Below are 113,922 nucleotides of genomic sequence, written 5' to 3' on the forward strand. Positions count from 1 at the left end.
ACGCCAAACAGCGTCTGCCGGTGGAGGTTGTGCAGTTCAACCCGATCGCCATCGTAAAGACGGATAAACCCCACACCCGCCCCTGCCAGTAACGGCAGCAGCGTTGCACTAAGCCCCCCCGCCCCCACCACCAGCACCCTTGCCCTGCTCAGCCGCTGCTGCCCCGCTTCACCAATCTCAGGCAACATCGTCTGTCGCTGATAACGCTCCATCGCTGCTCCTTAACTGAATTGTGCCAGACCAAAAATAGGCGTAGAAGCAGACGCCATGTCGCGCTGCTCCATCAATCCCGCCTGAAACGCCTCGTGTCCGCCGTGGATTGCAGCAGCAAAGGCTCCAGCCATACGCACCGGATCGCGCGCTTTTGCCACCGCCGTGTTGAGCAGCACGCCATCGAAACCCATCTCCATTGCCTGAGCCGCCTGGCCAGGCGCGCCAATGCCCGCATCAATAATCAGCGGCACATCTTTAAACCACGCACGCATAGCGCGCAGTCCCTCGATATTACGCAGTCCCTGGCCGGAGCCGATCGGCGCGCCCCAGGGCATCAGCACTTCACAGCCCGCTTCCAGCAATTTTTCGCCGACAATCAGATCTTCCGTAGTGTAGGGAAACACCTGGAACCCGTCAGCGCAGAGAATCCGCGCGGCTTCAACCAGCGCAAAAGGATCGGGCTGCAGCGTGTCGGCATGGCCAATCACCTCCAGCTTGATCCACGGTGTGTCGAACAGTTCACGCGCCATCTGCGCCGTCGTCACCGCCTCTTTCACCGTGTGGCAGCCTGCCGTATTCGGCAGAATACGTTTGTTGAGCTGTTGCAGCAGCGTGCGGAAAGCGCCGCCTTCACTGCCTTCCCGTCGCAGGCTGACGGTAATAATCTCCGCGCCTGACGCGTTGATCGCCTGATGCAGAATGTCCGGTGACGGATAACCGGCCGTGCCGAGCAGAAATCGGGATTGCGGAGTAAATTGATAGAACATGGTTAACCTCCCTGCATCGGTGACAGGATTTCGAGCTGGTTGCCCGCCTCAAGTTGCTGGCTGGCATAGCGGCTACGCGGTACAAACTCCCCGTTCAGCGCGGTGGCGACGGTCCGCGGATCGATCTCCTGCTCCGCCATAAGCTCCGCCAGCGTCGTTGCGCTGGTTTCAATCGTGCGTCCATTCAGTTCAACGCGCATGAGTCATCTCCTGAGTCAGTTGCAGCATAAGTTTTTCAGCCATGATCGGGGCCAGCAAAAAGCCGTGGCGGTAGAGGCCGTTAAGTGAGAAACGCCCATTTTCGTAGCGGACTTCCGGCAGGTTCTGCCGGTAAGCAGGACGCAGACCGGTGCCGCTCTCCACGATCCGCGCTTCGGCCAGTGCCGGATGCAGGCTGTAAGCGGCGCTGAGCAATTCCATCATCGCCCTGGCGCTGATCGGGCTGCTGTCGTGGCTTTCCACCATGGTGGCACCCAGCATGAAGTGGCCCCCGTCACGCGGCACCAGATAGCAGGGAAAGCGCGGGTGCAGCAGCCGGACAGGACGGGAGAGTTGTACGTCGGATGTGTGCAGGATCACCATTTCGCCCCGCACGGCGCGCAGGGCTGGCTGCCGATCGGTGGCGTGGATGCCACGGCAGTCGATGATTTTGCCGCCGGGTTTACCGCTGTGAAAGGGGACGCCAGCCTGTTGCAGTTTGTCGCGCAGTTGCTGCAAGGCGCGGCGCGGTTCGAGATGCGCCTCTGCGGCGAAAAACAGGCCGCGGGCAAAGCGGTTTTCCAGCGCGGGCTCAATGTCACCGGGAGAGACCCACTGATGCTGCTGCGTCATGCTGGCGAAGCGCGTCAGTTCACGGCTGTCACGCGGCGGAGCTACCACCAGCGTGCCCTGCTGTTCCACGCCATCAACGCGTTTCGCCCACCAGCTGGCCGCGTGCTGGCCCCATTCGATCACCTGTGGTGGTGCGCTTTCTGCTTCACACCAGGGCGCGAGCATGCCGCCCGCCCAGTGCGAGGCTGCACGGCAGTCAGGCTGAGTAATAACTTCGACCGTTTCTCCCCGCTCCAGCAGTAGCGTGGCGACACAAAGCCCGGCAACGCCGCTGCCGAGCACCGACCAGCGGCTCATGGTGTCCACCGGAAAGGAAAAGAAAGATTCAGGATGAGATTTTTCAATTTGGCCTCGTTATCCGTTAACGAAGACCCGTGATACAGAGGGAAAAGGCAGGAACGTTGCGAATGCGCCCCTGCGGCAAGTATCTGATGAGATACCCGTCTTCCTACGCCAGTATCAACTGGGTCAGGTTCTAAGGGTCGCTAAGCCGCGCGGTGCGCTATTAGCCTCTCAGTCTCTCTGGCGAGACTCCCCTGACGGGTTTAGTTGTAAGTTAAGCAGACAGCTTCGTCAAGCAGACTGCATGGAACCGGGTCAGAAAATCGGACTTAACCGGCAGAACCGAAATGCCAGTCAGTTGCGGTTGCCAGCGTCACAAAGGGGCCCGCCAGCGTCTGGTTGTGATGCGCAATAATCTTCTCCGCAGAGAGGTGGGGATTATCGACGGTGGTGTGCGCATCGGAAATCAGTACGACGTTAAAACCCAGCTCCGGGGCTGCCCGACAGGTAGTATCAATACAGAACTCCGTTTTCATCCCCGCAATCACCAGTTGCTTAATGCCCTTTTGCCTCAGCTGAAGCTGCAGGCCAGTATCCCTGAAACAGCTGGGATATCTTTTGGTGAAGACGACATCACTCTGCGGGTTAACCTGCAATTCCGGGATCAGGCGCGTCAGCGGGCTTTGCTCGTTAAAAGGGGAATCATCCGGGCCGATATGGCGTGCGAAAAAGAGGGGGACGGCAGAAGCCCGGGCTTTAGTAATGAGAAGTGAGATGTTCGACAAGATCGAATTTGCGGCGAAGGGAGCCTCCGGACCATTAAAAAGGCCCTGCTGCATGTCGATAATTAAAAGTGCACTTTCAGATGTAACCATGACCTGTCTCCATTCAGTTTTAAGAACGGAGAACAGCTCCCCGTCCGGTTCGGCGGGGAGTGAGAATCAGTTGTGTCAGGTGCCTGTCACAGAGTCGCTCACGCCGCCGCCAGAGGCGGTGGTGGTGACGGTTGTGAAAGACAGAACTGACATAAACATTTTCTGACCCTGAGTTAATGCGTTCGGTGAAGTCACCCTCAGAAGGATGGGGCTGACATCTACATTACCCTGTACGCCGTCGCTTTTAAAGCGCCTGCAGCGATTGGGTTACCGCATCGGTTATTTCACGAATGCGCGGTTCGGCGCGGCGATAGTAAGTCCATTTTCCGACTTTGCTGGCTTCAACCAGCCCCGCATTGTGAAGTGCTTTCAGGCATAACGAGGTGGCGGGCTGTGATAAGCCCGCCTTGTCCTGTATGAGGCTGGCACAGACGCCATACTGATCGAAGGGATAGAGCTGGGTATAGCCCGCAAACGCTTCGTCAGGATTTTTAAGCCACTTCAGCACTGCCACTCTGGTCGGGTTGGACAGTAACTTCAGGGCATTTTCGGGGGACATGCCGCCTCACAGAATATCAGGATGGATAAAATGGATAGTCAGTATAGCCTTTCTCAGTGCCGCCATACAGGGAGGCGTGATCGACCTCATTCAGCGGATATCCTGATTTAATCCGCGCGGGCAGATCGGGATTAGCGATAAATGAGCGGCCAAAACCAAACAGATCGCCCCAGCCTTTTTCCAGCACATGCTGCGCTTTTTCAGCCGTGTAGCGACCCGAATAGATGATCGGAGAGCGGAATGTTTCCCGCACCGCGACACGGAAGCTCTCTGGCATCTCCGGGCTGTTGTCCCAGTCGGCTTCGGCAATGGAGAGATAGCCGACTTCCAGCTCGTTCAGCAGGGCTGCTGCGCGGATGTAGGTCGCATGTGGATCACTTTCAACCAGGCCGAGATAGACGCGCTCTTCGTCGGTACTGGTAAACAGAGGCGCAAATCTGACGCCAACGCGGTGGCTGCCAAATACCGAGCTGACCGCCTCAACGACTTCTCGCAGGAAGCGCAGACGATTCTCAGCAGATCCGCCATATTCATCCGTACGGAAGTTGGTGTGCTCAGAAATAAACTGGTTAATCAGATACCCGTTGGCGGAATGCAGTTCCACACCGTCGAAACCGGCCGCTTTGGCATTCTCCGCCGCGCGTCGGTAAAGCTCTACGATCTCTTTAACTTCCGATGTAGTCAGTGCGCGTGGCTCGCTGGGTGCGGTCAATATGCCGGCGCCGGGTCCGGTTTCAATAAATACCCGAACGTTATCGGCTGCGATGGCTGAAGGGGCAACGGGTGCCTGCTTGCCCGGCTGCAGTTCATTATGCGACACGCGGCCAACATGCCAGAGCTGGCAGAAAATCGTGGCCCCTTGCTGATGTACTGCCTCTGTTACCTTTTTCCAGCCGGCGATCTGCGCTTCGCTGTGGATCCCCGGCGTCCATGCATAGCCCTACCCGCGAGGCTCAATCTGGGTGCCTTCGGTGATCATCAGTCCCGCGCTGGAACGCTGGCGGTAGTACTCCACCATCATCTCGCCGGGAATGTTGCCCGGTTGTTCACTGCGGCAGCGCGTCAGTGGCGGCAGTACAATGCGGTTACGAAGCTGAAGGTCGCCCAGACTCAAGGGGGTAAAAAGTGACGGCATGACAAAAAATCCTCTGATGTGTGAAGAGGCGACATTATATTTACACATTTAAATTTTTAAATGTGTAATCTGTGCTTTTTGTCCAGGGCGGTATCGGTGGTTTCTGGCAGAGGGTCACTATCTGGGTGGAGTGCTGACAGCGCGTGGGGTTAACAATCTCTCAGCGCAGCGCCTGACTGCGTAACGTCAGGAGGTGATCCTGCAGACGCCGCTTTCAGGCAAATTGCTTCGCCGGGACGGAGGTGCTGCCTGCAGGATCATAAGAACATTAAGAAGCGTATTTTTCAGTGAACGCCTGCCACTGCTGACGATAAACCTCCAGTTGACTGAGTGCGCCATCAATGGAGGGCTGTGCTTTGTTGTCAGGATTCGGCGTGGCACGAATCAAATCGGCAAAGGTGCTGAAGACAGAGTCCATATCACGGCCCGACTTCATGGCTTCCATCATCCCGGCCAGCTCCACCTGTGGCCGTGCGGTTGCGCTCTTAACCTGGCTGAGATAGTCACGTGCGCTCTCCTGCATGTCGCGTGTTCCATGACGTATGGCTAACGCCAGCGTATCCTGTGCTCCCAGCAACGTCTGACGTTCACGAATGGCGACTCTGACGCTTATCATCTCATCAGCAATCTCATTCGCCTGCTTCTGGTTATCGCCGGAGACATATTTTTCAATCAGTTTATGGAGCTTAGACTGCGTCAGGGTCAGCGCCATGGCTTCCGAGGTATCCGAATTATCGTACTGATTACGGCCCACCTGGCCTTCAGCCAGCACCTCATGGAGTGCAGCGGCAAACTCATCCATAGCGGTCTGCGTATTAGCAGCTGTCATACTCAGAAGTGGAGTAAAAGTTCTGGCGTCCCAGCTGGTGTAGGGATCGTTGAATAATGCATATCCAAGGTTAACGGACGGTCCCTGACCGGATGACTTTGTCTTTGCCAGTTCCTCTGAATTTTTAGCCTGCTGCTCTGCCGTAATGGGCTCAGCGATAGCCTGCACCAGGCGCGCTCTTGCCTCGGGTGAGATCACCACCACACTGGCAGGTAATTCTTTTCCGGTAATAGTTTCTTTAGTCGTGTTCTCAGATCTGTTTGTTACGGTGAGCGTGGCTAAATATCCTCTTGCCACCTCTGTTGTCACGCCATTGATTAACCCCATAATGCCCTCTACGGTTTGATTGGTTGAACAATTTATCGGCAAAGTGTAACCAATCTTTACCGAAATCTTATTGCTGCCTGGGTTAAGACGGCTCAGGGCAAGTCTGGCTATCATCGCCGCTGCGGCCTGACTTTGATCCAGAAAAGGTTCAGAATCCCCAGGCTGACCAGCCAACGGGTCCCGGCAGCGTTTCAGACTTTACGGAATGCACAGGAAAGTTTCAGAGCAGTACGCATTTATCCATTTCAGACAGGGTTAATTCAGAGGAAACGTTGTGAATAGTGCACTTCCATTAGACGCGCTTGGGCCGCGCATTTGTATTATGGGTCCATCGAACAGCGGAAAATCGACCTTAGCTAAGGCCATTGCTCGCAAAACAGATCTACCCGCGGTTCATCTGGACCAGCTTCACCATATTCCGGACAGCCAATGGATGCCCAGAGCACCGGCAGAATTTCTCCGTTTGCATGCTGAGGCGGTGAGTCAGGAAAGATGGGTGATGGAGGGTAATTACACTAAATGCATTGAAGAACGATTCGCTCGTGCCACAGGCTTAATTCTGCTGGATGTAAAAGTGACAGTGGCACTGCTGCGGTACATTTGCAGATGTTACTCATCCACGCCGCGTATTGGCGGTCTGGGGAGGGGCAGAGAGCAGATGAACCTGGAGATGTTGAAATATATTCTCCGTACTGCCCCGCAGAATCGAAAGCGCCATAAAAAGCTTTACGACCAAGTCAGACTGCCAAAACTTCTGCTTCCTTCTCCCCGCGATGTTAAAGCCTGTTCTGACTACTGGGGATTACAGCTAACGAATAATGATCGATGAATACAGGCTGCCGGAATAACGTCTGTTTTCCGTTAATAGGGTCGCTTTGACTCAGTAACCCTTTTTGAATAACAAAGAAGCACCACTGCCCTCAATCAAAAAGCATTAAGCTTGTCAGAAGAGAGTCCAGCGATTCTACCGGCCCGGCATGATTTGTCTCTGAACGGATTGTGTCCCAGGGCATGGCGTCATCAGTACAATAATCACCAGTGCACTGCATATCGGCAGGCTCATTGAGTAAACCAACCGGAAGCCAGATATAAGGCCTGCCACGCAACCGGTTAGGCACTGTGGAGCCACAGCTGGCGCAAAAATCGTTGCGATAACCGGTGGGTTTGCGCCATGACGCGATCCGGCTCTCACCAGAAACCCAGCTGAAGTCACTCTCTTTTACGATCGTTGCCAGGTTATAGCCGGTTCCGCTCTGTTTTCTGCACAAAGAACAGTGACAACGGTAATAGCGCGTGGGGGTTACTGATATTTCGAAAGCAACGGTTTCACACAGACATGCGCCTTTCATTTCATCATCCTGTTCACTCAGATTCCTGGTTTGTCTGACTACTTGCCTGATCATAGTGGTGTTTAAGTAAGGGGCTGCTGAAGCGCTACCGCAACCCTGTCATTTTAATGCCGCTCCGGCTCATTGCATGATCTTTTGCGGATTTGAGCCAGAAGCGGATAACCCCTCGTACACCTTCATCAGTATTAACTGCGGCTGAATACCAGTTTCAGCCCTGCCAGCGCAAAGCAGCAGGCTAATAGCGCATCGAGTCCGCGACGAATGCGACGGTAGAATGCGCCCATCACGGCGGTTGAGAACAGCAGAGCATAGCCGCCGAACACAACCACGCAAATCACCGCACAGCCACAGATGATTATCGGCAGCGTGGCGGCGACCACATCCGGCTTCAGTGCAAACGACATAATGGCCACCCAGGTAAGAATCGCTTTGGGGTTGCCGATATGCATAAGTATCCCCTGACGGAACAGTCTGCCATACGCGACCCGCTCATCGCTGGCTTTAAAATCGCTGGCCTCAGTGCGGCGTAACGCAGATTTGCCGGCTTTAAACGCCAGCCATAACAGATATAACCCTCCGCCAATTTTTAACACGATCAGCAACTGAGCGAAGGTGGCCAGCACAGTCAGCACACCGCAGGCGGCCAGCAGCGCCCAGAGCATCGAACCACTCACGACACCCGCAGCCAGCGCCAGTGCGGCACCTCTGCCCTTTTTCATTGCCGTTCCCATTATCGCCATATTACTTGGCCCGGGACTGGCTGTAGCGACAAAGTAGGTGGTGAAGATCAGGATTAATTCGTGCGAAAGCGCCATGATGTCCTCTGCGATGGGTTGTTATTTATCTGTTATATCGGCTGACGTGCAAATTTGCTATCTCCTGGTTCGTTGCGGCTTCGTTTCTCGCTTTAAACGATCTGCAGCAATCAAACATTTACCAGACATAGCTTTCTTCTGCGGGGATCGGCATCCTGCCGGAAGTATCATCAAAGGATTCGCTTTAAGGGACAACTCAGGGTCGTTTACGTTCATCCAGACGCAGCTGCAAAAATGTCAAATCCAGCCAGCGTCCAAACTTAGTTCCAACCTCCGTCATTCTGCCAGACTCAATAAATCCCAGTTTTTTATGCAGGGCTATGGATGCTGCATTTTCCGATTCAATCGCCGCCACCATAACGTGCTTCCCGGCTTCGCGAGCAAGCTGGATAAGCCCCTGCATCAGGGCGGCACCCGCGCCTTTACCTCGTACATCTTTATGAACGTAAACCGAATGCTCAACCGTATGACGATATCCGTCCCAGGGACGCCAGTCACCATAAGAGGCATATCCCAGCACGGTATCATCTTTGTCTGTCGCCACAATCACAGGAAAACCGGCCTGCTGGCGGCTGTTTATCCACGCGATGCGGTTAGCCACATCAATACGATTTTCATTCCAGATCGCGGTGGTGTTAAGCACCGCGTCGTTATAAATCTCTGCGATGATTTCAGCATCGCTCTCTACAGCCGCACGGATAATCATGGTGGACACCCCTTTGCTCACTCACTAAAGTAGATGAATTGTTCACTATGATAGTTATCCATTATGTTAGATAAAAAGTCCAGCAAAGAAGACAACCTGAACTTCCGCATCGGTCAGAAGGTAAAAGAGGAAAGGGAAAAACGCGGCTGGTCACTTACCGAGCTGGCTGATAACTCAGGCGTTTCACGGGCGATGATCCATAAGATTGAGCGTGGGGAGAGCAGCCCGACGGCGGTTCTGTTAGCGCGCCTCTCAGGCTCGTTTGATATGACTATCTCACAGCTGCTTGCTCAGACTGAAGTGCAAACCGGGACGCTGGTCAGGCATGAAAATCAGCCGGTGTGGCAGGATCCGGAAACCGGCTATCTGCGTCGCCACGTTTCACCGGGCGAGATGCCGGTCGATCTGGTCAGTGTCGAACTGCCGGCAAATACCGCTGTGCCGATGCCGGCAATCTCCTATGTTTCAAGACGCCAGCTGATATGGGTAATTGAAGGGACACTGACTTTTGAAGCAGGTACCAGCACCTATGAGATGGCTGCTGGCGACTGTCTGGAACTGGGCGATCCGGCTGATTGCGTGTTCAGAAATAAAACGACTCAGGGCTGTCGATATGCCGTTATCGTACTCCGGCCTGCCTGAGCAGGCAGACGGCATAAATCCCTGAGTAAATCGGCCATTAGCAGAGGGATGATTGTTACTCAGTCCGGCTATTGATCGCCTTTCAGGAATCAAATCGTCAGCCGGACTGAACCTGCTCAGGGAAAGATTATTTCCCCAGAATCTCTCTGCGGACAATCTCAGCGCCCGCACTTAACGCATGCAGTTTGCCATTGGCAACCTGACGCGGCAGTGGAATCATGCCGCAGTTGGTTGAAGGATAGAGATTTTCAGCATCCACAAACTGCAGCGCTTTGCGCAGCGTATTCGCCACTTCTTCAGGTGTCTCGATGGTATGGGTTGCCACATCGATGGCACCGACCATCACCTTCTTACCGCGAATCAGCTCGATCAGATCCATCGGAACCCGCGAGTTCTGACACTCCAGTGAGACAATATCGATAGCTGAACGCTGTAATTTAGGGAAGACCTCTTCGTACTGACGCCACTCTGTACCCAGAGTTTTCTTCCAGTCTGTATTCGCTTTAATGCCGTAGCCGTAGCAGATATGAACCGCGGTTTCACACTTCAGACCTTCGATAGCGCGCTCCAACGCGGCGATGCCCCAGTCGTTCACCTCATCGAAAAAGACGTTAAACGCAGGCTCATCAAACTGAATAATATCCACGCCAGCGGCTTCTAATTCTTTGGCTTCCTGATTCAGAATCTTTGCGAATTCCCAGGCCAGTTTTTCGCGGCTTTTATAGTGATTGTCATAAAGGGTATCGATCATCGTCATCGGACCCGGCAACGCCCACTTAATAGGACGATCGGTCAGCTTACGCAGGATTTTCGCATCTTCAACAAACACGGGCTTCTGACGTGAGACTTCACCCACCACGGTCGGGACGCTCGCATCATAGCGATTACGGATTCGAACCACTTCACGCTTTTCAAAATCCACACCGCTGAGGTGTTCAATAAACGTCGTCACGAAGTGCTGACGGGTTTGCTCGCCATCACTGACGATATCAATACCGGCCCGAACCTGATCGTCCAGACACAGACGCAACGCATCTCTTTTGCCGTCGACTAACTCTTCATCCTGCAGTTTCCAGGGTGACCAGAGCACCTCTGGCTGCGCAATCCAGGAGGGTTTAGGCAAGCTGCCAGCAGTGGATGTCGGTAATAAGGTTTTCATAGCAGGTGACCTTCTATATTTAATTAATCAAAGAACGGATTCAGCAGACCATTGCGCGATAATTGTCTGATTCGGCTTAATAAAATGCGTCTCAGTAAACTTACCCTGTTCGACGGCAAGACGGCTGCGTTCTTCGCGATCGTAAACAATCCGGGTTAACGAATAATCCTGATGCTGCAGCGTGGGCTGATAGCACTGTCCCGCTGCAGAATTCGCGTTGTAAATTTCAGGGCGATAGATCTTCTGGAAGGTTTCCATGGTGCTGATGGTGCTGATCAGCTCAAGATTGGTGTAATCGCTGAGCAGGTCACCGTGGAAATAGAAAGCCAGCGGCGCAACACTTCCCTGTGGCATGAAGAAACGCACTTTCAGACCCATTTTTCCGAAATAGAAGTCAGTCAGGGAAGGTTCATCCTGCTGATATTCAATGCCCAATACCGGATGCTGATTACCGGTGCGCACGTAGGTGTTTTTGCTCGATACACTCAGGCAGATAACCGGCGATTTACTGAAGTTCTCTTTATAGACCGCTGAGTTCACGAAACTTTTGAAAATGTTGCCATGCAGCTGACCAAAATCATCCGGCAGGCTGAATTCAGTCTGACCTTTGTTATGTTCTGACAGAACAACGCTAAAATCATAATCACGCACATAGGAAGAGAAGTTATTGCCGACAATCCCCTCGGTACGCTCACCGGTTTTATGATCCACGATATGCGTTTTTAAAATCTCAATCGCCGGGAACGATTCGTCGCTGCTTCCGGGACGAAGATTCAGCTCAGCAGAAATAATCTCAAGTTCAACTGAGTAGCGGTCGCCCTTTGGATTGTCCCAGTGCGCCAGAGAGTTGAAACGATTGTCAATCATCACCAGGGCGTTGTGCAGGTTTTCCTGACGTTTTTCGCCGCGCGCTAAATTAGCGAAGTTAGTCGTCGCCCGCGTATTTTTCGAAGGATTATAGTTTTCGTCGAAACGAATGCGCTTGAGGGTAAAGGCTAAGTTGTTCATCGCTATCGGGTATCCTGGTCGCTGATATGCGTTGTTGCATTTAAGGGTTATCCAGCGTGGCTATCCCTTTACAACTATTCATATGACTCAAAGTTATTAACAATTCTTACTTTATGCCTCAACACCCGGTTGAAAAAAAGTGATTAAATTTCAACGAACATGAAGAAAATTCATGTTGAGGTATTAAAGCGGGGAAATTTTCATGAGGCTGCGAGCCTTTTAACACCTGATGTAAAATCCGGGTGTAAAAAGCCTCGCACAAAGAGGGCTTAACAAGAGATGTCAGAGGTGGCGTGATGTTTCGCCTCAACTTAAGGCGCGGAGGCTTTCATGATCCCATAATCAGGCACGCCAGCATGCTGTAAGTCATTAGCGATACTCCATCGGTTCCCGCCCGCAAACCGTAAAACGCAGCACGGATGCGGCAACTGATACATCCCGGTCATGGCCAGGCAAGACGACTAAATTTTATAAACGTTATCACACATTACTTTATGTGCGCCTGATTTTACCGAAAGCCTGCACGCCGCCTCTTTCATCAGTTTTCCCATCTCACTGTCGCGCATCGACTGCGTCAGGCGTGAAGCCGGACCGGTTAATGCCAGCGCCGCGAGCAGTTTGTTACCTTCACCAAACACCGGTACGGAGAATGCCGCAATATGTGGATCGCGAATACCTGACGTGAACAGCGGGAGTTCAGGCACAGAGTCAAACAGAGGTTCATTCAGCCCCCAGTAACGAAGCACCTGCCCGATGGCCGAATTATCCAGCGGCAGATAAGTGCCGGGCAGACGTGTTTCACGCAGTCCTTCAGAGGGCTCCGCTCTGAAAAGACAGAGTCGTTGACCGTTTTCAATCACATACCATGTGGCGCTTTCGCCTGTCGCAGTCGCCAGTGCATGAAGTTCAGGCTGAACGATACTGGCCAGATGAAAGGATTGTTCATAGAGCTTGCCCAGATAAAGCAGTCTTGGCCCCAGGGTATAAACGCCATTGTCGCGACGAATGACATAGTTCATGCGCTCAAGTGAGTTCATCAGACGGTAAACTGTCGTTTTATGGTACCCAGAAAGCTGCGCCAGCGCGGTCAGCGTCAGTGATTCCTCACCAGGCCTGAAACAATCCAGCAGCGCCAGCGCTTTTTCTACGGCAATTACGCCTTCATTCCCCATCGGTACGTCCTCCTGTTTGCGACGGCAGGCAGTTTACCGCGCAATTTGTGATTCACATCGTATTTACATCACAAATGAATGCTTAACACTGGTGCGAACTCAATTAACATCGATATAGTAGTTTTATATTGTACAACTTAGTTGTGCCTGGTAAAACAAAGAGGATAAATCTATGCCCCATGCAGAGAATACCTTCATCAATCGCGACATTATCCGTATCGCACCAGAGCGCGTAAAACAGGCTGCTCAGTTTCAGGCGGCAATCCTTGCTGATGTTGCCGGACGACGCGGAACACTGCACGGTCGCGTAAAACCTGTGTCCCCCACAATGAAAGTCGCCGGACCGGCTATCACTGTCGAGGTGAGACCGGGCGACAACCTGGCGATCCACGCCGCGCTGGCGATTGCCCAGCCGGGCGATGTCATTGTGGTCGATGGCAAAGGCGATATCAGCTGTGCATTAATCGGTGAGATAATGTCCACCCAGGCAGAAGCCTCCGGCATCGCCGGAATTATTATTGATGGTGCGGTGCGTGACGCCGATGCACTGAGCGCGAACGGCTTTCCGGTTTTCTCTGCGGGCCTGAATCCCTGCGGCCCGACCAAGTCCATTGCGGGACGGGTCAACTACCCTGTTTCTGTGGCGGGCGCAGCCATTCAGCCAGGCGATCTCGTCATCGGGGATATTGATGGCGTGGTGATTCTGCCGCGTGAAGACGTTCCTGCGTTGCTCGAACTGGCCCAGAAAAAACTCGATTTCGAAACCAGCCGTATCGCAGCCATTCGTGATGGCGACCTTCGCGCGCCGTGGTTAGAAAAAGCCCTGCAAACCGCTGGCATGCTGGACGATGGGGAGACGCTCTGATGACAACCTCTTCTCCCGTGATCCTGGTGACGGGTAATGACCTGGCACCGCAGGCAGTAAACCTGCTTAGTGACTTCAGCATTGTTTATGCCGGCAAACAGCCCAGCGAAGATAGCCTGTTCCAGCTCTGCCAGCAGCATAATCCTGTGGCGATTATCGTCCGATACGGAAAAATCAACGCCCGCATTATGGATGCCGCACCTGACCTGCGGGTTATTTCCAAACACGGCAGCGGCATTGACGTTATCGACCAAAAGGCGGCGGCTGAACGTCATATCAGTGTTCAGTCAGCCCCGGGGGCCAACGCAGCGGCCGTGGCCGAGCATACCTGGGCGTTAATTTTAGCCTGTGCAAAATCGGTGATACCGCTTGATCAGCGCATGCGCCAGGGACACTGGGACAAATCGACCCATAAGTCGGTGGAGCTGGAGGGCAGAACGCTGGGTCTGGTAGGGCTTGGTGCCATAGGCGGTCGTGTTGCCCGCATTGGCCGTGCTTTTGGCATGAAGGTGCTCGCTTATGATCCTTTTGCCCGAACCTTTCCCGATGAGTGTGAATCGTCCTCACTTGACGACCTGCTGCAACAGGCAGATGTCATTTCGCTGCACTGCCCGTTAACCGAACAGACGCAACAGATGATTAACGCTGAGAAACTGGCTCTGTTTAAAAAAGGCGCCATCCTGGTGAACACGGCGCGCGGTGGTCTCATTGATGAAGAAGCGCTGTTAGCCGCGCTGGATAAAGGCACTGTCGCCTGGGCCGCACTGGACAGTTTTGCCACTGAACCCCTGACTGCGCCGCATATCTGGCAGAGTGTTGGAAATGTGATTCTGTCGCCACACATCGGCGGCGTCAGCGATAACTCCTACGTGAAGATGGGCACCGTCGCGGCCAGTAACATATTAAACGTACTGGCAGAACCATTGAAAAACGAAAGTCCGGTAGCCTGAACCGCCCTCTCCAGCCGATCAGACAGGTAACAGCGCTTTCTGGTCGGCTGGTTAATAGGTAAATCTGCTGCATTAGAGCGCAATGCTTAGCTGTCAGGGTTTCCGATACGAATCTTATTCTGTTCTATGCCGTCCTGGCTTACTTGCCTTCGCCCACATTAATGGGTTTATTACCCTTCAATCGTTAACGACTCTTCCCGCGTATTGAATGAGGTGGCTGCCTGTAGCGGTTTGTTTGAAGTGTTAATTGAAGGGCATGTGTTATGAATGATATGTCCGCTATGAGCAAGGAGCGGATGACTAGCTTGCAGCAAGACTGGGGCAGGATTTATTGGGGTTATATCCACTGTTTTTTTGGATTATAACGCGATATCCGATGAGTTAAGCAAATGTCCTTCCGTTGATGTTTAAGTATAATGATAATGTTTATCAACAAAAGGATATTGTTATGTATGGGTTTATGATGATTCTGGCTGTTCTTGTACTCAATGCATGTACTACTTATTCACCTGTTAAAGTTGAACAACCAAAGCCCCTTCGACAAGATCGGCCCGTTTACCCATACTATGCGGCTAAGAACCGGATAGAAGGTATGGTTAAGTTTAACTTTGACGTTGATGCAGAAGGCAGGGTAAGTCAGATGAGAATTATCGAGTCTACGCCAGACCACTTGTTCGATGATGCTGTAATAACAGCCGTATCAAAATGGCGTTTCGAAAAGGGCAAACCTGCCAGGAATCTTCCCATGACTGTAAAATTAAAAGTGCAAAAATAGATTTAATTTTAAGGCGGCATAAATGAAAATTAATGACTGTAATTCAGGAGGTTATTATGGCTGAATGTTGTTCTTCTAAATATTAACATAAATTATTATCCGATGTCCGCTTCTGGCACAAAGCAGATATCTGCATCAGATAAAGTCCGATATGTGCGAAAAGCGAAAACACAAGATACGGATTTATCCAGATCAAATCCTGATAGTATCGCGAACCGTATCAAACGTTTTTCCCGGGCAGATGTAGTATTTTCTAATCACGGCTCTGTACTCCTGAGCCGGAATGACGTCGCCAGAGCACTACGGAAATCGCCGTAATGAACAGTGTCAGGAAAGCTGAAATAAGCAGCGTACCGCCTACGCCGTCCCGTTCCAGCAGCATGGCATAAGCAGAAGGGGCAAGTGCCGCGAGAAAAAATCCTGGTGATAACAGTATGCCTGTTTTGCGGGCGTAATGTTGCGGATCAAACAGCACGAGAGGAAGTAAGGCCTTCACGACCGTGCACAGTCCGTTCACGGCTCCATAACCCAGGACGAAGAGGGCTGTAGCCACAGGCGTAACGTACCCCGCAAGGCCGGTCATAAAACAGAGTGGCAGCAGGATACCGGTAATAAGGTTCAGGCGTAGTGCGGAGATTCGTGCGCCGGAGGCCACGTCCAGCAGGCGGGCACTCACCTGTCCCACGCCCCAAAGCATGCCGGCCTGGGCAGGCATGCTATAAGCGGCCAGTATCTGGGGGAAATGCGTAGACACGCCGGTGGAGACAAAGCTGAGCAGCGCTATCAGGGCGGCATACCACAGGCCGCTGATAAATCCTTTTCGTTCCTCTGCGGTCCCTGCCGCCGGAAGCTCAGATCGACCAGCAGCGGGAGGTTTTACCCGACGGCCTGCCGGAACGGCGGTCAGAAAAAGCAGGCCCACCAGACCCGCACACCCGTAAACGAGTAAGGCATGCCGCCAGTCGGTAATGTGCAGCAGGGCCGCGCCAGCAGTCCAGAACACAGCTGACGCGAGGCCGCCCAGCAGTGTAACCAGAGAGACTGCTCTTCGGGCCCCGGCACCTGCGGTTTCCACAAGCAGGGCAAACGCAGCGTCATACAAGGCAAGGCGCATGCCGACACCCGTCAGGACCCAAACCGCAATCCATGCCACCGTGGAATGGGTAATCGCCATCAGAAAACACCCAATGGTTATGGCGAAGGTTCCCGCCATCATCATCATGCGTCCTCCGGTCCGGGCCATGACGGAACCGGTCAGCGGTGAAACCAGCCCCATAACCAGCATGGCAACGGTCAGACCAGAGAATGTCACCACGGGAGACCAGCCCGTCTCCGCCATGATGGCGGCTCCGAAAACGCCCGGCATGTAGAACGTAATACCCCAGTTAATAAGCTGTGTCATACCGATACAGAAAATGCTGCGGCCTGTCAGATGTCCGGCTGTCAAACTATGCTCTCCGCAAGCGTGGAGTCGCCCTGTCCAAGCGTGCGCTGCAGAATGACCGTATCGAGCCAGCGCCCGTGCTTGAATCCTACCGAACTGAGTGTGCCAGTGATGCTGAAGCCTTCGGCGCGGTGCAGGGCAAGTGAGGCAGTATTTTCGCTATTACCTACCACGGCCACGAGCTGGCGAAAGTCACGGGCTTCTGCCCAGGCTATCGCACGGGATAACAGCATTTTGCCGTAGCCCCGCCCCTGACAAGTGGCGTCAATATAGACTGAGTCTTCCAGGGTAAACCGGTAGGCGCGCCGTTCCCTGTAAAATGACAGGTAGCAGTATCCCCGGACTTGCCCATCATCAACCGCCACAAACCAGGGCAGTCCTGCTGAACGCACCTTTTTCAGGCGGGCTGCCATTTCAGGTACATCTGGCGGTTCGGTTTCAAAAGTGGCGGTGCCATGTAATACGTGATAAGCATAAATCTGCTGGATAGCAGTAATATGTCTTTCATCTGCTTCAGTTATTTCCATCGGTATTGCTCTTTATCCGGTCAGAAACAAAGACTAACCCGGGTAAATAATTTCAGACAGGCCGCGGGACTTATCAGCGGTATAAGGAAAACTTTGGCATGGCAAACCTGAACCTTGATCACCTTGCTACTTTCAGGATGGTCATCAGCCGGGGCAGTTTCTCCGGAGCGGCAGAAGCTCTCGGACTATCACAGCCTGCTGTCAGCCTGCAGATAAGACAGCTGGAGCAGGCACTCCATGTCCGGCTTATTGAGAGAACCAGCCGGGGGATAAGGCCCACTCCTGCCGGGCTGACTTTTTCTGAGCACTGTATGAAAATTGATTCAGTGGTAAATACGGCCATTGAATCGGTGTCTCTGCATTCAGACGACATCACCGGCACCGTTACTGTTGGCACTGGTGCAACAGCCTGTATTCATCTTCTGCCTCCCTTACTGCAACAGCTGCGACAGGCACATCCCCTGCTGAAAGTAGACGTACGCACGGGCAATACTTCCGAAATTGTTCGGAGCGTAGGAGAGAATCGTATAGACATTGGACTTGTAACGCTTCCAGTAACCGGCAAATGCCTGAGCGTAAGCCCGCTGGGTACTGATGAGTTTGTTGTTATCATGGAAAAGGATGCATCAGAGCAGAGTGCGAACCCGCTGTCTCCCGACGCCCTTTTGTCACTGCCGCTGATTATCTTTGAACCCGGAAGCGGCACACGCGCCCTAATCGACGAATGGTTCCGGTATGCCGGGCATACTGCCAGCCCTGTGATGGAACTTGGCAGTATTGAAGCAATCAAAAGAATGGTACGTTCCGGTCTGGGCTACAGCATCGTTCCCCTTATGTCCGTTGCTGGTATGGAAGAAAGTCAGGGTCTCAGCCTTTACTCTGTGACGCCCTCGCTTCACCGGACTCTGGGGACAGTAATGCGGGAGGATCGGATTGTCAGCAGGGGCATAAGTGAAGTGCTGAAAAGACTAAACGCCAGTTTTGCAAAAGATGAAAGCAGTTAAATATCACTCAATATATTTATCTGACAGATCCGGTCTCCTCAGCTCCGAAAAATATCCTTGCTGCTTAAGCCTCTGATGTCCGCTTCTGACACAAAGCAGACCATCGTCCAGGCTTATGCCTGCTATGAGCGAAGAGCGATTACTCACAGATCCGAGGCTTGATAATAAAGCACTCTCGATTTTAATAAGATTTTTATTCACCCATCCATAAGCCCTCTCTCGTTACAGGCGTCATATTTGAAGAGTTCCCCCTTCATTTTTCCCTGCCATCGGTTGATAAACTCTACCGTGTCGGTTTTTATAAGATGGGCATTGAGCGCGTCCTGATCCACCCATCGTTCTGATATAAGCAAACTTCCGGTCTGATAGTCCTCCACGGCAGCGTTATATGAAAGGTTTCCATCACGTTGTCGAACGGCATTTGCCAATAAGTTAAGTTCTCCCATAAATTGTTCCAGGACAGAAGGATCAATGTACATATAACCGGAAATGATAAGCATCTTATTTTTCCTTTAACTGACTGCTACTCGCCCTCAGAAAATGGCTGATCAGGTATGGGGTAATCAGAAGTTAGTCAGCACAATTTTGCCCTGGATACTTCCTGACGAAGCGCGCCGATGTGCGGCTGATGCCATGGCTAATGGATAGGTACTGTCAATCACGACGTTGATAATGCCTTTTTCCAGTAAAAGCCCCGCTTCGGATAGCTGCAGACCACTTGAACGCACTTGCGTTGTTGACACAGTAATCCCTTTTTGAGCAGCCTCAGTCTGCCCAGTGAAACTCAAAGGATTCACCAGAAATAGTGCTCCGCCCTGTCTGATGCAGCTTAAAAAGCGCTCTATATGCTTTCCGCCAACAGCATCAATAACCAGATCGACGTTTTTCACTACATTCTCAGCGGCTACTTTGGTGTAGTCGATAAAATCATCTGCGCCCAGTTCGCGCATAAGCACTTCATGACGGGAAGAAGCGACGGCAATGACTCTCGCACCCTTCCACTTCGCGATCTGAACAGCAATGTGCCCTACGCCACCTCCTGCACCGTTAACCATCACTGTCTGGCCTTCAAGCAGAACCGGTTTATGGTTGAAAGATTGAAACGGATTGGGCGCATCATGGCCGACGTCGACAAGAAATTGCCACGCGGTGAGCAGTGACATTGGGGCACCCGCTGCCTGGATATGGTCTATTCCAGGAGGTTTTAACGCCACCTCTGATGCAGGAACGCTTACATAGTCGGCATAAGCTCCACTACCGGCCATTACCCCATCAGGAAAACGCACCATTGAATAGACTTCATCTCCGGTGCTGAATGCGGAAACATTTTCGCCCACGGCTTCGATAACACCTGAAACATCCGTTCCCAGGATTAAGGGAAAGTGGGGTTCGGGCCGCCACTCAGGCGGAAGCGCCCGATAACCATCACGCAGATACAAGTCTGGTGGGTTCAGACTTGCGGCATGCACGCGCACAAGGACTTCGTCAGCCCCGATAGTTGGGCAGGGTGCATCTTCATACCTGAGATTCTCCGGGCCACCAAACGCATGTAGCTGTACTGCTTTCATCATTTCAGTCATGGCAATTTCACTCCAACACAGATTCAGGTGCCAGAATATGACCAATTGTGATGATTGATAATGGGGCTGGATTTCGCTTTAATATTGCCATGAAGGAACAAATAATCTTTGAAAGACTAACAGGTCTGATTGCATTCGCTCGTGCGGGATCGCGCGGCAGCTTTACCGCTGCCGCTCGCTCGCTGGCAGTATCCCCTTCCGCGATAAGTAAAAGTATCCAGAGACTGGAGCAGCGTCTTGGCGTCACATTGTTCACCCGAACCACCCGTTCGCTGGTGCTAACTGCTGAAGGTCGTGAACTGCACGAGCGCACGCTGCAGTTATTACGCGATGCTGAGGAGCTTGAGCAGGTCGCCATGCGATCGCGAGAGGAGCCAGCAGGAACATTACGCATTGCGGCATCGTTTCCGATTGGTGTTCATATGATCGCGCCTCTCCTTCCGCAATTCTGTGCACTTCATCCTAAAGTGACAATCGACTTAAAGCTGAGTGATCGCGTAATTAGCATTGTTGAAGAGAGTATTGATATAGCCATTCGGATCGGCGACCTCGCAGATTCAAATCTTCTGTCGCGTCGTTTGTCGCCCTATCAGATAGGTTGTTATGCTTCGCCAGATTATTTGACCCGATGCCCGGAACCCGAACACCCCAATGATCTTATCGGGCATAAAACGGTTAATTTGCGATATCAAAATACGGGGCAGATTTTTCGCTGGCCGTTCCGGGTTGGCGAGCGGGAGATTGAAATTGTGCCATCATCTGCTGTCATCGTCGATGCAAGCGAAGCCGTTATCGCGGCTGTGGCGGCCGGTGCCGGAATAGGCATGGTGTCGAGTTTTATGGCTGCTTCCTGGGTTAAGCGCGGGGAGTTAGTGCCCCTTCTCACTGATTTTTCAGTAGAGCGGCATAATATTTCTGCGGTATGGCATGCGAGCCGGCGTTCAAATCCTGCTGTACGCGCCTTTATTGATCTCATGCTTAACAGTTCTGAACGCTCTTAAACTGCGTATTGTCAGTAAATCCCCAAAGGTAAGTTCTTTCCGAATCTGACACATAACAGACATCAACAACCAGCAGAATGATTCAGGTAATGACAGGATGTGGAATGTTTATATGGCAGAGATAAAGCCGGAAGAACCCGCCTGCAGAGGCGCTGCTAAGCGTCTGCAGGCTGGATTACTTTATTTACTGACTGACGAAGCGCTATTTTCAACGTCGATGGTTAACACTTTTTTGCGGCCCATGACCAGCACGGCAATGCCCCCGATACCACAGAGGATAGCCAGTGGCACCATAGCCAGCGTATGGCTGCCGGTCGCCTGATTGATAATGCCATAAACGTTGACCATCACCCCACCGCCGATCAGATTCGCCATCGCACCGATAGCCGCCAGACCCGCGGCAGCGGTAGTCGATGACATCCATCCCGATGCCAGCGCCCAGAAAGGTCCTTTCATTGAGTAGGCTCCGATTAATACCAGCGACAGGATCACCACACTGCCGGTCAGACTATTGGTGATAAAGGCTGACAGCAGGCCACCTGCAATTAAGAACAGCGTTAACGCGGTGTGCCAGCGACGCTCGCCGCTGCGGTCAGAACTTCTCCCCCAGATAATCATCAGAATGGAGGCCAGGCCGTAGGGAATCGCATTGACTAAACCGGTGGTGAAGTTATCCAGTCCAAACGATGTAAGCAGTTGCGGAGACCACACGCTCAGCGTTGAGCCCGCCGCAGACGCGCCTGCATAAATCAGCGCCATCACCCAGATATGTTTGTGACGCAGCAACTGCCACAAAGAGATATGACCTATCGCCTTCTTCTTCGCATTTTCGGCTTCGAGAGTGCTGTTCAGCCACGCTTTTTGTTCCTGATTTAACCAGCTGGCATTCGTGGGACGATTGCTCAGTAAAAAGAAGGCTGCAATTCCCAGAATGACCGCCGGAATACCTTCCAGGATAAATAACCAGTGCCAGCCACGCATACCGTACCAGCCATCCAGTGACAAAATCAGACCAGAAATGGGCGATCCAATAAAGTTCGCCGCAGGAATGGCCACCATAAAGGTAGCAATCACGCGTGCACGGTACTTTCCGGGGATCCAGTAAGTCAGATAAAGAATGACGCCAGGGAAAAATCCGGCCTCAGCGGCGCCCAGTAAAAAGCGCAATATATAGAGTGTATTGGCACTTTCAACAAAGGCGGTACAGACAGAGATGATACCCCACGACACCATGATGCGAGAGATCCAAATCTTTGCGCCAATTTTCTGCATGGCCAGATTGCTGGGTACTTCAAACAGGAAGTAACCGACAAAAAACAGACTACTCGCAAAACCAAATACCGCTTTCGACAACCCTAAATCTTCGTTCATCTGTAACGAAGCCATCCCAATGTTGCCGCGATCGATAATGGCAATCAGATAACAAACAATCAGGAAGGGCAAAATGCGCCAGACCACCTTCTTAACGGTCTGCTGCTCAATATCGGCAGAGAAAGTCGTGATGTGCTGTTTTTCAGACATGATGATCCTCACAATTTTGTCATCGCTTTACGTGTATTCCGCAAAGCGCTTTGTTTTACTCTGTAAAACTGTAATGTACTGAGTAAAACCATTATCACGATAAAAATTCTTTCCCGCCGGAAGATGTAATGAGGTTGTGTTATTTGTCACAAAAAAGTATTCATCAACCTTAGTTTATGTGACGAGTATGTCGTTAACGGGTGGAGTTCAGCGATCTTTTTAATGAAGTGACGACAGGAGAACCGGAAGGATTGAGAGGGAACAGAGTATCTTGAGCGCCGCTGTCGGGATGTGAGGCCTTAGCACTTGTGTGAAGATATCAGCCAGCGTCTGAGAAGTTCGCAGCTGATGAAGCACTCGCCTGCCACTGTCGGACGGTCACATCATGAAATTCCCTGACCGATAACGGCGAGTTTCTCCTCACAGTATTCGATAACGTCATTGTTCGCGGTGTTACGGTGAAAAGAGAGGGATGCTATGAAATATAAAATTTCTGGCCTGAACGCCGGGCAATTTGCTCATCTTTTTGGACAGAGCGATGAATATCTGAAAAAACACCATGCAGTACGACAAACGGTAGAGTGCTATCCGGGTTATCCCGACAGAATCTCATTGTGCGATATCCCCGCTGGAGAAAGCGCCCTCCTGATTAATCACATCTATCAGCCTGCCGACACGCCCTATTTTGGTACTCATGCAATCTATATATGGGAGGGATGCACCCGGCAAGGCATTTACATCAATGAATTACCTGAAGTCCTGCTAAGCAGAACGCTGTCATTAAGGGCCTATGACGGAAAGCATTTTTTAAAGAAGCGGATATAGCTGAGGGGAAAGTTGCTGAATATCTCATCGGCCATTTTTTTGCCGACCCGCAGATTAGTTATATCCAGATACATAATGCGAAACGGGGATGCTATTCCTGCTGTGCAGAACGTTTTGAATGACGGTTTGTATTGAGAAGCTGTATCCGCAACAGGAAATTATTCGTCGCCAGGGTGCCTTCGTGTCATGACCCTCTTCTGAAGAGGGTGCTAAGAATTATGTCAGTAATCCTGCCCTATCCAATATGGCAAAAGGAGTGCCTGTTTCTGGAAGGTCAGACGTCATGAAGCGCGATACCCTTTTTTATACTGGCAATAAAATTATCACGGATTATATCCTCGTGGTTCGCGTTCCAGGCAATGCCAACTTTCCAGCTTATTGACTCACCTGTTAACGGAATAATAACCAGCTCCGGCGGTGCAATATGCATAACACTGTATGGCACAAGGGCAACACTCGTGCCCGCGATGACCAGCGCGACAATAGTTTGTATATCATCACTCAATTGAGTGGATGATATGAAAAGCGCGTTGTCATGAAGAAAGCGGTCAATTTGCGCATTTAAACCCCGTCCTCGCTCGGCATGAAGTCGCAACAGAGGGCGTTTCTTCAGCCAGTCATCAGCAGGCAATGACGGTGAACTTGCAGGCGCAATCAAAACCAATCGATCGGTAAACAATGGCAGGTAATCCAGCGCTACGGGAGGCGGAACTCTGACAAAACCGATCTGGAGCTCATCATTTTGCAAAAGTTCGTACTGCTGAAAGGAAGGAAGATCCGTCAATGACATCTCTATCCCCGGACACTCCCGACGAAATTCTGCCATACAGCGTGGTGCAAGATAAAAACTTGAGAGACCGAACCCCACGGCTAAATGCCCTTCAATCCCTTTTGAAACCCGCTCTGCATGATGCATAAATAATCGGGTTTGCCTGACCACTTTTTCAGCCTCTGGCAGCAGACGCCTGCCACCGCCCGTGAGTGTGGCTCCATGTCGCCCCCGCGTAAACAGTGACGTTTCCACCAGGGACTCAAGGAGATTAATCTGCTTGGTCAATGCAGGTTGCGAAATAAACAACGCCCGTGCCGCGTCAGCATAATTTCTTTTTTCAGCCAGCATCAAAAAGGCCTTAAGCAAGCGGATGTTCATTTTTACATTCCAAAAGGTTATCGAAACCGGAAATGTTTTGATTATACAGTTATCAGCAATGGTTATGTAATTCAGTTTCGATTACTACCGGAGAAGTACCATGAGCAACCATACATCCTTAAAAGCTGCCACCGTGCAATTTCAGCATCTGGCAAATAATAAAAATTATAATCTGCTGATAATGGAGAAATTTATTGAACAGGCAGCGATTGAGCAGGTGAAAATCCTCACATTCCCGGAAATGTGTATTACCGGCTACTGGCATGTACCCAAACTCACCTCGGCTGAGGTAACTGCTCTCGCCGAGCCGATCGAGGGGAGCCCTTCCCTTACGTTGATTCGTTCCCTGGCGATGAAACATCAAATGCTGATTGGTGCCGGGCTTATCGAAAGAGCCGATGATGGCCGCCTCTATAATACGTATGTTGCCTGTATGCCGGACGGCTCAATGCACACTCATCGCAAACTCCACGCTTTTGAACATCCGTCAATCAGCAGCGGTGACCGCTTTACCGTTTTTGAAACGCCCTGGGGAGTAAAAGTAGGTATCCTCATTTGCTGGGACAATAATCTGGTAGAAAATGTGCGTGCAACGGCATTGCTGGGTGCAGATATTCTTCTCGCGCCACATCAGACAGGCGGTACCGATTCCCGCAGTCCTTATGCGATGAAACCCATTCCGATGACGCTCTGGGCGGAGCGGGAAACGCGAAGGGAGGAAATTACTTCTGCATTCAAAGGGTCAAATGGTCGGGAATGGCTGATGAGATGGCTGCCCGCTCGTGCGCATGACAACGGTTTATTTATTCTCTTCAGTAACGGCGTAGGTGCAGATGATGATGAGGTGCGCACAGGTAATGCAATGATCCTGGATCCTTATGGAAGAATCATTAATGAAACCTGGGCAGCGGAAGATTTTATGGTGAGCGCTGACCTTGATTTGAGTCTACTTGCAATGAGTACCGGACGTCGCTGGATCCATGGTCGCCGTCCTGATTTATACCATATTCTGACACAACCGCAGGGCTACGAACGTGATGCGATTAGCGCCCGATTTTCTGATGAGACGCCTTAAATAGGCTCGGCGACTGAAATCATCCAGTCGCGAGAAAGATTGTCAGGGCGCGGCATCGTGAAAACCTCGCCCTGACATTAAAGCTTAAACCAGCGCACTATTAATTTTAAAGACGCTGACACTGGCAAGCAACATTTCGGCCTGAGCCTGTAAGGCCTGCGCTGCGGCTGTGGATTGCTGAGAAAGCGCGGCATTTTGCTGAGTGGCCGCGTCCATATGGGTAACCGCCAGATTAACCTGATCGATACCAACACTCTGCTCATTACTGGCCGATGATACGTTTTCAATCAACTCGCTGACCTGATGAATACGTAAAATAATTTCCTCCATCGTTGTCCCTGCGTGTTGAACCAGTTCATTGCCCTGGCCGATTGAACTCACAGAACGTTCGATCAGGATACGCACATCCTTTGCCGCTTTTGCAGAGCGCTGTGCCAGAGCACGTACTTCGGCCGCAACCACCGCAAACCCTCGACCTTCGGTGCCCGCACGCGCCGCTTCGACCGCAGCATTCAGTGCCAGAATATTAGTCTGAAAAGCGATACCGTCAATCACCGTAATGATCTGGTTAATCTCGTTCGAGAACTGCTGGATCTCACTCATGGTGTGTACCACTTTTTCCACCACATTGCCGCCCTGACCCGCAATGGAGCGGGCATCCTGGGCAATATTGCTGGCATGATATGCGTTCTGCGCGTTGTTTTTCACCACTGAAGTGAGTTCCTCCATGGAGGCAGCGGTTTCTTCAAGTGCGCCAGCCTGCGCCTCGTTACGTGAGGAAAGTTCCTGGCTGCCCTGCGCGATTTGAATTGACGCAGAGGCGATGTTTTCCGTACCGGTACGTACACCAGAGACGATTGAAGTCAGGCTGCTATTCATTTCACGCAACGCTGTCATTAACTCTGCGGTTTCGTCACGTCCGTTTGGACGAATTACGGTCTGCAGATCACCTGAAGCCACGGTGCGCGCAATATTGACTGCTTCGCGTAATGGATGGGTAATGCTGCGGATTAACCAGACAGTTATCACTATGCCGGAAAGTAAAATACCGGCCATGGCGATCCATAAGGTCATACGGGTTTCACGGTACTGAGCAAGGTTTTGCGCTGTCAGTTGCTGATTGAGTTTTTGAGCATGTGCCAGCGTATGATGAACGACATCATCAATCATTTTGGTCGGCTCACGATCGATGCCATTGACCTGGCTATCAACCAGCTGGGCGCTGGCGAGGTTACGCGTGTCGTAGTTTTGCAACGCAGCGAGGTATTTTTGTCTGAGCTGGACGTGTAGCTCAATCGTCTGTTTCACCTGCGCCGTATCCATCCCAAGCTCGGGTTGCAGTATCAGCAGTTGATGGAGCAGTGCCTGAGTTTTGTCACTCTGCGTCAGAAAGGCCGTTTTGTATTTGTCAAAAACACTCTGGCCTTGTGTGCCGCGTAAGAGGGCATTTTTCCACTCCTGTACCTGAATTTTAAACTGAACCTGTGCATTACGTGCAGTATCAATGCTCTCTGCGACACGTGTTTCGCTTGCCATGATGTCAATATTTTTTTGCAGAGCCTGAGCATTCAGATTTATGCCCCTCAAACCGACAATCATTGTCGCCAGCAGCAGGATTGCTGCCATCACACTGAGTCTTTGCCCTATCGTAAAATGATTAAGTTTCATATTTTTTCCGTGGTGAAAACAATAATGCACCGGCAAATCCCGGTACAACGGTTATCGTCACGGTAAAGCATGGACTTTATGGCTGGGGGTAGATTGATGGCATAATTTCATGTAAATAAGCGTCTCTTTTTAAGCTGACAGAGGCTGAAGAGAGGCTATGTATTAAAGTTTAAGCCGCTGGCGGCTCCGTTTTGAAAGGCACTGCTGATCGTTATCAACAATCATGTCATAACAAATATTTGTGTTGTTAAAGCAGAGAAAATGTGGGGAGTCAGCAAGCTTGCTAACGCTATGCCGCTATTAACTTGTGTAAGATCATGCCGGATAACAGTTTTGTGCGATCAATAACGCAGGTAGCGTGCCTGATCATTAAATCCGCTCTATGCGGAATTGATAATCAGTCACTGGGCATCCCGGCAGCGATAGACTACTCAGAGATTTTCTTAATAGGATAACTAACGAGTGGTTTGATCTCTTTAAGCACAAACATACTCTGCATTTCTTTAATTCCTGGCAACCTGCGTACCACTGACATTGCAAAATCAGCATAGGAGTCCAGATCTGAAGCCACAACCTGTAGCAGAAAGTCAGCATCCCCACCGATGCTATAACAGGCAACCACATCCTCCAGGGCGGTCACTTCCTCTTCAAACTTTCTGGCCTCCGCTTCGCTATGGCTGTCAATGACGACCCGAATGAAAATCATTACTCCCAGCCCAATTTTCTTGCGGTCAAGAACAGCACGATAGCCCTGAATAACATTATCTTCCTCGAGCTTACGAACTTTGCGCCAGCAGGGAGATGCTGAAATGTTTATCTTCTCCGCCAGCACCTGGTTAGTTACCCGGGCATCGTCCTGTAAAATTTCGAGAATTTTCATATCTGTCGAACTGAGCATCATGAGGGGAAATTCCTTTCTTTATGGAGGCGGTTTAGGGTTACTTTTACCTAAAAACAGGCGTTAAGTAAATAATATAGGTAACAATTTTCCGCTTTCCTGCTGCATAATATCTTTACTTTTCCAGCCTGTTATTACAAACAATATAAGGAAAAACTGAACCCTGATTTAATGCATATGATTCAATTTAATTTAAAAAATGCCGGGAGCCGATCATCTCTTGAAGAGAGGATCGGATAAAGCACTGCGCGCACATGAAAATTAAACTTGTCATCTGTGTAGTTAAATTAATGCAGTAATATCCGCCATGCAATAATTGAACACCCACCTTCAACGTTAAACCAACTGATAAAAAGGATGCATATCTTTAACCCTTAATTAAGATTTTTATATGACAACCATCGTTCAAAACCAGGCATTTTTAAACAACTAACGCTGTTCCCTTTTACCGAAGTGCATTTCAACAGGAATAACTATGTCAGGAACTACTGAAATACTATCTTATATTGCTGCACTCGGTTTAGCTGCTGCAATTCCGGGTCCGGGGATGACTGCATTAGTCGCTCGCAGCGTGAGTGGGGGCGCAATAACAGGCTTTACGATGCTGGCCGGTCTCATTCTCGGAGATTTGATTTATTTATCTGTGGCGGTATTTGGTCTGGCGGTGATCGCTCATACCTATACCTCTCTCTTTACACTGATTAACTGGGCTGCCTCACTCTTTCTATGCCTGCTGGCATGGCAGTTCTGGTGCCACCAGCCTCAGGCAATAAATATCGATCAAAAAGCGACAAAACGAGAACTGGCATCAGCCTGGTTTTCAGGACTGACCATAACGCTGGGAAACCCTAAAACCATCGCTTTCTATCTGGCTATACTGCCTCTGGTTATCTCTCTCGATAATGTATCTTTTCAGATGTGGGGAGGACTGCTTGTTCCGCTTACCGTGTTAGTCCTTTTGAGTGTGGGAGCCGTTTTTATTTTTGCAGCCCTCAGAATACGCCACCTCCTGACCAGCGCTAAAGCGCAACGACTCCTTTTCCGTTCAGCCGGTACCATCATGATGCTGGCCGCGGCTGGAATGGTGGTAAAGACTCTTTAGCGTTCATTACCACCTCCTCTGCCTCAGGAAAATGGGGCCGGTCTCGTGGTCTTGATAGAAAATGATCAAGCTCTGGCCTGGTTATCAGGCAATAAGCAATAAATAGTAAAAGGGATTCCAGCCAGAAAAGCCAGAGCGTCAAAAGCAGCTATCTTCTGATAGCTGCTTTTTTGCCTTTCAGATATCCCATTTTTTACTGCTTATGTTCCTGCTTCAACGTTTCCTGACTATCCACCCAGGGCGCATTAGCGGCTAACCCTGTACTTCACATCTATAATTCAGTGACTCAGGCCCATGCGCCCGATCCGGCTAGCCGATTAATCAGTTTGGGGGTGGCTGGACGTCGTAGTGTCAGCGATACATCGATATTCACTCTCCTGATGATGCCGGCCGGGTTTAAGACGCTCATCATTTACAGAAATAAGGATGCCTCATGATCTTTTCTCTCAAAAATCAGGTTGCGCTGGTTACCGGTGCCAGCTCGGGTCTCGGCTATGCCTGCGCAGAAGCACTCGCTAAAGAAGGGGCCTGTGTAGTGATTAACTACCATAGCCAGGCGGAACCGGCCGAGGAGCTGGCTGAGAAAATCCGCGCCGATGGAGGCCGTGCAATTGCTGTCAAAGGTGACGTGTCGAAAGAGGCGGATGTAGAGAATCTTTTTGACCAGACGATCAGGGAATTTGGCAGGCTGGATATCCTGGTGGCGAACTCAGGACTGCAGAAAGATGCCCCGTCCATTGAGATGACGCTAGAGGACTGGAATACCGTTCTGGACGTGAACCTGACTGGCCAGTTCCTCTGCGCGCGCGCTGCGCTGCGGCAGTTCAAGCGGCAGGAGCATCGCCAGGATATCAGCAAAGCTGTCGGTAAGATTATTCATATGAGTTCGGTTCACCAGCTCATTCCCTGGGCCGGACACGTCAACTATGCCGCATCAAAAGGCGGCGTTGACATGCTGATGAAAAGTCTGGCTCAGGAAGTGGGTGAAGAACGTATTCGTGTCAATGCAGTGGCGCCCGGCGCTATCGCTACCGCCATCAACGAGGAAAGCACCCAGGGTGAAGCGGGCAAAGCGCTGTTAAAGCTCATCCCTTATGGACGTATCGGTGCGGCTGAAGATGTGGCGAATGCCGTCGTCTGGCTTGCCAGTGATCTCTCTGATTACGTTCATGGCACCACGCTTTTTATCGATGGTGGAATGAGCCTTTATCCCGGATTCCGCGACAACGGCTGAGTGATGCGTCACTGTCCCAGGTGGATGGCCGACTGATCGATAGCCCGTTGATGGGAATGGTATCCGGAACGGGAAGTCCGGATTACGCTTTCCCGCCGTTCATAATAAAACGCCAGCGGGCTGGTGCGTTCAGTCCATGCCGCAACGGCTTCAGTAAGGTTGAACGGGAAGAGCATCGATTCAATCTTTACAGGCATCCGGGCTGATCAGACGCGTACGGCAGACCTCCAGAATTTCATCAGCAAGCCCGGAATTATCCGGGCAGGCACGCGAAAGCATCAGGGCACCCACAAGCTGCGCGAGCGTATTGATCAGATCCGCACGCGTGACCTGTTCCGTTTCTAAAACGGCAAGCTGTCGTTCAATTCCGGCCGCAAAGGTCTCGCGGATGGATTCAGACTGGCGCGCTGCATCGGTGCCCAGGGCCGACATGACACACCCCTTTGCCATATCATCGCGATGCTGGCGGGAAAGGTAATATTCAACGAACTTTTCCCGACTCACACCCTGAGTTTTTTCCGCCGATTGCGCGAAGCCGCAGTTCATCGCTTCGGCTAACAAATCGGCTTTCGACCCAAAGTGCTTATAGAACCCGCCATGCGTTAAACCTGCGGCTGACATCAGTTCAGCGACGCCTACCCCATCGTAACCCCGCTCACGAAAAAGTTCTGACGCCGTTTCAACGATTCGGTTCCTGTTTTCGCGAACCTGCTCTTTTGACACTTTCATCTTTTCCTCCTGAAACTGAGCTTAAGTATACATTGATGATGATCATAATCAAACCAGTTGACTTTAATGATTACGATCATCATCATTAAATCAGTTTACTGACCCGCTAATCCGCAAAGGAATAACCATGACGAATCAATCCTTATTTCAGCCCTATGAACTGGGATCTGTCACACTTGCGAATCGCATCGTGATGGCCCCGCTGACGCGTAACCGGGCAGGCGCAGGCCTGGTGCCAGGTGAACTGGCAGCGACTTACTACGCTCAGCGTGCCACAGCAGGGTTACTGATTACCGAAGCTACGCAGATTTCAGCAGAGGCGCAGGGCTATCAGGATACGCCGGGGATCTACACGCAGGCCCAGATTGAGGGCTGGCGTAAAGTCACAGATGCGGTACATGACAAAGGCGGACGGATATTTGTGCAGTTGTGGCACACAGGTCGAATTTCACATGTCGATTTACAGCCAGAAGGAGCCGCACCAGGCGCGCCGTCAGCTATCCGTGCTGAAACCAAAACCTTCGTGAACAACCATTTTGTTGATGTTTCAGAACCCAGAGCGCTTGAGCTGAAGGAAATAAAAGGCATTGTTGCCGATTTCAGAAAGGCATCAGCCAATGCCATTACCGCAGGCTTTGATGGCGTAGAGATACACGGTGCGAATGGCTATCTGCTTGAGCAGTTCCTGAAAGATGGTGCCAATCAGCGCACAGATGAATATGGCGGTTCAGTTGAGAATCGTGCGCGTCTGCTACTAGAGGTCGCGGAGGCCGTGAAAGATGAGATCGGCGCAGCGCGGACGGGCGTTCGCATCTCACCGGTCTCACCTGCTAATGCGATTTCATGCAGCGATCCGCAGCCACAATATGACTACCTGGCAGAGCAACTTGATGCTTCAGGTATCGTTTATCTGCATGTTGTTGAAGGCGCGACGGGAGGTCCCCGTGATGCCTCACCGTTTGATTACGTTTCGCTGCGTCGCCGCTTTAAAAACACCTACATCGGTAACAATGGCTATGACCTGGCGCTGGCGTCTGACCATCTTGCACAGGACAAAGCCGATTTGTTCGCGTTCGGTCGCCCCTTCATTTCTAACCCCGATTTCGTCGAAAGACTTAAGTCGGGAGCACCTCTGGCTCCGCTTAATCCTGAAACACTGTATGGCGGAGGTGCGGAGGGCTACACCGACTATCCATCGCTTAGCGGTAACAGTTAATCACTCTTCAGGTATCACGGTTAACCCTATATCGCTAACGGCGATTTTTATCAAACAAATTAAGAAGATAAAACTATGACTCGTACTTCAGTCCTCATTACAGGCGCATCAACGGGTATTGGTGCTGTTTACGCTGAGCGCTTTGCACGTCGTGGACATGACCTGGTTCTGGTTGCTCGCGACAAATTGAAATTAGAGGCGCTTGCTGAACGGCTGCGACAGGAAAATCATATTTCCGTCGATGTGCTGCCTGCCGACCTCACGCTGGCGAGTGATTTAGCTGCTGTTGAAGCACGCCTCCGGGAAGACACGCGGATAGGCACTCTTATCAATAACGCAGGTATCGCTCAGTCCGGCACGTTTACCGAGCAGACGCCTGATTCCATTGAACGCCTTATCGCGCTTAACGTCACTGCCCTGACGAGACTGGCCACTGTTGCAGCACGCCGGTTCGCAGAAGCCGGAGAAGGTTCGATCGTCAATATCAGTTCCGTAGTCGGACTCGCCCCGGAATTTGCAATGACGGTTTACGGCGCAACAAAAGCCTTTGTTCTTTTCCTCTCTCAGGGAATGAACGTTGAGCTCTCTTCAAAAGGCATTTATATCCAGGCGGTGCTCCCTGCAGGTACGTACACCGAAATCTGGGATCGTGCCGGTATCGACATCAGTAACGCCTCAAAAATGATGGAAGTGGGCGAACTGGTTGACGCCGCTCTGGCGGGTTTTGACCGCCGCGAACACGTGACGATTCCGCCATTACATAAAGCTGATCGCTGGGATGTTCTTGATGCCTCCCGTCAGGGTCTGCTCTCGGACATCCGACAGGAAGAGGCCGCAGAGCGATACAAAACCCTTTAGCTAAGCCCTGCTCAGCAGAACCTTTTACAAGGTTCTGCTGAGCGGTAAATCGACCAAGAATGTCTTAATGGCGGCATGAGCATATTAACCGGCAAAACCTTATTCCATTATTTATTACGTTGCTCCCCGGAGCCGCTTTTTTGCTCAGCAACAGAGGCACCTGAAAGTACGTCAGTGCTAAACATCAGAGGATAAACACCAAATGAAAACCAGGACGATGCGAGCCTTTACGTTTAAACGCTACGGGAAGTCACCTGAGCTGGGATTTGAAAATGTAGATTACCCTTCCCCCGGTGCCGATGAAATCCTGGTAAAAGTCTATGCCGTTGGTCTGAATCCCATTGATAACATTATCCCCGGCGGAATTTTCAAACCGATTCTGCATTTTAAACTTCCGGCGACGCTGGGCAGTGATTTGTCAGGCGTGGTGATTGCAACAGGAAGTCGGGTGACACGTTTCAAGCCGGGCGATGAAGTCTTCGCCTGCATTTTCGACAGGGGAACAGGTTCACTCGCCGATTTTGCATGCGTTCCTGAACGTCTCGCGGCTGTTAAGCCTGAAAATCTGGATTTCATTGAGGCTGCTTCGTTGCCGATGGTTAGCCTCACCGCCTGGCAGGCGTTTACAGAGAGAGCACATCTGCGGGCAGGACAAAAAGTGTTTATTCCGGCAGGTTCGGGAGGAATTGGCACTATTGCGATTCAGCTGGCGAAACATCTTGGCGCCAGGGTAGCGACGACGACCAGTTCAGCCAACGTGGAGTGGGTGAGTCGGCTGGGCGCAGATGAAGTGGTTGACTATAAAAAGCAGGAATTTGAAACCGTGCTGAGCGGCTACGATCTTGTACTCGGCACGCTGCGGGGGGATTCAATTGAAAAATCCATGCAGATTCTTAAACCTGGCGGAAAGATTCTTTCTCTGGTCGGTCCATTAGACGTTAATTTCGCACGAGCCCGGCAGCTGAATATCTTCCTGCGGCTGATTTTTGCCCTGATGAGTCGCAAAATTATGCGCCTTTCAAAAAAGCGCGGTCTGGATTATTCATTTCTCTTTGTTCGTCCTGATGGAGATCAACTCACCCAAATCGGCAAACTTATTGAAGCAGGACATATCAAACCGGTAATCGACAGGGTGTTCCCATTTGCAGAAACTCAGGATGCGCTTGACTGGCTTCAACGCGGACATGCAAAGGGTAAAGTCGTGGTTAAAATTCATCAGGAATAACAACCAAATCTGACGTGGCAAATAGTCATTAACTCAGGTGGTAGCACCTGAAGCCAGGATGCCTGACCTGCTAACTAAGCATCTGCTTCCCAGACCCCGCTGTCGTTATGCACTCTGTGGTAATGTTAACGTCACACGGTTTTTGCTCTGAGGATTGCGACATGTCTCCCTTTTATCAACTCACTGCCACCAGTCTGAATGGCCAGCTTATCCCGATGACCGACTATGCTGACAAGGTGGTTCTGGTGGTTAATACCGCCAGCCATTGTGGATTCACGCCACAATACGCAGGTCTTGAATCGCTCTATAAAAAGTACGCCGCGCAGGGCCTGGTGGTGCTGGGTTTTCCCTGCAACCAGTTCGGAAAGCAGGAACCCGGCGGTGCCGAAGAAATCGCGCAGACATGCCACATCAACTATGGTGTGAGTTTTCCGATGTTCGGGAAAGTTGAGGTCAATGGCACCTCAACGCACCCGATTTTCCGTTACCTGAAAGATGAATTACCCGGCGTGCTGGGTGGTCGTATTAAGTGGAACTTCACTAAGTTCCTGATCGGGCGCGACGGCATACCGATCAAACGCTTTGCCCCGACCACCACCCCGGAGAAAATGGAAGCCGCCATTCTTGCTGCTCTTTAAGTGAGGTGTTTTACCATCTCACTGTCAATGACGGGATTACCAGTAAACTGTTTATTTCCGCTCCATCTGGCAGCGCCTGTAACTCATCGACGTCTGTTCAGGGCCAGAAGCGGACGTTACTCACTGTGAGAAGCTGAACGCATAGCAGCGCTATGCCCGGTTTTGTCAGTCAGTCCGGATATAACTGCCAGAATCAGCGCTATAACCGAGAGTATCGCGCCTGCCCAGTCAGGCGACTGAAGACCAAAGCCGGCCGCTATAACTGCCCCTCCCAGCCATGCACCCAGGGCATTACCGAGATTGAAGAGGCCTATGTTAACGGCTGCAGCCAGCGTCGGAGCCCCTGCCGCCCGCGCTTTGTCCATCACCAGTTTCTGGATGGGGGACACGGTCGCAAACCCAAACGCAGCCATCAGAAAAATACAGACCGCTGACATGACCTGGTTGTGGGCAGTAAAGTTAAATACCAGCAGGACTACGGCCTGAGCGGCCAGGGTGACGTAAAGCATCGGCATCAGCGCGCGATCGGCATATCTGCCGCCCAGCTGATTACCGACAAATAGCCCCAGACCGAACAGCAGCATCAGCCATGCCAGGCTGCTTTCGCTGTATCCGGCCAGCTCGATCATCATGGGTGCGATATAGGTAATGGAGGTAAAAAAAGCACCCGGCCCAAAGACCGTTATGCCCATCGCCAGCAGAACATTGACGTTGCGGAAGGCATTAAACTCGTGTGCGAAATTATGGTTCTCCGCACGGGGCTGATGCGGGATAAGCATACCGATGCTGATAACCGTAACAACTCCAATTGCGGCAATAACCATAAAAGCATCTCGCCAGGAAAGATGCTGCCCGATCCAGGTACCGACGGGAACACCAATAAGATTTGCTACGGTCAGTCCCATGAACATGAATGCAATCGCCCTTACCCGCTTAGACGGCGCAACCATATCGGCAGCAATGATCGAACCAATACCAAAGAAGGCGCCGTGAGTCAGAGACGTGATGATCCTGCCCAGAATGGCAATTCCCAGCGTGGGCGCAAAGGCCGTAACGAGGTTACCCGCCACAAACAGCAGCATCAGGAAAACCAGCATGGCTTTTCGGGGCACTTTTGAGCCCAGAATAATCAGGGCCGGCGCGCCGACAAAAACACCCAGCGCATAAGCCGTTGCCAGATTTCCGGCCACGGGAATAGTAACGTTGAAATCAGCGGCAATAACGGGAAGCAGGCCGGCAATGATGAATTCAGTCGTACCGATACCGAATGCACCAATCGCCAGCGCCCAGAGAGCAAGTGGCATAACAAATATCCTGTCAGTTAACCTATTTTTTTGTCTGAGCTGCGCATAACACGTGCCGGCTTTCGTTTAGAGAACCGGCACATGACACGGTGATGGCAGCAGAACAGACAGGATATAAGCTTGCTTAGAGTTGATAAACAGCCCTGAAATCGCCTGAGTGGTGACAAAAATTCTACTTGAGAGTGCCAAAGTATCCTTTTTCGGCCTTACTTAGCAGTTCATCGACAATAAGCCTGACCTTGGGGATCAGATGCCTTGTCCGGGGCCAGACAACGTTCAGCCCGACGGGTACGGGCATATGATCGGGCATAACAGCAACAAGCCTGCCCTCATCAATATGGCTGTTCACCATCGATTCCGGAAACTGGGCAATACCTGCTCCTGCCAGGCAGGCCTGAAGCATGGCGTCTCCGTCGCTTATCTGGTGTGCCGAGGCCGAGATAAACTTTATTTCCCGCTCCCCGGCTGGCCGCAGCCGCCAGGCAAGCGGTGCCCCCCGTCGGTACCCCATAATGCAGCAGTGTTTTTTTAGCGCATCGACATCAAAGGGCTGACCATGCCGCTCAACATAAGCGGGAGATGCGCAGAGCATGAGGCGCTGCCGGCTCAGACGACGCGCAATCAGCTCATCGGTACTCTGCAGTTCACCCAGGCGCAGTACCAGGTCAACGCCCTCCTCAACCGGATCAATCAGACGATCGTTAAAGGTCAACACCAGACGCAGGGCTGGATAAAGATTCATCACTTCTAGCAGCACCGGCATCATCAGATTGCGTCCGAATGATGCTGGCATGTCTATACGCACCGTTCCGGCAGGATTGTCCTGCCGCCGGCTGAGCGTATTTTCAGCCGAGTCCAGAATTTCCAGCGCAGAGAGGCAACTGGTGAGATAGGCCTCTCCGTCACTGGTCAGGCTTAGCTTACGGGTTGAGCGGTGAAACAGACGCGTTCCCAGCCTCTCCTCAAGCCGCGCCACGCTTTTTCCGACGGCAGATTTTGTAATGCCCAATTGCTCCGCAGCTTTAGTAAAGCTGCTGGACCTGGCCGTTGTGACAAAAGTCGTGATTCCTCGCAAGGATTCGGCTGTAAACCCGGTAGACATAAAGTTGACTCTCTGGCGACTCATAGCGTGTTTATCGATGTGTAATTCTATACCAGGCTTAAGTCAGTTCGAAAACAAAGTGCCGGCACCTGTCGGCGTATCCATATTAAAAACACGGGGAGCAGTCATGTCACAGACAAGACCTTTGAAATTTGTCTCACTGCTGGGCAGTCTTCGCGCGGATTCTTTTAACGCCGTCGTAGCCCGCAATCTTAGCCTGCTGGCGCCGGCAGGCGTGGATGTCAGCGCGCTCAGCTCTGTCGGAGAAATACCGCATTACGACGCTGACCTGCAGGCTCAGGGGTTTCCTGAATCGGTTGTGGAAATGGGACAAGCGATAGCGGCAGCAGACGGCCTGATTATTGTCACACCTGAATATAACTATTCTGTGCCGGGTGCCCTGAAAAATGCGCTGGACTGGCTTTCACGTCTTCCGGATACCCCTGTCGCCGGTAAGCCCGTCGCCATAATCACTGCGTCACCCGGTGCCATAGGTGGTGCAAGGGCGCAGTATCACCTGCGCCAGATTCTGGTCTTTCTTGACGGCAGAGTGCTTAACAAGCCAGAGGTCATGATTGGACAGGCCTCATCCCGGCTTGATCCGAAATCCGGCCGCATAACGGATGCGGACACCCGTGACCATATTTCGGCTCAGCTTAGTGCGCTCGCAACAATGGCGGCCCGCCAGGGCTGATTAATAACATCACTCACATCTGAACAACCACAGGGAGAAAACTATGTCTACCAACGTTATTCGCGGTATGGACCACGTCGGCATTACCGTTTCTGATATTGATGAGGCTACCCGCTTCTTTTCTGATGCCTTTGGTGCAGAAGTTATTTATGACTCCGTCTCGCCTTCAGACGACGACGTAAAAGGCGAAGAAACGGAAAATATTCTGAACCTGTTCCCGGGAACGAAAATTACCACGGTCAGAATGATGAAGCTGAAGCACGGCCCGGGACTGGAACTTTTTGAAATGAAGGGGCCAGAGCAAAGTCAGCCCGTGCGACCCAGCGATTATGGCCTGCAGCATTTTGCTGTTTACGTTGATGACATCAACGAGGCTATCAGCCTGTTCGAGCAGGCTGGTGGGAAAATGTTTACTTCTCCTCAGCCCCTGATGTTTCCAACTGAGGTGGGAGAGAATAACTTTTTCTGCTACGGCCGCACGCCGTGGGGTAGCGTCATTGAACTGATTTCTTTACCTTCAAAGCTGCCGTATGAAGACCATACCTCTCTGCGCCGCTGGAAGCCCTGAGTGTAACCGGGTGCGCCAGCGCAGGCGTACCCGTAAATACTAAACGTCCGCACCTCGCTCATAGCTGACTTGCCCACGAATAATCTCCGACTCATACCCTCGTACAAGACAGTTGCTTGCAGCTGGAGTAGCGGGTTTCCAGGCGGCCCCTATAACGCCGCCCCGGCACGTATCACATACATGTCCGGGAGGGCCCACTTCTGGTTTCACTATGAATGTTGACACCTGCAACATCCGCTCACAAGAGTGTGAAAATCATCCCTGAAACCGATTAAGGTTCACAAGTTGTCGCAGCATCTCGATATGAATCGGTTTATCATTAAGCGCCGGTATGTAAGTAAACGATGTACCACCCGCATGCATAAAAATCTCCCTGTTCTGCTCATCAAGCTCCTCAAGCGTTTCTAAACAGTCTGATGCAAACCCCGGGCTGATTACCTGCAGGCTTTTTATTCCTTCATTCGGTAGATTTTTAATTGTCTCATCAGTAAAAGGCGTTAACCATGGCTCTCTGCCGAATCTTGACTGGAACGTCATCAATATTTTCAGTGACGGCATATTGATTGCTTCAATGAGTAATTTTGTCGTTAACTCACATCTTTCCTGGTATCGGTCCCCCTCTTTGACAAACCTTACCGGTATACCATGATATGAAATTAACAATGCATCTGGAACGCCGTTAGCTTCGAAAGATGCCTGAACGGATGCTCTTAACGCTTCAATGTAGGCAGGGTGATCGGCATAGTCATTGATGAAATTTATGGAGGGTGTATACCGGTTCTTCATTATCTGCAGGTGACGGCTCACGCTATCCCAAACAGAAGAAACGGTCGAAGATGAAAACTGGGGATACAAAGGAATGACGATAATTTTATCGACGCCTTTTTCCAGTAGCCTGTCAATTGCACTACCTATACTGGGCTCGCCATAACTCATCCCCAGCTCGACGGGCATACCTGTCACTTCTTCAAGCGCACGGGCTTGCCTGACGCTGTAAACCATGAGAGGGGAGCCTTCCTCCATCCAAATCGAAGAATATAATTTCGCCACTCGCCTTGCACGTAATGGGATAATCACGCCATGTAGAATGGGGCACCAAATGATTCTTGGTAAGTCGACCACTCTGTAGTCATGCAGAAATTTAGATAAAAATTTCTTTACTGCAACAGGCGTTGGTTCTTTTGGTGTTCCAAGGTTAACAATCAAAACACCCTGTTTATTCGTCATCAGGTGGGATCCTCAAGGCCATTGTCACTAACTCACTCATGCCAGTCACTCCGTAGCAGCTTGTCTTAAAGGCCTCAATTTGACCTCATTTTGTAGAAATAATTGAAATGCAGATTGACTGTTTCACGGCTTATGATGCTATGAGTCTGATTGCAGCCATCGTTTTTACTCAATGATCATGATTTTAGGACAAATCATCAGTGAAAACATTACTTTCTCTATCGTCAGATTTAACCGGTGCGGGGCTACGCGACGTCATTATTGAAGTCGGCGTGTGGAGGAGTTAGCTGGAGGAGGTGCGAAAAACCGCATCTGGATGCCCGCGCAGATGCATGCCTTAGGCTTGATCTTTTTATGCGTATAAGTGATGAAGGCGAATGACCTGCTCCCTGTTAATCCTTACAGACCGCTTTTAGCAATGTCCGTTACTCGCTCAAAGCGGACTGACACGCATCAACAGCTTACCACTGCTTTTACCAGGCTGGACGACGTTGCCTGAACTCGTTTCGGGTAATGTCGTCAGCAGGCGAGCCGCGCAGCGGTGCGAGAGCAGAATTTAATAGTTACAATATACTAATGCGATTTAATAACAGGCGCAGGATTAGGCCGGCGAACCGGCCTGAGGCATTATCAGATGGCGCAATAAACGCGCGCTTCACGTGGCGTGTAGATACCAAACGTCACCACGCTCAGTAAGCCATTAACAAACGTCTGCTGCACTTCAACCCGGTTAACTTTTTCCTGGCCGCCGCACACCTGCGCCGCATCAATGCTCTTACGCTGACCGATACCTGAAACAAAGAACGGCTGGCTGGTGGTTTTCGTCGCCGCACCAACTTGATTCTGTTTCATTACGAAAGTCTGCTGCGCACAGCCGGTTAAACTCAGAGCCAACAACGCCGCAACACAAAGCTTGTTCATAAATATCCTTATCGCCTGAAATGAAAAAAAATGCTGAGTGAAATCATCACTCAGCCAGCAATCAGGTTATCGACAACGAAAGCGGAAACTTGAGAAAGATTTTTAAGTACGCCTAACGGATACGTTTTGCTGAATAGTACAGCAATAAAAAAAGCCCCTGCACAGCAGGAGCTTTTTATGTTTACCGCAGCGTTTCCGCTTAGCGAGTCAAATCGTCGAAGAACTTTTTGACGCCATCGAGAAAGCTTTTGGAATGCGGACTGTTCTTCTCGCCCGCCGCACCACCAAAGCTCAATTCCGGCTCACGCAGCAGCGACTTATGCTTCTCGCTCATAGCGGACCCAGGGCTGCCGTCAGTCCGCTTTGTACCAGAAGCGGATGTTTCACATGCACTCCTATGTAAAATACTGAAGGCCGTCATAGATGGAACATTATGTTAGATTCAGTAGTTAAAACTGAATCCAGGATAGCGAATGTTCAGCATTTCAGAATTAGATAAAAGTGATTCTGACCTACTGTGGCTGGTAAGCGAACTCGATGCCTTTCAGAACGCACTATATCCTGCAGAAAGTAATCACTGCCTGGATCTTTCAACAGTTACTGATGAGCAGCTCCGGTGCATTATCGTACGTGATGAAGGTGGCTTACCTGCAGGTTGTGGTGCTTTGCTATTTCATGAAAATGGCTCAGCTGAGATTAAGCGGGTTTATATTCGACCGGAATATCGGCGTAGGAAGCTCGGAGAACAGATAGTCAGCGCAATCGAGACGATTGCTTCAGAAAAGAATTTGAGCCTATTGCAGCTTGAAACAGGGATTCACCAGCAACCGGCTATAGCACTTTATCGTAGATGCGGTTATGAGATATGCAATTCATTCCCACCTTATGCAACAGATCCGTTGAGTGTTTTTATGTGCAAAAAACTTCCTTAACTTCATGTTTTTATGTTGCTACAGGGTGTAGATGCAAAGTTATAATGTCCGCACCCCCACCTATGAACAGGCTATCTGGTTTTATCGGAGAGGCTTTTTCATTGAAGGAGATGTGTGAGCCACAAAGCCATTCCGTTCATAAAACGGTATCGCCTGCTGTCGGGCATCAAGGAACACGAAGTTCATATCCCTGCTTTCTGATTCAGTGGTGGCAAAATCCAGCAATTTTTTCCCTATCCCTGTGCTTCTTAAAGCCTCATCTACGATCAAATCATCAATATGGAGATGTGATCCTCTGGCCAGAGTATGAACGGGACGGAAACCCATCAAGCCAAGCATTTTTTCATTGCCAAATGCGCCAACAAGTTCATAACCGTTCAACGTCTGAATTCTGACGCTTTCGATAAATTTTTCTTTGGAAATGTTCCGTAGCTGTGAAATCAGACTGTAAGCATGATCCCATTCTAGCGGCAGTAACTTTCTGATTGAAATGTTCATAGTGCCTTCATTTCCATATAGGTTTCTGATTTTATAAGCTTATGAGCAATGATCCGCAACAGTGAAGTTATGTTTAACGTATTAGAACATTCAGTTGCCATAAGTGAAACGTCTGCTCCTCGCTCATAGCGGACCTTCCGGAGCGTAGGTCCGCTTTGTGCCTGAAGCCTGCTCTCTCCGCATCATGATATGTTGATCAATTGCGGCAGTTCACCTGCACCTTTCTGAGTGAACTCCCGCATGTTCATTCCGTTCGTCAGTAATTTTGCAGGCAACTTAGCTATAATTTGTTAAGCGGAAAGAAGATCTTAAAAGGAGGCACTGACAATGACTGTTTCTATAGGTGTGCTTGCAGGAATGGGACCCCGCTCCACAGCCCCCTTCGTTGATATGCTGGTGACAGAGTGTCACATCGGGTACGGAGCGAAATATGATATGGATTTTCCTAAAATGCATATTATCTCGTTGCCGACACCTTTCTGGCCTGGCAAGAAAGTTGATGATAATGCGATGATCGCAACCCTGCAGCAGGGTATTGCCGAACTCGTCAGGGCCAAAGTGAGTCTGATAGCTGTTCCCTGTAATCTTGCGCACTGCTACTTTGCCGAAATGAAGGCGGTGAGCTTCGCTATTCCACTTCTGCATATCGCAGACAGTGCACTTGAGTCACTGCCTGCAGAAGCAACCAGGATTGCTGTACTGGCTACGGAACCTACACTGGAAGCGAGTTTTTATCAGGAGCGGATAGAAGCTTCTGGCAAAGAGATTATTGATTCACCTCTGCTTCGTGAGATGACCACATCGCTAATTGGACGGATTAAAACGAAAGGTTTTCATGACTCCGGTGTACAGGCAGAGTGGATGAATTTAATGTCTGTAGTGGCAAATCTTAATGTGGAGGCTCTTCTTATTGCCTGTACAGATCTTAGTCCCCTGATAACTGAAAACACTTTCAGCTTTGTCATCGTAGATACGGCAGCAAGACTTTCCAGTGCGACCATTAAAAACTACAGACGTATTTCCGGGAAAATTACAGGCGGCACCCATAATACCGGCTAACCTGATGTCCGCTCCTCGCTCATAGCGGCCTCTAGCTCAGTTAGCTTGTCCGCTTCGTGCTAGGAGCGGACATTGATAATATTTCAATGGCATTAAAAATTAGGAAGCAGGACAATCTCTCGGGAGAGGTTGCGTTGGCTTTGATATTTTTAATAGATTCAGAAATATTCCGTTTCGTGATTAGAGATCCATATCAAGATTGAGCTACGATAGTCGTCTTTAGTGGAGGCGATCAGCGAGCATTTATCTGCATTACCATCAGCGGTGTAAGCACAGCTTTGCTTCAGTCGGACAATTAAGTCCCCTGTTTTTGATACGCTCTCTGAGTCAACAAATTGCGCACTTCCGGATGGATAAAAGATACGCGTGTCCTTCCGATCTTTATAGTTTCTTATACGCACAGGAAATTGGCTATTGTGATATTCATATCGCTTTACAACTTCGCCCGTGTCTTTGTCCGCGATTGTTTCAAGCAATCCGCGCACATTATAGCTGAGTACATAATTGCCTTTTTCATTCTCAAGCTCAGTGATTTCGCAGCGTTCATTGATTTTTCCGGTAATACTCTGACCTTTAAAAGAGGTCAGTACACCATCTTTGTTTACCAAATGGAATTCATGGCCATTTGCCTTATCAACCATGTTGATATTAGTAAAGCACCCGTTACGATCGTATCTAACTTCTGTCATCGCCTGAAGTTTACCGTAAATATCTCGGATCCACTGGAGGCTATGTTTTACGTTCCCGGTAGTTGCATCATGCTCGAACAAAAGAGCAGCATTTAAGACTGCTGGTTTGAATTGAGTAAATGCAGCGACATTAAATGACATTGCCAAAAGTAATAGACTTAAAAGCAACCTTGCTTTCATTATTTATTCCTTTATTAGTAGGATCGCACTCTAAGGTGGTGGGGCAACTCAAGTTATCAAATTCTATGCGTAAAGACACGAATAATCGAGATGCTTCCATGTCACAATTTAAGCGACCGCTCCTCGCTCAAAGCAGCCAGTCGATGCGCTAACATCACGTTTTCAATCAGTCACCGTTTACTGCGCTGGCGAACGTGTGCGTAACCCCCGCGATGTCTGTTCCTCTGGGCTTCCTTTCCTCCCATAGACTGCCGATTGGCATGCAGTTCTGTGCAGGATTTAATCAGGAGAATTTATTGCTGGCACTGGCGGGTCAGCCTGAAAGCGCCTATCCGTGGCAGACAAGAAAACCGGAGGTGTGGGCTGGTCGCTAAAGACCCTTTCAGAAGCATCGCCTGATGCTTTTTTCCAGGACGTGTAAGCGACGACCTCCTCTCTGCTATTTTTTGTCTCGAAAATAGTGGGGAGAGGAGACCGGCTCATAAAGTCACCTGGAAAACTTTGGCTCACTGCTCACGGTTGACATGACTCTCCGTAACAGACATACCACTTTGTCAGTTTTGCCTTTAGCGAACAGGTGAACAACCGGGAACTTCCGCTATCGAACGATCTGATATTGTGAGTATTTGCGCTCGTCGTCAGAAGCGGAATAATATCAATATCGGTGGTTTTAATCTGCTGAAGTAACAACTCAGGGCTGAAAGAGCAGGAGATTAATATGCAATCAGTTCACCTCATGGGTGACGGATACGAACCTCATGTGACACAGGAGGAAGGTAAACTGACCTACTCATTGCCTGTCGATTCTGGTTTTATCAGCTATGAATTTGCCTTTGAGATTAGCCGGCACGATCTGGATATTCTGCTTTCCGATGATTACAGACGTGCCGTGCTCGAAATTACTGCGCATACCTTGCTCCAGCGTTCGACGCTAAAAGGGTATGACCGCTTTATCCAGAAAGACTTCGATAAACTGGTCACAAATACCCTTCACTCCACACCCGATTTCCTGCAAACATTCATTTCTCAGATAAGCCATGAACATCACATTGTTATAGAGCATTACGTGAAAGAAATCATGGACCGGCGTTCTGCCTCACAATGAATACAATGAGTACTAAAGAACACATTTAAACTTTATGAAGTGAAAGCGACTGTCCCTTCAGGTGGGATATAAAGTGCAAAACAGTGTCCTGCGATAGCTCTACACCTGAACATTCAGATAAAAGGGAGGTTTTACAAAGTGAGTTGTGAGTTCTGTCAGGATCTATGTGTTAAATACGTTATACGGGAACCTCGTCAGTTGAGCCTGGCAATACGTATTGCACATAACGCAGTTAAAGAAGAGATCATTTCCGAAGTTTCAACCATCAATAACTGGAATCAGTACACCTTTTCTGAATGTGCTGAACAGATGATTTGGGGCGATATCGTTGATTACCATTTTGCATGTAATCATTGCGGAACCTCGTTCGTGCTGGGAGCTGAAACCTATCATGGCAGTGGGGGTTACTGGTCTCCCGAAAGTGAAAAACCAACAGAAATAATAAACTAACGCAATGAATTGCCGTACGCGGAGTTGCGCGAAGTCACTCAGGCCAGTTCATCACAGACGTTTGAGGGAATTCAGTAGCCTGTCTCGCACATAGATGTTGGTCACCAGCCCCAGACTTCGCTGTGCCTGAAACAGAAAATCTTTCTGCCGTGGCACGCGGTTTCAGAATATAAGGCGGGTTAATCAGGCGTTCAGGAAATGTATCCTTGCGGGAACAGGCGGCAAAGCGTTAAACGTAAGATCTATTACCTTCAAATCCGGAAGGTCATACCAGCAATCATATGCATCGACTAAGGCTCTTCTGACTCAAAAAACTGATACGACCCATCACGTCGGGCTTTGGCCTGGTACATCGCTTTATCCGCGTTTTCGAATAATATTTTGGCCGATGCCGTCCCAAAGCGGGCAAGGCTGATACCGATAGCCGCGCCAATGCGCACGTCCATATTATCAATGGCGAATGGCGCGTGCAGGCTTTCAATAATACGCAGGGCAATGGCAGCGGCTGTATCGCGATTTCTGCACTTTGCCGCCACAACAAATTCATCTCCGCCCAGTCGCGCCAGTGAGTCGCCCGGACGCATACAGCGTTGCAGCCGTTCACTGACCTGCTGCAGCAAGGCATCCCCTGTCGCGTGGCCCATCAAATCGTTCACCGCTTTAAAGCCATTCAGATCGATAAACATCACCGTCGTATAGGCCTCATCATCCACCTTCGCCAGCATGCGCCCGACCTGGTCGTTGATCCAGGTACGATTATGCAGCCCGGTCAGCGTATCCAGCGTTGCCAGCTTCTCCAGATTGCGCATCCTCTCTTTGTCTCGCGTAATGTCGCGCGACACCAGAACTGCACCGATATTTTTGCCGGTAGAGGGATTGATGACGCCACAGGCTTTGGTGCCCAGAATGATGTAGTGGCCGTCACGATGCAGCTTGCGCACCTCAACGACGTCCGGCAGTACTCCTCCGTTGAAGATGCAGGCGAGTGCTTCAGAAGCGGGGCCGCGGTCATCGGGATGCAGGAAATCCACCACCAGCTGACCGACAACTTCTTCGGCTGTCCAGCCAATCATTTCGCTATAAGAGGGCGAGATTGAAACGTACCGGCCATCCGCGTCGCAATGGGCAATCAGATCGGTGCTGTTTTCAATTAACAGACGATACTCTGCCGCCGTGCGCAGCGCATCTTCCAGCGCTTTACGCTGTCCGGTCACATCCAGAATGAAGCCGTTATACTGCAGACGGGACGTACCAGGCTGGCGATCCGGCAGGCCAGATACAATAACCCGACGCGTCTTGCCATCCAGACAATGGATCGGCACTTCAATATGAAAAGGCGTCAGGAAATCAAGCGCAGCGGTCAGTTGCAGCGCGATCTTTGCATCGTCGTCGGCCTGTGCCAGTCTCAGCCATGAACTCAGCGTCACACCCTTCAGTTCAGGCATCAGACCAGCAGGGCTTTCCTGACTGGCGACGCAGATACCCTGGGCATCTGTAGACCAGACAGCGGTAAAAGAGGGTTTGATCATTGTGTTCATGGCGGCCGACTCCGACGTAGCTGACGATATTAAACAGGCTCAATACTCGTCGCTACAGGCCTGATTATAACCGTTAATGTCCGCCTGTAGCTGAAGGAGGATCCGGAGACAGGTTCACCATTGCGAGAATACCCGCCATTGACGGCGGCTGACGCTGCGCTTATCCGTCTGCAGCTGCTGAGGTGCCGCCCTGCCCGCACAAAAGTGAGCGAACCCGGGATTCAGTGTCAGAAGTATGAGCCAGTGTTTATCGGCCGATCGGGCCAGAATCTTTAATGATGCCACCTCTGCCAAAAGCGCTGGGGTATGATTATGTTGATTAATAGCAACCGGATAATCAGGCGTAAAAGCACTTTACTGTTTTAGTCGTCTCAATACCTTTTTGCAGCCCGCAGCAAACGCAGGCTGCAATGATCAACTGACCAGACCTGGATCAGTCTGCCGTATGTGTGTGATAGATCTTGCTGACCACGGTCCAGCGATCGTTCACTTTCAGCAGGTTAAAAAAATCAGTGAAACGGAAACCAGAAATGTCGTCAGTGTCGATGCGGGCACTGGCGGCAGTCCCAACAATATCTACGCGCACGATAGCCGCTTTTGCTTCGGGTGAAGGACGGAATGCGGTGTCGATGGTGTCAAACAATCCCTGAATTGGACCGCCGCTGAGGTTGCCGTCACTGTCGAGACCAAAAATGGTCGCCCTGTCGCTGAAAGCGGGCTTCATGAGCTCACTTTTCGCCTGCTTACCTCCTTCGTTATACTGATTCAGCACTGCTACGATGGCGTTATAGTCCTGCACATAGGTCGTGTTGTTCATCTGTTTTCTCTCCGTTCTGATTAATAAGGTATCCCTTCAGACACCCCGCTTTTGGGTAATATTTTCTGACACAGACATGTACCGACTCAGCGCGACAGCAGCCTGCCGGGGAGAGCGCAGGCGGGATAAAAGGCGAGCCACTGTGTCGATTTAATTCTGTAGTGAGCACTACGTAATAGTATTATTGTATAGTGATCACTATGTAATGTGTCAAGAGAATGATTGAGGCCGTCTATGAAAATACCTGACCAGCCTGCTGCCACTGAAAAGCCGAAAGGCCGACCACGAAGCTTTGACCGTGATAAAGCGTTGCTGAAGGCGCTGGATCTGTTCTGGCGCAAAGGTTTTGAGCCAGCATCGGTTGCCGAACTTTGCACCGCCATGGAAATCAACCCACCCAGCCTCTATTCCGCCTTTGGCAACAAAGCAAAACTTTTTCTGGAGGCCGTGAACTACTACGAAACGAAGTACTGGAAAGCCAGCTGGCTGCGGCTTGAGGAGAGGCAGGATATTGGTGAAGCGATTGACGGTTTCTTTAGCGAAGCAGCCGATATTCTGCTCTCCCCTTCAGCGCCCTGCGGCTGCATGGTGGTGCTGGCAGCCATCAATGTTTCAGCAGAATCGACGGATGTTGTCAGGGCGGTTAGCGTTCTCAGACAGGAAGGGAAAGATCTGTTTGAAAAAAGGCTGGTCAGAGCGGTTCAGGAGAAGCAACTGCCCGCAGATACCAACACCGTCGCGCTGGCTACCGTTCTGAATACGCTGCTGGAAGGCATGTCGATAGAGGCGAAAGACGGTGCGACGCTTCAGAGCCTGAAATTGATCGGCCAGCACGCCACCCGACTGCTTCACCCGCTCACAATCAGAAACAGATAGCATGAAACAGGTTAAAAGTTACTAGACGACCGGTCAGTTTTTCACTAGAGTGTGCACATTATGAAAAGAAACGTGACAGATATGCGGCAGCACATCATTGATGTGGCCAGGGCGATCATTACTCATAAGGGCTACAGCGCCGTCGGGATTTCCGAGATTGTAAAAGCGGCGGATATCCCAAAAGGCTCGTTCTATTACTACTTTCCGTCGAAGGAAGCGTTTGCAGAGGCGCTGCTGGAGCACTACTTCAGCCACTATTTGCTGGAAGTTGAGCATCAGCTAGGCGGAACAGGAACGGGGAGAGAGCGACTGCTGCGCTATTTTACCTTCTGGAAAACGACCCAGGGCGCAGACCTGCCTGAAAGTAAATGTCTCGTGGTCAAGCTGGGGGCGGAAGTCTGCGACCAGTACGATAACATGCGGCATGTGCTGGCAACGGGCACCCATGAAATTGTGCTCAAAATTGCTGCCTGCCTCCGACTCGGTCAGGAAGATGGCTCCCTGCCCGCCGTAACGGATGCCACTGAACTGGCAGAAGAACTCTATCAGCTCTGGCTGGGGGCTTCCCTGATGGCGAAAATCCACGATCCTGACAAAGCGTTCAGTCAGGCAATGAACGCAACAACACGGCTACTCGGGTAGCCGGTTTTTTTTATCCAATTACTAGACGACCGGTCAACTATTAAGAGGTTTATATGACTGACAACAGTATCCGTACCGATTTATTTTCACCTGTTTCGATGGGCAGCCTTCAGCTGTCAAACCGCATTGTCATGGCACCGGTCACGCGTAGCCGTTACGGTGAAGAGGGTGTGCCTGATGAACTCCATGCTACCTACTATGCACAGCGTGCCGGGGCTGGCCTGATTATTTCTGAAGCCACCAACATCTCTCCGCAGGGACGCGGCTATGCCGCTACGCCGGGGATATGGAGCGAAGAGCAGGTGGCTGGATGGAAAAAAGTCACTGATGCGGTTCACGCTAAAGGCGGCAAAATCGTCTGCCAGTTATGGCACGTGGGCCGTTTTTCAAGCGTGGAACTGCAGCCTGAGGGCCAGCGTCCGGTTGCACCTTCTGCTATTAAAGCTGATGGACAGACTTACACCGTAAACGGTTTTGTGCCGGTATCGACGCCGCGGGCGCTGGAAACAGAAGAAATCCCCGGCATTATTGAGCAATATAAACGTGCAGCTGAAAATGCCCTGCGTGCCGGTTTTGACGGCGTTGAGGTGCACTCCGCCAACAGTTACCTGCTCGATCAGTTCCTGCGTGATTCCACCAATCACCGTACTGACGCCTACGGTGGCTCTATTGAAAACCGCGCCCGCCTGACGCTGGAAGTGACAGAAGCCATCATCAACATCTGGGGCAATGACAAAGTCGGTATCCGCCTCTCTCCGGTCACGCCTGATGCCGGTAACACCCCGCCAGACAGCAATGTTATGGCGATGTACGGCTACCTCATTCAGCAACTTAACCGGTTCAACCTGGCTTATCTGCACTTCGTTGAAGGCGCGACGGCCACCTCTCGTGATGTGCCTGCCGATGTGGACATGGACGCGCTGAGCGCCCAGTTCAACGGTCCGTTTATTGGCAATAACAACTATGACCTTGAGATGGCCATCAGCCGCCGCAACGCCGGAATTATTGATGCGGTTGCCTTTGGACGCCTGTTCATCTCCAACCCGGATCTGGTTAAGCGTCTGCGTTACGGTGCCGCGCTGACCATCGCGCCGAAAGAAGCCTATTACGGCGGTGGTGCAGAGGGTTATACCGACTGGCCGGAAGCCAGCTGCTGATAACGGTTTATGGCGGGTGACTACCCGCCCCTTTCACCAGAAGGAGATTTAAAAATGAATTACCTGCAACAGAAAACAGCCATTATTACGGGTGCATCCTCCGGGATTGGTGCGGCTACCGCGCGGGAACTTGCGCGTCATGGCGTGAATATTGTGGCGGCAGCACTGGACCAGAACGGCCTTGATACGCTGGTACGCCAGATTGAAGCTGAAGGGGGACGCGCTGTCGGCCTGGTAACCGATGTTACGCGTCTGGAAGAAACCCAGGCGCTGGTGAAGTTCGCCAGTGACACCTTCGGCTCCATAGACATACTGATTAACAATGCGGGCCTGATGCTTTTCTCAAGCTGGAGTGACGTTGCATGGGAAGAGTGGAACAAAATGGTCGACGTCAATATCAAAGGCTATCTGAACGCCATTGCCTCTGTGTTACCCGTTATGCTGAAGAAAAATGAGGGACAGATCCTGAATATGGCATCGGTTGCAGGTCATCAGGTGGATGCGGGTGCAGGGGTTTACAGTGCAACAAAATTCTTCGTCCATGCCATGACAGAATCGATGCGCAAAGACTTAGGAGTTAATAACGGGATACGCGTCAATACCATCAGCCCTGGCGTAATCAATACCGGCTGGGCCGATAAAGTCGGCGATCCTCAGGGCCGTAAAGTGGCTCAGGAACTCAATAAATTAGCCATCAGCCCACAGGATGTGGCTAATGCGGTGGTGTATGCACTTAATCAGCCGCAGAACGTTACCGTCAACGACCTGATCGTTTCTCCCACCAGACAAAACTGGTGATATCCGGATAACAGCGTCGGGGTTGCCACGCCATCCACCCTGCCCCGATGCTGATTATCAGGGCAATACTGCCCCGGCATGGCTCGCACGCCCTGATGCTACTTTTTCTGCAATTTTTACCTGATTAAGCCGCCGGGCTATCACTCGTTGCATCGCCTGAAAATTAAGAAGAAAACAGAGTAACTCAGAATTAATTCTTATAGGTTAACAGGGGAAACAGCCCAAACACTGCACTCCGACAGGGCAAATATTACATTAAATCATAGGGTAAATGCCGGTTTATCGAGTGACAAGCTGTGATCAAAATTCCTGTCATAGTTTTCTTTAGCTTAACCTTTTCTTAAGATTAATCTTATAACATCGTCTCTGTATTAGCCCATATTGGGCTGTTCCGGAGTATCACCCTATGCAAAATAACAACACAGCTTCTCACGCTCTCAGTAAAGTTCCGGCCGTTACCGCGGCTTTCTGGTTAACCAAAATCGCTGCGACTACCCTGGGTGAAACCGGCGGCGATGCGGTGACCATGTCGATGAATCTCGGTTACCTGACCGGGACACTGATTTTCGCCATCATCTTTCTGATCGCGGTGGTGGTGCAGATAAATCGCCACAGTTTCAACAAATGGATTTACTGGTTCACCGTGGTGGCCACAACCACGGTCGGCACGACGATGGCAGATTTTGCCGATCGCTCTCTGGGCATAGGATATTTAGGGGGCACCTTGCTGCTGAGCACCCTGCTTATCCTCTCGCTTTTCCTGTGGAAAATCACCTGCGGTACGGTTGCGGTCAGTTCAGTGAGCAACGGCGTCACAGAGAGTTTTTACTGGGTCACTATTATGTTTTCACAAACCCTGGGCACGGCCTTAGGTGACTGGACGGCAGACACTGAAGGGCTGGGCTACGATGGCGGGATCCTGCTGTTTGTTGGCGCGCTGGCAATCATCTGGGCGGCCAGTCGCTTCACATCACTTTCGCGTACGGGGCTCTTCTGGGCGGCCTTTATCCTGACCCGACCACTGGGTGCCGTGGTCGGCGACTTTCTGGACAAACCCCTTGCCTCAGGCGGACTCGCGCTAAGCCGCTACGGTGCCTCACTGACGCTGGCGCTAATCATCATCGCTCTTCTGGTGATACTGCCCCAGCGCCCGGCAATGAGGACCGCCACGGCGAGTTAAAAACATCACTGGCAGATTTACAGATAACGCATCGACTTAAACGTAATCAGGGCCGCCAGCGATGGCGGCTTTTTTTTATTATCTGATGCGTAACAGGCTACATCAGACAGAGCGCTCAAAGGAGACGATTTGACCATCGGGTGCAGCAGCGAGTACCGGCAGACTCTCTGCAGGCTCCTGCATTTTCACCCGAAACGCCGTGTTGCTGGCATCAAGGAAAACGGTTCTCAGATGACGGTTACAGATGAACCATATTTCATCGCGGTCATTTGAAAGAATGTAGTAAGCATCTGAGGTTTCAGAGGGGTTAAAACAGCCCAGTGCGCGATAAGCCGTCTGCGGGGTAAAACCGCTGGAAAGCGGCAGTGGCCTGGGGCCATGCGCTAACTCTTCAATCCTGAGGTAAAGCCCCTGTTCAAGCCACAACATAATGTCACTCCCTGAGAGTAGAGAAACCGGGCTGAACGTGTCGGCTGCATTACCGCGAAGCAGAATGCCCGTTCACTGACCGATTTAGTGATCGGATAATTTTTCCGACATGCAGAATCGTTATCCTGATCTGAGCATAGCAGCGGCGCGTTCTTATGCTTTTTTTATCTGCTTACGGTGTTCTGCTACTCAAGACGACTGGCGAGCAGCCGCAGCTGCTCAGCAATCTGCTTCAGATCCCGCTGCTGCTGACCGGCGATACCCGTCGAGCTGCGTACCACCAGTTTTGCCGGAAGGATAGAAGAGGAACGCTGCTCATCCTGCTCACTGGCTAACAACAGACGCGCGACCGCCTCTTTGCCCTGTAAATCAAGATCGAGCGACACCGTGGTCAGCGCCGGATGGAAGAAGGCACTTTCATAGGTGTCATCGTAGCCAATCACCGAAATCTGCCCCGGCACCGCTACCCCGCGCTGATGCAGCGCGCTCAGCACACCCAGCGCCATCTGATCATTTCCCACCAGCAGCGCGCTGAACTCCGGCGCTTCACGCAGTAGTTGCAGCACGCCGTTGTAACCACTTTGCGCATCCCAGTTACCGTGGCTGACGCTGACCGGCTTCAGACGATAGCTCTCCAGCGTATCCAGCCAGCTCTTTAACCGCAAATTGGCAGAAACGGACTGCTCTGGCCCGGCCAGCAGAGCAAATTCCCGATGCCCCTGCTCGTAGAGATATTTGACACTGGCACGGGTACCGTCAGCCGGGTTAAACGAAACGTTAAACACCGCGCTGTACGGATCAACATCAAGAAACAGGCACAGGATATCGTCGTTCTCCTGCACGATCTGCTCCGCATCACTGCTCTCCAGCGGAACGTTGATAATCACCTTATCCACGCGCTGCGACTTCAGCTCATTGATACAGTTCTGCAGACTTTGATTGACGTTCTCATCAATCATGGCGATCAGCACCTGATAGTCAGCGGCATTGGCATATCGTTTAACCGCAGCGGCCACCTGCGAAGGAGCATGCAACGCCAGCGATGTGGTCACCAGACCCAGCGTTGTGCTCTGCTTACCCACCAGCTGTTGCGCCAGTCTGTTTGGCACGTAGCGCAGGGTTTCAATAGAGTGCTCCACCTTGCGCCGCGTTGATTCTGAGACGTTTGCCGACTTATTCAAAACCCGCGAAACCGTCTGATAAGAGACGCCAGCATGGCGGGCGACATCCTCTAAGGTGGCATTTTTTGATTTCATAATTCGCATCCCTGATTACCGATGGCGGAATGGTATCACAGCAGCCGAATAAGCCAGGTTACCGCAGTCACATTGCGCAAATAAAAAGTAAAAGTCATACCTTCACATCGCGAAATTTGGTGATCTGATTCACTAATCGTTACAAATACCGCCACTTTATTTGCACTGCATCACACATTATCGCGATTTTGTTTGTCACTCATCTGACAAAAAGCGTTAACTGCCGCTGTCATGTGAACGTATTACAAATAAAATTGAGGATAACATGGAAACAAGGTTACGTACTGCTGCTGTGGCGCTTGCTGCGGCCCTGACCTCCCCGACGCTCTATGCTGCTATCGACAACATTGATTTCCATGGCTATCTGCGTGGTGGCGTTGGCGTATCGCAGGATGGCGGTATTGAAGAGTATCAAAAGAACAAGATTGGCCGTCTCGGCAATGAAGCCGACACCTACGGCGAGGTTGAGCTGGGCAGCGAAGTCTACAAAAAGGATGACGTCAGTTTTTACGTCGACACCATGGTCAGCATGTTCTCCGACGGTTCTAACGATAACGAAACCACCTTCGGTGACGATGCGCAGTTTGGTTTGCGTCAGCTTAATCTGCAGATCAAAGGGCTGGTGCCGGGTGACAAGAATGCGGTGATCTGGGGCGGTAAACGTTACTACCAGCGTCACGATTTGCACATCATTGATACCAAATACTGGAATATCTCCGGCTCCGGTGCGGGTATCGAAAATTACACTCTGGGCCCGGGCGCGATCTCCTTTGCCTGGATCCGTGGCGATGCCAATGACGTCGATTACCGGGTCGATGGCGATAACGACGTCAACATTAACTACCTTGATCTTAGGTATGCTGGCTGGAAACCGTGGAGCGGCGCCTGGACCGAGTTTGGTATTGATTACGCCATGCCGAACACGACTAAAAAGCAGGAAGAGTATGGTGGCCTGTATGATGCGGAAAACGGCGTTATGCTCACCAGTGAAATCAGTCAGGATATGTGGGGCGGCTATCAGAAACTGGTATTCCAGTACGCCAATAAAGGCCTGGCACAAAACATGATTTCACAGGGCGGTGGCTGGTATGACATGTGGAACGATACCCGCGATGCCACCGGCTACCGCGTAATCAATACCGGCCTGCTGCCGATCACCGACAAGTTCTCCCTGAATCAGGTCTTTACCTGGGGTTCAGCGGATGACGTCACCGCGCAGACCAGCAAAAGCACCCTGCTGTCGCTGGTGGGTCGTGGTCAGTATCAGTTCACACAGTATGTCCGCGGCATCGGCGAAGTGGGTAGTTTCTGGCAGAAAGATGAGAACAAAGTGGGCAGCGACTACAAACAGGCGGGTCAGAAATATACGCTGGCGCTGGGTCTCGCAGCCGGTCCCGAATTTATGTCACGCCCGGAACTGCGTCTGTTTGCCTCTTACCTGAATGACTCAGAAGACGGACACAGCTTCCAGGACAACACCAGTAACAACACCTGGAACTTCGGCGTACAGGTCGAAGCCTGGTGGTAACCAAGCAGTCTCCTCATTGTGATCATTGTTAAGCTCTTATGCAGGGGCTTATTTGGATAACCGGCGACGGTTATCCATTTTTTTTATTCCGGCTGAAGCGGCTTAAAGAATCGGGCTTCCAGCAACTGACGCAGCTGGTCGGATTGCGTACCAAAGATGGCATGAACTTCCTGCCCCAGAATCACCACGCCAATCGCCCCCGCCTTCTGTAATCCTGCCGTATCCACCGCCCTCAGCGATGTCACCTTCACCCGCAGCCGGGTTAAACAGGCGTCCACCTGCTGAATGTTTTCACGCCCGCCGAAGCACTCTACAAGACGCTCCAGCAGCGCACTGTCTATCTCAACCTCTTCCGCCGTCAGCGGCTGCCGACTGAAATATTGCTTAAACGATTTCAGACTCACCATGTTGTTCTCCTCCAGATAATAAAAAGGCGGGCTGCTGCCCGCCACTCACGACTGATAAACGAAAACGAGGGGGAATGGCTTCAGGGCACTCACAGAAAATACACTCTTCCTGCCCTCAAACCCTATTCCTCCGCCACAAAGTCCGCAATTAAAGCCACGCAGAACTTCCCACACACAACTCCCATGTTCAAAGCGATGAGGGCATATGCCCCTGAGCCAGTGCTCAGACTGCCAGCAACTTCCACCTGACCTGCTCCATGCAATCAGTTCCAGGCACTGACCCATTCGACAGGCCACTCCCAAGCTTAAAGCGATGGGGGCCAGTGCCTGGAGCAAAGCATCACGGGCCACGGACAAAAACGCCGGGAGCGTTTTTGAACAACGCAACGCGTTGGCCCGGGAACGGGCGCACCTCAGGGATGAGGTGCGTAATTGCCCGTGTTGAGCTGGCAGGGATGCCGTCTTTTGCGTCTTTGCGGAAGGTACTGGCCCCCTGAGCCTCAGCTCAGACTGTCAGCAAACCTAACAAAATGATCTCCATGCCATCAGTTCCAGGCACTCACCCAACCAACCAACCAACAGGCCACTCCCAAACTTAAAGCGATGGGGGCCAGTGCTCAGACTACCAGCATCGTCCACCTGACCTGCTCCATGCCATCAAGCGGCATTCAACTAACTTTAAAGGCTTGCGCCTTCAGTTAGCGGCACACTCAGAACGCGACACCCCCACGGCGCCAGCAGCAGCGATCCCCCCAAAACCGAGCCATCGATCAAATCGCTGAGCCCAGCAGGCAACGACAGCTGCTGCACCTGACCGGTAAAATTCTGCACAAAAAGAAACGCCTGTTCGCCATCAGTGCGCCGCTGAACGACCACGCCCGGTGGCAGATCAATCGCCAGCGCGCGCGGCAACGCCAGCTGCTTAATCAACGCACCATAAAAATCCCGCTGGAAAGACAGATCATTACGCGATGCGATATACCAGGCTTTGCCCTGACCCACGCGATTCACCGTCACCGCCGGGGTACCGGCATAAAAATCGCTCTCATAGCTGGCCAGCGCCGTTGCCCCTTCCAGATGAATATGCTCGCAAAGCTCTCGCGCCTGATAAGGCCCGCTCAGACCCAGCTCATTGCCGCGCACCCCGCGTACGCCATTGAACTCCTCATCAGTCAGACTATCGATCTCTTCTGACCAGATGCCAAGCAACGGCCGCAACGGCCCCGGGAAGCCACCGGGATAACACAGATCGCTCTCATTCACGATGCCGCTCCAGTAGCTGGCAACGAAATGCCCGCCCCGCTCAAGATGCTGCTCCACCCGCGCCGCAAAACCATCCCGCACCATATACAGCATCGGCGCAATCACCAGATCGTAACCACTGAGATCGCAGTCGCCGTTAATCACATCCACCGCCACGCCCTGCTCCCAGAAAGCACGATAGTGCTCGTTCACTGTGCGCTCATAATGCAGGCCGAGATTGCGCGGCCCCTGCGCATTATCCATCGCCCAGCGACTCTCCCAGTCGAAAATAATCGCCACCCGCGCCTCAACCCGGCTGCCCATCACCGGCGTCATCGCGGCCAGCATCCGGCCCAGCTCACTCACTTCACGACCGGTGCGCGTATCAAGATGACCCACATGATCGACTACTGCGCCATGAAACTTCTCGACCGAACCCCGGCTCTTGCGCCACTGAAAATATTGCACCGCGTCCGCACCATGGGCCACCGCCTGCAGTGACGACAGAATATGCATCCCAGGCTTCTTCAGCTTGCTGGTCGGCTGCCAGTTGGTGGCGCTCGGCGTCGACTCCATCAACACGAAAGGCTTGCCCTGCTTCAGAGTGCGCATCAAATCGTGGTACATCGCGGTATAACAGGCGAGCGTGGTCTCATCCTTCTCGTTATGCCACATCGGGTAGCTATCCCAGGAGATAAAATCGAGCACCGGTGCCAGCTTCCAGTAATCGTAGTCGTAGAAATATTCCATAAAATTGGTGGTCGCAGGCAGATCGGGATTGGCCTGCTTCAGCGGTTTAATCTCCTCACGACAGAAGTCAGTAACCTGATCGGTCATAAACCGCCGCCAGTCCAGATTCAGACCGTGAATCGACATCTCACCCTGTGGCGCTGGCGACACAATCTGTGACCAGTCGCTGTAGGTATGACTCCAGAAATCACTCCACCAGGCGAGATTCAGGTTCTCCAGCGTCTCATATCGGCGCTGCAACCAGCTGCGAAACGCCTGCTGACAGCGATCACAATGACATTCTCCGCCATACTCATTGGAAATATGCCAGCCGAGCACCGCCGGATGATGCGCATAACGCGCCGCCAGCCGGCTGTTCATCGCCTGCACTTTCTGGCGATACACCGGCGAGGTCATGCAGTGGTTATGACGACCACCATGCAGAGCCGGCACGCGATCGCGCCCCACACGCAGCACCTCCGGATACGCCTGCGACATCCAGGCTGGTCTGGCCCCGCTCGGGGTAGCAAGAAACACGGATATCCCCTGCAGCCAGAGCGTATCAATCACCTCATCCAGCCAGCCAAATTCATAGCGCCCCTCTTCCGGCTCCAGCTTCGCCCAGCTGAAAATACCCACCGACATAACGTTGCAGTTCGCCTGCTTCATCATCATGACGTCGTCATCAATAATGCCCGGCTGGTGCGCCCACTGTTCCGGATTGTAGTCAGCACCATGCAGCAGCCGGTTAACCCGGGCGCTGAGCGGGGGAAATTTATTCATACCTGTTCCTCAGAGGTAGACATCAGCGTTTGCGCTAATGGTTAATGAAAAACCTGCAGCGAAGGCAGCGCCTTGCCGTGACAGTCAAACAGCGCCTGGTTTTCGCGGGCGTTACCCTGTTTCCATTCGTCGTGGATATATTTCATGCCGGCGGGTGTCGCCCAGGTATTGCCGGGCGCAGGGATCCACGCCGGTTCCCAGTAGACGACACCCTTGCCGCGATGGTCCGGCACCGCCAGCACCGCTTTAATCAGGTCATGCAGATAAGCCGCCTGGCCCGCTACACTGCCGGGATAGCCGCCCGCCTGCTCCTCTTTGGCCTGGAAACTGTTCTCCGCGCTATCGCAGTTTTCCAGCGTGTAGCCGTAGGCTGCTTCCACCACCATCACGTCTTTGTCATAGCGCCGGGAGATATCATCCATGTTGGCTTTCAGGGCGCTGATGGGGCCGTTCCAGTAGGTGTACATCGACAGGCCAATCACATCGAATGGCACATCACGCTTAACGATCTCGTCGAACCACCAGCGGAACATGTCGTTCTTTGTGCCCTCAGCCAGGTGCAGCATGATCTTCACCTGATGCGGGTCGCTGAGATTCTCACGCACCCCGCTGATCCCGGCTTTCAGCAGACCGGCCAGCCGATCAAACTCACCGCCGTTCTGGCCCCAGCTTTTGCCTTCCGGCCAGAGCATGCCACCGTTAAGTTCATTGCCAATCTGCACGATATCCGGCATCACACCGTCCGCTTTGAAACGAGCGATGGTGTCACGGGTGTAGTCATGAACCTGGGTTTCCAGCTGCGGAAAAGGCAGCGACTGCCAGGCTTTGGGCTTGAACTGCTTGCCTGGGTCAGTCCAGAAATCGCTGTAATGAATATCCAGCAGTAGCTTCAGGCCCGCCGCTTTAACGCGCTTCGCCAGCGCCAGCGTGGTCGCCAGATCGTTGCCGCCACCACCGTAGGTCTGACCGCTGCCGTCGCGGGGATCCACCCACAGCCGCAGCCGTATGGTGTTGATGCCGCTGGCTTTCAGGATGGCGATGGCATCCTGCTGCTGGTTATCTGCGTTGTTGAATTTCGCACCCTGCTTCTCCAGTTCAGCCAGCGATGAGATATCCGCACCTTTGATAAAATCGGCTGGCCACGGCCCGGCAGAGCCGATGACAGGCTGATCGGCGGCGAGCAGCGGTGTCGCCCAGGCCAGTGCCAGGGCGAGAATCAATGTTTTTGGCGTCATGATTTATCCTTTAGTACTGCCTGAGGCCAGGCCAGAAACGAAGTATTTCTGCAGGGCCAGATAGAACACCGCCACCGGCACGGCGATCAGCACAGCACCGGCGGCATAGGTGGTGTAGCTGGCGCCCATTTTTTGCGACACCAGGTTATAGAGGCCAATCGGCAGCGTGAACTGCTCTGGCGTTCGCAGAATGGTGCTGGAGAGGATGAAATCGCCCAGCGGGCCGGTGAAGGAGAACAGCGCCACTACCGCCAGGATCGGCTTCGACAGCGGCATAATGATCTCAACAAAGATGCGGAAGTTGCCCGCACCGTCCATGCGCGCTGACTCATCCAGATCTTTGGGAATCGAGTCGAGATACCCCTTCATCAGCCAGGTGTTCATCGGGATCATCCCGCCAACGTAGATCAGCACCAGTGCCAGATGGCTGTTGATCAACCCCAGCAGCTGCGACAGCACGAAAATCGCGATCAGCGCCGAAAACTGCGGGATCATCTGCAACAACAGAAACAGCATTAGTCCGTTCTGCCGCCCCTTGAACCGAAAACGGGAAAAAGCGTAGGCGGTACAGCTGACGCTGATTAACGTCAGCACCATGGTCAGGAAACTGATTTTCATCGAATTCCAGTACCACGTCAGGTAAGGCACCGTGCCATTGAACAGGTCGCGGTAGTGCTGCAGCGACGCATTCTCCGGAATGATCGAACTGCTGAGCAGGCTGTTACCTGCATTCAGGGATGCTCCTACTGTCCAGACCAGCGGATAGATAATGATGGCCGAGACGGCCAGCACCACCAGCCAGGTCAGCGACAGGCGTATCCACCTTTCGCGTTTAATACTGCCGGACTTCGCCATAACTGCTTCCTTACGCCATCTCATCTTGTTTAAACGACCGGGTCGCGCGGAACTGCCACAGCGCCAGACCTACCACGAAAATCGACAGCAAAATGGTGATAGTGGCGGCGATAGCATATTGCGACGACGACATAGTGAGCTTGTAGATCCACGACACCAGGATATCGGTTCCTCCGGCATTCGACCCCGCCACCGCCGGACCGCCGTTGTTAAACAGATAGATGATGTTGAAATTATTAAAGTTGAAGGTGTATTGCGTGATGATGATCGGCGCAATGGCGTAGAGCACCAGCGGCAGCGTGATGGTTTTCAGCCGCGTCCAGGCGCTGGCACCGTCCATGATCGCCGCCTCATAGAGATCGTCAGGGATCGCCTGCAGGACGCCGGTAGTCATCGCAAACACAAACGGGAAACCGAGCCAGGTCTGCATCATAATCAGCGCGGTTTTGGTCCAGAATGGATCGGTCATCCACGCTTTAGGTGCAATGCCAAAGAAGTCGAGAATAGCGTTGTTGATCACCCCAAAGCTGTCGTTGAACATTCCGGCGAAGACCAGAATGGTGACGAAGCCCGGCACCGCCCACGGCAGGATAAAGATGGTGCGGATCAGCGGCTTAAAGCGCAGGTCTTTCTGATTGACCAGAATCGCCAGCATGACGCCTACGGTGCACTGCAGCGTGGTAGCGAGCAGTGTCCAGACCACCGTCCATTGCAGCACGTCAAAGAAGGTGGAGCGCCAGATCGACAGGGTAAAAATGTTGATGAAGTTTTTGAACCCCACCCAGTCCACCAGCTTCGCCGGTGGCGTGTGATAGAGGTTGTAGTTGGTGAAGGCGATGGCGAAACCGAACAGAATCGGAAACACCACTACAAACACCAGCAGAATAAAGCCTGGCGAAATCATCAGATAGGGGAAGCCATCGCGCAGCAGTAACTGATACTGCTGGCGCACGCTGTTCAGCTGCTGACCCTTGTCGCGCCTGACGCCATTGATCCAGGCGTCGCGCATTGACACTCCCCAGACCGCCACGCCGAAGGCGGCAATCAGTACGCTGATAATGCCCTCTGCCAGCAGAAAAATGGAGTTATCACGCGGCACCGATTCGCCCAGCGTATAGAGCCCCCAGAATCCCTCACGCAGAAAATCGTGGAAGACGCCGGTAAAACTGCTGAGCAAAATCAGAAAACAGAGCCCTTTAGCCCACTGGCGGTGGTAAAACTGGCCGAAGCCAGGCAGCAGTGCCAACAGCGCACCGGTGGTCGCATGACGACGCGGACGCTTAGCCGTCACCAGATTTTCATCGGAAGATATAGCCACACCCTGATCCTTATCCTGTACGGTTATCCCGTGAACCTGCATTACTGGTTGCTGGCCTGCATCGCTTCAATCTGCATGGTGATCTGCTTCACTGCATTATCCAGTGCCGCTTTTGGCTCCTGCTTGCCGGATACGCTCAGCTCAAGGGCAGCATTGGCTGGTCCCCATACTTCCTGCATTTCCGGCACGCCAGGCATCGCTGACGCACGCGCCGCCTGCACCGCGACCGCGTTGGCCTTCTCATCATCTTTGATAATCGGATCGTTCATCAGCGCGGTGACCGGTGGGATCTCCTGGGTTTTCTGATAACGCTCTTTCACGTACTGCGGCTGGTTGATGAAGGTGAGGAACTTCTGCGCCAGCGCCTGATCTTTACTCCAGGTAGAGACCACATAGCCTTTGACGCCCAGGAAGGAGCTCATCGGCTTGCCGTTAGGCAGCAGCGGCAGCGGTGCCACGCCATAGTTGATTCCGGCAGCCTGATAAGGCTGGAATGCCCACGGCCCATTGATCACCGCCGCCGCTTTTTTCTCGGTAAACAGCGAGTCGATGGCGTTGAGGCCGTTGTCGCCCATGATGCCGCCTGGCAGCAATCCTTCACTGAAGAAACGTTTGAGATAAGTCACCGCTTCCACGCTGCCCGGGGTGTTCAGACCGATATCCTGAGTGTTAATGGCGCCTTTGGCGTCTTTGCCAAAGATGTAAGAGCCCATCGGAGCCATCACGCCCCAGCTGTAATAAATCTGGTCAAACTTAGCGAGCAGGCCATACTGCTTCGCCTCACGCTGCTTCTGTGAGAAGGCACGGTATTCCTCCAGCGTTTTCAGTGGCGACGGCAGCAGATCTTTGTTGTAGATCAGCACCAGCGTTTCCACCGCTTTGGGTACGCCGTAGACCACACTGTTCTGTGTGAAAGCCGCCATTGCTGAGGGGGTGTAAGCGCTCTGCTCTGCTGCATCTATTTTCAGCGGTGCCAGTAATCCCTGTACGACCGCGCTGCCGAGCTGGTCATTAGGGATCACCAGGACATCCGGGCCAATACCCGCCGGGCCATCCAGACGCAGCTTCTCAATCTGCTGTGCAAACGGCATCTCCTGAACTTTCACTTCAACACCGAACTGTTTCTGAAAATCGGCGATCGCCGTTTTGATGCCGTCTGATTTTTTAATGTCTTCCCAGACGGTAAGTTGCTGAGCGGCCCAGGCGGATTGATTAAGCATCAATGCGGAAAGAAGTAGCGTAACGCTGATTTTGATTTTCATTACTGGCCTCGTGTGAAGGTATGACATTTTAAGCTGTCATTTGCTGATGTTCTTTTTTCAGGCACATGCTGAACAAGGAATTATTGAGCATATGAAGTGTGAATAACGTATCGCATTTGAGCCATACGCTACGCGGAATGCGTACCGCGCTCCAGCCCGTTCGCATCAATGTGTGATCGCTATTACAGAAATCAAAATCAGCGGTAGGGCGCACTCTGGCGGAGCGATATAGTCAGCGCAGGCACCACCAGGGCTGACGTGTAAAAAGACAAACTGTTATACGTCATACAATTCAGCCGCCAAACCCCTTGCCATGAGGATCAGCATGTCCAGCATCAGATTGAGAAACGTCACCAAACGCTTTGGTAAAACAGAAACGCTGAAAAATATCGCGCTTGATATTGAGGCCGGTGAGTTTGCGGTCTTCGTCGGTCCGTCAGGCTGCGGTAAATCCACACTGCTGCGGCTGATCGCCGGGCTGGAAGAGATCAGTGACGGTGAGATTTTGATTGGTGATGAGGTCATGAATGATGTCGCACCCTCGCACCGTGGAGTGGCAATGGTGTTTCAGTCTTATGCGCTTTACCCGCATATGACGGTAGCGGAAAATATCGGTTACGGACTGAAGGTGAACGGCCTGCCGAAAGCACAGATTCAGCATCAGGTAGAGATGGTGGCGAAGACGCTACAGCTTGCGCATCTGCTGGATCGTAAACCTAAGCAGCTTTCCGGCGGTCAGCGTCAGCGTGTCGCCATTGGTCGCGCAATCGTGCGTAATCCCCGGGTGTTTATGTTTGATGAGCCTTTATCGAACCTGGATGCGGAGCTGCGTGTCGATATGCGGCTGCACATTGCGAAGCTACACCAGGAGCTGAAAACCACCATGGTCTATGTGACGCACGATCAGACGGAAGCAATGACGCTGGCCGATAAGATTGTGGTCATGAACTACGGCAAGGTCGAACAGGTGGGTTCACCGATGGCGCTCTATTACAACCCGATTAACCGCTTTGTCGCCGGTTTTATCGGCTCACCTAAGATGAACTTCCTGCCTGCGCGCGTGGAGCAGTGTGGTCCTGCTGGCCTGGTCGCCCTGATCAATGACGGCGAACATCGGCTGCAGCTCCCCTCGCCCATCCGCCAGTTGCAACCAGGCGATGAGATCACGCTGGGTATCCGGCCGGAACAGTTGCAGATCAACGGCGATGCACCACTGAACATCAACTTCCACTGCGAAGTGGTTGAGCGACTTGGCAACAACACCTATCTGTTTGGTCAGAGCCACGGCCACGACGGCTTCAAGATGCTGCTGCCCGGCGATGTGCATTTCCGTCCTTATCAGACGCTGCGCCCCACCTTCCATCCGCACCACTGCATGGTGTTTGATGCTGAAGGTGCGCGTATCAGCGCGGATATAGCGATGCCGCAGGTTCGCGCAGCCTGAAGCAGATGTTTGCATAAAGTTAACGAGAGGCCGGAGACGGCCTTTTCTGTTTTCAGGCCTGACATAACGCCTGAAGAAAGAGGTCAGGAAAGGGGTTTGCGGGCAAGCCGTGATGACGCCTGAGCATTGTTCAGACAAGGCATTGCAGGTGTGTTCTGAGTAAACTCATGAACCCCACCGGCAATCCCTTATCCGGGTCGATCAGCTAACCGGGCTTAGCGACTGAGGCCTTACTTACCGAGGATATTGTTTACTGCTTTCAGGTGGCCAGCCTTGTCTTTGTGGTTTGAAATCACCTGAATAACGGTGAATTTCTTGTTGGCGACCGCCAGCAGCGTCGCCTGTTGCACATCGTTGCCACCCATTTTGTCGGTGGCTTCAATATGATAGACCGGCAAACCGTTGGTATTTTCAGTTTTCTCACTGATCACCGTATAAGAAGGTGAAGCCTGCTTCTGCTTGTCTTTGATAGACTTCCCGCCTTCAAGAAAATCAGCGTCACTGCCACCGCGCGCAATCAATGGGATCTCTTCTTCGCCAATAATTAATACGCGTTTTTCCTGCTTGTTCACATACATGGTGCCTGGTCCGCCGCCCGGCACAGGCTGCTTTTCATAGCCCTGCAGTTTGAAAGTCTGTTTACCATCCAGCAAAGAGATCGTCTGAGTCTGCGTGTTTGCAGCTGGTGCTGTCTCAGCTGCTGATGCCATCAGAGAAGTACCGCCGATGGCAGTTGCCAGGCAGAGCGCACCCATAATGTTTAATGATTTTCTTAATTTCACCATGAACTCCTTCGTATTGATGATATTTCCATTTCGCTGATACAGCATCAGTATGGCCTGTATCAGTGATGTGAAGTGTTATCGGGTCAGGTCGTAAATACAGATCCCTGAGCCGAGCAGAAACAGAATAATCGGCCAGTAGAGAACGGGAATAAAAAAGAAGTTGTGGGTTTTTTCGGGGGCCATCATTGGCTGGCTTTTCGTTGCTTGTGCAAGGGAGTCCAGCCATTTTTCCTGCCGAAGCACCCAGACAAAGGCCGCACAAAAAAGGGCAGAAACGATCAGCGTAGCCCCTGTCGCCCATAGATGGGAGACAAAGAAACCGTCGTAGTAATAAATATCTAACAGCCATTTACACAGGAGGTAGGCGGCAGAAATTAATACTGCGACGAAAAAACCCACTCCGCTCCATGCGATCATCTTTATATCCTTCTAAGGTGTGAGGAACGAGGAATATTTTTTTTGAAAATTAACATATTTTTATCATTGTGGCGATATTTTCTTTGGTGCTAATATCAATTACATCCAGCACAGGAGATGTCCGGCCTGTGCAATTTTCACATTACTGATTCTGATGGATTTATTTTCAAATATTGTTGTTTAACCTGAATTCGGCACCCGTGCAGCTAATAGCGCACCCAGGGTGTAGCATGGCTATTTGTACCGTACCGATATTATTTTGGTGCGAATTAACGCGGCTTCCCTGTTTTTAAAATTCTTATGCGCTGTTCTGGCGGTCGATAAGCACAATTCATGCGGCTGTCATCCGTCTGAAACAGTGTCGGTCTCTGTAGTTTTCTGCGCAGGATATTGAGGCAACCATGAATCAACCTATTGAAAATCATAATAAAGTAAACGCAACTAAAGAGTACAGTGCGAAATGGCAGACCCGATTTGATTTTTTCGACCTTCATGGTGCTCCCAGTACACCAGGCTTCAGACAGGCATTGAAACAACTGCCTTTCAGGCAAAAATTAAAAGTGAACATGAATTTAATTGCCTTCCTTTTCGGCCCGATTTATCTGTTCGTACTCGGCCTGTGGAAGAAGAACATCATGCTGATTTTAATTATGGTAGTTGTTTATACTATTTTGATCATCGCCTTAGCGATAGCGGGCATGGAATTTCCACGGTATCTTCAGGTTGGCCTGGGCTATGGCTTTAATGCCCTGTACGGCATGAGCACCAATTACAGTTATTACCTGAAAGAGAAAAAAGGCGATAACGGCTGGAATCCCTTCAAAGGGATGCGCTGGTAATTTTTTCGCACCGCTCTGATGGTAAAATATAGGATTATGGTGTATCTGATGCAGACAGATGGCGGGGATTAGCCATCGGTCAGGAGATCGGACAGAATAAGTGATGAGCACTAACTCAAATTAGTGCTGTCGTGGCAGAACCACCGGAAGCCGCCAGAAAAATAACCTGACGGAAAAGGAAAAAATCGCCGAGAATATCCGTCTATACCTTTTCAAAACGGGTTCAGGCTGGCTTATAATCGCTCTGCAATAATTATAATATCGTGAAGCTCGCATAAATGTTTCCGCACCGTTTAACCGGGGCCAGGATATTCTTTTCGGAATTTCCTGATAGCAGCAGCTTCTCCCTTTCATAGACATGCAGGAAGTTACTATTTTGAATACATTAACGGAATTGAAAAAGGGTTATCTAAAGGTATTTTTCTGGCTGCTGTTCACACTGTTTCTCGTCCCTGTCATTACCCTGTTTTTTGCTGAATATGGCAACAAACAACTTGATCAGCAATACACGCAGTTCTTCATGGACGATGCGCGGGAACAACATCAGGATACGGACAAACTACAGGCGTTTCTGCAGCAGAACCCGCCTTCCAGTGTCTGCGGCCCGGTAGATGAAAATCTGCAGGATTACAAAAACGCCGTCTGCGAACCGCAATCCGAACTGTGGCAGTTCTACATGATGGATAAAGTGGCATTCTGGACACTGATCGGCAGCGGCGCTGTCCTGCTGATGGTGCTGTTGTTCAGTGCGCTGGCCTTTAAAAGCCGCCAGGGACAGGTTATCAGCCTGGCGCTGGCCCGCAAGTTCCTGATGCTGGCCTGTTCGCTGGAAGTCATGGTACAGGGCGGCATGCTGGTATGGCTCTCATTCTGGGGCACCGCCTTCTTCACGCAGACCTACTATCCCAAACTGGTGATGGCAGTAGGACTGCTGGTGCTGGCCGGTATGTATTACATGATTAAAGGCATCTTCAAAAAACTCCCACCGGAAGAGAGTATTGAAGGCGAAGTCGTGACCCGCGAAGCGGCACCGGCACTCTGGTCACAGATTGATATGCTCGCCGCCAGAGTGGGCACCACGCCACCCGATCATATTGTTGCGGGTATCGACACCAACTTCTACGTGACCGAAGCTCCGCTGAACGTGAATGGGAATCCGCTCACCGGCCGTAAGCTCTATGTCAGTATTCCGCTCCTGCGTCAGCTCACCGTTGCGCAGGCTGATGGCGTGATGGTCCATGAACTGACCCACCTGCATGAAGGCGACACCGCCTCCGGCGCATTACTGGGACCGAAACTGCATCGGTTTGATCTCTATATGCAGCTGATGGGTCAGAATGTGGCCACGCTGATCGTCTTCTATCCGCTCTATCTTTATCGCATGATGTTTGAACTGGCGTGGCAGCGTAACAGCCGTGAACGTGAGTTTGTCGCGGATCGCAATGCATCAACGCTGGTCTCCCCTGCCGCGATTATCGAATCACTGATCAAAGTATCTGCGTATGCCAGCTACCGGAATGAAGTTGAGCGAAACTTCTTTAATAACCAGACGCTGCACGAAAATGAACTGGGGATCAGTAAAGCTATTGCTGCCGGTCTGCCAGAACATGTCGCCTCTCCGGACTTTATCAGCGTCATCCGTGAGCAGAATGTGCCGCACCCGTTTGATTCACACCCGCCGCTGGCGGAAAGGATGCGTAACGTAGGGTATGAGATTAACGAAGCTGACTATGCAGCCATCGCCGCCGATTTCCCGGCCCAGAGCTGGGTCGATCTGATGCCGGTTGCCAACGAGATTGAACAGCAGTTGTGGCAGAAATATGAGCGCGACTTCTCTTCTGTGCATGAAGAGAGCCTGGCCTGGCGCTATCAGCCTGACGGTGAAATGGAAACCGCGCTGGTGCTGAAGCATTTCCCCAATGTTCCTTATACCCTGAAAGATGGCTCGCAGATCGTCATCACCTGGCAGGGCATCGTGTCGCCGAAAACCGGCGAAGTGCTGGAGTGGGATAACGTTAAAAACATCAACGTCATTCGTAGCTTCGGCCGGGATAAGCTCTACGTGCAACATGTGCAGCCAAACTCGCAGGGAAAAAAACGCAGTGAGATCCCTCTGCCGGGCCTGAAAAAGGAGATTGAAGCCTTTAAAAACACCCTCGGCTATTACTGGCATCGTCATCAGACAGTCAGGGCGTTGCTGAAAGAAGAAACGGCGGCAGCGACGCAAAGCGCATAACCCGTTTGTCATCGGCTCCCTCATCGCAGCTGAAAAGGGAGCCAATGCGAACATCCATTTTCAATCTCTATTTCTGACCACATAAATAAAGGAACGATTGTGTTTAAAAGAGCAAGCAGGGCCATGATACCCGGGATGCTGGTGACTGCCCTTGTGCTGCCGCTGGCAGCATGTGACAACAGTGACAAAGCGGATGCAAAACCCGCCCCTCAGAGTCAACCCCAGGCTGTTGCGGAGGATAGCGCTGCGCAACTCACCACAAAATTAAACGCCTATGTGGGTTGCTTTAACACTACGGATGGATCGGTTCGCGATAGTGCCCTGCGCTATGTGAGCTGGATGGCGAATGCTGAAAAGGGGCCAACCGGCAAAGAGCGCAGCGTTAACGTACTGGGCGAGGTCACGCCTTATGAACTGGAGAGCTGCACTAAAGCCATCAATCAGGCATCAAAGGCTAAACCGACGTTACCGGCGCTGGATGCTGCAGCAACACAGTATCTGGCGGATTTAACGACATTGCAGCCGCTGGTTTCGCAGGCTCATCTTTACTACAGTCAGGAAGATTACAAGGATGATGGCTTCGCGAAAGCCAAACAAATGCATCCGCTGCTCATGAAGGCGTTTAACAGCTTTATGAAATCCAGCGACCAGTTCGGTGCCGAAGTTGAAAAAGAGAACAATGAGGTCGTTGCTGCGCAACTCGTTGAGATTGAAAAGTCTGAGGGCCGTCATAGTCGCTACTACCGCCTGGCATTAGTCACACAGGCCAAACCGCTGGCGACCCTGTTTACCTCTTCCGCTCCCGACGTGGCAGAGATGACAAAAGCGATTGATGCTTACAGTACGCTGCTGAGTGAGGCAGAAAAGGCAACGGCCAGCGAAGCGGGCAAGCCATTAACCTGGTCCATCTTCCAGGATAATGCCGGAACCTTCCTGAAAGACTGCAAGGATCGCATGCGTCGGATTCGCGATAAAACACCTTACAGCACGGGTGAGCAGAGTCTGCTGAAAGGAAGCGGCAATTCAGGCTGGATGGTATCGGGTTCACCGATGCGTGTTTTAAAATCCTATAACGAACTGGTTGAGGCCGGTAACCGCCTGTAAGCTGAATACCTGCCCCGCATGCCTCCGGGCAGGCTTCGTCAGTCGGGCTGCTGCGTGCAACCCGACTGACGCTGTCACCTGCCGCGAAAAAAAAATAAAAATGTTCACGCGCCAGCATTTCGTTAAAACGTTATGCCAGGCTAGTGTGCTGGATGGATCTGAGATCCGTGGCAAAGCGCACCCCTGAGCAGGATGCGCGCTATATCAGATTTTCTGACTGTAAAATTTTTGACTGAGAGGAGTGAGAGTGCAAGCAAAGGTCGGCGATATCTACAGCGTGTATTCCCCGCAGTTGCAGCAGTACGTCGCCTGTCAGGTGACACACCTCCAGCAGCCTGCTAATGCCAGAGGTAAAGTCCTTGCAGCCATACTCCAGCTCGACTGGGCAGGTGATCATTTGCCTGACAGGGCGGAAGCCAGCCGTATGCGGCCTTTGCGCTGTAGCTACTATTTTGTCAAAGACAGCTTCGATCACGGTTATGTCTCCGCCAATGTCCCACCGGGACATGTATTAATTGCCAACCTGCCGCCGCTGGCAGATCAGGAAGTAAACGCCTACAAGTTCGGCTGGGACGTGGGAGACAGTCTTGTTCGTCAGCGAAACTGGGAGAAGATCGACCCGGCCAGCCGTGCGCGGTTCAAGGCTGCTTCAGGCGCGCACAACGTGGTTGTCGGCGGCCACACACTTCGCCAGGACACCACCCGTATCAATGACCACCTCCTGCAAACCCTGACCGATCTCTCTGAACTGGATCGCCTGCCCTGCCTGATGACCATCGAAACCCGCCATGGCACCCCGGAACTGATGGCCTATATACAGCAGCATGACTTCATTAATGAGCTGCACTGGCAATCCGCTGTCGTCAGCAAAATCGATGTCGGGGCGACCCATCTGTCGCGTTTTATTCTGAACCCGGAAGGCGTCAGCCGCGTGCGGCTGAATCCTGATCTCTCCCTGCTGTCACTCACCGCAACGCCTTCTTCAGGCCTTCAGGTAGAGGCGGATCAGGAGGGACGCAATCTGTGTCTGCAATGTTCGCAGACTTTGCCTGTGCTGCAGGGTATTGACCGGCTCAGGGCATTGTCACTGACAGGCGTTAAAGAGATTGACCTGGCGCCAGTCGTTGAGCGCTTTACCTGTTTGACTGAGCTGCGCATCTGGGGAAATCCCGGCGTAGCCAGCAATATGCATCGTATTGCCGCACTGCCACAGTTGCAGATGCTGACCTTCTTCGACCTGTTTGGCTTCAGCGCGGCTGACTTTCCCTCACCAGAAGCGTTGCCCAATCTCTCATGCCTGTGGATGACCAGCGTCCCGCTTGACGTAATCAGCTCTGTCAGAACCGCTTATAAAAAGGCGACAACTCAGGGGTTGGATCTCTCGCTGAGTAAAGCGCGCAAGCCGGAATGGCTGGCTGAGAATCTGCACAATCCTTTCCGGGACTGGGATGGCCGCGAACATATTTCGGCCACTTATGCCAAAAAAGCAGCGCTGGCTTACAAAAACCTGCGGGCTGCCACGAACAACATCGATAGCAGCATGGATGTGGCGAGCCTGTTAACCGCCGCCGTAATCGCCTACACCGAAGCCTTTAATCTCATCGACCGGCGTTCAAAGGCGATCGAGACGGTCGAGCGTGAGGAGATCTACAGTGTGCTGTTCGATGTTCTGAACCCGCTGGAGCAGAAACTGGGCGAGCAAGGCGCTACGCTTGTGGATCAGCCGCGGTTGTATCAACTCTTCGACCAGTTACGCGAATTCTGAGCCATCCCGAAGATTCAGGCGTGTTCCGCCACGCCATAAAACCGTTATTCGCCGCGATCACCTTATGTGGCAAAGCGTTAAGACGTGAGTTGAGAAAGGATCGCGGGCGGGAGAGTCTGCAGACCTCTCTTTCCCGGCCAGCCATTCTGCTGTTTATGATCGGGTAACGGCAGATAAAGTCAGCTGTGTCGTGGGTTTATCCGGAGATATTACCCTGCCCTTTACGCAGTCCGTTCAGGAGTGCCTGCGTCGCGCCAGAAGCTTTTACGGAAGGCGAACAAACCAGCCCGAATTCCCGGTGCAGAGGCGGGATGACCGGCATCACTGACAGGCCGCGCCGTTCCGCTGGCAGGGCTGATTCCGGCACCAGCGCGACACCCATGCCTTCACGCACCAGCATGCAGGCGCTGATCCAGTCGCGGACCTTTACGCGCACGTCAGAGAGGTGGAATCCTGACTGTTCCATCAGGCTTTTGCCATTAACGACGCATCCGCCTGTTGCAAGCACAAAGGGCTGGTCTGCCAGTTCCTGCAGGGTTATACCGTTCGCGCCTGACTGACCGATGTGCGGAGCGCTGGCTGGCATGACGGCGACCCAGGCGTCTTTTCCCAGTATCACCTCAGCACGTCCGGGTGTGGGGTTCATTACCACCCCCAGTTCAACGGTGTCTGCTGCAAGCCACTCCTCAACTTCTTCATCCGTCCCTTCCAGCACCACCACCTCCATGCCCGGATGCAGACGCCTGAAGTTACGCAACAGCCCAGGCAGGAGTGTGGACGTCACAGAGGGAAAGCTGGCAAGCCGAATGCGTCCGCCCTTTAAACCCCGGCTCTCATCAGCCAGCACGCGGATCGCGCTGAGCTGCGACAGCATAATTCTGGCATGTTCAATGACCTGCTCTCCCAGCGCGGTAACACCGATGTGCCGGCGCTCACGCACGAATACCGCGAACCCGAGTGACGACTCTAACTGGGCGATAGCCTGGCTGGCACCGGACTGTGTCATGCCTGTCGTTTCAGCAGCACGCGAAATATTACTGGCATCGGCCACCGCCACCAGCAAGCGCCAGTGCAGAAGATTCATCATGGTTATCAGTAGCCCAGCTAATAGTTAATTATTGGAGCATTAATTTTACAGAATCCTCTGCGTTAAGCACAGTCTGTTCCGTAACGACAAAGAGAATCTCGCATCGCTTTCAATGTTAACGGAGAAGACATGAAACTTTATTACGCCCCGGATACCTGTTCGCTGTCACCCCATATCGTGCTGTGTGAACTCGCACTGGAGTTTGAGCTGGTTAAAGTGGATAACAGGAGCAAGCTCACCACTGACGGACGCGACTTTCGCCTTGTCAACCCCAAAGGCTATGTTGCTGCGCTGGAACTGGACGACGGGCAGATACTGACTGAAGGGCCGGCGATTGTGCAGTATCTCGCCGACCTGAGGCCGGAAAGCGGGCTGGCACCGCCAGCAGGCAGCTGGGCGCGTGTTCGACTGCAGGAGTGGCTGAACTTCATTACCAGTGAAATCCACGCGGGCTCCGCTATGTTGTTTAATCAGGCACTGCCCGACGCTGTCCTGTCACTGTTTCGTGAAAAACTCTTCCGGCGGTTCGACTTTTTGCAGGATACGCTCGCCGAAAAAGCGTTTCTGATGGGGCCGTCATTCAGCATTGCTGACGCCTACCTTTTCACCGTACTGGGCTGGTGTAAGTTCTTCAGCATTGAACTGGATCGCTGGCCTGCGCTGATGGCATACAGAGCAAATATCAATGCGCGCCCTGCTGTACAGGCGGCATTACTTGCAGAGGCGACGCAGTAAGCGCGGGCAGATTGGTGGCCTGATGCCAGAGTATGAATAACCGGTCCGCTTTGATCTGCTGCTGGCGCCTTGCGTAACGGTAGTCTGGCGCCAGAAGCAGACGGAAATTTATCGTTTCACCGGGAACAGGTTAGTATCTCCAGACTGACCTTTTAGCGGGGAGTCGGCTTTATGATTAACAACACCAGGGCGGAAACCTCTGTTATCAGGCATGCCGACAGGAATTTTGACGTCACGTTATTGAAGGTGAATGAGGCCAGCCAGTGTATCCTTTTTGCGGCAGGTGCTGGCGGAAGTCCATTGCGTCATCTTGAGCTTCTGCAGACCTTTAGCCGCAATGGTATTTCAGTGGTAGCGCCCCATTTCGAACGGTTAACCTCTTCCACGCCCTCAAAGGCTGACTTACTGGAGCGCAGCCAAAGGCTGGTCCTCGCCCGCGATGCGTTTTGTCAACATTATGCCTCGATTACCGGCGTCGGGCACTCACTCGGCACCGTGATTTTGTTAATGCACGCCGGGGCGACGGCCTGGACTCGCACCGGAGAGAAGGTGACATATGCAGGCAGACAGGATTTGAATCAACTGGTGCTGTTAGCGCCACCTGCGGATTTTTTCAGAGCACCCTCGGCCCTCGCCTCCGTGAAAGTGCCGGTCAGGATCTGGACTGGCGAGAAGGATACCCTGACACCGCCATCGCAAGCGCTGTTCATCAAAGAAGAATTAGATAATCGAACTGAGACAGAACTTTGCGTGGTTAAAGATGCCGGGCATTTTACCTTCATGAACATCCTGCCGCCGCATATCACTGACACCCACCCATCACGCGACGCCTTTCTTCTCAATCTGGGAGAAGAGATCTCCCGTTTTGTCACTGGCTTGTTGGCTCAGCCAGATAATGAATCACAACTTAATTAAACCGATCCCTCTTTTTCAATCACCAGCACGCGGGCGACGCCCTGTGGACGCGCAATATGTTCTGTCCCTTCACTGGCATAAAAAATATCACCAGCGTTGAGTACACGGCTTTTAACTTCGCCCTGCTCTTTATATTGCATTTCAACACACCCATCCATGACAGCAAAAACCTCCTGACCATCGTTGATGTGCCACTTATAAGGCTGATCGGTCCAGTGAAGTTTCACGCTGACATTATCGAAGCTGGCAATATGCCGTGAGTCCCAGGCCTTCGAACCGGTAAATTCCTTACTGCAATAAAAATTCATTTTAGCTCTCTCTACAGAAGTGATTTAACGCCATCGACATCATCAATATCAGAGAGAGGTGATCGATTCTATACGTCAGGCATCTGTTGTCCTGATCTGTCCTCTGGTTGTCCAGTTAGGGGCAGAGCGGGATTGTGTCGATCAGTGTGACCTGCCGTCTTCTACTGAATCGGCCAGACAGGCGCGATATTCTGATAAAGCGTAACGCGGCCAACGCGCTGGCGATCTCAATTACATGAGTTTTGCTTTGGGTCGGTTTTCGCTGTCATGCGAATGGCCTCTGTATAAGTGTGAGAGCCACGATCATTTGAAATAAATCCTGATAGTTCATCCTCTAACGTGTTATCCGAAGCAACATATTTTCAACTGTAACGACGGTTTACACCTGTAAATAATGGGGTATTATCGGCGATATTATGTACAGGGAGAAGATAAATGGATGTAGCATTGATCGAAATGATGCGCTCAGGCAGAAATAAAAACTGGGCTGAAACAATGATTAACCTTGAGGCCAGAAAGCTGATTAATACAGCTAATCATGTGTCCTCAGTCCATCTTTCGAATGGCATGACTCAGGTGAAGTTTGTTCAGGAGATCAGAGATCTGGTTGAGCAGCAGTTTGCGTCTGCCCGACGTGCAAAATCAGAAGAAGAATGCATAGCCTGTATTAAAAATCTGAGGGAAGAAACGGAAAACCTTCAGAAGCAGGACAGAATGCTGCGCATGAAAACGGCGAAACTTTATGCCAAAGTGGAGTTCGTCAGGGAAAATAATAAAATTGTCGGGTATGTCATTTCGGCTGTAAATGTAGTTTTGTCGGGGGCTGAAATAGCTGCTGGCCTGACCCTTACAGGAACTATGACACCATTGGGCTTTCTGGTCGGTGCAGTTTTAGTTACTGATGGTGCGAACGGCATAAGCAAAGAAATTGCGCACTATGTAATGGATAACAAACAGTCTGAAGGATTGGTTGCTGATGCCGCTATGTCCACTGCTGCATTCATGGGGTTCAGCCCTGATAGCGGGCTGGGAATCTATAAATCAATCTCGCTTGTTGCAAATGCCTATAGCGTATTCGGTCTGTTCAGACGCCCTGGAACCTGGCGTCTGTTCAGATATCTGCCCGCGGATTATTTCAGGAAAGTCAGCACTATGAGCCGTCCAAAACTCACAATGAATATAGTCGGTTATGGTGTTAAAGCTAAGGTCATATTTGACCTTATGTCTGTCACTGATGCTGCTCTGAATGAGCCGTGATTCTGCGATAGCGCCATGACTTGTATGCAAGCTTTGCTGGGGCTAAATACCATATAAAAGGCAATACAATCGCAAGTGTGGCCGCCAGCGTGATGCTGGTATCTACGGATGCCAGCATCAGCGTAAGAGCAAGTATGATAAAGGCAATAATAGTAATCCACTTCGAGGCGTTAAAGCGGTTAGCAAGATCATGGATCATGGAATCCAGTGAGCCACCATAATTAGCCATATTGTTTTTCAGTTTTAGTAGATCTGCATGACTAAAGCCGGATTCCAGTAGTGCTTTTTCACTCACTTTCATAGATTTTCATCCTTAAAAATTACCTGAATAGCTTAAGCAAGTTTACCTGAAAACGGCACTAAAAAACCCGTGAAGTGCAGGCTTTCTGTCGCGTGATACTTGTAAACGTCCATTATCCACAGAGCGGGTGGTTAGCTGGGATCAGCATGATGTACCAGTGCGCTTTTCCTGATCTATCAGATAGTGCCCCTTGTGGATGTAATCCTGACCGCGAAACAGCTGCGGCTAATCGGGATTTCCAGATACTGTTGGCATTTACTGAGATATTGCCAACTCATCAGCCAGCCCTGACCCGCCATCCTGACCGTGAATAACCATGTAATACAATCGTTTAAATCTGGTCGCTAACTGGTCATCAGTGGCCACTGTACGGGTAGACTGCGTTCGCCATCTCCTGTGACCTGGACGAATCGACGCAACGCTATCCTTAAAGATGTGCGAGACGTTGAACATATGGTGATATGTTTGCGATCAGCAAAGGGGATATGCCTGATAAGTTATGGGCAGTAATAACAACTCACTTCTCAAATCCTTATTATCCCTTAAAAATTAATCGAATAGCCTAAAATACCAGACAGAAATACTATTAATGACGAATCGCCTCTGTTCATACCATTGCCAAAGGTCTGTAATGAAATCGATAAATCTGGAAAACCTGTATCGTTCTGCCAATCAGAACACCTTCTCCATCTGGTCGGAAAATGCAGGAGTTGGGGCTGTTAAAAAGGGGAATTACTACGATCCTGTAAGGCTGGCTCTTGCAGCGGGCATTCAGCCGCCGGTGACCTTTGTTGTCTCACGTCTTATTTGTGAATTACAGCAGCTCACAAAGGATGATCCCCTTGCCGATATTCTGCCCACTCAGGGTTTCCATTTTACCTTCCTGCCCCTGACTCTGCCGCTCTATAACGAAAACGAGCCATTGCCCGAAAAAATCAATGAATTAACGAATATCTGGAGCGAATTTGATGCGATAAAAATTGTTATCAGAGATCTGCGGTTAGTTGCATTGCCCAGTCAGTTATTGCTTGCGGGGATCCCTGATAGTTCGGCAATAGCCATGCGCCACTCATTCTGCGAAAAAGTTCTGGATTCGCACTGGAAAAATGAGTTGCTGATGCGTCATAACGGCAGCCCATTACCGGCACCCTTCTGGCACAGCACGATTCTGCGCTATGGCACTGATTTTTTACCCGCATCCGTACGTGAGTTTATTTTTGAACGTCAGACCATTAATTTTGGGGATGTAGATGGAGAATTAAAACTAGCGAGGGTCAACTACAACTGGACAAAATGTTATCCGTTGGCGGATTAATTAAGACGAAGTAATTACATGATAAATAAGATGTCTTAGTTTCCTCTGCCTGCCCTCGCGTAAACGTTTCAGAAGTGGGTAATACGCCCCTGTTTTCGCTCATAACAGTCATTAACCCGCACACATTCCGCTCTATACCTGACTACCCTCTCCGGCTGAAAAAACAGGGCCTGCGCGCAACACTTTCTGTCTTTCACAACCCTGATATCGTTAGCCCTATGGCGCCTCATTCACATCATGTCACTTTTTACACGAGTAAAAACCTCAGGAAATTTAAAAAACCGCCGCGTGCTGCCGATAACCTCAGGTATCGAAACTCTGTACGCAGGAAACAACATCCATGTCACCATCCGACACCCATAGTAAGCATCAGGAAATTGGCGAAATTACGGCGCGTGCTGGCTTCATCCTGCGGCAGCTTCGCGACAGTCTGCAACAGCTGGGGCTTGATAAAACCATCGCCGATGTGGCGGGAAGCATCCCTAACGCCCGTGAAAGGCTGGGTTATGTCGTCACAATGACCCGCGAAGCAGCAGAGGGCGTAATCAACAGCGTGGAAATCACGCAGCCTCTGCAAACCGATCTGGGAGAAAAAGCGGAGAAACTCTCGCAACGCTGGGATGCCACATCGGGGACGCCATTAGAAAAAGAACAGACCCAGGCATTAGCGGCAGATACCGTTGCCTTGCTGAATGATGTCCCCCGTGTCACGGGTCTGACGCAACAGCAGTTGCACGCGATTATGATGTCACAGGGCTTCCAGGACCTCACAGGACAGATTGTGCAGGCTATGATGGCCGTGCTGAATCAGGCTGAGCAGCAGCTGATACAGGTCATCCGCGATAATACCGGCTCACATAGCACCGCCGAGCGCACTGCGCCTTCTAAACCCTCCTCCGCACCAGAGACTCCTGCCAGTCAGGATGATGTGGACGACCTGCTGGCCAGTCTGGGAATGTAAGCCGACGTAATAAAATCGCTCTGAGAACGGACGATTAATGATTAAAGCGTTTTCGCCAGGCCACCCAATCGGTCTTGCTGACAGCAAAGATGTTATTTTGGCTAAACGTCCGCTTTGTGCCAGAGGCAGACGTTTATGAAAATGGCAGTGGATTACGCGCTGCGATGTTTCTCCAGTTTGATATCGGTATCGTTAATCTCTTTTTTATTACCCCAGCCGAGCTGCATGTAAAATTTCGCCGCGCGACTATTTTTATCAGTTTCCAGCCAGGCAATCTCATGATGTTTGAATAATTCCTGCTCGGCGAGAAAAACCAGCCTGCGACCTATCCCCTGGCCTTCATATTCCGGGAGAACAAAGGCCGCAAAAAGACAGCCTTCATCCGGTAAAATCATTGAAAAGCCGACTATTTTGTCGTTTTCAGCCGCAACCCAGGCGCATAAATTCTTTTCAATCATATCGGCCACGACGCTTTCGGTGATCCCCAGCTGACGCATTTCTTCACGACTCAAATAATTCTCGAGCACTGAGGTTCTGACTTCGAAAATACTATCAACATCAGAAGCCCGGGCTGTTCTTATATTAATATTCATTAGTCTTACTCCTTGTATGACAAAAATATTTCTTGATGATGATGCCTGACATTCCCTTAAACGAACCATAGAATCTTGAGCAAAAAAGCTGTTAAACGGCAGGCCGTCAAAGGCGGCACTACCTCAAAGCCTGCATAATGAATGAAGCCGTTATGATAAGAACGTTGTGCAATAAGAGCTCAGCCGACCTTAACTCCGCTCTGTTTCTTCATAGTGACGCCTCATTAACTAATTTGAGATAGCGGGAACCCGATATGTTTCTACCACTCACCACGCAGACAACTTTACGCCCGCTCAGTTCTTTTGCATAACGGATGGCTGCCGCAACTGCGGGTACGCCTGAAGGCTCTACAACATGGCTGTGCAGATTAAGCATTAACAGCATCGCTGCTTTAATTTCAGCTTCTGAAACCAGAAGAACACGATCGACGCGATCGCGTATAAGTGGCCAGGTCATCGCTTCAGGCTCTATATAGCCACTTATGCCTTCGGCGATTGACGACGATATTTCCACTGGGATCGCCTCACCAGCTTCTTTCCAGCACGCAAACGTCGGGCTTGCTTCACTCTGCACTGCCCACACTTCGGCTGCAGGGTTTATGCCCTTGATGGCTGTTGCGATACCGGAGGCCAGCCCGCCGCCGCCAATGTTCACGAGAATAACGTCAGCGTCTGGCCAGTCTTCCATGATTTCCAGACCGACGGTGCCGCCTCCGGCAATCATCTGCTGATTATTATAGGCCGAGACGAACGTAGCGCCGGACTGTTGCGCTGCAACAATGGCTTCCTGCCTTGCATCTTCAATGTTGTCAAAAAACGTAACCTGCGCACCATAACTTTTCATTGCAGAAACCTTAATCGGGTCTGCTGAAAACGGTAAGAATATGGATACGGGTATGCCTGCCGCATGTCCCGCACAGGCAAGCCCTAAACCATGATTCCCTGCCGTCGGGGCGATGACGCCGGCACGTCGCTGGTCTGCATTAAGACTGGCAAGAACGTTTGCAGCACCTCTCAGCTTAAAGCTACCCGTATGCTGTAGATTTTCCATCTTAAGCCTGACCTCCGTCCCGACAAGAGCAGACAGCGAGTGGGAAGGCTCCAGTGGAGTTTTGCATACTGTTGATTTAATTCGCCCGGAAGCGGCATAAATATCTTTCAGCGTGACACTGTCTGTTAGCCTTTGTCTGTGGTTTGTCATAGTATGCCCCTAAAGTTATATAAGAAAATGACTATATAGGCGATTGACTATATGCACAACTCAAAGACATTAATGGCCGATATTTTTCGTGCCCTTGGTAATGAGCATCGGCTCGTGATTGTTGAATGGCTGTCCGATCCAGAGTCACATTTTCCGGTGCAGCAGGACGGCGATCTGGTTAAGGATGGTGTGTGTGTCGGATTTATCACCGAAAAAATTGGACTGAGTCAGCCCACCGTGACAGGCCATCTGCAAATTCTTGCTAAGGCCGGAATTGTGACATCGAAACGTATCAAGAACTGGGTGTTCTATAAACTTGATCGTCAACGGATGGATGAAGCTACGGCAATGTTGTCTGGATATGGGAAGCTGGCGCCTGGTTCACATGAACAGCCATAATTGGGCAGTATGTGTATTTACAGGGCAGTAAATCCAGTGTGTGTATCTCGCTCCTGGCGTGCCCGCCTTTCAGATAAATTTATTCGGTCATCGTTATCTGTTGTCATCTTCTGTAAAACTGCCGTTTAACTTCAGAAACTACCCCGGCTGATGACCAGCCTGTAGGTCTGGGTCCGCTTTTCGTTCACAGCGGACCTTATGACCTAATTTTCTGTACGATCCGTGCCTGAGGCGGCCATTAATTACATTCAGATGCGCTAAGAAACATTGAGCCGCTTATTTTCCTTCAGGATGATTCGGACATATTTGAGAACCGACTGCGCACGACACGCCAGGCGTTCTGCCCACACCCGTCAACCAACCTGCCCCATTCAGGCAGGTGGAATGCTTTTATTAGACGAGATTCACCAGGGTGCGCGCTCTCCATCCAAAAAAAATCCTGCGGTGATTGTCTGGGATGCTTCAGCAGCGAGCCAGACGATCCCCCTGGCCGCCTGGGATACAGTCCGGTAACCGGTATGTCCGTTAAAATCGGTGGCCGTATATCCCGGGTCAACTGCGTTTACGCTGATGCCATACTCAGACAGTGAATTGGCAAATGCCACCGTAACGCCATTTAATGCCGTTTTTGAACTGGTATAGCCCAGTGCCGCTACCTGAGAGTAGGGATGCGCTTTGTCAGATACCCATTCCAGCGATCCCAGCCCGCTGCTGACCATGATGACCCGGGGTTCCTCGCCCAGTTTGAGCAGCGGCAGAAAAGCCTGCGTTACTCTGATGACGCCGAAAACGTTGGTGTTATACACCGTCATAATATCGCTGATGCTCTGCGACTCAGGCGCGATGGGCCAGGTTCCGGGAATACCCGCATTGTTGATCAGCACATCTAGTTTTCCATCTTCTGACTTTATCTGCCCGACAGCCGCATCAACACTTTCCTGGTCTGTCACGTCAATGATAGCCAGCCGCGCTTTAATGCCTTTCGACAGCAACAGGCTGTCGCCGTCTTTGAACACTGGCTGCAGCCCTGCTTTACGACGGGTGAACTGCTGCCTGTGCTTCCGGAGTGGTGGCCCGAATTTGAAGGTCCCTGGCTCTACTTTCCCAGCCGCTTTATGTCAGCACCTCTGCGCGCTTTTGTAGATTTTCTGAAAGAGGTACAGTCAATGCCTGAACCGCTCGATTGACTGCAGTAGCAGGCTCACCAATCGATATTGAGCTCGGCTAACAAGCGCACCTCTGTTTTGACGGGTTGTGACAGGTTAAAACGCACTGGAGGCATGGGGCCGCGTTTCAGACCGCTTTTTTCCCGGAGCAGACCTTGAGAAATTTCAGCTTCCCTGACTAAAGTGGAGTACTAATTTTTATTTAAAACCACTCATTACGGGAACTGGAAAAATGGAAACTGATTGGCATAGCTCCTCACTAACACGTTCGACCATCATTGATAAAAATTACAAAAACACACAAAACGTTCGCCGTTTTATGATCAAAGAGTGTGGAGAGAATTTCCGATTCAATCGTGAATTTATGATCTGGATAAGTAATGCTACCCCTAAGAATTTGGGTGATGTCGTAGATGATTGGAAACGGCGATATAAACGTTAAAATATGGATGTCAGCCTCTCACTTATAGCGAACCTTGTGCGTTCTGGCACAGGTTAACACCTCGAATTTTATCTCGGCGACAAAGCTGTTTCGTAAGAAAGCTTAGTTTCTGTGGTACTCAACCCAGTTAAAATCAGGTTTTTTATGGAAAAAATAATTCTTGTCCCGTCTGGTCTTGGTCTCAACCCTCTTTATGTAGGGCACATACCGGGCACATTCCGTGCGCCAGCAGTTCTCATGCACCACGGACTCGATAAAATGTTTCCCTCTTGTAACTTTGTTACTGTTCCCTGCCCTGAATACAGTCCTGAATGTGAGCCAGGTACTGATATCCTGAACGGTCACAAGCTCAGACAACTTAATCTACGATTGGCTGATGAAGTAGAGGCGGCGCATCATCGCAACTTAAAGCCCGTTGTTATCGGAGGCGACTGCGCCATCCTGCCCGGAGCCTTGCTGGGCAGCAGGCGTCAGTTAGGGCAACTTGCACTTGTGCATATTGACGGCCACAGCGATTTCCGTCATCCCGGCAACTGGAAGCGAGAACCAGGAGCACGACCAGGCGCTGCGGCCGGAATGGATTTGGCACTCGTTACCGGTCGGGGAGAGCCATTACTGACTGCATGGCCCGGTATCGAAGGATCCCTGGTTCAGGATGACGCAGTGATTCAGTTGGGAGAGCGTGAGTCGCTCCTGGAAGATTATGAATGGCCTGACATTGTTGGCACTGATATCCGGCGTATAACTATTTTTGACGCGCTTAAGTTGCCTGATCATCATCTCATCAATGTGATATTCGAGCGGCTTAACCTTTTTCCTGAAATGCCCTACTGGATTCATCTTGATATGGATGTCCTGGACAGTTCTGAAATGTCTGCAGTTGATTGTCCCGGCATTCCCGGTTTGTCTTCTGAAACACTTGTAAATCTCTGTCGCGAACTTTTCAGAAATATGCGCTGCTGTGGCATCACAGTAACCATTTATGATCCTGATTTAGATCATGAAGGGACGGCAGCAAAGCTCATTTTGGACATGCTCAGAAGCATAACTAACGGTATCTGACCCAATTACAATCAAAGCGGTTACTACGTCCGTTTCTCGCTCATAGCGGACATTGCCTGATGCAGATGTCCGCTTTGTCCAAGAAGCGGACGTTGCGCTTTTTACTGCCGTGAATGCATCTCAATGATATTACAAACTCGTTAGATATTATTCATTTCCTGAGCTTTCACGAATGCTGGTCGGCTCATGGCTCTGGCTATGTAGCTGTCAGTTTCTTTGCCAATTTCTAATCCGCATAGTTTTGCCCACAGCAACGAATGAGAGAGGAAAATGTCGGCCAGAGTAAAATTGTCCCCGGCGATCCACGTATGGGACGGATTGAAGCGGATCTGGGAGATGACCTTGGTTGCTTCGTCTCTAAGGGAATTCATTAAGCCAGTGGATCGTTGGTTTTCTGGAATGAATACATTTTGTTTCAGTAAACTCCAGACCGGCGCTTCTAAGTCGGTGAGACTAAAGCTCAACCACGCATTAACGGAGGCTTTTTCTTCAGGATTTGCGGGGTAAAGAGTACCATTTTGATGTTTTTCACACAGGTAAATACATATTGCTAAGGTTTCACTGATTGATATTTTTCCGTCAACCAAAAATGGTACTTTTCCAAAAGGATGTGGTGATTTGACGTCAGAAGTTGGATCAAAAAGTTCTACTCTGCTGGTATCGTAAGTTGCCCCAATTTCTTCAAGCGCCCAAAGCACCCTAAGGGATCTGCTTTTTGGGTAGGTATAGATTTTCAACTCAAAACTCCTTTTTTATGAGCAGTCTTTATAGAATAAGTGATGAGTTAATGTCAAAAAGTCCGCTTTGTGCCAGAAGCGGACGTGGCTAACAACAATCTGTGTTGTTCAACGGGGAACAGATGATTCCATTGATATGAGCATTTAGCACTATAGGATTGCTAATCATGCTTAGGCTGCACAACAAGAATAAAGCTTATACTCAGACAGAATTTGAGATTACACAGGGACTAAGTTGATCAGTCCTGTCAACGCAACGCTAAATTCTTGTCAAGAAACGCTTTAGATTGCCGAAATATACAATTACCATTATTTCTGTAAATACATGGATTGAACAATATGAACAAACTCTTACTTCTTATCTCGCTGGTTTTTATTGCGCCAGCACAGGCTTCTGAAGTCACAGTTGGTCAGGCTTGCAAAGCTGCTTCTGCTGCAATGTTTGGCCGTGACCATAAGATCATGCAGTTGGATAAAGTCGAATCAGGTGTTGCCTATGTCCATTATATCCGGCAGGACGATGGCACCCGTTGGGCAATTAAGTGCAAACTTATAGGTGATCAAGTTATGTGGGCATCTAACAATCCTGAGAGCACCGGTCGCTGGCGGGATGATCCTGCAGACAGTACGGTCAAATATGCTATTAATGGTAAAAAGATTATTATTACCGAACTCTACAGTGACGGTTCAAGTACTACTAACTCTTATCCTTTGAACCAGCTAAAGTGACTATGATCGGCACTCCGTTGATCAAGACAACTCAATTTTAGTCATGTAGCTATTGGAGTTGAGAACGTCCGCTCCTCGCTCACAGCGGCCGCTCATTTTTGTGACCAGTGATGATGCCGACACCAGTCGGCTTCATGGGCTGATCTAACCGCTACTACCTCACCCCGTGGCCCTTGCGCTACCGGACTATCAGCCGGCTCTTCCTGTTGGCCAGGAACCCGGATGGCAGCTAGTGGACAGCAATTGCCAATATGTAACTCACCTGAAAACCCGTTTGAATCCAGCCTCTCCACTCATTTGCATTTTTCAACCCTCCGGCGTTATTTTTCCCCCACCTTCAGCTATGCCTCCGCTGAAATATCGTATCAAGCATGAAGATCACCTAAAAATTAACCTAACAAGTGTTAGACAGGTGTTGACGTGTGTTGATTTGCCCGCTAAGGTTTATCTACCTAACGTTAGTTAGATACCCCAACCATTAACCTGTAGGATCGACCATGACTGCTAAACTTCAGCTTTTTACATCACCTTCGGCCTTTCCTAATCCACAGCGCCTGCGGCTTTTCATGCACGAAAAGGGCATCGCTGACCAGTTTGCCGAGACAATCTATGACATGTCCCCTGGAGGAGAGCAGCGTGGCTGGCGACATTTGAATATGAATCCGTGGGGCGAAACGCCTACCCTTGAACTGGCTGACGGGAGTTATATTTCTGAAACGGCTGCCATCGTTCGCTATCTTGATCAGGAGTATCCGGGCCGCAAGATTATGGGAGAAACAGCACTGGAACAGGGGCTGGATAATATGTGGGATAACCGGGTGTGGGTGCATATCCTGTACCGCATCGTTACAGCGTTCCACGTGTTGCACACCGGCCTCGGCTTCAAGCTGGAATTGACCAAAAATGAGGCCTGGGGTGAACACTGCCGTAAAGAAGCTTTGGCTCACGCCGCGCTGGTTAATCGCCATCTGTCAGACGGCCGCGAATGGCTGCTCGGCGGCGATGCGCCGACCTTCTCGGATATTACTCTGGCAACCGCGATCGCCTTCTCGAAATTCCCGGTCAATGCCACTCCACTGGACGAGCGTTTTGAGTTCTTAGATGCCTACTGGCAGCGCTGGACAAAACGTCCTGCCTTCCAGGCGGCCTACGCCGATCGCAACAGCGGCATTCCTGAGCTGGATTCGCCAGCCCGGTAATAGCGCCACTCGATGTAAACTCCGGTACGCCGGGTTCGTTATCTACTGACTTTCCCGGTGACCAGAGTGCTTATGATTGCGTCGGCTGTTGATGTTACTTGCTAAACCATGATGGAATGACGTCTGCCTGAGCACCCTGGATGCATTGAACTTACTGTTTTCCATGGCAATCACCCTGTCACCCGGTAAGCGTTTGCTGTAAATTAGCGTTCTCTATTTAAGAGATCATCCCAATACCAAAGGCATCAAGATGAGCGTCAACACCAGGGAAGCCATTTTGCAGGCGGCCAGGAAAATTGCCCAATCTCAGGGCTATAACGGTTTGAATTTCCGCGACCTCGCGCAGGATGTGGGTATCAAAGCGGCGAGTATTTACTACTATTTTCCAGGCAAAGCCGAGTTGGGTATTGCCGTTGCCAGACGATACTGGGAGGACGGTGCGCTCGCGCTCGAGATGATCGAATCAGAAAGCCCATCACCCATTGATGCGCTGCGTCGCTTTCCTGAAATCTTCCGAAGATCACTTGAGTCCGAAAATCGTCTCTGCCTGGGCAGTTTCATGGGCGCTGAAAAAGATACCTTACCTCCTGAAATGAATGCAGAAATACAGAAGTTTGCTGATGTGAACATTGCATGGCTGAACAGACTGCTGGTGGCTGCGAAGGTGTGCGATTCAAGTGAGAGTGAATCCAGAGCACGTGCAATTTTCACGGCCATTGCTGGTGCCCAGCTTATCGCCAGAAGTCGCTCAGATATCTCGCTTTTTGATTCACTGGTGAATTCATACCGCGCCTTCGGACCTCTGCCAGCATAGCAACTGCCCGCAATCCGATTCAGTGAATGGGCGGCTTTATGCACGCGCGCCCAATGCGGCGCGGCGTCCGGTAGCGTATGTGCTTTTCCACTCAGGAACTCACCCCTTTGAATCAATGCGCGACGGGCCAGGGTAAAAGTATTACGCCGTGTCTCATCATCACCTGCGATAAAGGGGTGAAACCTCGGTTCAGGAAAGCGTTTATTTCAGCGGTTCAGGCAGCTAACAATCCACAATTTGCTGTCCGACTGCGGTTTCTTAAGCGGCTTCAGGCCAATAGTCGTGGCAATCAGCTTATCATCAACCGTAAGCGTCCCCTGCTCCGTCACCCGATAATCTTTACGCTTCTTACCTTTCAGCAACGCGGGTGATGCGGTACCCCTGAGAGTACAGCAGTAAAGCCTGGCTACGGGGATCGCGTTCATCGGGGGCGGATGTCATGTTCATGCAGCACAAATACGGCCGCGACACTACTTGATCACAATAATGCGGCAGATTGCGCAGAGTTCCCCCCTCGCCTTTGATTTACGCTGTTATATCCAGGAAAAGATGTTTACATTTGTTCAGCAAAATTATCGGCCGCTTAGCAGAGCGTCACTGACCGACACGCGGATTGATCGCAAGGAAGAACAGCCGTTAACTTCATCATCAAAGTCATACCGCTAACAGAGGCAGGGAAAGAATGAGGGAGCTTGCACCCGATGGCATCACCGGGATGCCGTCACGGACGGCAGAGTATCTTTGTCGCCAGATCGCACGCCTGCTGAAAGGAGGAAGCCTGACCCCGGAAACCTGCCAGCGTATCTTTGCTTTCTGTGGAATCAGACCGTCAGATGCTCAGTGGCGTCAGTTTCTTATCCCGGTTCTTTCCTGTCTGGGATTACTGTCTCTGGTTGCCGGAGCGGTGTTCTTTATTGCCTGGAACTGGGCCTGGCTGCCGAAAATGGCGAAATTTGCCCTGGCCGAGCTGTTGATCGTCGCGCTAGCGGTGATTGTCTGGTGGCGCTGGTACAGCACGCTGGCACGCAACGCATTACTGGCGACAGGGCTAATCTTCGGTGCCCTTTTTGCGCTGTATGGACAGATTTATCAGACCGGTGCTGACAGCTGGGAGCTATTCCGGGCCTGGTTATACGTTCTTCTGCCGCTGGCGCTGATTGCCCGGCAAAACAGCCTGTGGTTTTGCAGCTGGCTGGTCGCTAACCTGGCATTCCAGCTCTATTACAACACCCTGCCGTCGTCACTGCTGGATCTCGCCGCGTCTGACAGTTTAACCAGGCTTCCGACCGCTGTGCTCTACGGATATCTGGCGTTGCTGGCAGCCTGCCTGATTGTCAGGGAAGCGCTGGCGTGGCGCGCGATAAAGCATCAGCCCGAGAGCTGGCTGGCAAGCCGCTGGTTCTCGCGAGTCATGGCGGGATTTTTACTGCTTCAGCTGACCGCCATTGTGGCCGGGAACCTCTCTGACTGGGGTGGCGGTGACCACCTTCCTTATATCACCGGCGGTTGGGTGATCACCCTGCTGGCAGGTTATTACCTGTACCGTTACCGCTATCCGGATCTCTGCATGCTGACGCTGGGCATCGCCAGCCTGGCCGTGGTTGGCTGTGCGCTAATTATGCAGTTATTTCTTTTAGCCTACGATACGGGTGATCTGTTTTTGACTGGCATCCTGTTGGCATTTTGGGTGGCGGTAAATGGTTCAATTCTGCTGAAGTGGCAACGCAAACTGGTTGAAAAGGGGCCAATCGATCTGGCTCCGGCCAGGCTGACCTTACTGACAGACACTTTGCGTCAGCAGGGTTTGCTGAGCGCCTCGCAGGTTGAGGAAATTAAGCAGCGCGGTCACGCATCCGACCTGCCCTGGTATCTGAGGCTGGCGCTAAGCGTCGGGGGCTGGGTGGCAGCGATCATCATTCTGTTACTGATGATACTGATGCTTTATGCCACTGATCTGCTGGAAGACCCGAATGCTGCCACCCTTATTATTCCTTCGCTGCTGCTTGCCGCCATTGCACGTGGCCTGTTAAGCAGTCAGCGTGACGGTAAACATCACCTCGGGCTGGCATGGGCGATTGCGGCTACGTGCGGGCTGATAACCGGCGTTCTGCTACAAATCCAGAGCAATGACGTCAGCTTTATTATGCTGAGTTCACTGACTGCCTTGCCGATCCTGGCCGCAATGGCGATGGCTATGCCCGACCGCACTTATCGGTTTATGGCCATCACTGCCCTGACCTTTTTCCTGGTGCTGGCGGGATACTCTCTGGCCCGGATCTGCCTGTCTCCGATGGCTGCACGCCTTGTTGTGTCCGTACTGGTGGCGGCGGTTATATTTTTGTGGATGTGGACTGTCAGTCATCAGTTGAGTTTACAGGCAGGGCCGTATGCTGACGCGGTACATCCTCTGCTGTATGGCATCCCGTGTGGTCTGATGTTGCTGAGTTTCCTCGGTATAAACGCGGCGTATCTAACGGATTTCCTCTGGTCAGCATCGCAATTTTCCACGCTTCAGTCTGCGACTGGCCCAGGGATCGCGGCTGGCTTAGTGCTGAGTGCGCTCAGTCAGAAAAGGCATAGCCAGCCGCTGTTTTCGATTATCACGCTGCCCGCTGCACTCATCTGCGGGGCCGCCGCCCTCTATACACCGGGTATAGGGCTGGGATTGTGGTTAATTCTGATGGCACGTTATCAGGGAAGTCTGGGGTTGCTGGTGGTCAGTGGCGGTTTCATGGTGCTGTATGTCATTGGCTGGTATTACTTCCTGGAGGTAATTCTGCTGCAGAAATCCCTGCTGCTGCTGGTCAGCGGTCTGGTTTTACTGGGGCTGGCATGGGGAGTCAAAAAAGTATTACCCGCACAAATCGGAGGTGCCAGTGAGAATGCATAAACAGAGCCGATGGCTAGCTGGCGCTGTGATAGCGCTGGCGCTGATAGCCGTCAATGTCAGCATCTGGCAAAAAGAGCAGTTGCTGAAGCAAGGCGCGGTCATGATTTTACCTCTTGCCCCGGTTGACCCCCGATCCCTGATGCAGGGTGATTATATGGCGCTGAACTATGCCCTCACCCGCCCACTGGAACTGGCGTTGTATCAACAGGCTGAGTCCTGCGGCGCGACCCTGTCAGCGCCATGCCTGCCCACCAGCGGAACCCTGATTGTTGACCTCGATGCGCAGCGTCATGCGACTCAGGCCCGTTTTGATCAGGGTGAGCCTCTGCAGCCAAATCAGCTACGGGTGAAGTACCATCAGCATGATGGCTCGCTGACCGTCGGCACCAACGCTTATTTCTTTCAGGAAGGTCATGCCGACAGATTCGCGCAGGCACGTTATGGGGCATTTCGGGTGGGAAGCGATGGAACGGCTCTACTGACGGATCTGCTTGATGAGCAGGGTAAAGCGATTCAGCCTTAAGGATGCGAGACGCTCACTGGCCTGGCGCTAAATACACTGACAGGCGGCCTTAATGTCCTTATTGCCCGGATGCCCGGATGCCCCAGTCAGATCGTCAAACGTACAACTTGCCGCCGCAAGCGTTGTTGTCAGATTTCCAAAGGCCAGTTTTACCTGAGCAGCAAAATCGGGTTACGGGGTGCGATTGGCTCGGCTACCTGTCTGACCCCAGACAAACAGCAAATCGCCTGAAGGGATGGCAGCAGCATAAACATGCTGCTGATAGCGGGCGAACTGAAGTCCGCGTTTTGCCAGAAGCGGACATGGCTTACCTCATGCTGCTTTAACCTCAAGAGAAATGACTGACTCTCTTTCTGACTTGAACTACAAGATGTACGGACTACATTAAGATTTCTCATTTCATTCAGGAGAATTGGTGATGTTTAGTCATGTTCACGTTGGCGCGAGAGATCTCAACACATTAGTGGCTTTCTATGAACCTCTGCTTGCGAAGTTAGGCTTTGAACAGATGCCAGAGGGTAATGGCGGTCAGGCTAAAGGGGTTGGCTGGAAATATCCTGATAAACGATGGCCTCAGTTTTACGTGCAGGTGCCTGAAAATGGCCTTCCTTCAACCTGGGGCAACGGTATGCAAGTCAGTTTTATGGTCGCTACTCAGGAAGAAGTTCAGGAGATTTGGCACCTCGCCATGAAAATGGGAGGTGCCGACGAGGGTAAACCTGGTTTCAGAGAATACGCTTCTGACTTCTATGCGGCTTATTGTCGGGATCCGGAAGGGAATAAGCTGTGTTTTGTCCACGCTCCTGAAGAATAAAAGCAGAATATCAGGCCACTGTTCTCATATTGTCTGTACAACCATATGAATTACGGTAACTATTGCATAAAACAAATGGCGCCCAACCTGTAATTCGTAAGGGAGAGAGTGAATGCAAATACCCTCATTAAAAACAGAACGTTTACTGTTAAAGCCATTAGTTATCGAAGATGCACCATCAATCCAGAAGCTCTTTCCGCGCTGGGAGATCGTTCGTTATATGGTGTCATCAGTTCCGTGGCCCTATCCTGATAATGGCGCAGAGCATTATGTAAGTAATGTAGCACTGCCAGCTATGGCACAAGGGTTCTCCTGGGTCTGGAGCATACGTTATCGGGGTAAACCGGACGAGCTGATAGGAGTTATTAGCCTGGACGATGCAGAGGACAACAATCGCGGTTTCTGGCTTGTGCCTGAACATCAGGGACGGGGATTAGCGCGAGAAGCAAGTATTGCCGTGACAGATTACTGGTTCAATACCTTAAAAAGGTCAGTATTACGTGTTCCTAAAGCAGCTGAAAATATACGTTCTCAGAAAATTTCAATCAGTAGCGGTATGCGATTAATAAGAACTGAAAAAAAACACTTTGTCAGTGGGCTTCTGGACTCACAATTGTGGGAGATTACACGTGATGAGTGGAATGCAAATCGTCACTAGCGCATAACATCCGCCTGGCGCTCATAGCGGACATTAGCATGACGTCAGTCTCCCTTCTTTCCGGAAGCGGATATTTTCAGACAAGCAATAGCCCGGTGAAGCGTTATGGACATTGCTGGGCTGGCTCATCATGTCACAGACTGCCAGATAGAGGTTACCTGCAGGTATTGCTCCTTTCAGGCCGCCCACGTGATACGGGCGTTCCTAAGACATGCCATACCTGAACTGCCTTTGTTGTCCAGCCAGAAAGTGATGAAGCAACGGTTGATAAGGGCAGTATTGCAGTGGCGCCGGTTAGTGATCCTGACTTCTGCTTTGCCAGGGAGACTACCTGTTTTGCGATCAAGCCTCGTGCCGAAAATTTAAGCGAGTAAGCTGCATCAATATAGCTGCTCAGACATAGAGAAAATTATGCCGAACATTATTGACGACAACTGGATTAGGATATCTGTGATATCAGCAATATTTAGTAGTGTCGTGGGTTCATTACTGGTTTTAACCTATCTTTCCTTGGGAAAAAGCAGTACACCCGTAGTGGGTTTAATTTTTACTTATTTTTTCATTGTTATGGTGAGTATTATTGGCACCACGATGGGCTCAATGATAATCGGCATGCCATTAGCGATGATTTCAAAGCGATTTTATCCTGACGCTGCCCTGAAGGGGAGCTTTTTTATCGTGTGCTCTGCGCTCTTCATGTGGCTGGTTGTACTGGCATGGCCTGTTATCAGGATATGTGAAACGCCTTATTCGGATATTTTGCTTTTAAGCCCCTATGCTTTCTGTTCAGCTGCCGCACTTGCTTATCTGGTTTACTGGGATTAATGCGTATTATATCAATCAGGATCGGTGCAGTAGGACCGTTAATGAAAAGAGCTAATGGTATCATTTTTCAGCCAGACATATGGAAACAGGTGAGTCCAGGGTGTCGGAATCCCCATGTTTTCCAGCCCCCCTGTGAGCAGTTTTAATTACAGACTCATCTGGATGTTAATTAGATAATGTTTACGTGACAACACGTGATCACATTTTGCCTGCCAGATAATCATGGATTCTGCTCGAAATATTGTTTATCCATCTCGACAAGTTTCTTTTGTAATCCTGACTCCCCTTCAACCACTTCGTAAAATTTACTGTGAGTATAAAGATAAATACGCTCGGATGACGCAAACATAAACATGTCTGGTGAAGCCATATTTGAGAAGCGACTTATCACTTCGGACTGTAAAAAGATGACACCATTCCCAACCTGAGGAGTATTTTGCCACTGAATAAAGATAGCGCTTTTCTATTCACCCCATTTACATCGGCTTTTCCGTTAAAAAACCCCAGGAGATAATAGTATAAATTAAACCTATAGTATCTTCCGTGCCACAGATGCAAAGAGCGTACTGATAATTACTTTTACTCGTCCAGTAAATTACCACCCTATCGACTTGCATTGACTGAATTCAGTCCTTGGTACAATGAGCGCCATATGGTTTTCTGCCATGCACTGTTTAAAAACCTGCTCTTTGTAACGGCCCGCCTGTAAACCCAGCATGGTGCCGGACCGTTCCGCTGCGTTATTTTCAATGTAAGAGCCACAATTTTCTTTGAACTCCTGAGGATTATCGCTATAAGACATCGACCATTTCAGCTGAGCTTTAACTGAATCATCTGATTGATGCTGGGGGACGGCTTTTACTGGTTCCAGGCCAGAATAGAGTGGATTGCCGAGTAATTTCTGTGCAAATCGTTGATTTTTTGCGGTTAAACGTCCGGTTTTACACATCTGCATATAGATCTGCGAAAGGCGTTGCTCCTCAGCATCGGCAGCATGGGTGCATTCCTCCAGGACTTGTTCATTGGCCTTAGCCGGTTTTTTTTCAGTGGATCTCCAGTAACTATTTTTCAAGTCCGGAATCGTGCCTTCGGTGGTGCCAAAAGGGCAAAGTGCACTGGCGCAACCCAGTAAAAACATGGGCACACACGTCAACGTCAGAACACGTAACAGGGAAAACGCTTTAAGACTGCTTTTGTTCATTTTATTTTCACTTTAGTCAGCTGCGGACATGGGGTCTGAGCAATGTCATTATTTTTAATGTTCCGCTTTTCGCTCATAGCGGACCTACCGGAATGCAGGCCAGGTTTGTGCCTGAAGCAGGCGTTGCAAATAATCAGTTAAGTTAACACCTGGCGCGCAGTCCTTACCTTAAGACAAGCCATAGCGGTGTTCATAATTCGTCAGCAGGATGAAGGAAGGTCAGAACGATCTCCTCGCGTCGTTGGGTGCGAAATTACAATAAATTCTACAGGAAACTCAGTGTCGTTTCTGGCTTGATGCTTTGACCCCGGTGGAATTTCTAGCCCCTGCAGGGCTTTAATATTATGCATCTTACCCTCCAGTTCCATTGAAAGAACACCATCGAGAACAAAGAAAAATTGTCTGGAAACGGAGTGAAAGTGTCGCTTTTCAGAAGTGCCGGCAGGCATTTTCTCATGAATAACCAGCATATCCTGACGGTTTACCAGATACCAACCATCGCAATTGTCGCCCCAGAAATAATGCTCTGCATTTTCCTTTGAAATCATCATCCTTCTCCTGTTTACACGCGCCCATCTATCAACATATTAAGAAAGTGATACCGAGATATAGTATCGATTCTCAACAGGTTATGCTTTTGATTATTTACCTAAAGATCTGAACTGCATCGTTCAACATATCTGGTAGTTATCAATGTATTGGGTTAGCAGAATTTTATCTGGCCATAATGTCCGCTTTTCGCTCATAGCGGAAATTAGCCTGACGTCAGTCTTCCCTATACAGGCAGCGTAGGTTCGCACGCCATTAGAGAATAGCTACGCTGGGCACTCGTATGCGCTTCACTGGCAATCTTAATTGCGGAAAATGGCCAGGGAAGAAAATCCGCCCCGGCCATCTGATTTAAGCCAGTTGTAAGTGAAGATTATGTTGCATCAGGATATCAGCCAGCGAACCTTCATGGCTGGCAGAGGCATTGTGATACAGGTCGTACTGCTGACCGTTACTAATACGCTGCCCATCCTCGCTCCAGACGCCGCCTTCAATGTTACTTAGCGTAACCACATTGCCGTCCGCGTCTTTTATCATCGGCGCCTCACTCGCATTGTCGTTCATTGGCAACGGCTCTTTTTGCCCCAGATTGACGCTATTACTGCTGAAAGCGCCCAGATTAATGACCTCAGCGTTGCCTGATCTCAGCCCAAGCGTGGCAAAATCAAACGCCTCATGCGCACCATTCAGCTGAAACGAATCGTCATCGGCAGCACCGTTCAGGCTGGTGTGCAGATTTGAATATAAAAGCGAGAGCGTTTCAATGTTTACTGTTTCAGAGAGATGGAGATTGTCAGCCATATCAGGATGAAGAGACGCGTGCTCCAGTGTGATAGCACTATGGCTTTCCGAATTGCTGCCATCTTCTGTGTTGCTGCTGATCACAGTTGTGGCATTGATCAGGTTGTCCTGCGCTGCGGTTGCAATACTCAGCTTCGGTTGCGGCTCGGCCATATAAAGCTCGACGTTTTGCGAAACGTGGTTAACGTTTCCGGCAGCATCACGAATAGTTGCGGTTATCCTGTGCTCGCCCGGTTCAGGCGTGAGTGCGTCCAGCGTTTCAAGCTGCACGGCCCACGTGCCTTTGCTGGTCACACTGGTTTGCCACTGGTGGTCGCCAGGCCTGACAGTAACAATATCACCGGCTTCACCCGTACCTGATACATGCTGATCATGGCTGGAGGCAAGGTTGATTTGCTGCCCCTCTGTGAGGTGAGTAAAAGCGATTTTGGGTGCGCAGACATCCACCTGATAGCTGGTCGTTATCGTAGCCGTATGGCCAGCCGCGTCGCTAGCAGTCACGACAATGTCATGCTGCCCCTTGCCGAAACCTGTTTTCATCGTCCCCGGCGCCAGTGGCAGGCTCCAGTGACCATCGTCGCTTACTGCCGCATTGTGATGTTTACCACCAATAATCACCGATACCGTCTGACCGCTGCCGGTGACGCCCGTTGTGCCGGTCAGCATCGAGCCCTCTTTTTTCTCCGCACGGTTCAGCCAGCCGTCACCAAATGGCGTATCAATTTCAGGTGCAGGCTGACCTGGAATATCGACCACTGGCGTAGTATTGCTTCCATCGGTGGGATTATCGGGGGTGACCGGTGGCAACGGATCGCCGCTGTTATCACTGACCGGAGAAGTCAGATCCGCTGTGACGTAACCACTCTGTTCAAACCAGTTTCCGGCGCCATCCAGCACGCCAAACGACAGGAAGTTGCCGCCCTGGGAAAGCTCCGACGCGCTGATTTCCGCGCGCCAGCTGCCATCTGCCTCTACCACGGCATAATTCCAGTGGAAGGTATCAGAAACCTGCACCGCAAAAGTCTTAAGCGGCAGCGGCGCTTCAAGCGTGCCGCTGATAACGTACCAGGTCTGACCGTCATGCTGTACCGCATCCGCCAGCGTGATGTCGTTAACGGTGACTTTCGGGTTGCTGCTGTTGTAGTGGGTAATCAGCAGCAGATTCTGGCTGAGGCTGGTACTGTTTCCATTCAGATCCGTTGCGCTGACCTGAATGGTGTGGTTGCCGTCCTTGATAGTTTTCACGTCGCTGTCAGAGAGCTGAACCTGCCACTGATTCTGATAGACACTGCCCTGCCAGGTTCTGCCGTCAAGGGTCAGTTCAACCGGCGTGCCGGAGGGAAGATGAGCGGCGGTGCCGGTGAAGATAATGCCGTATATCCCCTCCTGGTAACTGACCGCATTGTCGCCGGTGATCGGATCAAGAGTCAGCTGCGGCAACGCCTCAGTAGCGAAGATTTGCACGCCTGCTGAGGCATAACCTTTGTTGCCCGCTTCGTCGGTTGTTTCAGCAATAGCACGGTAGCTCCCTTCCTCCATTCCCTGCAGCGTTTCCGCGGGAACTGAGAACTGCCACTGGCCATTTTGATCGACGATGCCGCTCCAGTGGGAGGCCCCAAAACTAACTTCAATCGTGCTGCCGGCTTCGCCTCTGCCGGAGATCACCAGCGGGCTGCTGATTTCATGACTGTCGATCACCCCGTCCCCTGCCAGTGTATTAATCGTGACAAGAGGATCCTGCGTATCGGTAATAAACGTCGTCTCCGTGATACCGGACTGGCCCCAGCGATCGGTGGCGGTCAGCGTAACGGAATGACTCCCCTCGGCTAAATCTGCTTCCATCAGCTGCCCAGTGGAGAGTGAGACAAGCCAGTTGCCCAGAATGTCCACAGCGCCCGCATAGTGAACACCATCTACGGTCAGATCGATCTTCTGGCCCGCCCCGGTCACACCAGTGGAGCCGCTCAGCGTAACAGGCTCGAAGCGTTCATGTGCGTTCATAAACCCGTCGACAAACGGCGTGTCTATAGTCGGCTGTGGCGGGATAGCGTCTGATGGCGGTGCTGACGCCTCTACGGTAATGACTTTGTTTGCGGTGGTCGTACCGCCAACGCTGTTTTCAAAGGTTACGCTGATGTGGTTAGACCCTACCGGCAGCACCTGCAGATCGGCAGACGGCAGGGTAACACTCCAGCTGCCGTCAGCGGCCGGCGTTGTGGTATAGGTCTGACCGTTCAGCATTATGGTCAGCGTGCTCTCTGCGGCGAGGTTCGCTGTGGTGCCGCTGAACGTCTGTGGGGAGAGCTTCTCCTCAGCGCTTAACACGCCGTCACCAGTAAAACTGTTAATGGTTAAAGAAGGGGGCGTGCTGACAGGCGGAATCGGCGTGCCACCATCGGCGGGTGGCGTATTGCCACCATCCGTTGGATTGTCATCGATAACCGGCGGAACCCCATTGCCGCCTTCAACGGGCGTAATAAGGTCGGCTGTGACATTGCCACTCTGCTCAAACCAGTTTCCGGCACCGTCCAGCACGCCAAACGACAGGAAGTTGCCGCCCTGGGAAAGCTCCGACGCGCTGATTTCCGCGCGCCAGCTGCCATCTGCCTCTACCACGGCATAATTCCAGTGGAAAGTATCAGAAACCTGCACCGCAAAAGTCTTAAGCGGCAGCGGCGCTTCAAGCATGCCGCTGATAACGTACCAGGTCTGACCGTCATGCTGTACCGCATCCGCCAGCGTGATGTCGTTAACGGTGACTTTCGGGTTGCTGCTGTTGTAGTGGGTAATCAGCAGCAGATTCTGGCTGAGGCTGGTACTGTTTCCATTCAGATCCGTTGCACTGACCTGAATGGTGTGGTTGCCGTCCTTGATAGTTTTCACGTCGCTGTCAGAGAGCTGAACCTGCCACTGATCCTGGTAGACGCTGCCCTGCCAGGTTCTGCCGTCAAGGGTCAGTTCAACCGGCGTGCCGGAGGGGAGATGGGCGGCGGAGCCGGTGAAGATAATGCCGTATATCCCCTCCTGGTAACTGACCGCATTGTCGCCGGTAACCGGATCAAGAGTCAGCGCCGGTAATGGAATGGCGCTGGCCTTCATAGCGTCGGAGGTGGCGGGGGCATCTGAAGCTGTTGCTGACTCAACCTGGGGCGTAAGCGTTAAGGTTGAATCGGCTTCGCTGGTCGTCGCCCTCAGGGCGACAGCTGCTCCGTTTAACGGCGTGCCTGACGGGATCAGTATCTGGCTTTGGGAAGACTCTACGACTGATAACGCGGGATCTGACTCTGGACTGGCAGGGAATGGCATTGGAGATGTTGCAGAAGCTGGAGATTGCCAGACAGGTGTCAGCGTGGTGACAGTCTGAGCATCGCCGGAAACGTCTGTGCTGAACTGTGCCTCCTGAAATAAACTTCCCTGCTGGAAAAGCATTCTACTCTGCTGGCCTGCAACCTCAGTAAAGAAATTCTGATAGCGAAGCGTATCGCTCTCGTGCAGGTTAAGAATGAGATCGTCACCCTGTTTCTGAAAAGAAGAAATCTGAGAAGGTGAGCTTTGCAGCGTGATAAGAGCGGGTTCGCTCAGAATAGATTGTGATTTTCCTTCAGTGGACTGAGACAATGGGTGACCGCTTTTCAGCGATATGACCGTGGCGCGGCCCGTTCCTGAAAATGCCATCGAAATCTCCTTATATACCAGTTATTAAGTAGGCAATGCCGTTGGAAATAAAGCGACGCTTTACTTATTCCAGGCACGCAACGGCCAGCGCCAATAAAGGTGCTGAGGCAGAGCCGGCACTCAACGCATTAAACGCAATTCGTAGCAACAATAAAGGGCATAACCACAGCCAGATTAAATATTCGATTTTGAAAACAGATTATTTCTGCTGGCAAAATAAAAAGTACCATTCTTTGCAAGAGTCCGGGCATCGGCTCAATTAACCTTTACTGACTTCCACGACGTATCGTCAGGAAAAAGTGAATAGTTGATGCTGGATATACATAAGCTAAACTTCGTTTTCATGTCTGGCTACCAGGTAAAATCTGGAAATGTCCCCTGTTAATAGCAGATGCTTCATGATGATTTAACTGCCCTGCTGTCTCAGTTCAGTAACAACTTCCCCATCCCTGTAAGAGCAATGCTGATGCTATTGCACCATTTTAAGTGGCAGGTAGGATATTGCATTACCGATATAAGTGTCCGCTTTATGTTAAAAGCGGACACTTTAATTTAAACAGGAATAGGTCAGCGTCAATCCTTATTAATCAGGTAACGACTGAGCCGGTTACTTCACCACCGGGTTCTTTTTAAGTGAAAGCATGTTCATAAACTCTTCATCCAGGTGCAGGTGTTGCCGGACAAGTTCAGCTGGTGTACTGGCGAGCCACTGGTTAAGCGAAATATCGGCATAGTAATCACTTTTAAAAAGTTCTAGAAAACGCAGTGGTTCCTTACCGGTATTTTCGATGTAGTGTCCCATAGCAAAAGGAACATATCCCACATCGCCGGCGCGGTAGTCAAAAGTCCTTGCCTGACCGGATGATGCAAAGACCCCCATCCGCCCCTCTCCTTCAAGGTAATACTGCCATTCATCATTGTTAGGATGCCAGTGCAGCTCGCGCAGTCCGCCTGGCTCAATTTCTACCAGTGCGGCAGCAATCGTTTTTGAAACCGGAAAATTAGATGAATCCGTAATCCTGACGGTTCCTCCCGGCGCGCGTACCGGATCCTGAGCCAGCATCTTGTGGGTAAAGCGGATTTTCGACTTCACCGCACCTTTTATACTGTCTGATTCCAGGCTGCCCGGAACGTTGCCGGCAAAAATGTACTCATCATCAGGTGAAGGCAGGTGAGAAAATGAAGATACCGGAACCCTGAAGTTTTTGGCGAGAATTTCCGGGGGAATATGCCTGAACCAGTCTGACAGCAGAAAAGTGCTATCCTCATCAAAATTTCCGTCGTCAAAAGCCAGTAAAAATTCACAGCCGTCGGGACCGAGACCCTGAATCGAATGGGGAATACCGGGCGGAAAATACCATAGGTCACCTGCAGCGATATCATCAACAAACCATCCTCCGCTGGCGTCAAAAGCGGTAATCCGCGCGTTGCCATAAGTCATGTAAGCCCACTCCCCCTCTTTATGCCAGTGCAGTTCGCGAATACCTCCGGCATTGAGGCGCATGTCTACACCCGCAATCGTCGTAGATATGCCCAGCTCCCGCTGCGTCACCTGACGCGTCCAGCCACCGCTTCCCTTGCGTACGTGCGCATCACTGAAAGAAAAGCGAAGGTTTGGCAGCGTTCCGCTGTCGGTAACGGGCGGATTTACGATGTCCGGACTTTCTGTCTCACGAATAGGATCATGTGGTCCGGGATCTCGTCCTCCGCTCCCTGCCGGAAACGTCTTTACGCCGTTGTCATGTGCCATGGCCTGACCCGCCGCAAGCGCGACCGTTCCTCCTGCCGCAAAAGCCATAAAATGTCTTCTTGTCAGTGTTTTCATATTCATCCCTCTTAAGAATCTTTTTATAAACGGTATTATTTTTATTACCGCCATAAAGTTATAAGCGGGCTGAATGCGGAGGGAAAAACAACTTTGTAACACTGTGGAAAGAGTGCATCTTTCACGCAAATAGTAAAGATAATTGAATGTATTAAGAAAGATTAATGTTGTTTAATCAACGTATAGTTATAAAGGGATTATCCTGTGCATAAGCGCACTAATCGTCAATTAATGTGGGTCTTTTTGATTTTCATTTACCCGGTGATCGGTAACTGCTGATAAGAATTTTTACGAATTGAGGGGTTTAACGAGGCCTGAGCCTTTGATCCGTGAGCTTTCACGCACGTACTCAGATAGACGAGGCGCATGTGCAGGGCCGCTCTGTTACGCCTCATTAAGCCCGAAGCATAAAGTCCCCTTCTCGCTCAAACGAGACAACCATAATCACATATCCTAACCCAATGGAGATTGATCATGACAATATCCCCCTGGAACAGGGGCCATATTATTGGCCAGAAACGACCTCTTCAGATCTCTCATATCTGGGGGATTCGTATCTGTCTTGAGCTGGAAAGAAAAGTCCGCGATTTGGCTCTATTTCTTCACTTTTGTGTAATTGTGTTAGCCCATATTGGGCCGATGTTAATTGAACATTCCCTTAAACATTGTGACGTGGCTAGTGGGAGCAAGCAGATGCCCACCTTTTACAGCAGGCACCTGAATGCTAGCGACTCAGGGTTGCGTTTAATGCATCAATGGAGGTTTGTAGTCCCGCCTCTACGCTCATAGTAAGGTCTTCCATTTCCAGCGAGACATCCCCGTCATAGCCGGTCATCCGTAACACAGAAAAGAACTCTTTCCACCATTTCAGATCCTGACCACATCCTACCGCCACATAGTTCCAGGTACGGGTTTTCGTAGCCGTGACCGGCTGATACTCAAGCAAACCATCAATATCGGCCAGGCCGCGCTCAATACGCGCATCTTTGCCATGCACATGGAAAACTGCACCTTCGAGCTTGCGGGCAGCGGCAATGGGATCAGCACCCATGGCGATAAGATGAGAGGGGTCAAGATTGATGCCAATCATATCGTCCACCGCATTACGCAGGCGCAGCAATGTCGAAGGATTGTAAACCAGCTGGCACGGGAACTCCTCAATAGCGATCTGCTCTACACCGTGCTTTCTGGCATGCTGCACAAACTTTTTCCACCAGGGTATGGCGACTTCATTCCATTGATATTCAATCACACCTGGCATGTAGTCCGGCCAGGAGACGGTGGAAGTGATCCAGTTGGGCACCCGGTCATCGGGTCCGCCGCCCGGCAGGCCGCTCATCATCACAATTTTCTTAACGCCCAGCTTGCCTGCCAGTTCGACCGCGCGGTAACTGCTTCGGGTATGCGTCTCCCCCAGTTCGCCTGGCGCCAAAGGATTACCAGAGCAGTTAAGGGCGACAATGCGGATCTTACGCTGTGCCAGCGCCTGTTTAAACTGTTCGAGCTTTGCTGATGATGCAAGCAGCTCCTCAGTTTTCACATGCGGACAGGGTGACCAGCCCCCTGCCGTCATCTCTACGCCGCTGATACCGTAGCTTTTGACTTTATCTAGCATGGCGGTAAAAGGTAAGCTGGCAAGTACATCCGTACATAATGCGAGTTTCATTATTAAATCCTTCAAATGAAATTAAGATCAGGCTTTATTAAGCTGTTCTATGAACTGCTGTTTTGTGGAAGCCCTGGCTAATAAGGTGGTTTTCACTTCATTGCCTAATAAATTAGTAATATCCGCCAGCACCTGAATAGGCTCATTTTTTGTCGCCGCCACGGCGACAACAATGAAGACCACTTTACCGCCTCCCCAGCTTACGCCGTTGGGAAACTGAAAAACCTGGAAGCCGGTTTTGATAACCAGATCAAGGCTCTCCTTTGCACAATGAGGAAACGCAATTCCGGCACCTATATAGGTTGAAACACTCCTTTCCCGGGTCATCATGCCATTAAAAAAACCCGGCTTAACGTAGCCCGATTTTTCAAATGCTTCTGCCGCAATCCGTATCGCTTCGGTTTTATTTGCTGCCCGACACTGCAAATGCAATGCATCTTCAGTCAGTAGTAACATGGTCACTCCTTACTTAATTTCGGGAAAGAAACGGTTAACGATACAGAGCAGGCTTGTGTGGTATAAGCACATCATGTTTTTTCCCGTCCTGAAGCGAAGCAAGGCCAGCATCGCAGACAAGGGCGACGACGTAACCATCCCAGGATGAAGGCCCGTTCATCTCCTGTCCTGCATTAATGTTATCGATAAAGTGCTGCACCTCGCGATCATAGGCCGTTGTGAAGCGCTCCATACATGACTGAGCGATATGTTGCGCATTGCCATTCAGCGAACGGGTTGTGATCAATTGCTGTTCGTTCAACGCTGCAATAGCATTTTCACCGATGACTTCACAGCGGATGTCATAACCGTAGTGACAGTTTACGAACAGTTCATCGTCTATGCGCACCCCAGATTCCGTCTCAAAAATAACAATAAGTGGGTCCTGTAAGTGTGGCAGCGCACGGTGGGTTTTCTTACGCGGCTTATCGACACGAACTGAAGTGATATCCTCATTCAACAAATAGCGCACAATATCAATTTCATGGGTCGCGGAATCATTAATCGCCATTTCGAGCGTATAACTTTCAGGTACTGAGGGATTACGGTGAGCGCAGTGAATGAGCATGATATCGCCGAACTGGTCACTATCAATCACCTGCTTCAGCGCCTGATAGCCCGGGTCAAAGCGGCGCATAAAACCAAGCTGCAGCAGACGTTTCCCTGCTTTAACCTCGGCATCGATGATTTCTCTGGATTCATCCGCGGTTGGCGTCAACGGCTTTTCGCAAAATACCGGCTTACCTGCGTTAAAAGCAGCAAGGATCTGTGCTTTGTGCGCAGGACCAATTGAACAAATAAATACCGCATCAACCCGATCAGAATCAATCATTGCCTTTGCGTCATAAAACGCAGTTGCGTCATATTCGCTCGCAATCGCATCGGCGGCAGCGTGGTTAATATCACAGACGGCGGTAACTTTCACGCCAGTAATAATATCGTTGAAACGTTTCAGATGGTCACGGCCGATCATCCCTAGTCCGATTAACCCGATTTTGACAGTCATTTATCAATCCTCTAATACAGTAAATTTAAAAGCGAAATTTCTTTTCAATCTGTTCTAATGTCATACCACGGGTTTCAGGCAGATATTTCACCAATAAGGCAAGCATAATGACATTAGCTACGCCGAAGAAGCCGAAAGTCATGCCTCCGCCGTAATGGCTTAACAGGAAGGGAAAAATTGACTGAATCATGAAATCAAACATCCACAGTCCAAATACCGCGAACCCCATGCCTGCGCCACGCATTCTTAATGGATAGATTTCTGCTAACATCAGCCAGAAAACGGGCGCGATCCAGCCTTGCATAAACACCAGGAATACCAGCATCAGACCGAGAATAATGTAGGGAGCATGCGCAAAATTGGCATGTAACGTTTCGATTCCATTGAGCGTTTCGCTATGGAAAAAAAGCTTAAACGCAACGCCAATCAGTACAAGACTCACAGTAACACCCGCTTGGCCAGTAAAGAACATTTTGCGACGAGAGTGTTTACCAATTAACGCAATACCCAATAAAGTCGCCAGTACAGAAATAACCCCGTTGGCTACAGCACCTGTCACTGCTGCAGCATCACCAAGCCCGGTCGCTTTGAGAACTGTAGGTGCGTAATACATTATGGTGTTAACGCCAGTAACTCGCGTTGCCAGTACGATCATTAAGCCAATTAACAACAACTGAACCACCCAGCGATGCTTTAATTCGGCAAATAGATTGAATTTCACCTCATCGGCTTTCACTATCTGTTGTATTTCTTTTATCTCGCGATCGACTTCTTGCGGCAAACGTAACGTTTTAAGTACATTTCTCGCTTTATCAGTTTCGCCACGCCGGATAAAGAATCGCGGTGATTCCGGCATCATTAGCATTCCAATCCACAACAAGGCGCCAGGAAGCGCCGGAATGGCTAACATTATGCGCCAGTTGTGCTGCATTTCAGGATACAAATTAACTATGGCGGCATTTACCGAATAGGCAAGGAACTGACCGGTTACAATCATCAGTTCGTTAACCGTAACCATCCTTTCTCGCTGATCGGCTCGAGCCAATTCAGATATATATATAGGCACGGTGACAGAGGCACACCCGACGGCTAGTCCCAGAATAAACCGCGCCACAATCATTGATGGTACATCCCATGCAAAGGCAGTCCCTAATGCACCAAAAATAAAAATTACCGCAACCCAAAGCAGATTTTTTCTGCGCCCCTGTTTATCAGAAAGATAACCACCAAACAAAGAGCCCAGCGCTGCGCCAAATAAGAGGAATGAGGTAATGAAACCTTCCTGCGTAGGTGTCAGGTTCAAATCGTATTTCATGAAAATCAATGCGCCGGAAATTACGCCAGTATCATAACCAAAGCACAAACCACCAATCGTGGATACGAGAGTTATCATCCTCATTCTGTGAGGGTTTTGCAGGTGAGTTTTATTGTACATATCTGTTCCGTCTGGTTGTAAGGTAAGCCGCCGCAGGCCAGTTATTGGCCCGCGTCAGACTCTTAATATTTAGCTGAATATCAGTGAATATTTCTTTTATGCAGAGAAACTTTATTGTGCATGTCTACTAATCGCGACACCGTTATCGTTGTCATGAAGTTATATCAAAGGGAACGTCTAAGACCAGCGACTTAGATGCATGGTATTTCGCTGCGTGCGGGCGATCAAAAATCGAGAGTGAAAAGCGCTTTTTTAGGTGACCAAAGTCACAATACTTTCTTTAACCGTTGACATAGCAAGAATGGAGATAGATGAAAGAACCCTACCGAAAATAAATTCACGCTGGTTAAACTACTTAATGGAATTAAAATGTATTTATTTACCCTGAGTGCTTTAGAATAAGCGTTCCGCCCCGGATTTATTGCTAAAATAATGAGGTACCCTGAGCCATAGCAAATTTCATGATTTTTGACTTTTTACATCACCCTTAACCCATACAATTATTATGGCTTTAATGAATCCGGGCACACTCCCGGTTTCCTTTACATTCAGGATATAAGGCGACTGAAACTGTGATGAAGATCAATCTGATATTTAGCTTTAGAACCCCGGATCACAATAATCTGCAGTTGTACAAGGATGGATATGGAGAAGATATTATTTATCAATAAGTTAAAAAAATGTAAAAAGCAATATTGATGATTACGGCCTGGGTTAGTAATGTAACAATAGCAACATACAGACAGGAGTAGCCCATGCTGACTTTTTGCCACAATGAACAGTCTTCTTCCCGTGGATTTGAAACCAGTCTGCGGCCGCGTCTTACATTTATCTGTCAGGCTAAAGGGGCTCAGGCGGCGATCCCACGAGTGATGCATAAACACCATGACCGCTTCGAACTAATGTTCATTCGCGCTGGCAGCGGTGTCTACAACATAGATGGACAAAGCTACAGCGTTAAAAAAGGTGACATGATAGTGTTTAACGCAAATGTATTGCATGATGAAACCCCAACGGCCACTGAAGATCTATTGATTTATAGTTGTGGTGTTGAACAGTTGAAAGTAGACGGTTTACCTATGAATGTACTCACGTCCCGGACACAGTCGCCGGTAATATCTTGCGGTGAGTTTTATGATGAGATAGCTCAGCTCTTTGATCAGATGTGGTCGCATGTCAGCCGTAAGCGCCTGTACAGTTCTGAAATCGGCGATAATCTGCTGGGCGTCTTGCTTTTAATTTTTCGGGATTTATGGCTTGAGCACAAAAGTGAGCAGGAAACATCTATTATTTTGCCAGGACAGCGCGTTAAAGAATATATAGACAACCACTATAAGGAAGATATTGCGCTGGTTAATATGGCCACTAAACTCAATATGAATCAGTTTTATCTTTCACACTCTTTCAAAGACTATTCTGGTTATTCGCCTAAGCAGTATCAGACTCGCCGACGGATTGGTGAAGCACAAAACTTATTGTTAAGTACCGGATTAGGGATAACTGAAATAGCTAATGCTGTCGGTTACGACAATGTTAATAATTTTCATCGTATATTCCAAAATCTTGTCGGCATTCCTCCGGCCCGTTATAAGAAATTCTGGCTGAGAGGAATCAGCAAAGCCTGATTATTAATAAAACAATTTTGCATGGGCGTGTGTATGCTTGCTGAATCAATATCGTAAAATTGATGATGACGAATCCTTACGAGAATTTTAACAATTATCCCGGGAGCGGTTTGCTGCCACATATCTTTTAGCCATTTCAGATACTTTCCATTCGTCCCTTGTTTAGAGCTGTTTCGATAACCGCTAAGCGTTATTACATCCTTATGCGTTACAAAATATGTAAGAGCATTCAGGTAATTTCATTACGTACTTGAAAAAAATTAAATAATGGGGCTTCGCTCGTTAAAATCATTCATCTTTGTGGCAATTTATAAATATTGAGTGGCTTTATTTAACGTAGTACTTACAAACATCAAAGCACACAACAACCAGTGATAAAACCGTTTGAATTTTGTGTGCTTTCCCGAAGTTTCAGTGGCATTTTTGTGTGCTGAATAAAACTGCATCTTATCCGGATTAAAGCAGAATCGGGTAAATCCTGTCTTGTCCATATGTCGGATTTGGGGTGCTTGTTATTGCACTCAACACTTAACATCATGCTGATTATTTACAGCGTAAGGCGTAATCTTTTTTAAGATAGAAAGGGCGAAGATATGCGACTGAATTAGATAGTGGAATGACATCGTCACTGAGATTAATCCGCAGTACTTCACGCAGGTATTTCCTGCGGGTTTCAATACGCTTCCACATCGCCGGGTAGGCTTCCCGGATAGCCTGCTGAAGCTGAGTATCTGCCAGCGCAATGCATTCCTCGGCACTGACACCGGTATATCCTGGAACAGACGGAATAATATCAATCTGCATAATCATGCCGTTTTTAAGCTGTTCTGAAGAGCCATGAAAAATGGGTGATGACATCCATTCCTCATCGGAAACGAGGTGACCTGGATTCAGATGCCAGCCGTAGCGTTCTTTCGGGAAAATCTGCTCGATGAGATCGTAAAGCGCACCGCCGGGCATGCCTATTTTGATCTTTTCCAGCCAACCTGCAACCGCTGCAAAGTACGGTTTTGCCATGCGCTCCAGATAGTCTTTCTGAGATTCAGGTAGTTCACTTTCTTCTGAGATCACAAAGCCCGTTCGGCTCGACAGCCCCCCCTTGAATCCTGTGGTCAAAGAGAGCGGATCGCCCTGCAAAACCTTTCTATAGGTCGGGTAAATATTGGCTTTATCAAAACGCGGGCCGGTTGCAGCAATCGTGACTACGGTATTGTACTGACCTTCAGCTGCAAGAAGAGCACCCAGTTCAACCTCCTTTATACCAGGCTCAATAGCGTTAAGGGCGTCAAGAATACAGTTAGATGCAAGGTTGGCACCGTATTCATAATGAGCAATTTCATTAGCATTACAGGTTGCCCGCGCGCCGCTGTGTCCGCCGATAAAGAGATGAACAGCGTTTTCCAGCACCGCCTCTTCACTGAGCGCGTTTTTTATCGCATCCACGATAAAGTACGGCAGATCGATATAGTCACGCCCATTTCCGGCGGCAGGCGTAAACATTTTCCAGCCTGCAAGACCCACTTTCTTCCTGGCATTGAGGCTGGCATTTTTAAAAATGGTTTCCAGTGGCGCTTCATTATCCATAGGCTGGTTTGGCAGGGAAAAGAATGGACTGTGCATTAGTGATACCGGAACACGCGAGAAGCGGGCAAGCTTCAGGTTCTCATTACCGAGGATCACCGTGCAGTCACCTGATTTGTCGAGTAGCAGCAGGCCTTCTTCAAAACGAGGAATGAAACCGGTCAGATATTCAAAATTACCCCCGTGCTCCTTGTCTGCATAAATTATCAGAGTATCGAAACCTTCATTCTCCATGCCTTTCAAAACTTTTGCGTTCCGCTCCAGTATTGTTTCATCAGACAGAAAGACAGGTTCAACTTCTGTAAATTTAACCGGTGCAGCTGTCGGCCCGTACTGGATTGTCCTGGAAACCATGTTGTACTACCTCACGTTTAAGTATTTGTCAGTATCAACTCGACGTTATTGTCTTGCAGTGACTGGATAAAACTGCTTTCCGGCAATTCATCTGTCACCAGATAATTGATCCAAGATAAATCACAAACTTTGAAGAACCCCGTTGTGTTGATTTTTGTATGATCCGCCACAGCAATAACGGTCATGCCCTGCATAACCATCTGCCTTTTAACGAGACCTTCTTCTTCTGTATGAATAAAAAGCCCTTTATCGGAGATGGCAAATACGCCAAGCAAAACATAATCAACGTGATACTTTTCAATTTTCTGTATGGTTTCGCTTCCGTACAGAAACATTTGCTCTTTATGAAGATTCCCCGGCAATATTTTGATGTCGCATTTTTTATTTTTGGCGAGCCGATTCGCACTGGTCAATGAATTAGTGATAGCCAGGATATTTTTATCGCTCAGATGTGGGATCACTGTTTCCACCGTGGTAGATGAATCAAAGATAACGCTGCTGTTATCCTTAATGAGTTCAGCTGCTTTTATAGCGATGCGTTCTTTCACCGGATTCTGGATCTCTGAGCGCTGGCTGTAGTCAAAAATCAACGCATCGCGATTATTGATCACCGCACCGCCATGTGTGCGTTTAATCACATTTAACTGTTCCAGACGAATCAGGTCTCTTCTGATCGTATCCTTGGAAACCTCGAGCTTCGAAACGAGACTTTCGATTGATATGCTTTTGTTTTCCTGAATAATTTTCTTAATTTTATTCAGTCTCTCTTCAATCAGCATAGGTTATCTCCTTGTAAGTACTGAATCTATCATTGCATGCATTACTTTGCAACATTGTGATCATTGATTGCAATTCAAATGCACACTATTGCATTTTAATGCATGTCGGGCTTATAGTGAATTCGACCTACATCAGATTAGTTTTTCATTATTCCCTCTTCTCAAGGCATGCCACTATGAAAAACAGCTTGTTCAATTCATTACAAAAAATAGGTAAATCTTTTGTCCTGCCTATCGCCGCTCTGCCGCTGGCCGGCCTTTTGCTCGGCTTAGGATCAACGCTGACAAACCCTGAACGTAGCACGCTGCTGATCGAAGGAGGCACTTTATTCAAAATTGCGGCTGTCCTGACTGATAGCGGTAACGTTGTGTTTGGCATTTTACCCTTGATGTTTGCCGTGGCGGTTGCTCTTGGTCTTGCCAGAAACAGCAAAGAGGTCGCTGCGCTTTCTGCACTCATCGCCTATTTTGTGATGAACGCTTCGCTTGCCAGCACTATTAAAAACTTTATGGTTCTGTCAGATCTGCAGAAAACGCCTGGTCTTATAAGTAATTTTCTGAACTTCCAGAATACGATGGATACCAGCGTACTGGGTGGCGTCATTATTGGGCTGATTGTGGCCTGGTTGCATAACCGGCTCTATAAAATAAAGCTTCCGGAAATCTTCGCTTTCTTCTCTGGCGTTCGCTTTATCCCGATAATATCCTCCGTTGCCGCTATTGTCGTCGGCATGCTTCTGGCTTTCATCTGGCCACTCATAGCACACGGCATCGTTATGTTGGGAGAAGGAATCGCCCACATGGGCGCTTTCGGGACATTTTTATTTGGCTTCATACTCCGCGCACTTATCCCGACGGGGTTGCATCACGTTTTTTATATGCCGTTCTGGCAGACGGCGCTGGGCGGTACTGCTGAGGTAGGTGGTCAACTGGTTGTGGGTGCCCAGAATATCCTTTTTGCGCAACTGGGCCACGGGGATGTGATCAGCCCGGAAGTTGCCAGGTTCTACTCCGGCAACTACGTAGTCATGATGTTTGGCTTCCCCGCCGCCGCTCTGGCGATGTACCACACGGCTTACCTGCGCAATAAACCCAGGGCGAAGGGTTTGCTGTTCTCTACTGCCGTCACCTCTTTTCTGACCGGGATCACCGAGCCACTTGAATTTTCATTCATGTTTGCTTCCCCGCTGCTCTATTTCGGGATCCATTGTGTGCTGGCCGGTCTGGCATTTGCTGCCGTCAACCTGCTGGATGCCGGTGTGGGTTATACCTTCTCGGGTGGTGTACTGGACTTCTTTATATACGGCATTATTCCGGGCAACGATCGTACCCACTGGATCCCCATCGTGCTTGTCGGACTGGTTTTTGCGGTTCTCTATTATTTTGCCTTCCGTTTCACCATTCAGTGGCTGCACCTGAAAACGCCGGGTCGTGAAGATGCCAATGAAGAAGTGAAGCTGCATACAAAGCAGGACTATCTTGACCGGAATAAATCTGATGGACCAAAGCCGAAGCAGACCGACGCCGCTTGCGTCAGTGAGAAGACACTGCTCACTGCACAGATCATTGAAGGCCTTGGCGGGCTGGATAACATTGATGAACTGGATAACTGCGCCACGCGGCTTCGCGTGTCTCTTTATTCAGGGGAAAAGGTCGATAAGGAACGGCTTAAGCAGACCGGTGCAGCCGGTGTCTTCGTTGCCGGCAATAATGTGCAGGTTATTTATGGTCTTAACGTGGGCCACATTAAAACCGAACTCGATGAGTACATCAGTTTGTTACAGGGGAGCAAATAAATGCAGTTACGTAAGAGGTTATTCATGATTTCCGGGGGGACTTACGGCAGGCTTGGCAATGCCTATGCTATTCAGCATGATCGTGGCTATGTTCTGATTGACTGCAGCGTGCCTGCCGCGCAGGAAACCATCCGCAAAAACTTACACTACTGGGGGATCCCCGAAAACGAAATCACACACGTTCTTCTCACTCATGGCCATGACGATCATGCAGGCTGCGCGGCTTATTTTCAGCTTAAAGGCGCAAAAGTTTGCGTCGGTTCAGCCGACGCCCATATGCTGATTAACGGTAATTTTGGTCCTGACAGTCCGCAGACCAACCATGTCATGCCAGCCTGCTGCCCTGATATTTTGCTGGAGCATGACACCGTCCTTGATGTTAGCGGCCTCAGCATCCGGGTATTTACGATGCGCGGACATACTGATGGCAGCGTAATTTATTATCTTCATCTCGATGAAGATGAAGTGCTCTTTGCTGGTGACATGTTCTTTACAGATGGTGAAAAAGGGGATCAGGCGTTTACTGGCTGGAAAGGTGATATGACCTACAGTGGCGAAAAGCTGGGAGAGAGCTTCGCCAGGCTGTGGAAGCTTAACCTGCGGCCAACCGTGATACTGGGTGGTCACGGTATCGCCAGAATCGGGAACGATGCCCATGAAGCCATCAAGGTCGCGTATAAATACTGGCAGTCAAACAACCGCTGAGTAAGCTCACTGCCTGAATTCCTGATGGTGAAGTCTGCCATGGCACGTACCATCGGGATATTCAGGACTGAGTTTTCCAGAAAATCATGACGGGCCAGTCTGCTCTCGCATGCCGATACACCGTGTTCGTTAGCAGCTTTAAACAGCCTCCAATAACTAAAATGGTCCTGAACGGGGTCACTTCACTTTACACCCTCTATCACTTAATACACCCGTCAGGAGTGTCATCTAAATGAATCAGCCGATAACATCAATACTTCAACTATTACCTTATGGTTGCAATAAGACATTACAGCCTGGCCTTATCCTTTACTGTCGAATATCAAAAGTGTCGTTTTATTATCTGGTGGCTGAAAACGGCAAAAGAAAAGAAGATTTTTGTCCGTATTGTTCAGGCCATCCGGAATCATCTGCGTGCTGAAAAAAGCCTGCCCGATTCCGAACGTCAGATACGTCTGCACGTGTGACCAGAGAACAGCAGCGATTTAATTACTAATCATTTTCATCTTTCAGAGCGCTTCGTACTCTTCAATTCGAAAATCTACCTGCATCATTACGAACCTGACGCAGTTTACTGACAACGGAAACTCTATGACTACTTCCGCTACAAAGCCTGATAACAACGTAGCCCATCTTTCCGGACAAGCCGGAGATGGGCCGCAGAAGCTCCTGGTGCCAATTCTGGGAGCTGTTGCTTTTACACACGGCTGCAACGACCTCATTCAGTCTGTGTTACCCTCCATTTACCCTTTGCTGAAGTCAAATTTTGAGCTTACGTTTACGCAAATTGGTTTGATTTCTCTGGTTTACCAGATGACCGCTTCACTCCTGCAGCCCTGGATTGGACTTTATACAGATAAGCATCCTAAGCCGCTGTTATTACCGACAGGAACCGCCGTCACACTCACTGGAGTAGGCCTTCTCGCTTATTCCGGAAGCTTCAGTATGCTGTTGTTTGCGGCCGCGCTTATTGGAGTAGGGTCTGCAACTTTTCATCCAGAAGCATCACGTGTGGCCCGAATGGCTTCAGGTGGCAGATTTGGCACTGCCCAGTCAACTTTCCAGGTGGGCGGCTATATCGGAACCGCATTTGGTCCGCTCGTCGCTGCATTAATCATTATCCCGCACGGACAGTCTTCTGTTGCCTGGCTGATGTTGATCGCGCTAATAGCC

107 protein-coding genes, 7 pseudogenes and 1 riboswitch (1 of these 115 only partly in view) are annotated in these 113,922 nt (G+C 50.6%); of the genes and pseudogenes, 53 read left to right on the top strand and 61 right to left on the bottom strand.

Annotated elements, in window-relative coordinates; translation table 11 throughout:
• The 8 genes and pseudogenes from AFL22_RS09210 to AFL22_RS09245 form a co-directional block, all read right to left on the bottom strand.
• Positions 1 to 212, bottom strand: a 212-nt coding sequence (locus tag AFL22_RS09210; RefSeq protein WP_197276784.1) for a ThiF family adenylyltransferase, incomplete at its 3' end; no start/stop codon positions are given.
• Between the two features lie 9 nt (positions 213 to 221).
• Positions 222 to 980 carry a thiazole synthase gene (locus tag AFL22_RS09215; protein WP_010247482.1) on the bottom strand — a complete coding sequence of 253 codons (759 nt, stop codon included), beginning with the start codon at positions 978 to 980 and terminating at the stop codon, positions 222 to 224.
• A 2-nt stretch (positions 981 to 982) separates the two neighbouring features.
• Positions 983 to 1,180 (bottom strand): sulfur carrier protein ThiS, encoded by a 198-nt coding sequence (gene thiS, locus AFL22_RS09220; protein ID WP_033780144.1) that lies wholly within the window; start codon positions 1,178 to 1,180, stop codon positions 983 to 985.
• Positions 1,170 to 2,108, bottom strand: coding sequence for an FAD-dependent oxidoreductase (locus AFL22_RS09225; RefSeq protein ID WP_052271219.1), 939 nt, complete (start codon positions 2,106 to 2,108; stop codon positions 1,170 to 1,172). The genes thiS and AFL22_RS09225 overlap by 11 nt, the downstream gene beginning before the upstream one ends.
• A gap of 131 nt (positions 2,109 to 2,239) precedes the next feature.
• Positions 2,240 to 2,359: riboswitch (TPP riboswitch) on the bottom strand.
• A 63-nt stretch (positions 2,360 to 2,422) separates the two neighbouring features.
• Complete coding sequence (locus AFL22_RS09230) at positions 2,423 to 2,968, bottom strand: cysteine hydrolase family protein (RefSeq protein ID WP_031593395.1); 546 nt, start codon at positions 2,966 to 2,968, stop codon at positions 2,423 to 2,425.
• A 244-nt stretch (positions 2,969 to 3,212) separates the two neighbouring features.
• Positions 3,213 to 3,527: a helix-turn-helix transcriptional regulator gene (locus AFL22_RS09235; RefSeq protein ID WP_010247494.1), complete on the bottom strand. Its 315-nt coding sequence runs from the start codon at positions 3,525 to 3,527 to the stop codon at positions 3,213 to 3,215.
• A gap of 16 nt (positions 3,528 to 3,543) precedes the next feature.
• A pseudogene (locus AFL22_RS09240) lies at positions 3,544 to 4,662 on the bottom strand (alkene reductase).
• 268 nt (positions 4,663 to 4,930) lie between these two features.
• Positions 4,931 to 5,932, bottom strand: coding sequence for a hypothetical protein (locus tag AFL22_RS09245; RefSeq protein ID WP_241773173.1), 1,002 nt, complete (start codon positions 5,930 to 5,932; stop codon positions 4,931 to 4,933).
• Between the two features lie 160 nt (positions 5,933 to 6,092).
• On the opposite strand from AFL22_RS09245, the gene AFL22_RS24470 reads away from it, so the two are divergent.
• Positions 6,093 to 6,647 carry an AAA family ATPase gene (locus tag AFL22_RS24470; protein WP_241773174.1) on the top strand — a complete coding sequence of 185 codons (555 nt, stop codon included), beginning with the start codon at positions 6,093 to 6,095 and terminating at the stop codon, positions 6,645 to 6,647.
• A 91-nt stretch (positions 6,648 to 6,738) separates the two neighbouring features.
• On the opposite strand, the gene AFL22_RS23300 is transcribed toward AFL22_RS24470, so the two are convergent.
• The 3 genes from AFL22_RS23300 to AFL22_RS09260 form a co-directional block, all read right to left on the bottom strand.
• Positions 6,739 to 7,167, bottom strand: a complete 429-nt coding sequence (locus tag AFL22_RS23300; protein ID WP_072123868.1) for a GFA family protein — start codon at positions 7,165 to 7,167, stop codon at positions 6,739 to 6,741.
• A 185-nt stretch (positions 7,168 to 7,352) separates the two neighbouring features.
• Positions 7,353 to 7,982 carry a LysE family translocator gene (locus AFL22_RS09255; RefSeq protein ID WP_010670716.1) on the bottom strand — a complete coding sequence of 210 codons (630 nt, stop codon included), beginning with the start codon at positions 7,980 to 7,982 and terminating at the stop codon, positions 7,353 to 7,355.
• A gap of 196 nt (positions 7,983 to 8,178) precedes the next feature.
• Positions 8,179 to 8,688 (bottom strand): GNAT family N-acetyltransferase, encoded by a 510-nt coding sequence (locus AFL22_RS09260; RefSeq protein ID WP_052271221.1) that lies wholly within the window; start codon positions 8,686 to 8,688, stop codon positions 8,179 to 8,181.
• A gap of 63 nt (positions 8,689 to 8,751) precedes the next feature.
• Here AFL22_RS09260 and AFL22_RS09265 point away from each other — a divergent pair, with 63 nt between their 5' ends.
• Positions 8,752 to 9,330, top strand: a complete 579-nt coding sequence (locus tag AFL22_RS09265; RefSeq protein WP_052271222.1) for an XRE family transcriptional regulator — start codon at positions 8,752 to 8,754, stop codon at positions 9,328 to 9,330.
• Positions 9,331 to 9,457: 127 nt separating this feature from the next.
• On the opposite strand, the gene AFL22_RS09270 is transcribed toward AFL22_RS09265, so the two are convergent.
• The 3 genes from AFL22_RS09270 to AFL22_RS09280 all read right to left on the bottom strand — a co-directional run bounded on the left by AFL22_RS09270 (position 9,458) and on the right by AFL22_RS09280 (position 12,669).
• Positions 9,458 to 10,489: a methionine synthase gene (locus AFL22_RS09270; protein WP_010670701.1), complete on the bottom strand. Its 1,032-nt coding sequence runs from the start codon at positions 10,487 to 10,489 to the stop codon at positions 9,458 to 9,460.
• Positions 10,490 to 10,516: 27 nt separating this feature from the next.
• Positions 10,517 to 11,497 (bottom strand): DUF1852 domain-containing protein, encoded by a 981-nt coding sequence (locus AFL22_RS09275; RefSeq protein ID WP_052271223.1) that lies wholly within the window; start codon positions 11,495 to 11,497, stop codon positions 10,517 to 10,519.
• 461 nt (positions 11,498 to 11,958) lie between these two features.
• Positions 11,959 to 12,669, bottom strand: a complete 711-nt coding sequence (locus AFL22_RS09280) for an IclR family transcriptional regulator (protein WP_010247520.1) — start codon at positions 12,667 to 12,669, stop codon at positions 11,959 to 11,961.
• A 172-nt stretch (positions 12,670 to 12,841) separates the two neighbouring features.
• On the opposite strand from AFL22_RS09280, the gene AFL22_RS09285 reads away from it, so the two are divergent.
• The 3 genes from AFL22_RS09285 (at position 12,842) to AFL22_RS09295 (ending at position 15,259) form a co-directional block, all read left to right on the top strand.
• Positions 12,842 to 13,534: a diguanylate cyclase gene (locus tag AFL22_RS09285; RefSeq protein WP_033760138.1), complete on the top strand. Its 693-nt coding sequence runs from the start codon at positions 12,842 to 12,844 to the stop codon at positions 13,532 to 13,534.
• Positions 13,534 to 14,484 (top strand): hydroxyacid dehydrogenase, encoded by a 951-nt coding sequence (locus AFL22_RS09290; RefSeq protein WP_052271224.1) that lies wholly within the window; start codon positions 13,534 to 13,536, stop codon positions 14,482 to 14,484. The genes AFL22_RS09285 and AFL22_RS09290 overlap by 1 nt, the downstream gene beginning before the upstream one ends.
• Positions 14,485 to 14,887: 403 nt before the next feature.
• A complete protein-coding gene (locus tag AFL22_RS09295; protein ID WP_010670698.1) occupies positions 14,888 to 15,259 on the top strand; it encodes a TonB family protein in 372 nt (123 codons plus the stop codon).
• 253 nt (positions 15,260 to 15,512) lie between these two features.
• Here AFL22_RS09295 and AFL22_RS09300 read toward each other — a convergent pair whose 3' ends face one another.
• Both AFL22_RS09300 and AFL22_RS09305 read right to left on the bottom strand, forming a co-directional pair.
• A complete protein-coding gene (locus AFL22_RS09300) occupies positions 15,513 to 16,706 on the bottom strand; it encodes an MFS transporter (protein ID WP_052271225.1) in 1,194 nt (397 codons plus the stop codon).
• Positions 16,703 to 17,230: a GNAT family N-acetyltransferase gene (locus AFL22_RS09305; protein ID WP_052271226.1), complete on the bottom strand. Its 528-nt coding sequence runs from the start codon at positions 17,228 to 17,230 to the stop codon at positions 16,703 to 16,705. Before AFL22_RS09305 ends, AFL22_RS09300 begins: the two co-directional genes overlap by 4 nt.
• A 98-nt stretch (positions 17,231 to 17,328) precedes the next feature.
• On the opposite strand from AFL22_RS09305, the gene AFL22_RS09310 reads away from it, so the two are divergent.
• Positions 17,329 to 18,234, top strand: coding sequence for a LysR family transcriptional regulator (locus tag AFL22_RS09310; protein ID WP_052271227.1), 906 nt, complete (start codon positions 17,329 to 17,331; stop codon positions 18,232 to 18,234).
• Positions 18,235 to 18,431: 197 nt separating this feature from the next.
• Here the strand turns inward: AFL22_RS09310 and AFL22_RS09315 are convergent, their stop codons facing one another.
• Both AFL22_RS09315 and AFL22_RS09320 read right to left on the bottom strand, forming a co-directional pair.
• Complete coding sequence (locus AFL22_RS09315; RefSeq protein WP_052271228.1) at positions 18,432 to 18,734, bottom strand: antibiotic biosynthesis monooxygenase; 303 nt, start codon at positions 18,732 to 18,734, stop codon at positions 18,432 to 18,434.
• Between the two features lie 63 nt (positions 18,735 to 18,797).
• Positions 18,798 to 19,814, bottom strand: a complete 1,017-nt coding sequence (locus AFL22_RS09320; protein ID WP_052271229.1) for an NADP-dependent oxidoreductase — start codon at positions 19,812 to 19,814, stop codon at positions 18,798 to 18,800.
• An 89-nt stretch (positions 19,815 to 19,903) separates the two neighbouring features.
• Between AFL22_RS09320 and AFL22_RS09325 the strand changes: the two genes are divergently transcribed.
• A complete protein-coding gene (locus AFL22_RS09325) occupies positions 19,904 to 20,815 on the top strand; it encodes a LysR family transcriptional regulator (protein WP_052271367.1) in 912 nt (303 codons plus the stop codon).
• Positions 20,816 to 20,995: 180 nt separating this feature from the next.
• Here AFL22_RS09325 and AFL22_RS09330 read toward each other — a convergent pair whose 3' ends face one another.
• Positions 20,996 to 22,336, bottom strand: coding sequence for an MFS transporter (locus AFL22_RS09330; RefSeq protein WP_052271230.1), 1,341 nt, complete (start codon positions 22,334 to 22,336; stop codon positions 20,996 to 20,998).
• Positions 22,337 to 22,813: 477 nt separating this feature from the next.
• Here AFL22_RS09330 and AFL22_RS23305 point away from each other — a divergent pair.
• Positions 22,814 to 23,283 (top strand): annotated as a pseudogene (locus AFL22_RS23305) (DUF1203 domain-containing protein).
• 152 nt (positions 23,284 to 23,435) lie between these two features.
• Here the strand turns inward: AFL22_RS23305 and AFL22_RS09335 are convergent.
• Complete coding sequence (locus tag AFL22_RS09335; RefSeq protein WP_052271231.1) at positions 23,436 to 24,311, bottom strand: LysR family transcriptional regulator; 876 nt, start codon at positions 24,309 to 24,311, stop codon at positions 23,436 to 23,438.
• Positions 24,312 to 24,411: 100 nt separating this feature from the next.
• On the opposite strand from AFL22_RS09335, the gene AFL22_RS09340 reads away from it, so the two are divergent.
• Positions 24,412 to 25,386, top strand: coding sequence for a nitrilase family protein (locus AFL22_RS09340; RefSeq protein WP_052271232.1), 975 nt, complete (start codon positions 24,412 to 24,414; stop codon positions 25,384 to 25,386).
• Between the two features lie 84 nt (positions 25,387 to 25,470).
• Here AFL22_RS09340 and AFL22_RS09345 read toward each other — a convergent pair whose 3' ends face one another.
• A complete protein-coding gene (locus AFL22_RS09345; protein ID WP_052271233.1) occupies positions 25,471 to 27,054 on the bottom strand; it encodes a methyl-accepting chemotaxis protein in 1,584 nt (527 codons plus the stop codon).
• A 427-nt stretch (positions 27,055 to 27,481) separates the two neighbouring features.
• Positions 27,482 to 27,955 (bottom strand): Lrp/AsnC family transcriptional regulator, encoded by a 474-nt coding sequence (locus AFL22_RS09350; protein ID WP_052271234.1) that lies wholly within the window; start codon positions 27,953 to 27,955, stop codon positions 27,482 to 27,484.
• A gap of 472 nt (positions 27,956 to 28,427) precedes the next feature.
• On the opposite strand from AFL22_RS09350, the gene AFL22_RS09355 reads away from it, so the two are divergent.
• Positions 28,428 to 29,054, top strand: a complete 627-nt coding sequence (locus AFL22_RS09355; protein ID WP_022624675.1) for a LysE family translocator — start codon at positions 28,428 to 28,430, stop codon at positions 29,052 to 29,054.
• Positions 29,055 to 29,487: 433 nt separating this feature from the next.
• Complete coding sequence (locus AFL22_RS09360; protein ID WP_052271235.1) at positions 29,488 to 30,288, top strand: SDR family oxidoreductase; 801 nt, start codon at positions 29,488 to 29,490, stop codon at positions 30,286 to 30,288.
• A gap of 180 nt (positions 30,289 to 30,468) precedes the next feature.
• Here the strand turns inward: AFL22_RS09360 and AFL22_RS09365 are convergent, their stop codons facing one another.
• Positions 30,469 to 31,017 carry a TetR/AcrR family transcriptional regulator gene (locus AFL22_RS09365; protein WP_010670684.1) on the bottom strand — a complete coding sequence of 183 codons (549 nt, stop codon included), beginning with the start codon at positions 31,015 to 31,017 and terminating at the stop codon, positions 30,469 to 30,471.
• A 127-nt stretch (positions 31,018 to 31,144) separates the two neighbouring features.
• On the opposite strand from AFL22_RS09365, the gene AFL22_RS09370 reads away from it, so the two are divergent.
• The 4 genes from AFL22_RS09370 (at position 31,145) to AFL22_RS09385 (ending at position 34,954) form a co-directional block, all read left to right on the top strand.
• On the top strand, positions 31,145 to 32,233 hold the full coding sequence (locus AFL22_RS09370) for an alkene reductase (protein ID WP_052271236.1): 1,089 nt from the start codon (positions 31,145 to 31,147) through the stop codon (positions 32,231 to 32,233).
• A gap of 75 nt (positions 32,234 to 32,308) precedes the next feature.
• Positions 32,309 to 33,091, top strand: coding sequence for an SDR family oxidoreductase (locus AFL22_RS09375; RefSeq protein ID WP_052271237.1), 783 nt, complete (start codon positions 32,309 to 32,311; stop codon positions 33,089 to 33,091).
• A 202-nt stretch (positions 33,092 to 33,293) separates the two neighbouring features.
• On the top strand, positions 33,294 to 34,316 hold the full coding sequence (locus AFL22_RS09380) for an NADP-dependent oxidoreductase (protein WP_052271238.1): 1,023 nt from the start codon (positions 33,294 to 33,296) through the stop codon (positions 34,314 to 34,316).
• 161 nt (positions 34,317 to 34,477) lie between these two features.
• A complete protein-coding gene (locus tag AFL22_RS09385) occupies positions 34,478 to 34,954 on the top strand; it encodes a glutathione peroxidase (RefSeq protein WP_052271239.1) in 477 nt (158 codons plus the stop codon).
• Positions 34,955 to 35,070: 116 nt separating this feature from the next.
• On the opposite strand, the gene AFL22_RS09390 is transcribed toward AFL22_RS09385, so the two are convergent.
• Positions 35,071 to 36,258 carry an MFS transporter gene (locus AFL22_RS09390; RefSeq protein ID WP_052271240.1) on the bottom strand — a complete coding sequence of 396 codons (1,188 nt, stop codon included), beginning with the start codon at positions 36,256 to 36,258 and terminating at the stop codon, positions 35,071 to 35,073.
• Between the two features lie 172 nt (positions 36,259 to 36,430).
• Positions 36,431 to 37,360: a LysR family transcriptional regulator gene (locus AFL22_RS09395; RefSeq protein ID WP_052271241.1), complete on the bottom strand. Its 930-nt coding sequence runs from the start codon at positions 37,358 to 37,360 to the stop codon at positions 36,431 to 36,433.
• A gap of 127 nt (positions 37,361 to 37,487) precedes the next feature.
• Here AFL22_RS09395 and AFL22_RS09400 point away from each other — a divergent pair, with 127 nt between their 5' ends.
• Positions 37,488 to 38,054: an NADPH-dependent FMN reductase gene (locus AFL22_RS09400; protein ID WP_031292513.1), complete on the top strand. Its 567-nt coding sequence runs from the start codon at positions 37,488 to 37,490 to the stop codon at positions 38,052 to 38,054.
• A gap of 43 nt (positions 38,055 to 38,097) precedes the next feature.
• On the top strand, positions 38,098 to 38,622 hold the full coding sequence (locus AFL22_RS09405; protein ID WP_010670676.1) for a VOC family protein: 525 nt from the start codon (positions 38,098 to 38,100) through the stop codon (positions 38,620 to 38,622).
• A gap of 255 nt (positions 38,623 to 38,877) precedes the next feature.
• Here AFL22_RS09405 and hemH read toward each other — a convergent pair whose 3' ends face one another.
• The 3 genes and pseudogenes from hemH to AFL22_RS23310 all read right to left on the bottom strand — a co-directional run.
• A complete protein-coding gene (hemH, locus tag AFL22_RS09410; RefSeq protein WP_052271242.1) occupies positions 38,878 to 39,849 on the bottom strand; it encodes a ferrochelatase in 972 nt (323 codons plus the stop codon).
• Positions 39,850 to 40,479: 630 nt separating this feature from the next.
• Positions 40,480 to 40,770 (bottom strand): Bor family protein, encoded by a 291-nt coding sequence (locus AFL22_RS09415; protein ID WP_010259114.1) that lies wholly within the window; start codon positions 40,768 to 40,770, stop codon positions 40,480 to 40,482.
• Positions 40,771 to 40,969: 199 nt separating this feature from the next.
• Positions 40,970 to 41,104: pseudogene (locus AFL22_RS23310) on the bottom strand (molecular chaperone DnaJ); the annotation flags it as partial.
• Positions 41,105 to 41,243: 139 nt separating this feature from the next.
• Here AFL22_RS23310 and AFL22_RS23315 point away from each other — a divergent pair.
• A complete protein-coding gene (locus AFL22_RS23315; RefSeq protein ID WP_072123870.1) occupies positions 41,244 to 41,702 on the top strand; it encodes a GNAT family N-acetyltransferase in 459 nt (152 codons plus the stop codon).
• Positions 41,703 to 41,783: 81 nt separating this feature from the next.
• On the opposite strand, the gene AFL22_RS09425 is transcribed toward AFL22_RS23315, so the two are convergent.
• Positions 41,784 to 42,200, bottom strand: a complete 417-nt coding sequence (locus tag AFL22_RS09425; protein WP_033786822.1) for a GNAT family N-acetyltransferase — start codon at positions 42,198 to 42,200, stop codon at positions 41,784 to 41,786.
• Between the two features lie 327 nt (positions 42,201 to 42,527).
• Between AFL22_RS09425 and AFL22_RS09430 the strand changes: the two genes are divergently transcribed.
• Positions 42,528 to 43,259: an aspartate/glutamate racemase family protein gene (locus AFL22_RS09430; protein ID WP_052271243.1), complete on the top strand. Its 732-nt coding sequence runs from the start codon at positions 42,528 to 42,530 to the stop codon at positions 43,257 to 43,259.
• A gap of 158 nt (positions 43,260 to 43,417) precedes the next feature.
• Here AFL22_RS09430 and AFL22_RS09435 read toward each other — a convergent pair whose 3' ends face one another.
• The gene (locus AFL22_RS09435; protein WP_033773736.1) at positions 43,418 to 44,128 is read right to left on the bottom strand and encodes a YnfC family lipoprotein; all 711 of its coding nucleotides are present in this window, start codon (positions 44,126 to 44,128) and stop codon (positions 43,418 to 43,420) included.
• A 718-nt stretch (positions 44,129 to 44,846) separates the two neighbouring features.
• Here AFL22_RS09435 and AFL22_RS09440 point away from each other — a divergent pair.
• Entirely contained in the window at positions 44,847 to 45,233 is a 387-nt protein-coding gene (locus AFL22_RS09440) for a hypothetical protein (RefSeq protein WP_052271244.1), read from the top strand.
• A 198-nt stretch (positions 45,234 to 45,431) separates the two neighbouring features.
• On the top strand, positions 45,432 to 45,683 hold the full coding sequence (locus tag AFL22_RS23320) for a hypothetical protein (RefSeq protein WP_010670662.1): 252 nt from the start codon (positions 45,432 to 45,434) through the stop codon (positions 45,681 to 45,683).
• A gap of 290 nt (positions 45,684 to 45,973) precedes the next feature.
• Here AFL22_RS23320 and AFL22_RS09445 read toward each other — a convergent pair whose 3' ends face one another.
• Entirely contained in the window at positions 45,974 to 47,221 is a 1,248-nt protein-coding gene (locus AFL22_RS09445) for a sensor domain-containing diguanylate cyclase (protein ID WP_010259132.1), read from the bottom strand.
• Positions 47,222 to 47,654: 433 nt separating this feature from the next.
• On the bottom strand, positions 47,655 to 48,038 hold the full coding sequence (locus AFL22_RS09450) for a nuclear transport factor 2 family protein (RefSeq protein WP_033786812.1): 384 nt from the start codon (positions 48,036 to 48,038) through the stop codon (positions 47,655 to 47,657).
• Between the two features lie 234 nt (positions 48,039 to 48,272).
• Here AFL22_RS09450 and AFL22_RS09455 point away from each other — a divergent pair, with 234 nt between their 5' ends.
• The 5 genes from AFL22_RS09455 to AFL22_RS09475 all read left to right on the top strand — a co-directional run bounded on the left by AFL22_RS09455 (position 48,273) and on the right by AFL22_RS09475 (position 52,691).
• Positions 48,273 to 48,914, top strand: a complete 642-nt coding sequence (locus tag AFL22_RS09455) for a TetR/AcrR family transcriptional regulator (protein ID WP_052271245.1) — start codon at positions 48,273 to 48,275, stop codon at positions 48,912 to 48,914.
• A 60-nt stretch (positions 48,915 to 48,974) separates the two neighbouring features.
• Positions 48,975 to 49,556 carry a TetR/AcrR family transcriptional regulator gene (locus AFL22_RS09460; protein ID WP_031292506.1) on the top strand — a complete coding sequence of 194 codons (582 nt, stop codon included), beginning with the start codon at positions 48,975 to 48,977 and terminating at the stop codon, positions 49,554 to 49,556.
• Positions 49,557 to 49,609: 53 nt separating this feature from the next.
• Positions 49,610 to 50,713: an alkene reductase gene (locus AFL22_RS09465; protein WP_052271246.1), complete on the top strand. Its 1,104-nt coding sequence runs from the start codon at positions 49,610 to 49,612 to the stop codon at positions 50,711 to 50,713.
• Between the two features lie 54 nt (positions 50,714 to 50,767).
• On the top strand, positions 50,768 to 51,511 hold the full coding sequence (locus AFL22_RS09470; protein WP_010670658.1) for an SDR family oxidoreductase: 744 nt from the start codon (positions 50,768 to 50,770) through the stop codon (positions 51,509 to 51,511).
• Positions 51,512 to 51,917: 406 nt separating this feature from the next.
• Entirely contained in the window at positions 51,918 to 52,691 is a 774-nt protein-coding gene (locus AFL22_RS09475) for a hypothetical protein (RefSeq protein WP_052271247.1), read from the top strand.
• Between the two features lie 102 nt (positions 52,692 to 52,793).
• On the opposite strand, the gene AFL22_RS09480 is transcribed toward AFL22_RS09475, so the two are convergent.
• Complete coding sequence (locus AFL22_RS09480; protein ID WP_010670656.1) at positions 52,794 to 53,120, bottom strand: hypothetical protein; 327 nt, start codon at positions 53,118 to 53,120, stop codon at positions 52,794 to 52,796.
• Between the two features lie 185 nt (positions 53,121 to 53,305).
• A complete protein-coding gene (locus AFL22_RS09485) occupies positions 53,306 to 54,376 on the bottom strand; it encodes a LacI family DNA-binding transcriptional regulator (RefSeq protein WP_050679455.1) in 1,071 nt (356 codons plus the stop codon).
• A gap of 265 nt (positions 54,377 to 54,641) precedes the next feature.
• Between AFL22_RS09485 and AFL22_RS09490 the strand changes: the two genes are divergently transcribed.
• Positions 54,642 to 55,904: a maltoporin gene (locus tag AFL22_RS09490; protein WP_022624645.1), complete on the top strand. Its 1,263-nt coding sequence runs from the start codon at positions 54,642 to 54,644 to the stop codon at positions 55,902 to 55,904.
• Positions 55,905 to 55,987: 83 nt separating this feature from the next.
• Here AFL22_RS09490 and AFL22_RS09495 read toward each other — a convergent pair whose 3' ends face one another.
• The 6 genes and pseudogenes from AFL22_RS09495 to AFL22_RS09520 form a co-directional block, all read right to left on the bottom strand.
• Positions 55,988 to 56,311, bottom strand: a complete 324-nt coding sequence (locus tag AFL22_RS09495; protein ID WP_010259145.1) for a glucose PTS transporter subunit EIIB — start codon at positions 56,309 to 56,311, stop codon at positions 55,988 to 55,990.
• A gap of 678 nt (positions 56,312 to 56,989) precedes the next feature.
• Positions 56,990 to 59,065 carry a beta-galactosidase gene (locus tag AFL22_RS09500; protein WP_052271248.1) on the bottom strand — a complete coding sequence of 692 codons (2,076 nt, stop codon included), beginning with the start codon at positions 59,063 to 59,065 and terminating at the stop codon, positions 56,990 to 56,992.
• 41 nt (positions 59,066 to 59,106) lie between these two features.
• Positions 59,107 to 60,204: pseudogene (locus AFL22_RS09505) on the bottom strand (glycosyl hydrolase 53 family protein); the annotation flags it as partial.
• Between the two features lie 99 nt (positions 60,205 to 60,303).
• Complete coding sequence (locus AFL22_RS09510) at positions 60,304 to 61,155, bottom strand: sugar ABC transporter permease (RefSeq protein ID WP_010259151.1); 852 nt, start codon at positions 61,153 to 61,155, stop codon at positions 60,304 to 60,306.
• 10 nt (positions 61,156 to 61,165) lie between these two features.
• Positions 61,166 to 62,473 carry a sugar ABC transporter permease gene (locus tag AFL22_RS09515; protein WP_052271368.1) on the bottom strand — a complete coding sequence of 436 codons (1,308 nt, stop codon included), beginning with the start codon at positions 62,471 to 62,473 and terminating at the stop codon, positions 61,166 to 61,168.
• Positions 62,474 to 62,514: 41 nt separating this feature from the next.
• On the bottom strand, positions 62,515 to 63,735 hold the full coding sequence (locus AFL22_RS09520) for an extracellular solute-binding protein (RefSeq protein WP_010670651.1): 1,221 nt from the start codon (positions 63,733 to 63,735) through the stop codon (positions 62,515 to 62,517).
• Positions 63,736 to 64,060: 325 nt separating this feature from the next.
• Between AFL22_RS09520 and AFL22_RS09525 the strand changes: the two genes are divergently transcribed.
• On the top strand, positions 64,061 to 65,179 hold the full coding sequence (locus tag AFL22_RS09525; protein WP_052271250.1) for an ABC transporter ATP-binding protein: 1,119 nt from the start codon (positions 64,061 to 64,063) through the stop codon (positions 65,177 to 65,179).
• A gap of 230 nt (positions 65,180 to 65,409) precedes the next feature.
• On the opposite strand, the gene AFL22_RS09530 is transcribed toward AFL22_RS09525, so the two are convergent.
• Positions 65,410 to 66,009 (bottom strand): hypothetical protein, encoded by a 600-nt coding sequence (locus AFL22_RS09530; RefSeq protein ID WP_052271251.1) that lies wholly within the window; start codon positions 66,007 to 66,009, stop codon positions 65,410 to 65,412.
• Between the two features lie 30 nt (positions 66,010 to 66,039).
• Entirely contained in the window at positions 66,040 to 66,381 is a 342-nt protein-coding gene (locus AFL22_RS09535) for a hypothetical protein (protein ID WP_010670649.1), read from the bottom strand.
• 401 nt (positions 66,382 to 66,782) lie between these two features.
• Here AFL22_RS09535 and AFL22_RS09540 point away from each other — a divergent pair, with 401 nt between their 5' ends.
• The 4 genes from AFL22_RS09540 to AFL22_RS09555 all read left to right on the top strand — a co-directional run bounded on the left by AFL22_RS09540 (position 66,783) and on the right by AFL22_RS09555 (position 72,325).
• Positions 66,783 to 67,220 (top strand): DUF2628 domain-containing protein, encoded by a 438-nt coding sequence (locus tag AFL22_RS09540; protein ID WP_010670648.1) that lies wholly within the window; start codon positions 66,783 to 66,785, stop codon positions 67,218 to 67,220.
• A 358-nt stretch (positions 67,221 to 67,578) separates the two neighbouring features.
• Positions 67,579 to 69,456, top strand: coding sequence for a M48 family metallopeptidase (locus tag AFL22_RS09545; RefSeq protein WP_052271252.1), 1,878 nt, complete (start codon positions 67,579 to 67,581; stop codon positions 69,454 to 69,456).
• Between the two features lie 135 nt (positions 69,457 to 69,591).
• Positions 69,592 to 70,560 (top strand): YiiG family protein, encoded by a 969-nt coding sequence (locus AFL22_RS09550; RefSeq protein ID WP_052271369.1) that lies wholly within the window; start codon positions 69,592 to 69,594, stop codon positions 70,558 to 70,560.
• A gap of 247 nt (positions 70,561 to 70,807) precedes the next feature.
• Entirely contained in the window at positions 70,808 to 72,325 is a 1,518-nt protein-coding gene (locus tag AFL22_RS09555) for a hypothetical protein (RefSeq protein WP_052271253.1), read from the top strand.
• A 196-nt stretch (positions 72,326 to 72,521) separates the two neighbouring features.
• Here AFL22_RS09555 and AFL22_RS09560 read toward each other — a convergent pair whose 3' ends face one another.
• Positions 72,522 to 73,412: a LysR family transcriptional regulator gene (locus AFL22_RS09560; RefSeq protein ID WP_197276785.1), complete on the bottom strand. Its 891-nt coding sequence runs from the start codon at positions 73,410 to 73,412 to the stop codon at positions 72,522 to 72,524.
• A 129-nt stretch (positions 73,413 to 73,541) separates the two neighbouring features.
• Between AFL22_RS09560 and gstA the strand changes: the two genes are divergently transcribed.
• Together gstA and AFL22_RS09570 are read left to right on the top strand one after the other, a co-directional pair.
• On the top strand, positions 73,542 to 74,147 hold the full coding sequence (gene gstA / locus AFL22_RS09565; RefSeq protein ID WP_052271255.1) for a glutathione transferase GstA: 606 nt from the start codon (positions 73,542 to 73,544) through the stop codon (positions 74,145 to 74,147).
• Between the two features lie 171 nt (positions 74,148 to 74,318).
• Positions 74,319 to 75,062: an alpha/beta hydrolase gene (locus AFL22_RS09570; RefSeq protein ID WP_052271256.1), complete on the top strand. Its 744-nt coding sequence runs from the start codon at positions 74,319 to 74,321 to the stop codon at positions 75,060 to 75,062.
• Here the strand turns inward: AFL22_RS09570 and AFL22_RS09575 are convergent.
• Positions 75,059 to 75,370 (bottom strand): cupin, encoded by a 312-nt coding sequence (locus AFL22_RS09575; protein ID WP_052271257.1) that lies wholly within the window; start codon positions 75,368 to 75,370, stop codon positions 75,059 to 75,061. The genes AFL22_RS09570 and AFL22_RS09575 overlap by 4 nt on opposite strands.
• A gap of 435 nt (positions 75,371 to 75,805) precedes the next feature.
• On the opposite strand from AFL22_RS09575, the gene AFL22_RS09580 reads away from it, so the two are divergent.
• Complete coding sequence (locus AFL22_RS09580) at positions 75,806 to 76,627, top strand: DUF4225 domain-containing protein (protein ID WP_052271258.1); 822 nt, start codon at positions 75,806 to 75,808, stop codon at positions 76,625 to 76,627.
• Here AFL22_RS09580 and AFL22_RS09585 read toward each other — a convergent pair.
• On the bottom strand, positions 76,599 to 76,928 hold the full coding sequence (locus tag AFL22_RS09585; protein WP_022624631.1) for a hypothetical protein: 330 nt from the start codon (positions 76,926 to 76,928) through the stop codon (positions 76,599 to 76,601). The two genes, AFL22_RS09580 and AFL22_RS09585, sit on opposite strands and share 29 nt — an antisense overlap.
• Before the next feature lie 631 nt (positions 76,929 to 77,559).
• On the opposite strand from AFL22_RS09585, the gene AFL22_RS09590 reads away from it, so the two are divergent.
• Together AFL22_RS09590 and AFL22_RS09595 are read left to right on the top strand one after the other, a co-directional pair.
• Positions 77,560 to 78,243: a hypothetical protein gene (locus AFL22_RS09590; RefSeq protein WP_052271259.1), complete on the top strand. Its 684-nt coding sequence runs from the start codon at positions 77,560 to 77,562 to the stop codon at positions 78,241 to 78,243.
• A gap of 340 nt (positions 78,244 to 78,583) precedes the next feature.
• Positions 78,584 to 79,204, top strand: coding sequence for a protein phosphatase CheZ (locus AFL22_RS09595; protein WP_010670640.1), 621 nt, complete (start codon positions 78,584 to 78,586; stop codon positions 79,202 to 79,204).
• Positions 79,205 to 79,356: 152 nt separating this feature from the next.
• Here the strand turns inward: AFL22_RS09595 and AFL22_RS09600 are convergent, their stop codons facing one another.
• On the bottom strand, positions 79,357 to 79,797 hold the full coding sequence (locus AFL22_RS09600; protein WP_052271260.1) for a GNAT family N-acetyltransferase: 441 nt from the start codon (positions 79,795 to 79,797) through the stop codon (positions 79,357 to 79,359).
• A 208-nt stretch (positions 79,798 to 80,005) separates the two neighbouring features.
• The gene (locus tag AFL22_RS09605; RefSeq protein WP_029519275.1) at positions 80,006 to 80,998 is read right to left on the bottom strand and encodes a threonine/serine dehydratase; all 993 of its coding nucleotides are present in this window, start codon (positions 80,996 to 80,998) and stop codon (positions 80,006 to 80,008) included.
• 72 nt (positions 80,999 to 81,070) lie between these two features.
• Here AFL22_RS09605 and AFL22_RS09610 point away from each other — a divergent pair, with 72 nt between their 5' ends.
• Positions 81,071 to 81,397, top strand: a complete 327-nt coding sequence (locus AFL22_RS09610; protein ID WP_095522744.1) for a metalloregulator ArsR/SmtB family transcription factor — start codon at positions 81,071 to 81,073, stop codon at positions 81,395 to 81,397.
• 404 nt (positions 81,398 to 81,801) lie between these two features.
• Here the strand turns inward: AFL22_RS09610 and AFL22_RS09615 are convergent, their stop codons facing one another.
• The gene (locus AFL22_RS09615) at positions 81,802 to 82,413 is read right to left on the bottom strand and encodes an SDR family NAD(P)-dependent oxidoreductase (protein ID WP_241773176.1); all 612 of its coding nucleotides are present in this window, start codon (positions 82,411 to 82,413) and stop codon (positions 81,802 to 81,804) included.
• Between the two features lie 382 nt (positions 82,414 to 82,795).
• On the opposite strand from AFL22_RS09615, the gene AFL22_RS23330 reads away from it, so the two are divergent.
• Both AFL22_RS23330 and AFL22_RS09620 read left to right on the top strand, forming a co-directional pair.
• A complete protein-coding gene (locus tag AFL22_RS23330) occupies positions 82,796 to 83,005 on the top strand; it encodes a DUF6434 domain-containing protein (RefSeq protein WP_072123872.1) in 210 nt (69 codons plus the stop codon).
• Positions 83,006 to 83,149: 144 nt separating this feature from the next.
• Entirely contained in the window at positions 83,150 to 84,067 is a 918-nt protein-coding gene (locus AFL22_RS09620) for an arginase family protein (protein ID WP_052271262.1), read from the top strand.
• Positions 84,068 to 84,207: 140 nt separating this feature from the next.
• Here the strand turns inward: AFL22_RS09620 and AFL22_RS09625 are convergent, their stop codons facing one another.
• Positions 84,208 to 84,804 (bottom strand): glutathione S-transferase family protein, encoded by a 597-nt coding sequence (locus tag AFL22_RS09625; RefSeq protein ID WP_052271263.1) that lies wholly within the window; start codon positions 84,802 to 84,804, stop codon positions 84,208 to 84,210.
• Positions 84,805 to 85,143: 339 nt separating this feature from the next.
• Between AFL22_RS09625 and AFL22_RS09630 the strand changes: the two genes are divergently transcribed.
• The 3 genes from AFL22_RS09630 to AFL22_RS09640 all read left to right on the top strand — a co-directional run bounded on the left by AFL22_RS09630 (position 85,144) and on the right by AFL22_RS09640 (position 87,546).
• Positions 85,144 to 85,533: a hypothetical protein gene (locus AFL22_RS09630; protein WP_052271264.1), complete on the top strand. Its 390-nt coding sequence runs from the start codon at positions 85,144 to 85,146 to the stop codon at positions 85,531 to 85,533.
• Between the two features lie 497 nt (positions 85,534 to 86,030).
• Entirely contained in the window at positions 86,031 to 86,732 is a 702-nt protein-coding gene (locus AFL22_RS09635) for a glutathione S-transferase N-terminal domain-containing protein (protein ID WP_010670628.1), read from the top strand.
• 250 nt (positions 86,733 to 86,982) lie between these two features.
• The gene (locus tag AFL22_RS09640) at positions 86,983 to 87,546 is read left to right on the top strand and encodes a TetR/AcrR family transcriptional regulator (RefSeq protein WP_052271265.1); all 564 of its coding nucleotides are present in this window, start codon (positions 86,983 to 86,985) and stop codon (positions 87,544 to 87,546) included.
• A 354-nt stretch (positions 87,547 to 87,900) separates the two neighbouring features.
• Here AFL22_RS09640 and AFL22_RS24475 read toward each other — a convergent pair.
• Positions 87,901 to 87,993: pseudogene (locus AFL22_RS24475) on the bottom strand (hypothetical protein); the annotation flags it as partial.
• Between the two features lie 235 nt (positions 87,994 to 88,228).
• On the opposite strand from AFL22_RS24475, the gene AFL22_RS09645 reads away from it, so the two are divergent.
• On the top strand, positions 88,229 to 90,436 hold the full coding sequence (locus AFL22_RS09645) for a DUF4401 domain-containing protein (RefSeq protein ID WP_052271266.1): 2,208 nt from the start codon (positions 88,229 to 88,231) through the stop codon (positions 90,434 to 90,436).
• On the top strand, positions 90,429 to 90,959 hold the full coding sequence (locus AFL22_RS09650; RefSeq protein WP_052271267.1) for a GDYXXLXY domain-containing protein: 531 nt from the start codon (positions 90,429 to 90,431) through the stop codon (positions 90,957 to 90,959). The genes AFL22_RS09645 and AFL22_RS09650 overlap by 8 nt, the downstream gene beginning before the upstream one ends.
• Positions 90,960 to 91,046: 87 nt before the next feature.
• Here the strand turns inward: AFL22_RS09650 and AFL22_RS24480 are convergent.
• Positions 91,047 to 91,253 (bottom strand): annotated as a pseudogene (locus AFL22_RS24480) (Rid family hydrolase); the annotation flags it as partial.
• 124 nt (positions 91,254 to 91,377) lie between these two features.
• Between AFL22_RS24480 and AFL22_RS09660 the strand changes: the two are divergent.
• The 3 genes from AFL22_RS09660 to AFL22_RS09665 all read left to right on the top strand — a co-directional run bounded on the left by AFL22_RS09660 (position 91,378) and on the right by AFL22_RS09665 (position 93,256).
• Positions 91,378 to 91,773 carry a VOC family protein gene (locus AFL22_RS09660; RefSeq protein ID WP_052271269.1) on the top strand — a complete coding sequence of 132 codons (396 nt, stop codon included), beginning with the start codon at positions 91,378 to 91,380 and terminating at the stop codon, positions 91,771 to 91,773.
• 112 nt (positions 91,774 to 91,885) lie between these two features.
• Complete coding sequence (locus AFL22_RS23350; protein WP_072123878.1) at positions 91,886 to 92,431, top strand: GNAT family N-acetyltransferase; 546 nt, start codon at positions 91,886 to 91,888, stop codon at positions 92,429 to 92,431.
• Positions 92,432 to 92,842: 411 nt separating this feature from the next.
• Entirely contained in the window at positions 92,843 to 93,256 is a 414-nt protein-coding gene (locus AFL22_RS09665) for a hypothetical protein (protein ID WP_033773682.1), read from the top strand.
• A gap of 595 nt (positions 93,257 to 93,851) precedes the next feature.
• Here the strand turns inward: AFL22_RS09665 and AFL22_RS09670 are convergent.
• From AFL22_RS09670 to AFL22_RS09685, 4 genes are all read right to left on the bottom strand, one after another.
• Positions 93,852 to 94,457, bottom strand: coding sequence for a hypothetical protein (locus AFL22_RS09670; RefSeq protein WP_052271270.1), 606 nt, complete (start codon positions 94,455 to 94,457; stop codon positions 93,852 to 93,854).
• A gap of 200 nt (positions 94,458 to 94,657) precedes the next feature.
• Entirely contained in the window at positions 94,658 to 95,005 is a 348-nt protein-coding gene (locus AFL22_RS09675; RefSeq protein WP_033761129.1) for a cupin domain-containing protein, read from the bottom strand.
• Between the two features lie 352 nt (positions 95,006 to 95,357).
• Entirely contained in the window at positions 95,358 to 99,482 is a 4,125-nt protein-coding gene (locus tag AFL22_RS09680; RefSeq protein WP_052271271.1) for a BapA prefix-like domain-containing protein, read from the bottom strand.
• A 607-nt stretch (positions 99,483 to 100,089) separates the two neighbouring features.
• Complete coding sequence (locus AFL22_RS09685; protein WP_052271272.1) at positions 100,090 to 101,307, bottom strand: cupin domain-containing protein; 1,218 nt, start codon at positions 101,305 to 101,307, stop codon at positions 100,090 to 100,092.
• 474 nt (positions 101,308 to 101,781) lie between these two features.
• Between AFL22_RS09685 and AFL22_RS24485 the strand changes: the two are divergent.
• Positions 101,782 to 101,907: pseudogene (locus tag AFL22_RS24485) on the top strand (integrase); the annotation flags it as partial.
• 124 nt (positions 101,908 to 102,031) lie between these two features.
• On the opposite strand, the gene AFL22_RS09690 reads toward AFL22_RS24485, so the two are convergent.
• From AFL22_RS09690 to AFL22_RS09705, 4 genes are read right to left on the bottom strand one after another with little or no spacing between them, the layout of a single operon-like run.
• Complete coding sequence (locus AFL22_RS09690) at positions 102,032 to 102,973, bottom strand: sugar phosphate isomerase/epimerase (RefSeq protein ID WP_052271273.1); 942 nt, start codon at positions 102,971 to 102,973, stop codon at positions 102,032 to 102,034.
• Positions 102,974 to 103,000: 27 nt separating this feature from the next.
• Positions 103,001 to 103,429 carry a PTS sugar transporter subunit IIA gene (locus AFL22_RS09695; RefSeq protein ID WP_052271274.1) on the bottom strand — a complete coding sequence of 143 codons (429 nt, stop codon included), beginning with the start codon at positions 103,427 to 103,429 and terminating at the stop codon, positions 103,001 to 103,003.
• 34 nt (positions 103,430 to 103,463) lie between these two features.
• Positions 103,464 to 104,474 (bottom strand): Gfo/Idh/MocA family oxidoreductase, encoded by a 1,011-nt coding sequence (locus AFL22_RS09700; RefSeq protein ID WP_052271275.1) that lies wholly within the window; start codon positions 104,472 to 104,474, stop codon positions 103,464 to 103,466.
• Between the two features lie 25 nt (positions 104,475 to 104,499).
• Positions 104,500 to 105,909: a sugar porter family MFS transporter gene (locus AFL22_RS09705; RefSeq protein ID WP_052271276.1), complete on the bottom strand. Its 1,410-nt coding sequence runs from the start codon at positions 105,907 to 105,909 to the stop codon at positions 104,500 to 104,502.
• Positions 105,910 to 106,664: 755 nt separating this feature from the next.
• Between AFL22_RS09705 and AFL22_RS09710 the strand changes: the two genes are divergently transcribed.
• Positions 106,665 to 107,534, top strand: coding sequence for a helix-turn-helix domain-containing protein (locus AFL22_RS09710; protein WP_052271277.1), 870 nt, complete (start codon positions 106,665 to 106,667; stop codon positions 107,532 to 107,534).
• Positions 107,535 to 108,077: 543 nt separating this feature from the next.
• Here the strand turns inward: AFL22_RS09710 and AFL22_RS09715 are convergent.
• Positions 108,078 to 109,469 carry a M24 family metallopeptidase gene (locus AFL22_RS09715; protein ID WP_052271278.1) on the bottom strand — a complete coding sequence of 464 codons (1,392 nt, stop codon included), beginning with the start codon at positions 109,467 to 109,469 and terminating at the stop codon, positions 108,078 to 108,080.
• A gap of 17 nt (positions 109,470 to 109,486) precedes the next feature.
• Positions 109,487 to 110,248, bottom strand: coding sequence for a DeoR/GlpR family DNA-binding transcription regulator (locus AFL22_RS09720; RefSeq protein ID WP_052271279.1), 762 nt, complete (start codon positions 110,246 to 110,248; stop codon positions 109,487 to 109,489).
• Between the two features lie 176 nt (positions 110,249 to 110,424).
• Here AFL22_RS09720 and AFL22_RS09725 point away from each other — a divergent pair, with 176 nt between their 5' ends.
• The 3 genes from AFL22_RS09725 to AFL22_RS09740 form a co-directional block, all read left to right on the top strand.
• Entirely contained in the window at positions 110,425 to 112,044 is a 1,620-nt protein-coding gene (locus AFL22_RS09725) for a PTS transporter subunit EIIC (RefSeq protein WP_052271280.1), read from the top strand.
• Entirely contained in the window at positions 112,045 to 112,749 is a 705-nt protein-coding gene (locus AFL22_RS09730; protein WP_052271281.1) for an MBL fold metallo-hydrolase, read from the top strand.
• A gap of 591 nt (positions 112,750 to 113,340) precedes the next feature.
• A protein-coding gene (locus AFL22_RS09740) for an MFS transporter (RefSeq protein ID WP_052271283.1) crosses the window boundary here: on the top strand, positions 113,341 to 113,922 show its start. 663 nt of this gene lie beyond the right edge of the window; 582 of the gene's 1,245 nt are visible here — the first part of the coding sequence; its start codon is at positions 113,341 to 113,343; the stop codon falls past the right edge of the window.

Source organism: Pantoea sp. CFSAN033090 (assembly GCF_001264395.1).
Classification (GTDB): Bacteria; Pseudomonadota; Gammaproteobacteria; order Enterobacterales; family Enterobacteriaceae; genus Pantoea; species Pantoea agglomerans.

What these genes read in the sequence shown, in the direction of transcription:
- AFL22_RS09305 (WP_052271226.1), bottom strand. Translation starts at nt 17,230, where the DNA reads ATGGAAATAACTGAAGCAGATGAAAGACATATTACTGCTATCCAGCAG.
- AFL22_RS09470 (WP_010670658.1), top strand. Translation starts at nt 50,768, where the DNA reads ATGAATTACCTGCAACAGAAAACAGCCATTATTACGGGTGCATCCTCC.
- AFL22_RS09490 (WP_022624645.1), top strand. Translation starts at nt 54,642, where the DNA reads ATGGAAACAAGGTTACGTACTGCTGCTGTGGCGCTTGCTGCGGCCCTG.
- AFL22_RS09640 (WP_052271265.1), top strand. Translation starts at nt 86,983, where the DNA reads ATGAGCGTCAACACCAGGGAAGCCATTTTGCAGGCGGCCAGGAAAATT.
- AFL22_RS09705 (WP_052271276.1), bottom strand. Translation starts at nt 105,909, where the DNA reads ATGTACAATAAAACTCACCTGCAAAACCCTCACAGAATGAGGATGATA.
- AFL22_RS09320 (WP_052271229.1), bottom strand. Translation starts at nt 19,814, where the DNA reads ATGACTGAAATGATGAAAGCAGTACAGCTACATGCGTTTGGTGGCCCG.
- AFL22_RS09630 (WP_052271264.1), top strand. Translation starts at nt 85,144, where the DNA reads ATGAACAAACTCTTACTTCTTATCTCGCTGGTTTTTATTGCGCCAGCA.
- AFL22_RS09485 (WP_050679455.1), bottom strand. Translation starts at nt 54,376, where the DNA reads ATGAAATCAAAAAATGCCACCTTAGAGGATGTCGCCCGCCATGCTGGC.
- AFL22_RS09665 (WP_033773682.1), top strand. Translation starts at nt 92,843, where the DNA reads ATGCCGAACATTATTGACGACAACTGGATTAGGATATCTGTGATATCA.
- AFL22_RS09540 (WP_010670648.1), top strand. Translation starts at nt 66,783, where the DNA reads ATGAATCAACCTATTGAAAATCATAATAAAGTAAACGCAACTAAAGAG.
- AFL22_RS09430 (WP_052271243.1), top strand. Translation starts at nt 42,528, where the DNA reads ATGACTGTTTCTATAGGTGTGCTTGCAGGAATGGGACCCCGCTCCACA.
- AFL22_RS09680 (WP_052271271.1), bottom strand. Translation starts at nt 99,482, where the DNA reads ATGGCATTTTCAGGAACGGGCCGCGCCACGGTCATATCGCTGAAAAGC.
- AFL22_RS09530 (WP_052271251.1), bottom strand. Translation starts at nt 66,009, where the DNA reads ATGCTGTATCAGCGAAATGGAAATATCATCAATACGAAGGAGTTCATG.
- AFL22_RS09570 (WP_052271256.1), top strand. Translation starts at nt 74,319, where the DNA reads ATGATTAACAACACCAGGGCGGAAACCTCTGTTATCAGGCATGCCGAC.
- AFL22_RS09360 (WP_052271235.1), top strand. Translation starts at nt 29,488, where the DNA reads ATGATCTTTTCTCTCAAAAATCAGGTTGCGCTGGTTACCGGTGCCAGC.
- AFL22_RS09355 (WP_022624675.1), top strand. Translation starts at nt 28,428, where the DNA reads ATGTCAGGAACTACTGAAATACTATCTTATATTGCTGCACTCGGTTTA.
- AFL22_RS23330 (WP_072123872.1), top strand. Translation starts at nt 82,796, where the DNA reads ATGGAAACTGATTGGCATAGCTCCTCACTAACACGTTCGACCATCATT.
- AFL22_RS09275 (WP_052271223.1), bottom strand. Translation starts at nt 11,497, where the DNA reads ATGAACAACTTAGCCTTTACCCTCAAGCGCATTCGTTTCGACGAAAAC.
- AFL22_RS09460 (WP_031292506.1), top strand. Translation starts at nt 48,975, where the DNA reads ATGAAAAGAAACGTGACAGATATGCGGCAGCACATCATTGATGTGGCC.
- AFL22_RS09535 (WP_010670649.1), bottom strand. Translation starts at nt 66,381, where the DNA reads ATGATCGCATGGAGCGGAGTGGGTTTTTTCGTCGCAGTATTAATTTCT.
- AFL22_RS09440 (WP_052271244.1), top strand. Translation starts at nt 44,847, where the DNA reads ATGCAATCAGTTCACCTCATGGGTGACGGATACGAACCTCATGTGACA.
- AFL22_RS09230 (WP_031593395.1), bottom strand. Translation starts at nt 2,968, where the DNA reads ATGGTTACATCTGAAAGTGCACTTTTAATTATCGACATGCAGCAGGGC.
- AFL22_RS09575 (WP_052271257.1), bottom strand. Translation starts at nt 75,370, where the DNA reads ATGAATTTTTATTGCAGTAAGGAATTTACCGGTTCGAAGGCCTGGGAC.
- AFL22_RS09560 (WP_197276785.1), bottom strand. Translation starts at nt 73,412, where the DNA reads ATGATGAATCTTCTGCACTGGCGCTTGCTGGTGGCGGTGGCCGATGCC.
- AFL22_RS09610 (WP_095522744.1), top strand. Translation starts at nt 81,071, where the DNA reads ATGGCCGATATTTTTCGTGCCCTTGGTAATGAGCATCGGCTCGTGATT.
- AFL22_RS09700 (WP_052271275.1), bottom strand. Translation starts at nt 104,474, where the DNA reads ATGACTGTCAAAATCGGGTTAATCGGACTAGGGATGATCGGCCGTGAC.
- AFL22_RS09650 (WP_052271267.1), top strand. Translation starts at nt 90,429, where the DNA reads ATGCATAAACAGAGCCGATGGCTAGCTGGCGCTGTGATAGCGCTGGCG.
- AFL22_RS09580 (WP_052271258.1), top strand. Translation starts at nt 75,806, where the DNA reads ATGGATGTAGCATTGATCGAAATGATGCGCTCAGGCAGAAATAAAAAC.
- AFL22_RS09520 (WP_010670651.1), bottom strand. Translation starts at nt 63,735, where the DNA reads ATGAAAATCAAAATCAGCGTTACGCTACTTCTTTCCGCATTGATGCTT.
- AFL22_RS09405 (WP_010670676.1), top strand. Translation starts at nt 38,098, where the DNA reads ATGTCTACCAACGTTATTCGCGGTATGGACCACGTCGGCATTACCGTT.
- AFL22_RS09600 (WP_052271260.1), bottom strand. Translation starts at nt 79,797, where the DNA reads ATGAATATTAATATAAGAACAGCCCGGGCTTCTGATGTTGATAGTATT.
- AFL22_RS09365 (WP_010670684.1), bottom strand. Translation starts at nt 31,017, where the DNA reads ATGAAAGTGTCAAAAGAGCAGGTTCGCGAAAACAGGAACCGAATCGTT.
- AFL22_RS09500 (WP_052271248.1), bottom strand. Translation starts at nt 59,065, where the DNA reads ATGAATAAATTTCCCCCGCTCAGCGCCCGGGTTAACCGGCTGCTGCAT.
- AFL22_RS23350 (WP_072123878.1), top strand. Translation starts at nt 91,886, where the DNA reads ATGCAAATACCCTCATTAAAAACAGAACGTTTACTGTTAAAGCCATTA.
- AFL22_RS09415 (WP_010259114.1), bottom strand. Translation starts at nt 40,770, where the DNA reads ATGAACAAGCTTTGTGTTGCGGCGTTGTTGGCTCTGAGTTTAACCGGC.
- AFL22_RS09425 (WP_033786822.1), bottom strand. Translation starts at nt 42,200, where the DNA reads ATGAACATTTCAATCAGAAAGTTACTGCCGCTAGAATGGGATCATGCT.
- AFL22_RS09635 (WP_010670628.1), top strand. Translation starts at nt 86,031, where the DNA reads ATGACTGCTAAACTTCAGCTTTTTACATCACCTTCGGCCTTTCCTAAT.
- AFL22_RS09480 (WP_010670656.1), bottom strand. Translation starts at nt 53,120, where the DNA reads ATGTTGTGGCTTGAACAGGGGCTTTACCTCAGGATTGAAGAGTTAGCG.
- AFL22_RS09730 (WP_052271281.1), top strand. Translation starts at nt 112,045, where the DNA reads ATGCAGTTACGTAAGAGGTTATTCATGATTTCCGGGGGGACTTACGGC.
- AFL22_RS09445 (WP_010259132.1), bottom strand. Translation starts at nt 47,221, where the DNA reads ATGAACACAATGATCAAACCCTCTTTTACCGCTGTCTGGTCTACAGAT.
- AFL22_RS09370 (WP_052271236.1), top strand. Translation starts at nt 31,145, where the DNA reads ATGACGAATCAATCCTTATTTCAGCCCTATGAACTGGGATCTGTCACA.
- AFL22_RS23300 (WP_072123868.1), bottom strand. Translation starts at nt 7,167, where the DNA reads ATGAAAGGCGCATGTCTGTGTGAAACCGTTGCTTTCGAAATATCAGTA.
- AFL22_RS09720 (WP_052271279.1), bottom strand. Translation starts at nt 110,248, where the DNA reads ATGCTGATTGAAGAGAGACTGAATAAAATTAAGAAAATTATTCAGGAA.
- hemH (WP_052271242.1), bottom strand. Translation starts at nt 39,849, where the DNA reads ATGACGAATAAACAGGGTGTTTTGATTGTTAACCTTGGAACACCAAAA.
- AFL22_RS09450 (WP_033786812.1), bottom strand. Translation starts at nt 48,038, where the DNA reads ATGAACAACACGACCTATGTGCAGGACTATAACGCCATCGTAGCAGTG.
- AFL22_RS09685 (WP_052271272.1), bottom strand. Translation starts at nt 101,307, where the DNA reads ATGAAAACACTGACAAGAAGACATTTTATGGCTTTTGCGGCAGGAGGA.
- AFL22_RS09710 (WP_052271277.1), top strand. Translation starts at nt 106,665, where the DNA reads ATGCTGACTTTTTGCCACAATGAACAGTCTTCTTCCCGTGGATTTGAA.
- AFL22_RS09510 (WP_010259151.1), bottom strand. Translation starts at nt 61,155, where the DNA reads ATGGCGAAGTCCGGCAGTATTAAACGCGAAAGGTGGATACGCCTGTCG.
- AFL22_RS09295 (WP_010670698.1), top strand. Translation starts at nt 14,888, where the DNA reads ATGTTTAAGTATAATGATAATGTTTATCAACAAAAGGATATTGTTATG.
- AFL22_RS09585 (WP_022624631.1), bottom strand. Translation starts at nt 76,928, where the DNA reads ATGAAAGTGAGTGAAAAAGCACTACTGGAATCCGGCTTTAGTCATGCA.
- AFL22_RS09285 (WP_033760138.1), top strand. Translation starts at nt 12,842, where the DNA reads ATGCCCCATGCAGAGAATACCTTCATCAATCGCGACATTATCCGTATC.
- AFL22_RS09550 (WP_052271369.1), top strand. Translation starts at nt 69,592, where the DNA reads ATGCTGGTGACTGCCCTTGTGCTGCCGCTGGCAGCATGTGACAACAGT.
- AFL22_RS09345 (WP_052271233.1), bottom strand. Translation starts at nt 27,054, where the DNA reads ATGAAACTTAATCATTTTACGATAGGGCAAAGACTCAGTGTGATGGCA.
- AFL22_RS09315 (WP_052271228.1), bottom strand. Translation starts at nt 18,734, where the DNA reads ATGCTTATCATTTCCGGTTATATGTACATTGATCCTTCTGTCCTGGAA.
- AFL22_RS23315 (WP_072123870.1), top strand. Translation starts at nt 41,244, where the DNA reads ATGTTCAGCATTTCAGAATTAGATAAAAGTGATTCTGACCTACTGTGG.
- AFL22_RS09245 (WP_241773173.1), bottom strand. Translation starts at nt 5,932, where the DNA reads ATGATAGCCAGACTTGCCCTGAGCCGTCTTAACCCAGGCAGCAATAAG.
- AFL22_RS09690 (WP_052271273.1), bottom strand. Translation starts at nt 102,973, where the DNA reads ATGAAACTCGCATTATGTACGGATGTACTTGCCAGCTTACCTTTTACC.
- AFL22_RS09380 (WP_052271238.1), top strand. Translation starts at nt 33,294, where the DNA reads ATGAAAACCAGGACGATGCGAGCCTTTACGTTTAAACGCTACGGGAAG.
- AFL22_RS09290 (WP_052271224.1), top strand. Translation starts at nt 13,534, where the DNA reads ATGACAACCTCTTCTCCCGTGATCCTGGTGACGGGTAATGACCTGGCA.
- AFL22_RS09280 (WP_010247520.1), bottom strand. Translation starts at nt 12,669, where the DNA reads ATGGGGAATGAAGGCGTAATTGCCGTAGAAAAAGCGCTGGCGCTGCTG.
- thiS (WP_033780144.1), bottom strand. Translation starts at nt 1,180, where the DNA reads ATGCGCGTTGAACTGAATGGACGCACGATTGAAACCAGCGCAACGACG.
- AFL22_RS09590 (WP_052271259.1), top strand. Translation starts at nt 77,560, where the DNA reads ATGAAATCGATAAATCTGGAAAACCTGTATCGTTCTGCCAATCAGAAC.
- AFL22_RS09350 (WP_052271234.1), bottom strand. Translation starts at nt 27,955, where the DNA reads ATGATGCTCAGTTCGACAGATATGAAAATTCTCGAAATTTTACAGGAC.
- AFL22_RS09525 (WP_052271250.1), top strand. Translation starts at nt 64,061, where the DNA reads ATGTCCAGCATCAGATTGAGAAACGTCACCAAACGCTTTGGTAAAACA.
- AFL22_RS09385 (WP_052271239.1), top strand. Translation starts at nt 34,478, where the DNA reads ATGTCTCCCTTTTATCAACTCACTGCCACCAGTCTGAATGGCCAGCTT.
- AFL22_RS09715 (WP_052271278.1), bottom strand. Translation starts at nt 109,469, where the DNA reads ATGGTTTCCAGGACAATCCAGTACGGGCCGACAGCTGCACCGGTTAAA.
- AFL22_RS09235 (WP_010247494.1), bottom strand. Translation starts at nt 3,527, where the DNA reads ATGTCCCCCGAAAATGCCCTGAAGTTACTGTCCAACCCGACCAGAGTG.
- AFL22_RS09270 (WP_010670701.1), bottom strand. Translation starts at nt 10,489, where the DNA reads ATGAAAACCTTATTACCGACATCCACTGCTGGCAGCTTGCCTAAACCC.
- AFL22_RS09465 (WP_052271246.1), top strand. Translation starts at nt 49,610, where the DNA reads ATGACTGACAACAGTATCCGTACCGATTTATTTTCACCTGTTTCGATG.
- AFL22_RS09225 (WP_052271219.1), bottom strand. Translation starts at nt 2,108, where the DNA reads ATGAGCCGCTGGTCGGTGCTCGGCAGCGGCGTTGCCGGGCTTTGTGTC.
- AFL22_RS09265 (WP_052271222.1), top strand. Translation starts at nt 8,752, where the DNA reads ATGTTAGATAAAAAGTCCAGCAAAGAAGACAACCTGAACTTCCGCATC.
- AFL22_RS09400 (WP_031292513.1), top strand. Translation starts at nt 37,488, where the DNA reads ATGTCACAGACAAGACCTTTGAAATTTGTCTCACTGCTGGGCAGTCTT.
- AFL22_RS09335 (WP_052271231.1), bottom strand. Translation starts at nt 24,311, where the DNA reads ATGAACATCCGCTTGCTTAAGGCCTTTTTGATGCTGGCTGAAAAAAGA.
- AFL22_RS09670 (WP_052271270.1), bottom strand. Translation starts at nt 94,457, where the DNA reads ATGAACAAAAGCAGTCTTAAAGCGTTTTCCCTGTTACGTGTTCTGACG.
- AFL22_RS09475 (WP_052271247.1), top strand. Translation starts at nt 51,918, where the DNA reads ATGCAAAATAACAACACAGCTTCTCACGCTCTCAGTAAAGTTCCGGCC.
- AFL22_RS09310 (WP_052271227.1), top strand. Translation starts at nt 17,329, where the DNA reads ATGGCAAACCTGAACCTTGATCACCTTGCTACTTTCAGGATGGTCATC.
- AFL22_RS09595 (WP_010670640.1), top strand. Translation starts at nt 78,584, where the DNA reads ATGTCACCATCCGACACCCATAGTAAGCATCAGGAAATTGGCGAAATT.
- AFL22_RS09340 (WP_052271232.1), top strand. Translation starts at nt 24,412, where the DNA reads ATGAGCAACCATACATCCTTAAAAGCTGCCACCGTGCAATTTCAGCAT.
- AFL22_RS09325 (WP_052271367.1), top strand. Translation starts at nt 19,904, where the DNA reads ATGAAGGAACAAATAATCTTTGAAAGACTAACAGGTCTGATTGCATTC.
- AFL22_RS09255 (WP_010670716.1), bottom strand. Translation starts at nt 7,982, where the DNA reads ATGGCGCTTTCGCACGAATTAATCCTGATCTTCACCACCTACTTTGTC.
- AFL22_RS09395 (WP_052271241.1), bottom strand. Translation starts at nt 37,360, where the DNA reads ATGTCTACCGGGTTTACAGCCGAATCCTTGCGAGGAATCACGACTTTT.
- AFL22_RS09330 (WP_052271230.1), bottom strand. Translation starts at nt 22,336, where the DNA reads ATGTCTGAAAAACAGCACATCACGACTTTCTCTGCCGATATTGAGCAG.
- AFL22_RS09495 (WP_010259145.1), bottom strand. Translation starts at nt 56,311, where the DNA reads ATGGTGAGTCTGAAATCGTTTAAGCAATATTTCAGTCGGCAGCCGCTG.
- AFL22_RS09390 (WP_052271240.1), bottom strand. Translation starts at nt 36,258, where the DNA reads ATGCCACTTGCTCTCTGGGCGCTGGCGATTGGTGCATTCGGTATCGGT.
- AFL22_RS09435 (WP_033773736.1), bottom strand. Translation starts at nt 44,128, where the DNA reads ATGAAAGCAAGGTTGCTTTTAAGTCTATTACTTTTGGCAATGTCATTT.
- AFL22_RS09455 (WP_052271245.1), top strand. Translation starts at nt 48,273, where the DNA reads ATGAAAATACCTGACCAGCCTGCTGCCACTGAAAAGCCGAAAGGCCGA.
- AFL22_RS09725 (WP_052271280.1), top strand. Translation starts at nt 110,425, where the DNA reads ATGAAAAACAGCTTGTTCAATTCATTACAAAAAATAGGTAAATCTTTT.
- AFL22_RS09605 (WP_029519275.1), bottom strand. Translation starts at nt 80,998, where the DNA reads ATGACAAACCACAGACAAAGGCTAACAGACAGTGTCACGCTGAAAGAT.
- AFL22_RS09645 (WP_052271266.1), top strand. Translation starts at nt 88,229, where the DNA reads ATGAGGGAGCTTGCACCCGATGGCATCACCGGGATGCCGTCACGGACG.
- AFL22_RS09675 (WP_033761129.1), bottom strand. Translation starts at nt 95,005, where the DNA reads ATGATTTCAAAGGAAAATGCAGAGCATTATTTCTGGGGCGACAATTGC.
- AFL22_RS09620 (WP_052271262.1), top strand. Translation starts at nt 83,150, where the DNA reads ATGGAAAAAATAATTCTTGTCCCGTCTGGTCTTGGTCTCAACCCTCTT.
- AFL22_RS09215 (WP_010247482.1), bottom strand. Translation starts at nt 980, where the DNA reads ATGTTCTATCAATTTACTCCGCAATCCCGATTTCTGCTCGGCACGGCC.
- AFL22_RS09695 (WP_052271274.1), bottom strand. Translation starts at nt 103,429, where the DNA reads ATGTTACTACTGACTGAAGATGCATTGCATTTGCAGTGTCGGGCAGCA.
- AFL22_RS09260 (WP_052271221.1), bottom strand. Translation starts at nt 8,688, where the DNA reads ATGATTATCCGTGCGGCTGTAGAGAGCGATGCTGAAATCATCGCAGAG.
- AFL22_RS09375 (WP_052271237.1), top strand. Translation starts at nt 32,309, where the DNA reads ATGACTCGTACTTCAGTCCTCATTACAGGCGCATCAACGGGTATTGGT.
- AFL22_RS09545 (WP_052271252.1), top strand. Translation starts at nt 67,579, where the DNA reads ATGCAGGAAGTTACTATTTTGAATACATTAACGGAATTGAAAAAGGGT.
- AFL22_RS09660 (WP_052271269.1), top strand. Translation starts at nt 91,378, where the DNA reads ATGTTTAGTCATGTTCACGTTGGCGCGAGAGATCTCAACACATTAGTG.
- gstA (WP_052271255.1), top strand. Translation starts at nt 73,542, where the DNA reads ATGAAACTTTATTACGCCCCGGATACCTGTTCGCTGTCACCCCATATC.